A 113,189-nucleotide genomic window follows, 5' to 3' on the forward strand; every position below is an offset into this window, starting at 1 on the left:
CATCTGCTTGTTGGTCCATTCGAAGTCCCAGAGCATCGCCAACGCCTGGCGCACCCGGCGGTCCTGAAATTTTGGCCGATCCAGGTTGAACACGAAGCCCTGAGAACTCTGCACCGCGCCGGGCGCCAGTTGTGCGCGTTGCAGCCGACCCTCGGTCAATGCCGGGCTGTCATAACGCACGGCGTAGCCGGTGGCTGAATATTCGCGGTTGTAGTCATACCCGCCGCCCAGCAACACTTGGCGGGCCACGTCCGTGTCGCCGAAGTACTCGACGCTGAAATGATCGAAGTTATACATCCCGCGGCTGACGGGCAGGTCCCTGGCCCACCACTCGGGGTTGCGCTCGAACGTGATACTGCGGCCCGGGTCGACCTTACCGATGCGGTAGGGGCCACTGCCGACCGGGATGTCGAAACCGCCGCCGTTGGCGAAATCCCGGCCTTTCCAGTCGTGTTCCGGAAACACTGGCAGAGAAGCGAGATCGAGGGGCAGGGTACGGCTTTCGCTGCTTTTGAAGACGAAACGAATCGTGGTGGGCGATTCGACCTCGACCTGCTGTACGTCGCCGAACTCGGTGCGATAGGAGAGGCTGCCCTGGGTCATCAACAGGTTGTACGTGAAGCGCACGTCCTCGGCGGTGATGGCCGTTCCGTCGGAGAAGGTGGCTTTGGGGTTCAGATAGAAACGCAGCGAGAGCCCATCCGGCGCACGTTCCATTTTTTCGGCAATCAGGCCATAGACCGTGTACGGCTCGTCCAGGGACCTGACCGCCAGCGGTGAATAAAGAAGACCGTTGACTTGCGATACACCCGTGCCTTTGTCGATGTACGGCATGATGTGGTCGAACTGACCGATTTCCTGCGCAGAGCGACGCATGCTGCCGCCTTTTGGGGCATCGGGGTTCACGTAATCGAAATGTTTGAAATCCGCGGGGTAGCGAGGGGCTTCGCCATAGACGGTCAAGGCGTGCTGTGGTGCGGCGGACAAGGATTGAAAACCCGAAAGCAGGATCAGTGTGGCAGCCAGCAGCGACGAAAAAACAAAACGCATTACACGAATCCTGACTGACGTTGCGCGCAACATCAGGGTTGAAGGTCTTGAGCCGACGATTGCCGCCCGCTCCATGGGTTTTCCATTTGTTGTTGTGCGTTACCTCCGGTGGCAAGGTACCGGAATCCCGTGATCTTTGTCACCGTATGGCCGCGGTCGTCGGTCAGGTCCCTTGCTGGATCAGGCACTGCAAGGAAGGCCATGCTTGACTGCCGTCGGCGGTTGAAAGCCAAGCAAGTTCTCTGCCGGAATCGATTGGACACCGGCTTATTTCGGACAAAACAAAACGGCCCGCCTAAGCGAGCCGTCTGGGTCAGTCAGCCGGAACCTCAGTCCTGGCGGCTGGTGACCTCGAGCAAGTGGTAGCCGAATTGGGTTTTCACCGGACCTTGAACCACATTGACCGGGGCGCTGAACACCACCGTATCGAATTCCTTGACCATCTGGCCGGGACCGAACGAGCCCAGATCGCCTCCTTGGCGGCTCGAGGGGCAGCTGGAGTTGGCGCGGGCGACCTCGGCGAAGTCAGCTCCGTTTTCGATTTGGGTTTTGAGCTCCTGGCATTTCTCTTCGCTGGAAACAAGGATGTGGCGGGCAGTGGCTTTGGCCATGGAAAGGTACTCCTGATAAAGAGATGAAAGCCTACCGGATTAAGGTCGGGTTTTCCCGCGGAAAGTTCCGACGGATTCCCCTTCAGGGCGATCATCATCGGCGATCCCCTGAAGGAATAAAGAGAGACCAGCGTTTAGCCAGCACCTTGTGACCGTCGATTATCGGTAGCGCAGCCTGTCGACGGCGTCGCGCAACAGTCGCTCTGTGCCGTCCCAGCCCAGGCAGCCGTCCGTCACGGAGACGCCGTAACGCAACGACTCGCTCAACGGCTGGCAACCCTCGAACAAGTGGCTCTCCAGCATCATGCCGATCAGGGTTTGATTCCCTGCCAGGCGTTGCTGCAACACATCGTTGAAGACGTGAGGCTGGCGCAGTGGATCCTTGCCGCTGTTGGCGTGGCTGCAATCGACCATGATGCGCGCCGCGATGCGTTGTTTATCGAGGCTGGCGTTGACTCGCTCGATGCTCTGCGCATCGTAGTTGGGTCCGCCATGGCCGCCCCGCAGCACAATGTGGGTGTCCGGGTTGCCAGAGGTTTCGATGACCGCAGGGTGCCCGTGGGCGTCGACCCCGAAATGACGGTGGGCGTGAGCGGCAGCGCGTATCGCGTCACAGGCCACTGCAACGCCGCCGTCGGTGCCGTTCTTGAACCCGATCGGCAAAGCCAGGCCGCTGGCCATTTCGCGGTGAATCTGTGATTCGGTGGTGCGCGCGCCGATGGCGGCCCAGCTCAGCAAGTCATCGAAATACCCGGCGGCCATCGGCTGCAGCAGTTCGGTCGCGATCGGCAACCCCAGGCCGACCATCTCGCGCATCAGGGTGCGGGACAGTGTCAGCCCCCCGATCATGTCGTCGCTGCCATCCAGGCGGGGATCGTAGGCCAGCCCTTTCCAGCCTACCGTGGTACGCGGTTTTTCAACGTAGGCGCGCATGACCAGCAGCATCTGATCGCTGACGTCGGTGGCCAGGTTGGCCAGCCGTTCGGCGTACTCAAGGGCGGATAGCGGGTCGTGAAGGGAGCAAGGGCCAACGACGACCAGTAGGCGACTGTCTTCGCCATTGAGGATGGCGCGCACCGATTGCCGGTGACGAGCGATCTGCTGGGTCAATTCAGACGTCAACGGCAACTGGTGTTTGAGCGCCATGGTACTGGGCAGACGAAGCGGGGCAGGGTGGGTGTCCATCAACCTGACTGGGCTGTCTGGCAGGTTGGACAAGGCTTTTGCGGCGACGGATGAGTTCATGTGCAAGGCTTCCTGGTCGGCGGGCGTTTTCCCGCGCGGACCTACTGGGGTGTTCGACAAAGGGTCGTGAGCGTCAATGCTGATTCGCCACCGTTGAGTGACCGATCGGAGGCGGCAGGCTGTCCCGAACGGAGGTTGCTAAATCGCCAGTCAAAGCCGAGGTCGCTGCGGTAATAGGTGATGACGTTCATGTGAGGGCTCCTTGAGTCGTAACGGTGTTCGGTGTGTTCAGGCCAGAAAAACAAAACCCCCGATCGGGAGGCCGACCGGGGGTTAGAGTGTTCTCTGGTGGCGTCCCTTTGATCGCGGGCGCCGTTTGGGTATCAGGCGCGCCAGTGGCTAAACCAATACCCATAAAAATAGGAAGCGGGAGAGCGATCCGAACCGCCCTTGCACGCAGTCAGGACCGCCACCTGACGCGAGGCGTCGGCAGGGTTCACAGGCTGTGGAAGGATGGAAAGGAACATGGTCTGTCTCCGTTGAATGACGGGGAGCTTACTTCACGCTGCTGCATCCGGGCAATTGGAAATTTCGATGACCTCGATCGATCGGTGCGAGGGCGCTCCGAAGGGTCGGCAGCGTGAACGGTTTCATCCGCCCGCGACATCATGACGAAAAAATGTTTATCGCAGACTGGCCAGTCTACGCTCAGTCAGCCGATGGCTCGCTCTCTGCCACGGGCGCTGTCGGGATGATTCCGATTTTCATGCCAAGAAGCACCGCGACCTTGTGGGATTCGCCACGTCGGCCCTTCTTCCGGCCGGAAAGGATCTGGTAAGTAGTGGCCGGATCGACGCTGTTTTCCCGAGCAAACTCTTGAACAGATTTGCCCTGTTGTTCCAGCCAGGCCTTGGCTTGTGCTGCGGTGCGTATTCCGGGCATAGTTCAAAACCGTTCAAGTCTGTTTAAATTTATCGGGATTCTACCATTCGTAAGGATGGGGTCAATAAGGTTACGCATTCAAATGAGTGGAATTGGTGCCCGTCTTAGGGAAGAACGCGAACGCTTGGGGCTTTCACAACGAGCGTTTGGAGAAATTGGCGGTGTTGAGCCCAATGCTCAGGGTAAATATGAAAGTGGCGACCGCACGCCCAAAGCCGACTACCTGGCGGCCGTGGCCGCCAAAGGTGTCGACGTCCTGTATGTCCTGACCGGCGCGCGCACACCGATGCCGATCGATAACCTGAGTGAAGTGGAGGAATGGGTATTGGGCAGCTACCGAACGCTGGTCAAAGAGGATCAGGATGCCATTCGGCGCCTGACGACGACGCTGGCCGAGTACAAAGCCAGTTATACAGCCGATAAATGAACCGGGTAGGAGGGCCGCGGGTCTAGGGCGCCGGGCAGCGCCGGTGGAGATTTTTTGCAGGTTCCGAGGTTGGTAGTGGTAGCGTGACGTTATCTCTACACACCCTCTGTCATGGTCAGACGACCGATGTCGCGCTAGGTCATGCACTTTCTTTTTGTTAAGGTGGCGATCTTTCGTCATAAAACGTTCCGCGAGGTGTCTGCTTGATTAGGGTGCTGGTTGTCGATGACCATGATCTGGTTCGGACAGGTATCACGCGGATGCTGGCTGACATCGACGGTCTTCAGGTGGTCGGGGAGGCCGACTCGGGCGAAGAATCCTTGAAAAAGGCTCGCGAGCTCAAGCCTGACGTCATCCTGATGGACGTGAAGATGCCTGGCATAGGAGGGCTGGAGGCCACGCGCAAACTGATGCGCAGCCATCCCGACATGAAGGTGGTCGCCGTCACGGTGTGCGAGGAAGATCCGTTCCCGACCCGCCTGCTGCAAGCGGGGGCGGCTGGCTACATGACCAAAGGTGCGGGGCTGACGGAAATGGTCCAGGCCATCCGCCTGGTGTTTGCCGGTCAGCGCTATATCAGCCCGCAGATCGCCCAGCAATTGGCCTTGAAATCCTTTCAGCCCCAGACCAGCCAATCCCCCTTCGATCTGCTCTCCGAAAGGGAAATCCAGATTGCCTTGATGATCGTCGGGTGTCAGAAGGTGCAGACCATTTCCGACAAGCTGTGTCTGTCGCCCAAGACCGTCAATACCTACCGTTATCGTATCTTCGAGAAATTGTCGATCGGCAGTGACGTCGAGCTTGCCTTGCTCGCCGTGCGTCACGGCATGGTCGATGCCAGCGCCTGAAATGAATCCATCGTTCGATCCCAGTGCCTTTCTGGCCACCTGCAGCGGCCGACCCGGCGTGTATCGCATGTTCGACACGGAGGGGCGGCTGCTCTACGTGGGCAAGGCCAAGAACCTCAAGAAACGCCTGGCCAGTTACTTTCGCAAGACCGGCCATGCGCCGAAAACCAGCGCGCTGGTTGGCCGCATTTCCCACGTTGAGACCACCATCACCGCCAACGAAACGGAAGCCCTGCTGCTTGAGCAGACGTTGATCAAGGAATCACGGCCGCCGTATAACATTCTGTTGCGCGACGACAAGTCTTATCCTTACGTGCACCTGTCGGACGGCGCATTTCCGCGTCTGAGCATTCACCGCGGGGCGAAGAAGGCCAAAGGTCGGTATTTCGGCCCTTACCCCAGTGCCGGGGCCATTCGCGAAAGCCTGAGCATCCTGCAAAAGACCTTTCACGTGCGCCAGTGCGAGGACAGTTTCTACAAAAACCGCACGCGGCCGTGCCTGCAGTACCAGATCAAGCGCTGTAAGGGACCTTGCGTGGGCCTTGTGGAGCCTGAGATTTACGCCGAGGACGTGCGTCACTCGGTGATGTTTCTCGAGGGGCGAAGCAATGCCCTGAGCGATGAACTCAATGCGCTCATGGAGAAGGCCGCGATGGCCCTGGATTTCGAACATGCCGCCGAGTTGCGCGACCAGATCGGCCTGCTGCGGCGCGTTCAGGATCAACAAAGCATGGAAGGCGGGACGGGGGATGTCGATGTGGTCGCGGCGTTCGTCAATCCGGGGGGCGCTTGTGTTCACCTGATCAGCGTGCGTGGAGGCCGGGTGCTGGGGAGCAAGAATTTCTTCCCTCAGGTCGGTATCGAAGAGGAGGTCGGCGAAGTGATGTCGGCTTTCCTCGCGCAGTACTTTTTAGGCGGGGGTGAGCGCGAGTTGCCGGGGGAAGTGATCGTCAACGTCGTCAATGAGGACTTTCCTGCGTTGATCGAAGCGATCGAGAACTCCCGTGGTCGTGAAATCACCATCAGTCACCGAGTGCGCGGCACCCGGGCGCGCTGGCAGCAACTGGCCGTCACTAACGCCGAGCAAGCGCTCGCTGCGCGCCTCGCCAACCGTCAACACGTCGCCGCGCGGTTCGATGCGCTGGCCGAGGTCCTCAAACTCGACGAGCCGCCTCAGCGATTGGAGTGCTACGACATCAGCCATTCCAGCGGCGAAGCGACCGTTGCGTCATGCGTGGTCTTCGGCCCCGAGGGCCCGATCAAGTCGGATTACCGTCGGTACAATATTGAAGGTGTCACGGCCGGCGACGACTATGCAGCGATGCATCAGGCGCTGACCCGGCGCTTCGGTAAGATCAAGGACGGCGAAGGCAAACTTCCGGATATCCTGTTGGTGGACGGTGGCAAAGGCCAATTGAACATGGCGCGGGAAGTCATGAATGAACTGGCCATACCTGATCTGATCCTGCTGGGTGTGGCGAAGGGGACCACACGCAAGGCGGGTTTCGAAACGTTGTACCTCAATGAGGCGGCCAATGAGTTCACTTTGCGTGGCGATTCTCCAGCGTTGCACCTGATCCAGCAGATTCGCGATGAGGCGCACCGTTTTGCGATCACGGGGCACCGCGCGCGCCGCGGTAAAACCCGCCGCACGTCGACGCTGGAAGGGGTAGCCGGGGTCGGTCCGACGCGGCGTCGCGATCTGTTGAAGCATTTCGGCGGCCTGCAGGAGCTGTCCCGCGCCAGCATCGAGGAAATCGCCAAGGCACCTGGAATCAGCAAAAAGCTTGCAGAGTCGATTTATGCAAGCTTGCACAGCGAGTAGAATGCCCGTTCACCTTGTAGCCAGTTGTGCCGATGAACATCCCTAATCTGATCACCGTTTTACGTGTCCTGCTGATTCCGATCTTCATTCTGCTGTTTTATCTGCCGTACCACTGGAGCTACCTTGCGGCCAGTTCGGTATTCGCACTCGCGGCCGCGACCGACTGGCTTGATGGCTACCTGGCGCGTCGCCTGCAGCAGAGCACGCCCTTCGGTGCCTTTCTCGACCCTGTTGCCGACAAGCTGATGGTAGCCGTGGCGCTGGTGCTGTTGGTGCAGGTCCACGCCAATTTCTGGCTGACGCTGCCCGCAGCGGTGATCATCGGCCGCGAAATCGTGATCTCTGCCTTGCGCGAATGGATGGCCGAGCTGGGCGCGCGTGCTCAAGTCGCCGTTTCGAACCTCGGCAAATGGAAGACAGCAGCGCAGATGCTTGCATTGGTGATCCTGCTCGCCAACCCGCCTGCCTTTACGTTCTGGGTGGTGTTGGGTTATGTGCTACTGATGGTCGCGGCAGGGCTCACGTTGTGGTCGATGATCCAATATTTGCGGGCGGCCTGGCCGCATTTGAAGACAACGGCGTAGTCGTCGTGGATCAATTGCCCCCTCAAGCGTTCAATTAAGGGGCATTTTCCCCTGCGCCGTGCGTAAAGGCTCCTACCATGAACCATGGGCGTCGTTGCCTCGAGGTCGCCGCCGCAGCGGGGCTGGATAATGGCGCAAAGGGCAGTGTGCTTTCAGGCGGCGCGCAGTAGGGGCCCATAATAAGTATTTTTAAATCAAGGGGTTGACGGGGTCATTTGAATCTATAGAATGGCGCCCACACCAAGCGGGAATAGCTCAGTTGGTAGAGCACGACCTTGCCAAGGTCGGGGTCGCGAGTTCGAGTCTCGTTTCCCGCTCCAGTTTGTATGCATTGAGCGCTAGCGGTTAGAGCGTTGAATGTTTGAGGCCGAGTAGCAAAATGGTTATGCCGCGGATTGCAAATCCGTTTACGCCGGTTCGATTCCGACCTCGGCCTCCACTATAAACAAGCTCTGTAGATCCATGATTTACAGAGCTTTTTTATTTTTGAGTCTGTAGATTTTTTTAGACGTATCCAGCAATGTTTCACGCTTGCGTCGCAGGGAGGGGATGTATATATTCCCAGCTCTTGCGGGTTCAGCAGTCGACAAATGTCGAACCGGCTGAATCCATTTGCAACATGCCCTGATGGTGAAATTGGTAGACACACCGGACTTAAAATCCGTCGTCCGAAAGGATGTGCCGGTTCGACTCCGGCTCGGGGCACCATCTTTCAAACAGGGATTGCAGCGTGCAGTCCTTGTTTCTCCTCTCTCTACTTCGGCCTGTTGAAAGCGCTCGACCTCTTTAGCGGGTTTCCGAGTTTTACCTTATTGCTCAACCTCAAAATCAACTGTCGTGGCGGCTCCCATGGCTTTGCCCACCCACGGGGCGGACTGACGATAGGTTGCATCGAAAGCATCCAGGGGACTGCTCCACAGCCGACCCATCAGTCACGATCAGTACCGATGATTTCTCGCCAGAAAACGCTGTGAACTCCTGATAATCCGCAGAATCAATCAATCCATCTCGACCCCATGGAGTGCTGTGAAATGGATGAAGAACTGGATTTTGCCACTGACCTGCAATTTTTCGGCTGTGCAGTGCTGATTGTGTTCTGTGCCGGTTTGCTCTGGGCAATCATTTAAGCGCCGCGAGCGGGGATGATGCAGGATTTGCCCGCTCGTCGATCCCATCGCACTCTCGGCGATATCGTCATTCCGATGTGTATGCGCGATAGACCGCGTGTCACGTGGGAGAATGATATGAGCATCGATAACAATGGACCTAAAGCTGCCTATCCCGGCCCGGGTGAGCCGAACGCCGATACCGGCGAAGGGCACGGCTCGGGCCTGGAGCAAGCGGCGTCCGAGCCGAAACAGGGGGGCGAGCGCCCCGTCGACTGGAATCCACCCCCTGGCAACCCGGGGTCGGATCAGGACTCGCAGGTCGAACGGGAAAACGGCACGGCGAATACTGGCAGTGGCGTGGATGATGAGCTGGGTTTCGATCCTGACTCTCCCGATGTGTCGGATCCTCAAGTGGATCCGCTGCATCCTGCCCGCACCAGCAATGACCCCGTTTCTCGCGAAGCGGTGCCCGGAAAAGTCCCTGAATAGGAACTGGTTTCGGCAGTCCCAAGCCCGGCTTTCGCAGCCGGGCTTTTCTTTGCGCGCCGCGATCAGCGCCGTCCCGTATCCAGCAGGGGGGGGGTATCAGGGCTTGCGAACAAGTTTCCTGATGAAAGGCGCCGTGCGGCTGGTTTGGGAGCTGGCCACGTGTTCGGGCGTTCCACTGGCCACGACGTTGCCCCCCTCATCGCCGGCGCCCGGTCCGATATCGATCACCCAATCACTCTGCGCAACCACTCGCATTTCATGCTCGACCACGATGACGGTGTGTCCGTTGTCGACCAGGTGATTGAGCTGCTTGAGCAGTCGGTCCACATCGCTGGGGTGCAGGCCCGTCGTGGGCTCATCCAGCACGTAGAGCGTGGCGCCGCGGGCATTACGCTGGAGTTCGGTCGCCAACTTGATACGTTGCGCTTCGCCACCCGACAGTTCAGTGGCCGGTTGGCCCAGGCGCAGATAGCCCAAACCGATGTCATGCAGAACGGTCAGTGCGCGTAACACGCCGGGTTGGGCCGCGAACACCTCGACGGCCTGGTCAACCGTCAGTTGAAGCACCTGGGCAATGGTCAGCCCTTGCCACTGGATGGCCAGTGTCTGCGGGCTGTAACGCGCGCCATGGCAGGTCGGGCAGGGGGCATACACGCTGGGCATGAACAGCAATTCGACACTGACGAAACCTTCACCTTCGCAGCGCTCGCAACGACCTTTGGCGACGTTGAAGGAGAACTGACCGGCGTCATAGCCAGCGGCTTTTGCGTCGTCGGTGGCCGCGAACAGTTTGCGGACATTGTCGAACAGACCGGTGTAAGTCGCGAGATTGGAGCGTGGGGTACGGCCGATCGGTTTCTGATCCACTTGCACCAACCGCTTGATACCCGTGAGGCCGCTCGTGATGCGGCCATCGGTAGGCTGAGGTGAGTCGTCTTCGAGGCTGAGCTCTTCCTGGTCGGGCCCCGTGGCGGGCCGCCCCAATTCATCACCCACCAATTCCAGCAACGCCTGACTGATCAGGCTGGATTTGCCTGATCCGGAGACGCCCGTCACTGAGGTGAAACAGCCCACCGGGAATTCGGCGCTCAGGTCCTTGAGGTTGTTGCGCGTTACCCCCGCCAGACGCAACCAGTCCTTCGGTTGACGCCGATCGGTGCGCAGGTCTTGTCGATCGTCGAACAGGTGCTCTCGGGTTTTTGATGCCTCGACCTGCGCCAGGCCTGCGGGCGGGCCGCTGTACAGTACCCGTCCACCTTGTTCGCCGGCAGCCGGGCCGACGTCCACCAGCCAATCGGCCCGGCGCATGGTTTCGACATCATGCTCGACCACGAACAGCGAGTTGCCCGCGGCCTTGAGCTGCTGAAGAGCAGCGAACAGCGCTTCGCTGTCGGCCGGGTGAAGTCCGGCGGAGGGCTCATCCAGCACGTAGATCACGCCAAACAATTGCGACCCGAGCTGTGTAGCCAGCCGCAGGCGTTGCAGTTCCCCCGAAGAAAGGGTGGGTGTGCTCCGATCGAGCGAGAGGTAGCCCAGGCCCAGATCGGTCAGGGTGCGGACCCGAGCCAGCAGGTCCTGAGCGATGCGCTCGGCGGCAAGCTTCTTCTCCACGGAAGCGCCCGTCGCGTCGTCTCCCGCTGCGACGGGGGCCAGGATATCGGCCAGGCGTAGCAGAGGCATCTGCGACAGCTCGCCGATGTCCAGCCCAGCGAACTTCACTGAAAGCGCTTCACGCTTCAACCGTTTGCCATCGCACAGCGGGCAGGGACTGCCGCGCATGAACTGAGAAACACGCTTTTTCATGAGCGCGCTTTGTGAATGGGTAAACGTATGCAGAACATACCGCCGGGCGCCGATGAAAGTCCCCTGATAGCTGGGTTCAAGCTTGCGCTTGAGCGCTTGACGGGTCTGTTCGGGCGTCATGCCTGCATACACGGGGGCGGTGGGCTGATCCTCTGTGTACAGAATCCAATCGCGTTGTTTTTTCGGCAGGTCGCGCCAAGGGATGTCCACGTCATACCCCAGCGTCACCAGGATGTCCCGCTGGTTTTGCCCTTGCCAGGCCGGAGGCCAGGAAGCAATCGCGCGTTGGCGGATGGTCAGGGAATCATCCGGCACCATCAGCTCTTCAGGCACTTCATAGACCCGGCCAAGCCCATGGCATTCGGGACAGGCGCCCTGCGGCAGGTTGGGTGAAAAGTCTTCTGCATAGAGCATCGGTTGCCCGGCGGGGTAGTCGCCGGCGCGAGAGTACAGCATGCGAATAAGACTCGACAGCGTGGTCACGCTGCCGACCGAGGAGCGAGTGCTGGGCGTGCCACGTTGCTGCTGCAGCGCCACGGCAGGCGGCAGACCGTCGATGGCGTCCACGTCCGGGACGCCGACCTGATCGATCAGACGCCTGGCATAAGGTGCGACCGATTCGAAATAGCGGCGCTGCGCCTCGGCGTACAGCGTCGAGAAGGCGAGTGAAGATTTGCCCGAGCCGGAAACGCCCGTGAACACCACAAGCGCATCGCGAGGAATGTCGACGTCGACGTTCTTGAGATTGTGCTCGCGCGCGCCCCGCACCCTCACGAAACCGGTACGGTCGGGCGGCGCATTGGACGAGGCGTCGGAGGGCGGATTGGCTTTTTCAGGCGGTTGTGGCGCAGTCGTCATGGTGGGCCTTGTTCAGCGGTGGCAACGCGCAGCTCATCTGCGCGGGCGGTACACGGTGACTCAGGGGGTCTCCTCTCGCAACCGCTCGGCGACTTGCAGGCCGTTGAGGAAACCGGCGAGCGCTGCTTCCTCGAGGCGCAAGCCTTTGCGTTGCCGTGAGCGAGGCAGTTTAGCCAATTCGCCAATCACGAACGCTTCCAGTACCGCCGGGTGGATATAGCATTTGCGGCACACAGCAGGCGTGTTGCCCAGCAGTCGGGCCACTTCCTTGACCATGGCGACAATGTGCTTCTTCGCATCGGATTCCGGTTCCCAGTCCAGTTTACGCAACGTCGCCAGGGCCATGGCGCTGCCAGCCCAAGTGCGGTAGTCCTTCGCGGTGAAGTCGGCGCCGGTCAGTTGATGCAGGTACTGATTGATGTCGTGGGAACTTACGGTGTGCCGCTGACCCTCATCGTCGAGGTACTGGAACAGGTTTTGACCAGGCAGCTCCATGCAACGCTTGATGATGTTCGCCAGGCGTCGGTCGGTCACGCTGACCTGATGCTCGACGCCGCTCTTGCCGCGAAACTGGAACAAAATCTTGCTGCCACGCACGTCCACATGTTTGTTGCGCAAGGTGGTCAGGCCATAGGAACGGTTGTCCCGTGCGTACTGGCTGTTGCCGATTCGGATCAGCGTCTGGTCCAGCAACGACACCACCGCCGCCATGACTTTCTCTCGGCCCATGCCCGGGGCTGCCAGTTGGGCTTCCAGTTGTTTGCGCACCTTGGGCAGCGCCGCGCCGAAGGCGATCATGCGCGAGTACTTGTTCTCATCTCGGATCTCTCGCCAGCGCGGGTGATAACGGTATTGTTTGCGTCCTCGCGCATCGCGCCCGGTGGCCTGAAGGTGGCCCTGCGGGTCGGCACAGATCCACACATCCTTATAGGCAGGCGGGATGACCAGGGCATTGATGCGTTTGATCTGCGCCTCATCGCGTATGCGTTCGCCGTGGGTATCGAAATAGGCGAATTTGCCCCGCAGGATCTTGCGGGTGAAGCCCGGCTGACTGTCATCGACGTAATGCAGGTCTTTGGGCAGGTCTTCGATGTGGGTGACGTCCGGCATGAGCAGCGGTCCTGATAACGAGTCTCTTGGTTGACCGTTCCCATGCGCAGTCGTGCCGGAATTCTGATCGGATTGTCAGTGACGCTTCACGCCAGCACCGCCACTGACTTGATCTGCGCCCAGAGCTGCTGGCCCGCTCTGAGGTGCAATTGGTCCCGGGAGTAGCGGGTGATCCGCGCCAGCAACGGAGTGCCCGCGGCGTCGAGCCTGACCAGCACGTGGGCCGCGTTGTCCGCAGCCGCTTCGCTGACCACGGTCACCGGCAAGCGATTGAGGATGCTGCTGTGGTCCTCGGCTTGCAGGCTCAGGCTGACGTCCCGGGCTTGCACCTTGAAGCGTAGCCCTCTGCCGGTCGCCACAGCGCTGTGGGCAACGCGCAAGGTGAGGTCGCTGTGGGGAATCCGCACGGTGACCAATTGGTAAGCCTTGTCGTAGGCGTCGACGACGCCTTCGATGACGACGCCCGCATCGTCTCCCATGGCCAGTGGCAGGTCGAGGCGGGCGAGGGTTTCGCCGATGGGGCCGCTGGCCAGCGCGCGGCCACCGTCGAGCAGCACCAGGTGATCGGCCAGGCGCGCGACCTCGTCCTGGGAATGGCTGACGTACACCATGGGAATCTCGAGTTCGGCGTGCAGGCGTTCCAGATAGGGCAGGATCTCTGCCTTTCGCGGGGCGTCCAGTGCGGCCAAGGGCTCATCGAGCAGCAACAGGCGAGGGCTGGTCAGCAGCGCGCGTGCGATGCCGACGCGCTGGCGTTCGCCGCCCGAAAGCTTGTCGGGACGTCGCGCCAGCAGATGATCGATGCCCAGCAACGTGGTCGCCTGTTCGAGGTCCACTCGACGCTCGGCGGGGGCGACGCGTTTCAGCCCGAAGTCCAGGTTACCCCGCACGGTCAGGTGCTCGAACAGGCTGGCTTCTTGAAACACGTAGCCCAGTGCACGCTTGTACGGCGGGACGAATAGGCGAGTGCTGGTGTCCTGCCAGACCTGGCCGTTGATCGAGATGTAACCGCGGGCCGCCGCTTCAAGCCCGGCAATGCAGCGCAGGCAGGTGGTCTTGCCCGAGCCGGATTGGCCATACAAGGCCGTCACGCCCTGTCCCGGCAGCGACAAATCAAGGTCAACGTCGAAGTCGGGAAACGTCAGGTTCAATCGAATATCGAGGGATGAAGTCATGGGATCAGCGCCAGGCTGCTTGGGTCTTGCCGCGGGAATAGAGCACCAACAGGACCAGGAAGGAGAACGCCAGCATGGCACCGGCCAGCCAGTGTGCTTGTGTGTATTCCATGGATTCGACGTGGTTGTAGATTTGCGTCGACACCACGCGGGTTCGCTCCGGAATGTTGCCGCCGATCATGAGTACCACGCCGAATTCTCCGACGGTGTGGGCAAACCCCAGGATCGCACCCGTGACGAAACCCGGGCGCGCCAGCGGCAACACCACTGAGAAGAACGTGTCCAGCGGACTGGCGCGCAGGGTGGCGGCCACTTCTAGCGGGCGCGGGCCGATGGCCATGAAGGCGTTTTGCAAAGGTTGAACCACAAACGGCATGGAATACAGCACCGACCCGACCACCAGGCCGCTGAAGCTGAAGGTCAGGCTGCCGAGCCCCAGGCTCTCCAGAAACCGGCCCACCGCGCCGTTCGGCCCGAGGAACAGCAGCAGGTAGAAGCCGATGACCGTCGGCGGCAGCACCAACGGCAAGGCCACCACTGCGCCAACGGGCCCCTTGAGCCAGGAGCGCGTGTGCGCCAGCCACAGCGCCACAGGAGTGCCGAGGATCAGCAGGATCAGGGTCGTCAGGGAGGCCAGTTTCAGGGTCAGCCAAATGGCGGCAAAGTCCGCGCTGCTGAGCGGCATTTACAGCTGGTACCCGAACGACTTGATCACAGCAGCGGCTTTCGGGCCCTTGAGGTAATCCATCAACGCCTTGGCGGCGGGGTTGTCCTTGCCTTTGTTGAGGATCACCGCGTCTTGTCGGATCGGCTCATGCAGGTCGGCGGGCACGATCCAGGCCGAGCCACTGCTCAGCTTGCCATCTTTGTACACTTGCGAAAGGGCGACGAAACCCAACTCGGCATTGCCTGTCTGCACGAACTGATAGGCCTGGGCAATGCTCTGGCCTTCAACGATCCGCGCTTTGGTGGCCTCGGTCAGGCCCAGTTTTTCCAGCACCTGCGTCGCAGCGAGGCCGTAGGGGGCTGTTTTAGGATTGGCGATCGAGAGGTGCTGGTAATCGGGACTCTTCAGCACCTCGCCTTTGTCATCGACATAGCCTGCCTTGGCCGACCACAGGGCCAAGGTGCCGACCGCATACGTGAACCGCGAGCCCTTTACGCTTTCGTTCTCGCTTTCCAGCTTGGCTGGGGTCGTGTCATCCGCCGACAGGAACACCTCGAAAGGCGCGCCGTTCTTGATCTGGGTATAGAACTGCCCAGTCGCTCCGTACGAGGCGACCAGCGTATGACCGGTGTCCTTCTCGAAGTCCTTGGCGATCGCCTGGATCGGCGCGGTGAAGTTGGCCGCGACGGCGACCTGTACTTCATCGGCATAACAGGTCGCGGCCGACAAGGCGAACAGGGCGATCGTCAAGGAAGTGAACGGGATCCGAAAGGGGGTGGCGCGCATTGAAGCAGCTCCATGATGGCTGGGACAGGGTGATCACGGAACCGCCGGAGGTCGGTCAACCGCTATGCAGTGAAATATATAGCGACTGATCACCTCAAGGAAGCCCGACGTACACCGTGTAGGTCAGCTGCGGATGCCGCTGAGCCGAGCCAGGGCCCCAATTGCAAGCTCTCGGGTCAGTGTTTCGGCTGGTAAAGCATGCTTGATGCCTACGGCCTGGCCTGCCCACAGGTTCATGAAGCCCTCGTCGCCTTTGGCTTCAGCCTGGCTGCGCAAGGGCATCAGCGCACCCCCGGCCGTTGGAAAGGCAGGGGCGCGGGGGTTCATCGGGCCGATCTCCCGCATGATGCGGTTGACGATCCCGCGCGCCGGGCGACCGGTGAAAAGGTTGGTCAGCGCTGTCTGGCTGTCGGTTGCCGACGCGAGCGCCGTGCGGTGCAGGGTCGAGATCCGGGCTTGTGAGGTGAACAAGTAGGCGGTCCCCATTTGGACCGCAGCGGCGCCGAGCATGAACGCGGCGGAAATCCCGCGGCTGTCGGCGATGCCGCCGGCGGCGATGACCGGGACGCTGACGGCGTCGACGACTTGTGGCACCAGTGCCAGTGTGCCGATCTGGGTGTGCAACTGGTCGCTGAGGAACATGCCGCGATGCCCTCCGGCCTCGTACCCCATGGCAATGATCGCGTCGCATCCATGCTGCTCCAGCCAGATGGCTTCCTCGACATTCGTTGCGGAGGAAACGATGACAGCGCCGGTGGCCTTGACGCGTTCGACGAGGGGCGCGGCGGGCAGGCCAAAATGGAAACTGACCACTTGCGGCTTGAGGTTTTCGACCAAGGCACAACTGGCCTCGTCGAATGGGGCCCGGTTCGAGCGCGGCGTAGGCGCCTCGAAGTCGGCCTTCAGTTCTTGATAGTAAGGCTTGAGGAGTTGCTTCCAGGCCTCATCGGCTGCTGCATTGGGCGCCGGGTTTTGGTGGCTGAAAAAATTGAGGTTCAACGGCGCGCGAGTCCCGGCGCGGATCAATGCCACCTCCTCGATGATCTGTTCATGGCTGAGCATCGCGCAGGGCAGCGACGGCAGCCCACCGGCTCGCCCGACGGCGATGGCCAGTTCCGAGCCTGCAGCCCCTGCCATGGGTGCAAGCAGAATGGGGACTTCGATGCCGAGTAACTTGAGCAACCGGGTGTCAGGCCAGGCAATCATGGGCAGCTTCTCCTGAAAGGCTCTTTTCCGCTGGCGACGCGGTGAGGGCGTCGATTATTTTTTTCAGTGCGCGGTTGATTTAATAGACGGTCAGTCTAATATGCAACCCCATGAATGACTCGACTGTTAAACCCAGACGCCCAGGTCGGCCGCCGAAAATCGCCCGTCCGGATGACTTCGACACCCGTGAAGCGCTGATTCGGTGTGGCGTGGAAGTCTTGACCGAACAGGGCTTCATGGCCACCGGTATCGACGGCCTTCTCAAGCGCGTTGGCGTGCCGAAAGGGTCGTTCTATCACTATTTCGCGAGCAAAGAGGCGTTCGGTCTCGACGTCCTGGCCAGCTATGCCGGGTATTTTGCCCGGCGGCTGGACCGCTGGCTGCTGGACGAGTCGCTTTCACCTTTGGAGCGACTGGCCGGGTTCGTGCAACACTCAAAGGCCAGCATGGCGCGTTATGACTACCGCCGGGGTTGTCTGGTCGGCAACATGGGTCAGGAAGTCAGCGTCTTGCCCGAAGGGTTCCGAGGCGCGCTGGAAGCCATCTTCCTCGACTGGCAGCGACGACTGTGCCGGTGTTTCGAAGCCGCTAAAGAGGCGGGCGAACTGCCCCGACACACCGATTGCGCTGAGTTGGCGGCTTATTTCTGGATCGGCTGGGAGGGCGCGGTGCTTCGTGCTCGGCTGGTCCAAGGCGACGCTCCCCTTAACACCTTCATCAGCGGATTTCTCCGTGGCCTGCCACGGTGATTTTCCGGTTCTATTTATAGACGATTGGTCTATACCGGAGGCAAACCATGTTTAACGGCGTTTTGATCGACAAGGATGACGGCGGCTACCAGGTAAAGCTCACCGCCATTGACGAGGCACAATTGCCTCAAGGCGATGTGACGGTACGCGTGGCCCACAGCACGCTCAACTATAAGGATGCCTTGGCCATCACCAACAAGGGGCCCATCGTGCGCAGTTTCCCGATGGTGCCCGGCGTCGATCTGGCGGGCACGGTCGAACACAGCAGTGATCCGGACTTCTCGCCGGGTGACCGCGTGTTGCTCAATGGTTGGGGCGTGGGCGAGGGGCATTGGGGTGGGCTGGCACAGAAGGCACGGGTGCAGGGGAAGTGGTTGATTCCGTTGCCCACGGCCTTCTCGACAGAGCAAGCCATGGCCATTGGCACGGCGGGTTACACCGCGATGCTTGCGGTCATGGCGTTAGAAAGGAACGGCGTGACGCCTGACAAGGGCGAGGTGCTGGTCACTGGCGCGAACGGGGGCGTGGGCAGTTTTTCCATCGCGATCCTGGCCCGGCTGGGCTATCGCGTCGTCGCCTCGACCGGGCGCCTGAGCGAAGCCGACTACCTCAAGCGACTGGGTGCCGCCGAGATCATCGATCGGGCAACCCTCGCCGAGCCGGGGCGGCCGCTGGCCAAAGAGCGCTGGGCAGGTGCCATCGATTCAGTGGGCAGCCACACATTGGCGAATATCTGTGCCAGCACCCGCTATTGGGGCACCGTCGCCGCCTGCGGCCTGGCGCAAGGCATGGATTTTCCTGCCTCGGTCGCACCGTTCATCCTGCGCGGGGTGACCCTGGCAGGAATTGACAGCGTGATGCGGCCGCGTGAAGACCGCATTCGGGCTTGGGACCGCCTGGCGAAAGACCTCGACCCTGCGGCACTCGCCTTGATCACCCACCCCATTGGTTTGTCAGACGTGATCGAGACGGCCCATCGTTTGATGGCTGGCGAGGTGCGCGGGCGGGTCGTGGTCGATACTCAGCGCTAGAGCGCCCTCGAACGCTGCGGGCGGCCGCAGACGAAGTCGGTGACCTGCAGCACCTGGATTCGGTCGCAGGCGGGGTGCCTGGGATTGATCATCAGCCAGCGGACCTGCTGCAGGGTGGCCGATGGTACGATCAATCCCAAGTGTTCGCCCTTGGCCAGCCATTCACTGCCAAGCGTCATGCTCGGCTTGTCTGCTGGCAAAGCGTCCCAGTCTTTGGGCAACTGCGCTGCCGTCAACTCCAGGTACAACTCAGGGGTGGCCGGCAGTCGCAGGTGCATCAGTTTCAATGGCAGACGCGGCAGATGGCCGGCCATCCACGTCGTGTCCCACACGCAGGTCGCTGGAGTCAGTCCCAGGTAAAGCGCAGGGTGCTCGGGGTAATTCCAGCGCCCTCCGTATTGCGCCGCCCCTTCACCGGAAAAGTCGAATATGGCGTCGGCCATGGCGAGTCTCCAGGCGTGCATCAGGCCGCCCCTCCGTGTGCCAGTGCCGCCAGGACCCGCCGCGCCTGCATGGCGCCGATTTCGGTTTCACACAGCGTGAGCGGCGTTTGGTCGTTCAGCGCAGGATTCTCGGTCATGATCCAGCGTTGCGCCGTCAACTGATCATTGAACACCTCGGCAGCACGCATGGCCAACGAGGCGATGCGATCGACACGTTCGGAGCTGACGACGTCCAGCGGCCGTCGCTGTTTCAGGCGACGTTCCAGCGTCGACATCGAGGCGTTGAGCAGCGTCTCCAGTTGCCTGTTGCTCAGTTGAAATGCGGCCCGTATCGCCTTGACCCAGCCCGGGGGAAAGCCGCTTCGGATATACGCCAGACGTTCGGTTTCGTTGCGCGTATCGAGCTGATCGGCGATCAGCCAGAAAGCAGGTGCAGCGGTGATCGACGGTTGAAATAGGCTAGGCACGTCCATACTCCCGTGTCGGAAATTTCGACCCGAAACTACGCCCCTGTCACGTTTTCTCAAGGCCTAAGCTGTTACCTGAGGTTGCCTGTGTTTCACGCTCAAGCAGGCGGCGCTTGCGTTCCACACCCCAGCGATAGCCTGACAACGCCCCGTCGCTGCGGACCACGCGATGGCAGGGGATGGCGACGGCCAGGTGATTGGCTCCGCAGGCTTGCGCCACTGCGCGAAACGAGGTGGGCGCCCCGATGCGTTTCGCGATGTCCGCGTAACTGGCGGTGGCGCCAGGGGGAATGTCCTTCAGCGCCTGCCACACCCGCTGCTGAAAGGCGGTTCCCCGTAGATCCAGCGGCAGGTCGAGGCCCAGCCCCGGCGCCTCGACGAACCCCACGACCTGTGCGACCACGCGGGCAAAGTCCGGGTCGTCACCGATCAATGTCGCAGCATGAAACTGGTCTTGCAGATCGATCAGCAGTCGTTCGGGATCGTCCCCCAGCAGAATGGCGCAGATCCCGCGCACACTTTGCGCGACAAGAATCGACCCGAGCGAGCATTCGCCAATGGCGAAGTGAATCGCGTCCTTGCCACCGCCATTTCGATAGTCTGACGGCGTCATGCCCAGCAGTTGATCAGTGGCGGCGTAGAACCGACTGTTGGAATTGAACCCAGCGTCGTACATGGCCTCGGTGATGCTGCACCGGTCGGCCAACCGAGTGCGGACCTTGTCGGCCCGGTGCCCATTGGCCCAAGTTTTCGGCGTGACGCCGGTGACGGCCTTGAACACCCGGTGAAAATGCCAGGGGCTCATGCCTGCATGGGCGGCCAGTTCATTGAGGCTCAATGGCTGCTCTGCTTCGGCGATGCGTCGGCAGGCCTGCTGGACCAGGACAGTGTAATGCTCCATCAACTGCGTCTGATCGCCGCTCGCGCGCTTACTGGGGCGGTAGCCCGCCGCCTCGGCTTGTTCGGCATTGTCGAAAAAGACCACGTTTTCCGGGCGCGGCAAGCGTGACACGCTGCTCGGGCGGCAGTAGATGCCCGTCGTGCGTACGGCGTAGACGAAGCGCCCGTCCGCGGCCGGGTCCCGTGCCAGCACGGAAGCCCAGCGAGGGTCGTCTTCTGTGCGGGGGGCGAGGGGCTGAAGGGTGCGCGGGGCCATGGTCGATTCCTTTGGAAAGCCTGCTGAGCTCACACAATAGTCTGGGGGCGCTCCCGTGAAACTCCGACTCTTGCGCTCGAATTCAGCCCGACATGGGGGGAAGGGTGCCCAAAAGCGAGACCGCGATCAATGCGGCAGCGCCAAACAGGCCCTCCAACACGATGCTCCGGCTTAGCAACGAAATGTTCATCCTCGGCGCCCGTGCCAGGCGGCGATTGAGGCCTGCCAACGTGAGCATGCAGAGCACCATGGCGACTTTGACCGTCAGTACCTGGCCGAATCCTGCGAACGGTGGGTCTGGCCAGAAACCGCCACTCAACGCCCAAACGTTGATCATGCCCGTGGTGACGATCAGCGCCACCAGTGCGTACCCGATGCCACTGAAGCGGATCAGTACACGTCGAACATCGATCTCGGAGCGGCTCGTGAGCAGGACAGCCAGCATCAGCAGGCCACCCAGCCAGCTCGCGGTGCTGGCCAAGTGCACGGCCTGATTGAGGATCAGCAAGGCACCCTGCGTGCCATCGAACATCGCGCCGTGGCCAACGGGTGCCAACGTGAACAAGAGTAGGGCGCTGATCGACAGCCTGGGCAGCGGCGCGAGTTTCTGCCCGAGGAGCAGTAACAGCCCGCAGAGCAGCAGATGAAGGCACCAGATACGACCAAAAAACGTGTGGCTCAGCACCAAGCGATGGGTATTCAGCGAAAAAGCATCCTGCCAGTCACCCGTCATACTGGCGGCGGTCAGCATCAGCCAGCCGACGGCGCTGAGCAAAGCGAGCACCACCAGGCGGTTGAGCGCGCGGTCGAGACGTACGCGCGCCGGGCTGACTTCAAACCCGGGTAAGCGGGACCGGAACAGCACGTGCCGAAACACGCTGCAACCGAACAGCAGCGATACGGCGCCGAAATGCAGGAATCGGCACAGAATCAGTCCTTCGTGCATGGGTCAGGGCGTGACGGTGAAGCGGTAGAGACCTTCGCTTTTATGGGTGTCGACGGACACCGCGTGCCATTCGACCTTGTACTTGCCCGGTGCCAGCGGCACGGAAGGGACGACGATGAGCACTTTCTTGTCAGCCGGATCGGTGGCGATGCTTTGCGTCTGGATGATTTCGGTAGTGTCGCCCGGGCGATCTCGGCTGATGGCGACTTTGGTGAACGTGTCCTCAACCCCTTCCGAGAAATTCAACCGCAGCTCCTTTGGCGACGTGACCTCGCTATCTGCAGCAGGCTGCTGGCTCTCCAGATGGGCATGGGCAAATGCAGAGGACGAAGCGAAACTGGCCAGCAATGGCAGGCAGGTCAGGGCAATTTTCAAGCGATGATCAGGCATCCAGGCACCTTTGCAATGACGGCTGCAACGTCCGTGACAGAACGACGCGCGCCGATTTAGACAAAATGGAGCGCTACTAGACCAGAAACCGTGCGCCGACTCCAGCCAATATCCGTTTCGTCGGCCGCTCGACGCCGATCGGTTCGAGGGGGAGGAAAGTGTGTTTGGTCTACGGTGGAGTGCCGATAGGGGGATTTCCAAGGCCGGCGCAATCACACGACGGATGGATAACATGAAGAAAAGTTAACTCAACTGAACTTGCCTGATTCTGCACAATAACCGGATTAAAGCGTGGAGTATTAGCGGCAGGGGAGTATTGAAAAACACCCTATAAATCAATCTGGGCTTTATTGAAGATGAATAATTATTTAAATAAAAAAAGCCACCGCACAGGCGTGAGGTGGCTGAAAAAGTCTTACCAAAGGAATGATGAAGTGGAGCAAGATTCAATGACCTGATGCTGCGGATTCATCAGGTAATGGAGTCGTGTGCTTCATCGACGACAACGGTAACACCAATAGGAAGTTTCAAACTATTACGAAAATCGATAGTGACTATCACCTCCCGTTGAGGATTCACTCGTCGGAAAAGTGTTAAAAAACTTTGGCCGGTGGAGCACACCGGGTAAACAGGGGGCGCATGGCGTCTCACTGAATCATAAAGAAACAGGCCCGAAGCCTGTGGTATTGCCGTGAGAATTGATTACGGTATCGATATTTTCAGCCCATCTGCCGTAGCGCGATTTCCACCGTTTCATATTTCGCCTGAACTCAGGGGGAAGCCCTTTATCTCAGGATTGTGAAACGTGGTTCTTAATTGAGACAGGGGATAACAATGACGTTTGTGAAGTGGAACCTCGTAACGCTGGCGGTTTCGCTGGGCGTGAGCCAATGGGCATCGGCGGGGGTCGTCAGCGATCAGGCCGACGCCAAAGGCTTCGTCGAAGACAGCAGCCTGACCGTGCACTTGAAGAACTACTATTTCAACCGAGACGTCAGAGATCACGCGCCTGACCGCAAGGACTGGACGCAGGGGGTACTGGGTAATTTCAGCTCAGGGTTCACCCAGGGCACCGTCGGTTTTGGCGTCGACGCCTACGGCTACTGGGGCATCAAGCTCGATGGCGGTGGCGGCACCACGGGTACCGGGAATCTGCCGGTCGACAGCCATGGCAACCCCGAAGACGAATACGGCACCGCCGGCGGCGCCATCAAGATGCGCATTTCCAAGACCGAACTGCGCTACGGCGACCTGATGCCCACCGCGCCCGTTTTCGCCGCGGGCGGTTCGCGGCTGTTCCCGCAGACCGCGACGGGCTTCAACCTGCTGAGCAGCGACATCGCCGGGCTTGAACTCGATGGTGGGCATTTCACCGGTGGCAACGGACCGGTCACCACCAATCATGATCACGATATCTACGCCTCTTATGCGGGCGTCACGGCGTCAAGCATCGATTACGCCGGCGGTAAATATGCTTTCAGCGACAACCTGACAGCCAGCTTGTACGCCTCCAATCTGAAGGATGTATGGGACCAGTACTACGCCAATATCAACTACACCCAGGCTATTACCGACGCGCAGTCCGTCAACCTGGATTTCAATATCTATCGCACCAATGATGAAGGCTCCGCCAAGGCCGGCGACATCAGTAACACCACGTGGTCGATGGCAGCGGCGTACTCCTTCCTGACCGCTCACACCTTGACCCTGGCCTACCAGAAAGTGCATGGCGACACGCCGTTTGACTACGTGGCCTTCGGAATTAACGGCCCAGGTGACACTGCGGACTCCATCTTCCTCGCCAACTCTGTGCAATATTCCGACTTCAACGGTCCTGGCGAAAAATCCTGGCAAGCTCGATATGACTTGAACATGGCCAGCTATGGCGTGCCGGGGCTGAGTTTCATGGCGCGTTACATCACCGGCGACAACATCGACGGTTCTCACATGCCGGCCAACAGTACCTATGTCAACTATGGGTACGGCGACGACGGCAAGCACCACGAGACCGACATTGAAGCCAAGTATGTCGTGCAGTCCGGCCCGGCCAAGGATCTGTCGCTGCGCATGCGCCAGTCCTTCCACCGTGCCAACGCCGATCAGGCAGAGGGCGACAACAACGAACTGCGCCTGATTGCGGATTACCCGATCAACGTCTTCTGATTCCCACGCTCACGACGCCAGGCGCTCGCACGAGACGCCTGGCGCTGTCACCCTCAATCCGCGGTTTGGCCGGCGCGGATCGAGAAGTTCGACATATGCTCCAGCCCCTTGATCAATCCAGAGTGGTCCCAACCACTGCCGCCCAGGGCAGCACAGGTGCTGAACACCTGTTGAGCATTGGCCGTGTTGGGTAGGTTCAGGCTCAACTCTTTCGCGCCTTCCAACGCCAGGTTCAGATCCTTCTGATGCAGGGCGATCCGGAAGCCGGGGTCGAAGGTGCCTTTGATCATGCGTTCGCCGTGAACTTCCAGAATCTTCGACGACGCGAAACCGCCCATCAGTGCTTCCCTGACCTTGGCCGGATCGGCACCGTTCCTGGCCGCAAACAGCAGCGCTTCGGCCACCGCCTGAATGTTCAACGCAACGATGATCTGGTTCGCCACCTTGGCCGTCTGGCCATCGCCGTTGCCGCCGACCAGGGTGATGTTCTTGCCCATGGCCTGAAACAGTGGCAAGGCGCGCTCGAAAGTACCGGGCTCGCCGCCGACCATGATGCTGAGCGTCGCCGCCTTGGCGCCCACTTCGCCGCCGGAAACCGGCGCGTCGAGGTACTGCGCGCCCGTGGCCGTGATGCGTTCGGCAAAGCGCTTGGTGGCGGAGGGGGAGATCGAGCTCATGTCAATCACGACCTTGCCGGGGCCGGTCCCTTCGCTCAGGCCATTTTCGCCGAACAGTACGTCGTCGACCTGAGGGGTGTCGGGCAGCATGACAATGACGAATTCGGCTTCCTGGGCGACTTCACGGGGGTTGTTCAACACCGTGGCGCCGCCGTCTACCAGGGCCTCGGGCGGTGCGATGAAGTGGCTGGACAGGATCAGTCGATGCCCTGCTTTCTGTAGGTTGTCCGCCATGGGCTGGCCCATGATGCCGGTGCCGATAAAACCGATGTTAGCCATGTGAGGTTCCTCTCTTTTCAATTCAGGCGTTTCAGATCAGGTTATGGGTCTTGAGCCAGCCCAGCCCGGCTTCGGTGCTGGTCAGCGGTTTGTATTCGCAGCCGATCCAGCCGCGGTAGCCCAGGCGGTCCAGGTGGGCGAACAGAAACCCGAAGTTGATCTCGCCGGTGCCTGGCTCGTGACGACCGGGGTTGTCCGCCAGTTGCACATGGCGAATCACCGGCAGGTTCTTCTCCAGGGTCCGGGCCAGGTCACCCTCCATGATCTGCATGTGGTAGATGTCGTACTGCAGGGACAGATTGCGGCTGCCGACCCGGTCGCGTATGGCCAGCGCCTGGGCGGTACTGGTCAGGTAAAACCCCGGAATGTCGAGGGTGTTGATCATTTCCATGACCAAGTCGATGCCGTTGGCCTGCAGCCGGTCGGCCGCGTACCTGAGGTTGTCGACGAAGGTCTTTTCGATCAGTGCGTCGTCGAAGCCTTGAGGTTTTATGCCGGCCAGGCAGTTGATCTGGGTGTTGCCCAGCACTTTGGCGTAGGCAATCGCCAGATCGACGCCGGCATAGAACTCTTCGACGCGGTCCGGGTGGCAGGCGATGCCGCGTTCACCCTTGGCCCAATCCCCGGCGGGCAGGTTGAACAGCACCTGCTTCAGGCCGTGGGCGTCCAGCTCGGCTTTGATGTGCGCCGAACTGAAGTCATAAGGAAACAGATACTCCACTGCGCTGAAGCCAGCGTTGGCGGCGGCTTGGAAGCGTTGCAGAAAGTCCAGCTCGGTAAACAGCATGGACAGGTTGGCGCAGAAACGTGGCATGGCGTGCTCCTTTTCTTGCGGGTTGGGTGCCGGTTCAGCGGTCAGTCCAGCAGGCTGACGGCGGTCGGGGCGTCGGCGCCGGTTTCGGCCAGCGATTCGAATTCGTTGATGGCGTTGATTTCGGTGCCCATGGCGATGTTCGTGACGCGTTCGAGGATCACCTCGACCACCACCGGCACGCGGTGCTGCTGCATCAAGGTCGAGGCTTCGGCGAACGCGGCCTGGATGTGCGCCGGGTCGGTGACACGCAGTGCCTTGCAGCCCAGGCCCTCGGCGACGGCGACGTGGTCCACGCCGTAACCTTCCAGTTCCGGCGCATTGACGTTGTCGAACGAGAGCTGCACGCAATAATCAATGTCGAAGTTGCGCTGCGCCTGGCGGATCAGGCCCAGGTAAGAATTGTTCACCACGACATGGATGTATGGCAGCTTGAACTGCGCGCCCACGGCCAGTTCCTCGATCATGAACTGAAAGTCGTAGTCACCCGAGAGCGCCACCACACGCCGGCGCGGGTCGGCCTTGACCACGCCCAGTGCCGCGGGAATGGTCCAGCCCAGCGGGCCCGCCTGACCGCAGTTGATCCAATGACGCGGCTTGTAGACATGAAGAAACTGCGCCCCTGCGATCTGCGATAAACCGATGGTGCTGACGTAACAGGTGTCCTTGCCGAAGTACCGGTTCATCTCTTCGTACACCCGCTGCGGCTTGACTGGCACGTCGTCGAAGTGCGTCTTGCGCTGCATCGTGCGCTTGCGCGCCTGACAACTGGCAAGCCACTCGGCACGGTTCTTCAGTTTCCCTGCGGTGTGCCATTCACGCGCGACCTCCAAAAACATCGCCAGCGCAGCTCCCGCGTCGGACACGATGCCCAGGTCGGGCATCAACACGCGACCGATCTGCGTCGGCTCGATATCGACGTGGATAAAGGTGCGGCCCTCGCTGTACACCGACACGGTACCGGTGTGTCGGTTAGCCCAGCGGTTGCCGATACCCAGCACCAAGTCCGATGCCAGCAAGGTGGCGTTGCCATAGCGGTGTGACGTCTGCAGGCCAACCATCCCGGCCATCTGCGGATGGTCGTCAGGGATCGCGCCCCAGCCCATCAGCGTCGGGATCACCGGAATGCCGGTCAGCTCGGCGAACTCCACCAAAGCGTCCGACGCGTCGGCGTTGATGATGCCGCCGCCGGCGACGATCAGCGGTCGCTGCGCGGTGTTGAGCAGGGTCAGCGCTTTCTCGATTTGCGTGCGACTGGCCTGAGGTTTGGCGATCGGCAGCGGCTCGTAGGCGTCGATGTCGAATTCGATCTCCGCCATCTGCACGTCGAACGGCAGGTCGATCAGCACTGGCCCGGGTCGCCCGCTGCGCATCAGTTGGAAGGCTTTCTGGAAGACGTAGGGGACCTGACCCGGCTCCATGACCGTGGTGGCCCATTTAGCCACCGGCGAGGCGATGGCGGCGATGTCCACAGCCTGGAAGTCTTCCTTGTGCAGGCGCGAGCGGGGCGCCTGCCCGGTGATGCACAGGATCGGGATCGAGTCGGCGGACGCCGAGTAAAGGCCGGTGATCATGTCGGTGCCGGCTGGACCCGATGTGCCGACGCAGACGCCGATGTGGCCCGCAATGGCGCGGGTGTAGCCCTCGGCCATGTGTGACGCGCCCTCGACGTGACGGGCCAGCACGTGGTCGATGCCGCCGATTTTCTTGAACGCCGCGTACAGCGGGTTGATGGCGGCGCCGGGAATACCGAATGCGGTATCGACCCCTTCGCGACGCATCACCAGAACCGCGGCTTCGATGGCTCTCATGAGGGGCATTTGTTAGTCTCCTGAACGCGTTGATTGTTGTTATGGGCTCGGTATCTTTTGTACGTAGCTAGCCTGATTTGATTTGAAGTGTTTGGGAATTGCCGCTTATGGCAGTTCTGTCGATATCAGGAGTATCGGATGGACCGTTACACAGAGGTTCGCAGCTACGTCCTTGTCGCCACCCAGGGCAGTTTTGCCGCCGCAGCACTGGTCGAGGGTGTGACCCCCGTCATCATGGGCAGGCGGCTGAGTGCGCTGGAGGCGCGGCTGGGGGTGAAGCTGATTCACCGCTCCACCCGCGGCCTGACGCTCACCGATGCGGGGGAGTCGTACCTGGAGACCGCCAAGACGGTGTTGCAGGCCTTCGAAGAGCTGGACGCCAGCATCAGCGAAAATGAAAGCAGCGTACGCGGGCACCTGGTCGTCTCCGCTCCCGCGGGGTTCGGGCGCCAGCATGTGGCGCCCCATGCGCCGGAATTCCAGGCACGGTTCCCCGACCTGCAACTGTCGTTCAACCTCACGGACAACGTGGTCGACTTGGTCCGCGAGGGCTACGACATGAGCATTCGCATCGGCGAAGTGCTCGACCCCAACTACGTGGCAATCAAGTTGTTCGCCAATAAACGGGTGGTTTGCGGATCACCGGCGTATTTCGCAGCCCATGGCCTGCCGCTGACCCTGGAAGACCTGGCGGGGCACAATTGCCTGTCGTTCAACCTCCAGGGCGGCCAGCATCGCGGCTGGACGTTTCAGCGCGACGGCAAACAGGTCGCGATCAAAGTAGCCGGCAACCTCTATTGCAATGACGGTGAGTTGTTATACGACTGGGCCAAACAAGGGTTGGGGCTCTGCTGGCGATCCACCTGGGAGATTCAGAACGAGTTGGAAAGCGGGGCGCTGGTGACGGTACTCGATGAGTATGCGTTGCCTAGCTACGACATTCAGGGGGTGTACCCTCAGCAGCATTATTTGCCTGCCAAGGTGCGATTCTTCATCGCTTTCCTCAAAGAGGTGTATAACCGAGAAGGGTATTGGCAACAGGCATGAATCGCGGCGCTGGCGGAGGCGGTCTGGTCGCTGTCGCGAGGTCCGCGACGTCGCGATCGCCCGTCGCGTGATGCACGATGAATGATTGTTCTTGGAAAGACACGCCAAACACGGAAGAATGCGCTTTTCGTCGTGCGCAATCGTACGCACCGCTGACGAACAATGGCGGAGGAAGCACATTTGAATCAGCTACAACGCCTTCAGAGCGGAATTCCAGGTTTGGACGAGCTGCTGAAGGGCGGCTTCGTCGCCGGGTCTTCATACATCATTCAAGGGCGGCCGGGGTCGGGCAAGACGATCCTGGCCAACCAGATCGGCTTCAACCATGCCCGTTCGGGGGGGCGCGTGCTGTTCGCCACCTTGTTGGCGGAACCCCATGAACGGTTGTTTCAGTTCCTTTCGACGCTGAGCTTTTTCGACCGCGATCGGATTGGCGACCAGATCCAGTTCGTCAGTGCGTTCGACACCATGGAAAACGACGGGCTGGAGGAAGTGGTCAAGCTGCTGCGCCGGGAGATCTTCCGTCAGAAGTCCACCGTGATGATTCTCGACGGCCTGCTCAATGCTCGATCCAAGGCCGACTCGTCGTTGAACACCAAGCGTTTCATTTCCGAATTGCAGGGCCATGCGGCGTTTGCCGGATGCACCGTGTTCTTCCTCACCAGCTCGCAACTGGACGACGGCAGCCCCGAGCACACCATGGTCGATGGCGTATTGGAGTTGGGCGAAGAACTGGTGGGTTCCCGGTCGATTCGTCGCATCAAGATGCGCAAGACCCGTGGCAGCGGCGCCATTCCCGGCGCGCATGAGTGTGAAATCACTGACGACGGACTGGTGGTCTATCCGCGTCTGGAGAGCACCATCACCTATTCCGCAATGCGCGATAGCGACCGGTTCACGCTGATCCCCAGCGGCCTGCCCAGTCTGGACCCGCTGATCGGCGGCGGCCTGACGACATCGTCCGTCACTCTGCTGGTCGGCCCCTCTGGCTCGGGCAAGACCTGTTTCGGCCTGTCGTTTCTCGGGCAGTCCACCCCCCAGGAACCCGGCCTGCATTTCGGTTTTTACGAATCACCCCAACGCGTGCGCCTCAAAGCCGCCGCCCTGGGGCTGGACTTCCCGGCGATGGAACAGTCCGGCGCATTGACCCTCATGTGGAAATCCATCACCACCGAACTGATCGACAAGGTGGCGTTGGAGTTGCTGCGCACCGTCGAAGAAAAGTCCATCAAACGGGTCTTCCTCGACAGCCTGGGTGGCATGGGCCGCGCGGCGGCCGACAAAAGCCGGGTACTGGATTTGTACACCGCGCTGATGAGCGAGCTGCGTGCCCGTAATGTCACGGTTCTGGCGTCCTGGGAAGTCCGGAGCTTGCTGGGCGGTGAAATCGATGCTCCGGCGCCGGACCTGTCAGGTATCGTCGACAATCTTCTGCTGCTGCGTTTCGTTCAGGAGCCGGCTGAGCTGAAGCGGCAACTGTCGATTCTCAAAATCAGAGACAACCCCTACGACCCCGCGTTGCTGGAAGTAGTGATCGGCAATCAGGGTCTGGACGTGAAAAAGGTTCATTTCGATGCCCTTGGTGATACCAATTACGTGTGATGGGCGAGGTTGCGACCCGGTGTGCACCGGGTCGATCGGACCGAGACCGCTATGAGCACGATTCTGATTGTCGACGACGAGTACCTGATCGCCGACATCCTGAGCTTCGCGCTTGAAGACGAGGGCTATCTGACCGTTACCGCGGGCAGTGGCCAGCGAGCGTTGAGCATTCTGGAGCGGGAGCGCCCGCACTTGATCATCACCGACTACATGATGCCGGGCATGAACGGCATTGAACTGGCTGAAGCGGTGCGCGGGCACAAGACCCTGTCGACGTTGCCGATCATGCTGATGAGCGGCGCGCAGGCGCATCTGGGCCTGGCGCGGCCTGATCTGTTCGTGGAAGTGTTCGACAAACCTTTTGATCTGCAGGTCGTCCTGACTCGGGTGAAGGCGCTGTTGGGACCCGGCCCGGGGCCGCATTGAACGGCAATGGCACGCTGAGGGCCGAAGTCCGGCTGATGGCGGGGCCGAGTGAGCCAGGGCACCTGCGTCAACGCAGCACAATGATCTTCGACACCAGTTCAGCACTGTTCCGAGCCTGAAGCTTCTTCATCAAGCGGGCGCGGTGCACCTCGACCGTGCGGTGCGAGATCGACAGTTTGCGCGCCACTTCCTTGCAGGTCAGCCCGTTGACGATGTGGGCCGAAATTTCCCGCTCCCGCGGTGTCAGGTTGACCGTGGGGCGAAACGTTCGATCCATTCGCTCGAAATGCCAGACCATCAAAGCGAACGGCTCCTCCGGCGTCAGGGTGTAGCCATTGGCCCGCGCCCAGAACACCTCGCCGCTGCGATGCTGCATGAAGCGTTCGTCCGAGTACGCCCCGTTGCGAGCGTTGCGCAGCCAGCTCAGGCTGCGCTCGCCGATGGCCTGGTAGTCCGCCTGCGACGGGTACAGTTTGAGAATCAATTGATCGGCGAGGTCGTCACGCTGGTAGCCGAACAGCTTCAGAAAGGCATCGTTGAAGTCCAGCATCCGTCGATTGCCGGTGATCACCTGAGGCGCAGGCGATACCTGAAACGCCAGACGCTCCAGGTCTTGAAGTTGATCGGCCGGGGCTCTCATGTCGCTCACTCGCTCTGTTTTTCTCGTTCGCCCGAACCAGTATCCGTCAGGCCGACTACGGATCCCTATACGTAGTTGCACGAACTGGTGAGCGGGCTTTGTCGTGGGTCATTGTAAGACTTCGCTGATTGCGCAGGAGCATAACAATGACTCAAGACTCCGTTTCCATCGTTGCCGCCGGTCACAGCCGGTTCGGACGCCTGGACGGCCTGACGCTGGAAGACCTGATCGTCCAGGTAAGCCGCGAAGCGTTGGAGGACGCGGCGATCGATGCCAGCGAGATCGACGCGATATTCCTCGGCCATTTCAATTCCGGCATGGTGCCCGATGGTTTCCCCGCTTCGCTGGTGATGCAAGCCGACCCGGCGTTGCGCTTCAAGCCTGCCACCCGTTGCGAGAACGCTTGCGCCTCGGGTTCGGCCGCCTTGCACGCGGGCATCCAGGCGATTCTGTCCGGGGCGGCGGAGCTGGTACTGGTGGTCGGCGCCGAGAAAATGACCGACAACTCGACCGCTCAGGTCACCCGCGCGCTGGCCGGTGCTGGCTACCAGAACGATGTGGAAGAGGCCGCGCTGAGCTTTCCACAGGTGTTCGGCGTGGCCGCAGCCCGCTATCAGAGCCGCTATCAGGATCCCCTTGCCGCCATGGCGGTGATCGCCGCGAAAAACCACGACAACGCACTGCACAACCCTTTGGCCCACATGCATCGGGCAATGACGTTCGAGCATTGCAACACGGTGTCCGAGCGCAATCCGGTGATTGCTGCGCCGCTGCGTTTGAGCGATTGCTCGCTGATCAGCGACGGCGCCGCCGCGGTGATCCTGGCGTCGCCAGCCCGTGCACGGCAATTCCGCCGAGAGGTGCAAGTGCGTGGCACCAGGCAGGTCAACGACCTGCTGCCGATTGCCCAGCGGGACATACTGGCTTTCGAAGGGCCGCAGCGCGCCATTCAGGGCGCGTTGAATGCCGCCGGCGTCACGCTGACGGACCTGCACTTCGCCGAAGTGCACGACTGCTTCACCATCGCTGAATTGCTGATCTACGAAGCCATGGGCCTGGCGCCAAGAGGGGAAGGGCATCGGGCGTTGGATGAGGGCATTGTCCTGCCGGGCGGCCGGCTCCCGGTCAACCTTTCCGGCGGCCTGAAGGCCAAGGGGCATCCCGTCGGCGCCACGGGTGTGTCGATGCATGCGCTCGCGTTCCGTCAGTTGACTGGCGAGCCGATCGGGCTGGGCGTGCCCTACGCGGAGTTCGGGCTGGTCTTCAACATGGGCGGGATGGCCGTAGCCAATTACGCCACGGTGTTGCAAGCGCGGAGGGCCTGAGGATGAACATTGCCAATTGGCTGGATCAGTCCGCCTCCCGGTGGCCGGACCGCCCCGCGCTGTTCCAGGGCGCCCGTCAGGTGGCGGATTATGCCGAATTCGCTGCCCGGTCAAAGGTTCGCGCGCTGAGCCTGATGGAGTGGGACGGCGTGCGTCCGGGTGATCGCGTTGCGTTGTTCATGAAGAACAGCTGTGACTATCTCGAATTGCTCTACGCGATCTGGTGGGCCGGGGCCGTGGCGGTGCCAATCAACTGCAAACTGCATGTCGCCGAGGCCGCGTGGATTCTGGGCAACGCCGAAGCGCGCGTGGTGTTCACTGACGAGGGCCAGACCTTTCCGCCGGCCGTGTTGCCTGAACGCTGCCGCGAGCGTGACGGCCTGCTGCCAAACGAGGCTGAGTGGGTGCGACCGCTCGAACGCCAAGTAATCGATGGCCTCCAGCATCCGGTACCGCGCGACGTCGACGACCTGGCGTGGCTGTTTTACACCTCCGGCACCACCGGCCGATCCAAGGGGGTGATGTTGTCCCACGGCAACTTGACGGCGATGTCGCTGTGTTACCCGGTTGACGTTGACCGGGTCGACGCCGGCGACGCTGTGGTGTACGCCGCGCCCATGTCACACGGTGCGGGGTTGTACAACTTCATCCATGTTCGCCATGGCGCACGCCACGTCGTGCCGGTGTCCCGGGGGTTCAAGGCGACTGAGGTGTTCGACCTGGCGATGGCGCTGGGTCAGGTCACCCTGTTCGCCGCGCCGACGATGGTCAAGCGCATGGTTGAAGGCGCTCGTGAGCACGGTTATTCCGGAGAGGGCCTCAAGACCGTCGTCTACGGCGGCGCACCGATGTACCTGGCCGATCTGCAGCAGGCGCTGGACGTTTTCGGCCCCCGACTGGTGCAGATCTACGGTCAGGGCGAGAGCCCGATGACGGTCAGCGCGTTGAGCCGCGAGGCCATCGCCGACCGGGCCCATCCGCAGTGGGAAAGGCGGGCGGCCTCGGTCGGGACGGTGCAGTCGTGCGTCGAGATCCGCGTGGTCGATGGGCAGCGTCAGCCATTACCCCATGGCCAGCCCGGTGAAATTGCCGTGCGTGGCGCGACGGTCATGCAAGGTTACTGGCGCAACGAAGCCGCGACCGCCGAAACGCGAGTGGACGGTTGGCTGTATACCGGCGACATCGGCTACCTGGATGCCGACGGCTACCTGACCCTGACCGACCGCTCCAAGGACGTGATCATTTCCGGGGGCAGCAATGTGTACCCCCGTGAAGTCGAGGAAGTGCTCGCGCTGCATCCGGGTGTCTTCGAGGTCTGCGTGGTCGGCGAACAGGATGCCGAATGGGGCGAATCGGTGGTGGCGTTCGTCGTACCCCGCGAACACGGCACGTTGAGCCATGAGGCGCTCAACGCTTGGTTCGTTTCCCGCATGGCCTCGTTCAAGAAGCCCAAGAAGTACCTGTTCTGCAGCGAATTGCCGAAAAACAGCTATGGCAAGGTGCTCAAGACAGACCTGCGCGCAAGGCTGCGCAACCGCAGCGATCCGCTGGCCATGAGCTGATCCGCCGCCCTCTGATGGTTCCTTCAATAACAACAAAAGACAGGAATACAACAATGGCTACTCAACAACGCAACCCCGCTCGCCAGCGTCGTCGCGCGTTCGTCGGCGCGATTTCCGGCCACTTGATCGAATGGTACGACTATGGGGTGTATGGGTTCCTGGCGGTGTACATTGGCCAGGCATTTTTCGTCTCCGACGACCCGATGACCAGCTTGCTCAGCAGCTTCGCGGCCTTTGCCTTGAGCTTCTTCATTCGCCCGCTGGGCGGCCTGTTTTTTGGTCCGCTGGCCGACAGGATCGGGCGCCGCAAAACCTTGATTACCGTGTTGGTCCTGATGGCCGGCTCGACCTGCCTGCTGGGGTTGTTGCCGACGTACGCGGCGATCGGTCTCGCGGCACCGGTGATGTTGATCCTGATCCGCTGCCTCCAGGGATTTTCCGCGGGCGGCGAAATCGGCACCATCACCAGCTTCATTTCCGAATATGCCGGCCCCGGCCGACGTGGATTCGCCACCTGCTGGCTGATGGTGACAGCCGTGCTGGGGTTGTTGCTGGGCGGTGCCGTGGCCAACGGCATGACGTGGGGGTTGGGCGCGGAGGCGATGCAATCATGGGGCTGGCGCATCCCGTTTCTGCTGGCAGGGCCCATGGGCCTGATATCGATGTATATCCGCCTGAAGCTGGAAGACAGCCCGGAATTCCTCGCGCTGCAGCGGGCGGGCGAGACGTCGAAGGCGCCATTGCGCGAGGTCTGGCAATGGAAACGGGCGATTGCACTGGTGTTTTTCATCATCACCCTGCACAGCTCGATCTTCTACCTGGTGTTGACGTTCGCCTCCACCTACATGTCCCGTCTGCTGAAGTTCGACAGCGGTACCACCTTGTTCTATGTGTTTATCGCCAGCCTGGCAGCCGCCTTTGTCATGCCGCTGGGCGGGGCGTTCACGGATCGTTACGGACGCAAGCCGTTCCTGATGGTGGTCGGGACATTGGCGACACTGGCGATGTATTGGTTTTTCCACTCGGCGGCGACCGCGACCCCGGAGTCGTTCATCTGGCCGCTGATGGCGGTGGCCATTCTGTTCGGGCTCTACGCATCCTCTACCTACGCCACGATGAGTGAGCTGTTGCCCACCCGTATCCGCTCGACCGGTATTGCCGTGGCGTACAACGTCCCCGTGGCGGCCTTCGGCGGCAGTGCGCCGTTGATCTCGACGTGGCTGATTCAGCGAACCGGCGACATCGCTTCGCCCTGGTATTTCTACGTGGGCACCGGCGTGGCGTCGCTGGTGGCGCTGGCGATCCTGCGCAAGGAAGACTTCGTGGCCTGCACACAGGCCGGCCAGGCGTCAGCGGCCAACGTTCATGCCGCAGTGCCAGTGACTGACCGGCAGAGGGGGCCGGTGGCCGGCCCCGTGCCACGGCAGTCTTGAGGGGCTGAGGGGTTGAGGGGCGGTGCGTCGAGCACTCAGCGGTTGAACCGCTCTGCCAGGCTGTGCAGATAGTGCGCCATCTGTTCCAGTTCCCGGCTGATACTCGAGCCTTGCTGGGCCTGGCCCGCGCTCTGGTCGCACAACTGCGCGATGCGGCTGATCTGCTGGTTGATGCTCTCGGCGACATGGGTTTGCTGCTCCGACGCCGAGGCCATCTGCTGGCTCATGCCGGTGATGCGGGTCACCGCCTCACTGATGCCGCGCAAGGCCTGTTGAACGGCTTCGACGCTGCTGACGCTTTCCTGGGACATGGCCTGGCCCCGCGCGGCGGTGGCCACGGCGCGGTGGGCGCCTTCGCGCAGCTCGCCGATGATGCCCTGGATCTGCTCGGTGGACGTTTGGGTGCGGGAGGCCAATGAGCGCACCTCATCGGCCACCACCGCGAAGCCGCGCCCTTGTTCGCCTGCCCGTGCCGCTTCGATGGCGGCGTTGAGGGCCAGCAGATTGGTTTGCTGGGCGATGGCGTTGATCACGTCCACGACGCTGCCAATCGAGTGCGTTGCCTCTGCCAGCTCGCCCACGGCCGTGCCGATCTCACCGACCGAATGCGCCATGTTGCGAATCGCCGACAGGCTGTCGTCCGCCAGGTCTCTTCCTTGCTGAGCCAGGCTGTCGGCCTCCTGAGCGGCGTGCGCGGTGCTTTGCACGTTGTGGGTGACTTCCTGGATCGTGGCGGCCATCTGGTGGATGGCCGTTGCCGATTGATCGGTCTCGTTGCGTTGTTGGTCCAGTGCTTCGGCCTGGCGCGATGAGAGGTTCGCGGATTGCCCGGCACGCTGCTTGACGTTTTCGCCGGCGTCCACCAGCCGGGTCAACGCGGTCTGCAAACGGGCCTCTTCGCTGAGCAGCGCCAAGTCCAGTTGCGCCTGTGGCCCTCGGTTGTCGCTGTAGGTCAGGGCAATCAACGGGTCGGCGAAGGCTTTGGGGTGGGCGCTGAGGATGGCGTTCAAGGTGTGCGTCTGGCGCCATTGGAGTACGGCGCTCAAGGCGATCAAGGTCAGCAGTGTCACCGCGAGCGTCGCAGGGGCGGGCAGCAGGTAACTGCATGCGCCGACCACCAGGACGGCGATCAACAGGGGAAGCTGACGAAGCAGGTGATAGAGCGCCGTGCCGAGCGATGAAACGGCTGGCTTACCCGCGCGCAGCCTGGCGTAGATCGCCTCGGCCCGACGCACCTGATCGCGGGTCGGCAGGGACCGGACGGATTCGAACCCTGCAACCCTGCCATTTTCGTAAATGGGCGTGACGTAGGCGCTGACCCAGTAAAAATCGCCATTCTTGCTGCGGTTCTTCACCACCCCCATCCAAGGCTTGCCCTGCTTGATCGTGCCCCACATATGGGCGAATACCGACGGCGGCATGTCGGGGTGGCGCACCAGGTTGTGGGGTTGGCCGATCAACTCCTCCCGCGTGAAGCCGCTCAACGCGACGAAAGCGTCGTTGCAATAGGTGATGTGGCTATTCAGATCGGTGGTGGAAATCAAGCGCTCGCTGGCTGCGAAAGTGCGTTCCTGTTGTGTCACGGGCATGTTCATGCGCATGGACGATTTCATCCCTGAAATGGTTGGATCGAGAGGGTGTGAACAGGTGTAGCACAGCATTTTTGTGCGACAGATGTCGAGGGGGCACGTGGGTATTGTGTCGCATTCGGCGGCCTCGTCCGCGCAATGAACGCCGTGCCGGTCACAGATCAGTGTGAGAGGGGATGCTCCACGGGCGGCGTGGGGACTCGACCACTGAGGTGGCTGGTCGCCACTTCAACCCTCGACAGGCCTGCGCAGCGCCGTGGAAAGCGGCTGTGTCACCGGCGCGTGACATGTGTCACGGCGCTTTTCATTCCGCCCCGGCTGTGGCGTAGTGTCGTTCGCACCCTTGTCGACTGAAAGAGGTAACGAGAAATGACCCTGCAAAACCGCCTGGACAACCTGTATCCACGCGCCGATGAAATCCCTGAACAGTTCCGCGCGGGGCCTGTGATCGAGCAGCGCGAGTACCTCGTCGACGGTGAACTGCGGCAATGGGCCGGGCCTTTGGCGCCCGTGCTCAGCCCGGTTTCATTGAAGACCGATGCGGGGCTGGAGTCCGTCGTGTTGGGCAGCACGCCTTTGATGGACGCCGACACCTCGATGACCGCCCTCGAGGCAGCCGTCAAGGCGTACGATCGCGGGCAGGGCGCGTGGCCGACCCTGCGTGTCGCGGACCGCATCCACCACGTGGAAACGTTCCTCAAGAAGATGCGCGAACAGCGCGAGGCCGTGGTCACGCTGCTGATGTGGGAGATCGGCAAGAATCTGAAGGACTCGCAGAAAGAGTTCGACCGCACCTGCGATTACATCGTCGACACCATCAATGCCCTCAAGGAGCTGGATCGCCGCTCCAGCCGTTTCGAACTGGAACAGGACACCCTGGGCCAGATCCGCCGCGTGCCGTTGGGCGTGACCCTCTGCATGGGGCCGTATAACTACCCGCTGAACGAAACCTTCACCACGCTCATTCCCGCGCTGATCATGGGCAACACGGTGGTGTTCAAGCCCGCGAAATTCGGCGTGCTGCTCATTCGTCCACTGCTCGAAGCCTTCCGCGACAGTTTCCCGGCCGGGGTGATCAACGTCATCTACGGCAGCGGACGGGAGACCGTCAGCGCGCTGATGGCCAGCGGCAAGATCGACGTGTTCGCGTTCATCGGCACCAACAAGGCGGCCAGTGCGCTGAAAAAGCTCCACCCCAAACCCCACCGCCTGCGCGCAGCGCTGGGCCTGGACGCGAAGAACCCCGGCATCGTGCTGCCAGATGTGAACCTGGACAACGCCGTTTCCGAGGCCATCACCGGCTCGCTGTCGTTCAACGGCCAACGCTGCACGGCACTGAAAATTCTGTTCGTCCACGAAAACGTGGTCGGCAGTTTCCTTGAAAAATTCGAGGAGAAGCTCGCCCAATTGAAACCAGGCATGCCCTGGGAGCCGGGCGTTTCGCTGACGCCACTGCCTGAACCGGGCAAGACCGATTACCTGCAGGGGCTGGTGGATGATGCCCTGAGCAAAGGTGCCATGGTCGTGAATGAAGGGGGCGCGACGACCCATCGCCAATTCTTCTATCCGGCCGTGCTCTACCCGGTGACCCCAGAGATGCGGGTGTATCACGAGGAGCAGTTCGGCCCGGTGGTGCCGGTGGTGGCCTACCGCGACTTGGAAGACGTGATCGAATACGTGCTCGATTCGGATTTCGGTCAGCAATTGAGCATCTTCGGCAACGACCCCAAGCAAGTCGGGCGTCTGGTGGATGCGTTCGCCAACCAGGTCGGCCGCATCAACATCAATGCTCAGTGCCAGCGCGGCCCGGACAGTTTCCCGTTCAATGGCCGCAAAAATTCGGCCGAGGGAACACTCTCGGTGCACGATGCGTTGCGGGTGTTTTCGATCCGTACACTGGTGGCCACCAAGTTCCAGGAAAGCAACAAGGCACTGATCAGCGACATCATCCACAACCGCGACTCGACCTTCCTGACCACCGACTACATCTTCTGATCCAGGCGCTGGCCTTGCCACCTGGCCGCCGCTCGAACGGCGACCAGGCGGCGGAACGGTCTTCGGTCAGATGGAATGCTTTTTCAGCGCGTGTCGCGCGGCCTGGGCAGCCGGGTCGTCGGCCGGGCCGACCATGGCGTAGTTGTAGCCCGCCGCGGACCAGTAATCTGCCTGCAGCTCGCCGTCCCGACGGGATCCAGGCGAGAGCAGGCGATAACGTTCGCCAGGCGGGCGGATGTAAAAGCTCAACGTGCGGCCTTGTGCGTCTTTGTACACCACCATCGCGGCGGCGCCCTGTTCGGTGCTGGTCAGGCGTCCGCTGACCGGTTTGAAACCTGCTGATTGAAGATCCGGCAGGCGGCTGGCCTGAGCGAAATGGTCGTCCAGCCAGACTTGCACGTCACTCGCCTTGGCCGGGTTCCAGTCGGAGGCGACGGCACCGCCCACCGCGAACATGCGATACGCCTGGACGGCATCGGCCATGGGCAGCGCAGCGCTATTGAAGGTCATCTCCCGTGCTTGCCAGCCGCTGATACCGCCGATGCTCACAGCCATCAGCAGCACCGCTGCGGTTGCGAGATGCCGGGTGCGGTTACGGCGCATGCGCTGGCGAATCAAGGTCGGGTCCAGTGCGGGGTTGTGCGGGCGATGCAAGTCGCCGCTCAGGGCCGCACGCAGGCTTTGTGCATCCCGTTGCCAGGCCATCACCTGCTCGGCCAATTCAGGATGAGCAGCCAGGTAGGTGTCCAGTGTCTGTCGATCGGCCTCGTTGAGCAGGCCGTCGACGTAAGCGTGCAGGTCGCGTTCGGAGGGGGGCAGGGTGATCATTTCAGTATCCGCAGGGCAGGGGTGGTGATTTCGCCTTCGCTAAGCAGGCGCAAAGCCTGGCGCGCGCGGGACAGGCGCGACATGACGGTGCCCACCGGGACACCGAGAATTTCGGCCACTTGGTTGTAACTCAAGCCTTCGACCGACACCCAGAGTAACAGCGCCCGCTGCTCGGTGTTGAGACGCTCGAAGGCCTGCAGCGTGGTCTGTGCCACGACCGTGCGCTCCACGGACGGCTCGAATGGCTCCTCTTTGCCCCCGGTGAATAACTCGAGCATACGGCTGTAGCGACGCGAGCGCCGATGGGCGTCGAGAAATTGCCTATAAAGAATGGAGAACAGCCAGGCGCGCAGATCGCCTTCAGGCCGTTTGCTGTCCCAGGCAGACAGCGCTTTTTCAAGGCTCGACTGCACCAAGTCGTCGGCGCTGCTGGCGTCGCGGGTCAGTGACACCGCGAAGCGGCGCAGCCGAGGCAAGAGCAGGCGCAGTTGATCGTCCACATCGTTCATCAGGAGATTCCCGGATCGCTCGGTTCGTATAGCTGACAGACGACGGCCGAAAAGAGATATTCCATCGCGAAAAAAATAAAGTGCGTTTGAAGGAATAACGCGGTGCGCCCAGCGTCTCACCGCGACATCCATTGATAGAGGCCGAAGGCCCGGAGTGTAACCGATGATTGACCGACAGCCGCCGCACCCCCGCAAGCCCCCGTTGAGCACCTCACAGAAATTCGTTCGTCTGGCCGGTATCGGGCTGGTGGTACTGGTGGTCGCCAGTGCGTTCGCCTATGTCAATGGCAGTCTCGATCCTCAACGCCTGACCCCGGCGCGCGTGGTGGACGTATTCGAGCATAACAACGGCATTCACCCCGGGTATCGCCGCAATCACCCCAAAGGGGTCTGCGTTGCAGGTTATTTTGAGAGCAACGGGGCGGCGTCCGCGCTGTCCCGCGCCGAAGTGTTCGCATCCGGCCGCACACCCGTGATCGGTCGCCTGGCATTGCCTACGGGTAATCCTTATTCACCCGACAGCGCGGCACCCATTCGCAGTTTCGCGGTGCAGTTCACTCAACCCAACGGCCAGCAGTGGCGCAGCGGGATGAACAGCATGCCCGTCTTTCCGGTGGGCACGCCGCAGGCGTTCATCGATCTGCAGAAGGCGACCGCGCCGGATCCGAAGACGGGCAAGCCCGATCCAGCCAAACCCGCCGCGTTCTTTGCCGCCCACCCCGAGGCCCAGCCTTTTCTGGCCTGGGTCAAGACGGCCAAGCCGTCCGCCAGTTTCGTGACCGAGACCTATAACAGCGTCAATGCGTTCGAACTGCTGGACAAGGCCGGCAAGCGTCAGGCCGTGCGCTGGAGCCTGGTCCCGCACGCGAAAGGGGATGCCCCCGCCCCGGACGCCAAGGATTACCTGGAGCAAGACTTGACTGAAAGGCTCGCCAGCGGCCCTCAGCGCTGGGATCTGGTCCTGACGCTGGCCAACCCGCAGGACCCGACCGGCGATGCGTCGAAAAGCTGGCCAGGCGAGCACAAGACCGTGAATGCCGGCACGTTGGTGGTCGAACGCGACAGCGCGCAACTCACTGGCGACTGCCGCGACATCAACTATGACCCGCTGATCCTGCCCGATGGCATCGAAGGGTCGGATGACCCATTGCTTGCCGCGCGGTCTGCGGCCTACGCGGCCTCCTACATGCGGCGCACCGGAGAAGTCGACCAGTTATCAGCCACCCCTACCCAGGAGAAACAGCCATGAGCACGCCCACTTCGCACTTCGCGCCGCTGGCCCGCCTGCTGCATTGGCTGATGGCGTTGATGATCATTGCCATGTTGTTCATCGGCGCCGGCATGGTGGCGTCGGTGTCAGAACGGCACGAGTGGTTGTTGAACATTCACAAGCCGCTGGGCATCGCGATATTGCTTCTGGCGGTCGTGCGCCTGGTGGTGCGCTTCAGCACCCGGCAGCCGCCGTTGCCCGAGGACCTTCCCGCGGTGCAAGTGTTGGCGGCCAAGCTCTCGCATTACCTGCTTTACGCATTGATGCTGGGAATGCCGTTGATTGGTTGGGCGATGATTTCCGCGGCGGGCGATCCCGTCATGCTGGGGCACTCGCTCCGGTTGCCGTCGATCGTCCCGACGCATGCGGAAACCTTCGCCTGGCTGCGCGCCGCCCACCGCTACCTCGCATACCTGCTGTTCCTCACGGTGCTGGCGCACCTCGCCGCCGCTTTGTTTCATGGTTGGGTGCGCCGCGACGACGTGCTGGAGAGCATGCTCAAAGGCCAGCCACGGGACAGAGGGCTGTAGCGGACCATCGCGTCGCGCTTCGCGGGGTGGCTAAAACCGTCACCCCCGCTGCGCGCTTTGACTATTGCCCATCCTGCCGACTGGGCGGAGTATTTCCTCACTCCAATAAGAAATGGGTAAGGAACACACCGTCATGCAGATCCAAGGCAAGGTCTTTCTGGTCAGTGGTGGGGCGTCCGGGCTGGGCGCAGCGACGGCGGACATGTTGGTCGCTGCGGGGGCCAATGTTCTATTGGTCGATGTCAATGCCGAGGCGCTTGAGACGCAACGGGCCAAGCTCGGCCCGGCTGCCCGAGCCAGTGTCGCCGACATCACTGATCCTGAAGCCACTCAGGCGGCGGTCGAGGATGCGCTGACTGCGTTCGGTCAGTTGCATGGGCTGGTCAATTGCGCAGGTATCGTCGGCGCCGAGAAGATTGTGGGTAAGGAGGGGCCTCACCGACTGGACAGTTTCAGTCGTGTGATCAACGTCAACCTGATCGGCAGTTTCAATCTGTTGCGCCTGGCTGCCGTGGCCATGGCCGAAAGCACGCCCGAAGAAGGCGGCGAGCGCGGTGTCATCATCAACACGGCTTCGGTGGCCGCTTTCGACGGGCAGATCGGCCAGGCCGCCTACGCCGCCTCGAAGGGGGCGATCGCCAGCCTGACCTTGCCGGCGGCCCGCGAACTGGCCCGCTGGGGGATACGGGTGATGACCATCGCTCCTGGCATTTTCGAAACCCCCATGATGGCCGGGATGACCCCACAAGTGCGTGAAGCCCTGTCAGCAGGCGTTCCGTTCCCGCAACGGTTGGGCAGACCGGACGAATACGCTGCGCTGGTTCGCCATATCATCGAAAACAGCATGCTCAATGGCGAAGTGATTCGACTTGACGGCGCGTTGCGCATGGCTGCCCGCTAACCGAGGAGGTCGCACCATGTCATTCCAGCCACGTGATGCTTTCCATGGCGATCCGGTCGTGATCGTCAGCGCCGTCCGCACCCCCATGGGCGGCTTTCAGGGTGAGTTGAAAAGCCTGACCGCCCCGCAATTGGGGGCAGCCGCCATTCGTGCCGCCGTGGAGCGGGCAAGACTGACCTCTACGGATGTTGATCAGGTCCTGTTCGGCTGCGTCTTGTCCGCCGGGCTCGGTCAGGCCCCGGCGCGCCAGGCGGCGTTGGGCGCAGGCCTCAGCGACGCCACGCAATGCATCACCCTGAACAAAATGTGCGGCTCGGGTATGCAGGCGGCGATCCTGGCCCACGACCTGTTGCTGGCCGGGAGCGCCGACGTCGTCATCGCCGGCGGAATGGAAAGCATGTCCAACGCACCCTATTTGCTCGAAAAAGCCCGCAGCGGCTACCGCATGGGACATGGCCAGCTCATCGACCACATGTTCTTCGACGGGCTCGAGGATGCCTACGAGGGCGGGCGGTTGATGGGCACCTTCGCCGAAGCGTGCGCCGCGCTCGAAGGCCTCAGCCGGGAAGCGCAGGATGCATTTGCCATCGCCTCGTTGACCCGTGCGCAAGCGGCGATCAACGAAGGTCGTTTCGCCGACGAAATCGTGCCGCTGCACATTACGACAGGACGAGAGCTGAAAATCGTCAGCCAGGACGAGCAGCCGCCAAAGGCGCGGTTGGAGAAGATCCCTGTGCTGAAACCGGCCTTTCGTGAGGGCGGTACGGTGACCGCCGCCAACGCCAGTTCGATCTCCGACGGCGCCGCAGCCCTGACACTCATGCGCCGTTCCGAGGCCGAGCGGCGCGGGCTCGAACCGCTGGCGGTGGTAAGGGGGCATGCGGGCTATGCCAGCCAGCCTGGATTGTTTCCAACGGCCCCCATCGGGGCGATTGAAAAGCTCATGACCCGCACGGGCTGGTCGCTGGAAGACGTGGATCTGTTCGAAATCAATGAGGCGTTCGCGGTGGTCGCGTTGGTTGCGATGAGCACGCTTGGATTGCCCCATGAAAAGGTCAACGTCAATGGCGGCGCTTGTGCGCTGGGCCACCCCATTGGGGCTTCGGGGGCGAGGATTCTGGTGACCTTGTTATCGGCGCTCAGGCAGAAGGGCCTGAAGCGTGGGGTGGCCGCGATTTGCATTGGCGGCGGAGAAGCCACCGCGATGGCGATCGAGACCCTTTAGCTAGCTGAATCAATGGTTTAGGAGGCGTTATTCAAGGCATTTCACCTGAGTGCCCAGAATTCAAATAGATAGAATAAAGGAATACTTTCAATGAGTTACACGACAATCCTCAACGAAGTTAAAGGTCGCGTTGCGCTGATCACCCTCAACCGTCCGGATGCGTTGAACGCGCTGAACTCGGTACTGATTCGCGAGCTCAATCACGCGCTCGACGCCTTGGAGCAGGACCCGCAGATTGGTTGCATCGTGCTGACAGGCTCTTCCAAAGCGTTCGCAGCAGGTGCCGATATCAAAGAAATGGCCGAGCTGAATTACCCGCAGATCTACCTCGATGACCTGTTCAGCGACAGTGACCGAGTCGCCAGCCGACGTAAACCGATGATCGCCGCCGTTTCAGGCTTCGCCCTGGGCGGCGGCTGCGAACTGGCGCTGATGTGCGATTTCATTCTTGCGGCCGATTCTGCGCGCTTCGGGCAGCCGGAAATCAAGCTTGGCGTTCTGCCGGGCATGGGCGGCACCCAGCGCTTGACCCGCGCGGTGGGCAAGGCCAAGGCCATGGAAATGTGCCTGACGGGACGCATGATCGACGCGCAGGAGGCAGAGCGCTCGGGGCTTGTCGCACGTATCGTCCCGCAGGCGCAGTTACTTGAAGAGGCGCTGAAGGTGGCCGAAAGCATAGCGGCCAAATCGCTACCGGTCGCCATGATGGTCAAGGAGAGCGTCAATCGCGCTTTCGAGGTCGGTCTGGCGGAAGGGATTCGCTTCGAGCGCCGTGTCTTTCATGCCGCCTTCGCCAGCGAAGATCAAAAGGAGGGTATGGCCGCGTTCATCGAAAAACGTGAACCCCGGTTCAAACATCGCTGAAATCGAGCGGCGCGTCCTGGGTGGGCAGCGCGTGGGGGAGGTAGCGGATTTCCTCGTCGTGCACTTCGAGCGTGGCGCGCGCACCCGTCAGCCTCAAGGGGTTCAGGCTCTCGAATTGCAGAGGTGTCGGGAGGTCGGGGCGCGGGTCGTGGCGACCCTGCTGCGTTGGTAGATTCTCATAAACACCGCAAATGACCGGTTGGTCAGGGTCGCCGTCGAAAAAACCGACCTTCAGGCAGGCGCTTTCATGGTGAGTTCCGAGTTCGCTGGTGACGCGTGCCCCTCCGCCTGGCGGGGCTTCTTCGTCCTCCCAGTCGAAGCGGATGGGAATGCGGCCCGTACGGTCGGCCGGGCCGGCCAGGCGCCTGGCTTTTTCCCAACCGGTGCTCCGAGGTTTGGGGTGCCGCAGTGGAGGACGAAACGGCATCGACCAGGGAATGACCTGAAAATGGTTTTCATAGTGCTCGGTCGGCGGCCTGCCGTCATCGGGCGCAGGGGCAAGCAGGCGCGCCACGCCACCCGGGTTCGCGTCGTGACATGCTATCGCCTGTAGTATCTGAATGACGTCGCCTGCCCTGCAGTTACGCAACGGGTTCAACTGCCAGGCGGTGTGCCTGACTTCCGTCGGCAACCAATGGTCGTTGAAGCGCGGCTCCGGTTGGTCTTCGATCCGCATGATCTGCCCGCAGCGTAACCATGGCTGAGTGCTGCGCCCAACGATGTCTTGCCGCTCGCAACGCAGCCGCTCCAATGCTCGGCGCTGTGTCTGCGCACATCGCGCAGCGCCAGCCTCTTCGCCGTAGGCGATCCACAGCGCCTGGTTGTCGGCAAAGGCGTCGTGAACCAAGGCTGAGGTAGGAGGCACGTAATGCTCCCCCGAATGACTGCTGTAGCAATGCCGTGCCGACAGTCGTTCGCTGAGGTGGTCGACCGAAGCTGCACGGGGCCACTCCGAAAAGCTCATGGGGTCGTCGGAGAACACCAGTGCATGGCTGTGCGGGGCGTGCTCGAAGCGGAAGGTGATGCCTTCCTCCTCGCACAGTCGACTGATGAAATGCAGATCGTTCTCTTCGTATTGCGTGCATTGCGCACGCGGCGGATAGGTGCCGACCATCCGGTCGAAGCATACGTTGCAGTCGAGCAAAGCGTAGCGCTGCAGGACCTGATGGAGGATATCGAGCACGCTCATCCCGTGATAGGTGCGTTTGTGGCGTGCACCGTCGAGCTGTTGCAGGGCGGGCACCAAGGTCAACCGATAAAGGTTGGCGTCCTGACCGAAATAAAGAGGCGTGAGGGCGTGTACCCGGCCATGAATGCCGTGGAGCGTGTCTCCCGTGTTGCCCATGCTCAGGTAAGCACTGCGATGCAGCATCGAGGCCTGTGCCAGAGGACGCTCCGGGCTGATGAGGTCGATCTCGAATCGGAAGGGCGCATTCAAACGCTCGTGGCCGTTGACCCCGATGACGTGGAAATTCTGCTGGCTGTCGGCGATGACCAAGGTCAACGTCAGGTGCGAGTTTTCGCGCATTTACGGAATCACCCTGAAAATTCAAGGTGCAGAGGGTACGGAAACCGGCAGGATAAAAGTTTAACTTCTTAATTTTCGGAAACTGCCTACAGATCCGATCTATCTATTCCGGGTGTTGAGTTGGCACTTTCCTAGAAACTTAACGTAGACAGTTTGATCGGCAGTCGCCTGTCAGGGGTTTCATCTGCCGCCATCGCGTATAAAATGCGGCGGGCGCCATGACTCAGCCATGGCGCATCGTTATCGATCACCTTTTTTCAGCATGACCTTCTCCCGCCCGGCACCCCACACCGAGGCGTGGGTTGAAGGTCAATCGCCATCGGAACAAGAGAGCAATCATGGGCGCACAGTGGAAGGTCAAACACAAAGAAGCAGCAGCCAACGCCAAAGGCAAGATTTTCGGCAAGCTGTCCAAGGAAATCATGATCGCCGCTCGCGCCGGTGCCGACCCGGACATGAACGCTCGCCTGCGCCTGGTGGTCGAGCAGGCCAAAAAGGCCTCCATGCCCCGTGACACGCTGGAGCGTGCGATCAAGAAGGGCGCAGGTCTGCTCGGCGATCAGGTTCAGTTCGAGAAACTGACCTACGAAGGTTTTGCGCCCCATCAGGTTCCGGTCATCGTCGAATGCCTGACCGACAACGTCAACCGCACCGTCGCCGAAATCCGCGTGTTGTTCCGCAAAGGTCAACTGGGAGCCGCAGGCTCGGTGTCCTGGGATTTCGATCACCTGGGCATGATCGAGGCCGTCGCGGCGAACCCCGACGTCGACCCCGACGAAGCGGCGATCGAAGCGGGTGCTCAGGACGTCGAAGCCGGCGATGAAGGCGTGACCCTGTTCTACACCGAAACCACCGACCTGGATGCAGTGTGCAAGGCACTGCCAGAGCAGGGGTTCACCGTCGAAGCGGCGAAGATCGGTTACCGCCCGAAGAACCCGGTCTCCGGGCTGAGCGATGAGCAGATGGCCGAGGTCGAAGCATTTCTGGAAGCCATCGACGGTCACGACGACGTGCAAAACGTGTATGTCGGGCTGGCAGGCTGAGGGTTTGGCTCAGGGCCTGATGGGGCCATGCCCCTGAGGGCCGGGTGGCGACGGATCGATACACGTCGCAGTTCCGTTATCGGTGGCGGGCATGCCGCGAGGTTTCGCCTCGCGGGCCATGGGATCAAGCCCGGCCTCCCGTACCGGGGCTTCTTCCTGCTTGGAGCGGCTGATGCAGCGTCAAATCGCCAGTCGCCGCTCCACCTCATCGAACCCTGGGCGGCCGCCGACGTCCGCTTGCGTGCAGTGCGCCTGCAGCGCACGAAGGCTGGCGGTGTCGGGCCGATGACCGTCGCAGAGCGCCAACAACTCCCCCAAAAGAATCCCGAACGCCTGCACCTCAATGCGCTGCAGCAAAAAACCGGTGTCTGCGTCCGGGTAGAATGCGGCCGCTCCGAAATCGCCCAGTAGGCTGTCGCCTGGCTCGGCCCATAGGACGTTGTGCGCGTAGAGGTCGCCGTGGTTGATGCCGCGGCCGTGCAGGTGGGCGCACGCCGATGCGATGCCGTGGGCAATGCGTTGCACGGTGGAGGGGCTCAACCGAATGTCTTCGTACACATCCCGAGTGCACGTCGCCAGGCTCGGCGGCCGGGCGAGGGTGGCGAATCGGGTGGCAATCAATCGCATCACCAGCGCTTGAGTGTGCTCCGGATGATCCAGCACTTGCCCTTCAACGGGGATCAGGTTCGGGTGCTGACCGGCTGCGATGCAGGCCGCCATTTCGTTCAGGGGCGTGCCATCGCTCGTGAGCTGACCTTTGTAGAGCTTGACTGCAACGTTCTGCAGGCTGTTGTCGCGGCGCCACTCAGCCTGCTGGATCACCCCGGACGCACCTTCGCCCAGCACCTGCTGCAGGCTCAACTCTGCCCACGGAATCTGCCGAATGGGCGTGTCCTGATGGATGTCCGTCAGCGGATTACCAGAGAACGCCAGCCAGGCCAGCGAAGGCATTCGCAGAAGCCAGGCCGGCAATTGCCGAAAGCGATTGGAGGCGATGCGGACCAGTTCCAAGTGCTGACATGCCACCAGCGATTCGGGAAGCTCCTGCAAACGATTGCCCGCGAGCATCAGCTTCTGCAGCGCCGGGAATTGCCCCAATTCGTCGGGCAGTGAAGCAAGGCAATTGTCGGTGAGCACCAGCGAGCGCAGCCGTGGCGGCAGTGCCCGCGGGGAGACCGTGGCAATCCGGCAGGATTTGAACCCGACGAAGAACAGTTCCGGGCACTGGCCCAGCGCCTCGGGCAGTTCGGTGAAGGGATTATTGGAACAGAACAGCACTTTCAAGTGCTGAAGACGATGCAGGTCGGCCGGCAGTTCAGTGAGGCGGTTGCCCGTCAGGTTCAACACTTCCAGCGAGTCGCTGAGGCTGAAGATCTCGTCGGGGAAAGTGGTGAGGTCGCAACTGAGGTCCAGCCGTTTACTGCCTGCCAGCTTGCCAGCGCGCAGGTCTGCAAGAGTGTGCATAGAAAAACCCGGTGTTCGTTGGCCCGCCATCATAGCGGCTTGGCGAGCGTCGCGCTCAACCGAGACAACGATCCAGCAACTGGTGCACCCGCTCCAGGGAAGGCGCTGACTCGGCGTACAGAATGCGATAGACCATGGGGGCGACCACCGCGTCGATCAGCTCATCGGCAGACGGGCTGCGTTCACCCCGCGCCTGCGCTCGATCGATGATGATCTGCAACTGGTCCCGCACGATATTGAGGCATTTGCCGGAGCACAGGGTCGCGCTGCTGGCGACCACGTCGCGCATCATTTCTCGGCCAGGCGCCGAGTTGGTTTCTTCCAGGTAAACCTCCACCCAAGTGCGCAAGTCGTCGCGAAGGTTGCCACAATCGACAGGTTCGTCCGGTCGCAAGCGTTCCACCGCGGCGTCGGCCAGCAGCGAGGTCAGGTCGCCCCAGCGCCGGTAGATGGTGGAAGGCGTGACGCCTGCCCGGGCGGCGATCATCGGCACGCTGAGGGCCGAGCGCTCCTGTTCCTGCAGCAAATCGCGCACGGCAGCATGGATCGATGTTTGCACCCGGGCACTGCGTCCCCCGGTGCGAATGCCTTCTTTGATAGCCATTGGCGCGGACCTTAACACAAAATGTTTGCTTTAAGCGGGTTCTGCTCGCACACTCTTAACGCAAATTAATAGCTTTTGTGGCGTGCTTTTTCGGGAGAGTTTACGCGTGTCTGACTATTTGCAGAACCCATCAGTGGATGGCCGCCGTCGAGGCCACTTGGTTTACTTCGCGTTGGTGATGCTGTGTTTCTTTGCCGCCTCCAGCGCACCGACCCCGCTTTATCACCTGTATCAACAGGCCTGGGGGTTTTCTGCTGCTTCGTTGACGCTGATTTTCGCGGTCTACGCCTTGAGCCTGCTGGCCACATTATTGGTGTTCGGCTCACTCTCGGATTACCTGGGCCGGCGGCCTGTCATCCTTGCCTCGTTGCTGCTGGAGATCCTTTCGCTCCTGTTGTTCATCGGTGCCCGCGACATGAGCTGGTTGATCGCTGCCCGGGTGCTGCAAGGCGTCGCCACGGGGATCGCCACCAGCGCGCTGGGCGCTGCGATGCTCGACACCTCTCAGGCCCAGGGCCCCTTGATCAACAGCATTGCCCCGATGTTCGGTATGGCACTCGGCGCCTTGGGCACCAGTGCCCTGGTCCAGTACGCACCGCTGCCGATGATGCTGGCTTACGCGCTGCTGCTGGCAGCGTTTGCCGGTCAGTTGCTGTACCTGTGGCGCGTAGAGGAAACGGTCACCCCGCAATCCGGCGTGCTGAAAACCCTCAAGCCCGCGCTGTCCGTGCCACCGCGTGCGCGTTCCACGCTGATGCTGGTGCTTCCGGCGGACATCGCCGCCTGGGCGCTGGGAGGGTTTTTCCTGTCACTCGCGCCTTCGCTGATCGCCGCTGCCACTGGATCGACTTCGGTGCTCAACGGCGGTCTGGCGGTGGCAGCGTTGACCATCAGCGGTGCCATTTCGATCATCAACCTGCGCTTGCGTGCGCCCCGCCTGGCGCTGCTGGTTGGCTGCAGCTTTCTCGCGGCCGGCGTTTGCGTGGTGCTGGTGGCGGTCGATCTGGGCTGGTTGTGGTTGTTTTTCTGCGGTGTGGTGGTCGCCGGTGTCGGCTTCGGCGCGAGCTTTCTGGGGGCGTTGCGCTTGTTGCTGCCGCTGGCGCAACCCCACGAGCGTGCTGGCCTGATGTCGGCTTTTCTGGTGCTCAGTTACCTGGCCTTCTGTGTGCCGTCGTTGATTGCCGGCTTGGCGGTGAAGACCGAGGGCTTGATTGCCACTGCCAATGTCTACGGGGGTGTGCTGGTGCTGCTGGCGTTGCTGGCGCTGGGCGGTTTGCTGAGGCGTGGTCATCAGGAAACCGCCCCCACCTGACCCGACGTGGCACCCCCATCGGCTTCTGCTAATTTCATTCCTGTGTTGTCGCCCTTCATAACAACAAGCACAGGGACCCACGGATGAACGACCGAAACAGCGGAGATTACGCCGAGCACTATCAGCGTTCCATCGCCGAGCCAGCAGCCTACTGGGCCGAACAGGCGCGGCAGGTGGCCTGGTTCCGCTTACCGCAGCAGGTTTTACAGGTTCTGCCCGATGGCACCCACCGTTGGTTCGCTGACGGTGAACTCAACACCTGCCATCTCGCGCTGGATCATCAGATCGAACAGGGGCGAGGCGAACAGCTGGCGTTGATCCATGACTCGCCTGTGACCGGCCAGCAGGCCCGTTTCACGTTCCGCGAGTTGCGCGACGAGGTGGCGCGCTTGGCCCGGCTGTTGCGCGCGCTGGGCGTGGAGAAGGGCGATGGCGTCATCATTTACATGCCGATGATCCCCCAGGCCGCCATGGCCATGCTGGCCTGCGCGAGAATCGGCGCCGTGCATTCGGTGGTGTTCGGCGGTTTCGCCCCCCATGAGCTGGCGATACGCATCGACGATTTGAAACCCAGGCTGGTGATGACGGCGTCCTGTGGGCTGGAGTTCGACCGGGTCATCCCGTATCAGCCCTTGGTGGACAAGGCACTGGAATTGGCCCGGTTTGCTCCCGATCAGGTCTTGCTCTGGCAGCGACCCCAGCATCGGGCGCCGTTGAAGGCAGGACGCGATCTGGACTGGCAGGACGCGCTCGCGGGTGTCGAGTCGGTGGCGCCGGTGCCGGTGTCGAGCCTTGACCCGCTGTACATCCTCTACACCTCGGGCACCACGGGCAAACCCAAGGGCATTGTCCGAGAGAATGGCGGCCATGCGGTGGCCATGCGTTACACCATGAATCAGGTGTATGGCATGCAGGCGGGGGATGTCTGGTGGGGCATTTCCGATGTCGGCTGGGTGGTCGGGCACACGCTGATGGTGTACGGGCCATTGATGGCCGGTTGCACGACGGTCCTCTATGAGGGCAAGCCCATTCGAACACCTGACGCCGGCGCCTATTGGCGCGTGGTGGAGCAGTATGCCGTCAATGCGCTGTTCTGCGCGCCCACCGCGATGCGCGCGATCCGCAAGGAGGACCCGGAAGGTCGTCTGCTGCGAGGGCGTGACCTGAGCTCGCTGCGCCAGCTGTTTCTGGCGGGAGAAAAACTTGACTCCAGCACGCATGAATGGCTTGAGCGAATGACCGGCAAGCCGGTGCTCGACCACTGGTGGCAGACCGAAACGGGCTGGCCTGTAACGGCGCCCTGCATTGGCCTGGGAGGGCATGCGCCCGCGCCGGGATCGAGTAACCGCGCGGTGCCGGGCTATGCCGTTGAGGTGCGCAACGAGGACGGACAATCGCTCGGGCCAGGCGAGCAGGGCGCCATCGTGATTGCCTTGCCGTTGCCGCCAGGGTGCAGCCAGACCCTGTGGGGTGATCATGGCCGGTATGTGAGTGCCTACCTGCAGCCATTTCCCGGCTACTACAACACCGGTGACGGAGGCTACATCGATGAGCAGGGTTTCGTGCACATCATGGGCCGCACGGATGACGTCATCAATGTGGCTGGCCATCGCCTGTCCACCGGTGAAATGGAAGACCTGGTCGGGCAACACCCGGCCGTAGCCGAGAGTGCGGTAATCGGAGTGCATGACGACATCAAGGGTCAAGTCCCGTTGGCACTGGTGGTGCTCAAGGACGGCGGGCAGCAGGCTGTCGAAAGCGTTTGCCGCGAACTGGTCGCGTTGGTGCGGGATCGGATCGGTGCGCTCGCCTGTTTTGGGCGGGTGACCGTAGTCAAGCGGCTGCCCAAGACCCGCTCGGGCAAGACGCTGCGTGCGGTGTTGCGCAAGCTGGCAGACGGAGAAGCCTACGCGCCACCGGCCACGATCGATGACCCCGCCATTCTCGAAGAGATCGCACAGGCGTTGAAGGTGGGGGCCGTCTCAGAGGGCTGACCCAGCGTTCAAGTTGTCCCGTCTACTGCCGAAACAGCGGGCAGGACATTCCCATCGATCTCTTCGAGCACGGAGCTGCCATGACCGCGATCTCTTCTGTATCAGCCGCCCCGTCGCTGGCACCGGCCAGCCCGGCGCTGCCGCAGCCTGCCAGCCTGCCGCCTGCGGCGCCGATCCTGGATTCTCCATCGTCTCTCGTCACGCTGGGGCAGACGGTGCGTGTCGTTGCCGCGCAGACTTACGACGCGCGGGGTGCGATCGCCAACCCCGATGTGGCGCCGGCCTGGGAGTACACCCAGCAAGACAAGGTTTCGCTGGTGATGCAGGGCAATTTCAGCACGACCTACGGGGTCAGCCGATTCCAGGGGCTGGCCGCCTCGCTGACCACTCAACTGGCGCAAACGGGTAAAGGCATTTCCCAGTCGGTGATCCGTTCCACGACCGGCTCGGCGCTGGAGCCTGCGGCACTCGCGGCCGCGCAGAAAAAATTGCACAGTGACGCGGCGGACACCAGCATCAGCCTGACGTTGAAGACGGCCAGCGGTAAAACAGTGCAACTCACGTTGACCAGCACTGACCAGGGTCTTGCCGTGCAGGCCGACATCGACGGCGGGGAGTTGAGCGATAAAGAATTGCTCGCGCTGGGCAAAATGGCCGACGGTTTCCAATCCGCGATCGATGGCCTGACTGCCAAGCCACCACAGCTCAAGCTCGACGCGTTGACCCGCTTCGACAGCACAGTATTTGCCTCGGTACAACTCGACACCCGCATCAAACTGGATGACGGCACGCTGCAAACGCTGGCTTTCCGGGCCGACGACACCCAGCGAACGGTGCGCATGAGCGGCGCGACAGGGGACTTGAGCCTGAATGTCGATCTGAAGAATCTGGCAATCATTGGCAGCGCCGCTCAGCAGGCCAAAGCGCTCAACCAGTATTTGGGTCAGATCGACGCCGCACGTAAGCGAGGCGATGGCGATCCGCAGTTGTTATCGATGTTCCAGGATGCCTTCAAAACCTTGCACAGCCATTATCCGGGCAGTCGCGAGTCGACCGTACCGCAAACCGTCAGCAGCGTTGCTTTGACGGATACGGACCATGCGCTGCTCAGTGGGCTGGCGGATTTCAGCGCCTCGGTCACTGAAAGAACCACCGCCAGTAACCCCGCCCGTCCCAATGAGCTGGACAGTTTCGCCTACGACCTTTCGCAACGGACCCAAGCCAAAGGCCGCGATCAACTGAACCGCACCCTCGTCCAGGATCAACAGTCGCATCTGGTCGCCTCGTATCACAAGCCGCTGACCGCTGGTCAGAAACTGGACCTGAGCAAGGATCCCCAATCGCAAAACTACCTGTATTACGAAATCAACGATTCTGCGAGCAGTCGGGCCCGCATCGGCTATGACAAAGGCCAATTGGTAGAGGCGTCCTTGACGCAATCGGCCAGCCAGTCCACACGAGTGTCGAAATACGTCATGGGGCGTCTCGAGAGCGAAACCCTGACGCCTGCGGCCGCAAGCAAGACGCGCAACCTGCTCAGTGCCCTGCAGCAAGCCCTCCAGCAGGACAAGGCAGCGCGGTTGGGCCATGGAGTGTCACTGCTTGAAGACACCCTCGCCGGTATCCAGGCCAGTGCCATGCTGCAAAGCGATCCGGCGTCGCTTCGGTAGCCGCAAGCATGTCTGTAAGGACAGGTTTACATGATGGGCGGCCTCCATTAGTGTGCGCGTTAGCCATTTGCTGTGAACCGGTGCTGAACCTGCGGATGTCTGCGTACTCGAACGTTTACCCCCATAGCCTGGACATCCCGCCCTTGGTCGAAGCCCTCCACCCCCTCTCATCCTCCCTTGTCTGTGCTCCGCCCGTGAGCGTCCTCCAGCAACTGCGTATCGCCACGGCGGTGCAACACAAAGCCCTGGAAGCGCGGTTGCCGCTGACCCATCCCGATCTAGACCGCCAAACCTACGTTCGCATCCTCGAAGCCTATTATGGTTTTCACGCGCCCCTGCAACTTCGCATCGATGCATTTCTCGGCGCCGATGCTCGGGAGCCCGAGCGCGAGAAGGTTGCGACGCTCATTCGGGATTTGCATGCACTGGGCCTGAGCGATGCTGACATTTCCAGGTTGCCTGTCTGTGCCGATCTGCCACCGCTTGACCACGTAGGTCATCTGTTTGGTATCCAGTACGTGATGGAGGGGGCCACATTGGGTGGGCAGGTGTTGCGCCGACTCATCTTCGGGCGTTTGGGTATAGAGGCCGAGAACGGCGCTGCTTTTCTCGATGTTTACGGCCGCGATACCGGCCGGTTGTGGAAGGCGTTTCTCGATCGGCTGGCCGAACTCGATCATCCGGACGTCAACCCAAAGGTCGTGCAAGCCGCGTGCGCTACGTTCGCGTGCTTCGAACAATGGCTGGCGAGGGCAGGAGTGTTGCGATGAGGCCTGTAACCGAACAAGAAATGAGCATGCTGCTCAAGCAGTGCGCCGACGAACCCATCCGCATTCCGGGTGCGATCCAACCCCACGGCGTGCTGCTGACCGTCGACGAGTCGTCCTGGACGGTGCAGCAGGCCAGTGCCAATGCTTCCGAAATACTGGGTGTGACCGCCAAACCGGGCCAGCCTTTGTCCGACTGGTTGGGCGCGGCGCAGACGCAGCTATTGCAGGACGCGTTGTCGAGCCGATCGCTGGACGATCTCAATCCATTTCTGGTCAATCTGCCTGCGGGTGCGCTCGACGCCTTGTTCCATCGGCACGACGGGCTGTTGTTCATCGAACTTGAACCCTCGGCTGATCTACCCGCTGGCGCGTCGGTCGATTTCCATCTGATGCGCACCTTGCGCCGTCTTCAGGGCGCGAAAAGCCTCGCAGACCTGTATGACATCACCGTCAATGAAGTCCGGACGCTGACCGGCTACGATCGCGTGCTGATCTACCGTTTCGAAGATCAGGGCCACGGCCAGGTGGTCGCGGAGACCACCAATGCCGAGCTCGACGCCTATCAGGGACTTTTTTTTCCTGCCAGTGACATTCCCGAGCAAGCCCGTGAGCTCTATCGGCTGAACTGGTTGCGGGTGATTCCTGACGCACGCTATGTGCCTGTGCCGCTGGTGCCTGCGCTGCGGCCGGACACTGGCGAGCCACTCGACATGAGTTATGCCGTGCTGCGCAGCGTTTCGCCAGTGCACTGTCAGTACATGCAAAACATGGGCGTGCGCTCCTCGATGAGCATTTCACTGCTCAAGGACGACCGCTTGTGGGGGTTGATCAGTTGTGGCAACCGTGAGCCGCTGCGAGTTCCACACGCCATACGCGCTGCGTGCCAGACCATTGGCCAGGTGCTGTCCATGCAGATCAGTGCGCTGGAGGACAGCCAGGCCCGGCGGGAACGGCATGCCAAGGACGAACTGCTGGTCTCGTTGGCTCGGTCAATGGCCAATGCCAGCGACGACGTGTATCACGGCCTCGTGGAGCGGGGCGAAGACTTCATCGGGCTGGCCGACGCCACTGGCGGCGCCGTCATCATCGACGATGCCGTTCACTTGTTCGGCCAGTGCCCTTCGATCGAACAGGTCAAATCACTCTTTCGTTGGCAGCAATCGCGCCCGGCAGGGGTGTTCGAAACGTCAAGCCTTGGGACGCTGTTCCCTGAAGCGAAAGCGTACCAGCGCATCGTCAGCGGTTTGCTGGCCTTCAGCTTGCCCAAACCGGTGGACAACGCGGTCATGTGGTTTCGCCCGGAAATCAACGAGACCGTCGCCTGGAGCGGCAACCCGACGCAGGCCAAAGGAGGCGCGGCCAACGGGCTGCAGCCTCGCGAGTCATTTGAAGTCTGGAAGCAGCAGGTCGATGGTAGCTCGCGACTATGGTCGGTCGGCGACGTGTACGCGGCCACGGACTTGCGGCGCTCGGCGCTGGAATCGGACCTGGCCCGTCAAGTGCAGCGCGAGCAAGACGCCGTCCGTGCTCGGGATGAGCTGGTGGCCGTGGTGTCCCACGACCTGCGCAGCCCCTTGACCGTGATTACCATGCAGTGCGGAATGATGCAGCGGGTCATCGCCGCCGATGTCAGCCCCGCGTCCAAACGCCTGAACTCGGCCATCGACACCCTGCAGCGGGCGACCACGCGCATGACCTCTCTTCTGGAAGACCTGCTCGACACCTCGAAGATCGAGGCGGGTCGTTACCTCATTGACGCTCAGCCCTTGGAGTTGAGTCAGTTCTTCGAGGACGCCTGGACGCTGCTGACGCCTTTGGCGCTGAATAAATTCGTCAGCCTGACGTTCGTTGGCGAGCCGGACCTGAGGATCCTGGCGGATCCGGAGCGCATGTACCAGGTGTTGTCGAACCTGGTGGGTAACGCGATCAAGTTCACCCCCAAGGAGGGCACCATCAGCGTCACGGCCAATGTGGAAGGCGAATACGTGGCCATCCGGGTGGCCGACTCGGGGCCGGGCATCGCCCCGGATCAATTGCCCCATGTGTTCGAGCGCTACTGGCGAATCCGCGAAGGCAACCCGAGCGGTACGGGATTGGGGCTGTATATCTCCCAAGGCATTGTCAAAGCCCACGGGGGCGAATTGAGCGCGACCAGTGAAATGGGCGTCGGCAGCGTGTTCCGTTTCACCGTACCGTTGGTCAAACCGCTGGCCATGGCGTGAATTCGCCGTCGCGAAGCGACGGCGCAGAACGGCCCGGTCGCCACCTGGGCGGCGCCCGGCCATCGTCAGCGGGGCAGATGAATGCTTGGTCATCGGACGGCGCCTTCTATATGCTTTCCGTGCCTGCCCTGATGCCCGCGGGGGCGGCGCGGCGATGTAGCATCCACGCAAGGCCTAAGGACAGCTGATGAGTACCCCCAGCACGCCGCTTTCCGGCGTCAATCAACCGCTCAAGGGCATCGCACTGATCGTTCTGGCGACCTTTTTGTTCTCCAGTCACGATACCCTCTCCAAGTACCTTTCCGGCATTTACCCGATCATGATGGTGGTCTGGGTGCGTTACGTCGTTCACACCGGGCTGATGGCCTGTATTTTCATGCCCTCGGCCGGCCTGCGGGTGTTGCGCACGAAGCGCCCTGGGTTGCAGGCGTTGCGGGCGGTCTGCCTGTTGGGCACAAGCCTGTTGTTCACCAGCGGCCTGATGTTCATCCCGATCGCCGAAGCCACGGCGGTCAACTTTCTCGCGCCACTGCTGGTGACGGCGTTGTCGGTGCCGTTGCTCAAGGAAAGGGTTTCGAGAGGTCAGTGGGCGGCGGTTCTGGTCGGGTTCGGCGGCGTGCTGGTGATCGTCCATCCGGGAGGTGAACTGTTCAGGCCGGCAGTCTTGCTGCCGTTGGGTTCGGCGCTGTGTTTCGCCTGTTATCAGTTGCTCACGCGGTTGGTGGCGGCCCACGACAGTCCGACCACCAGCAACTTTTTCGCGGGGTTGTTCAACAGCCTGCTGATGAGCGCCATCGTGCCGTTCTTCTGGCAATCCCCGGCGTGGGTCCACATCCCGTTCATGCTGGCGCTGGGCAGCTGTGGCATGGTGGCGCATTTGATGCTGACCCAGGCCTTTCGATTCGCGGCACCGGCCTTGCTGGCTCCGTTTGGGTACTGCCAGATCGTGTTTGCGGGCTTGTGGGGATACGTGGTGTTCAATCATGCGCCGTCGCTGACAGCGCAGGCGGGGATCGCAATCATCTGCCTGAGTGGATTGGCCGCGGCCTGGCAGCAGCGCAAGAAGGGAGGGTGAGCCGAGCCCATGAAAAAGCCCTGTCCGTAGGACAGGGCTTTCGAGGGGGCCAGCGGCGGGTTTAAAACACCACGCCCTGGCTGCGCAGGTAGTCGTCGTAAGTGCCGCTGAAGTCCGTTACGCCATTGGGGCTCAGTTCGACGATGCGGGTGGCCAGCGATGACACGAATTCACGGTCATGGCTGACGAAGATCAACGTGCCGGGGTAGTTTTCCAGCGCCAGGTTCAACGCTTCGATGGACTCCATGTCCAAGTGGTTGGTCGGTTCGTCCATGACCAGAACGTTGGGCTTTTGCAGGATCAGCTTGCCGAACAGCATGCGCCCTTGCTCGCCACCGGAAATGACCTTGACCGACTTCTGGATCTCGTCGTTGGAAAACAGCATGCGGCCCAGCGTGCCACGAATCATCTGTTCACCCTGGGTCCACTGGCCCATCCAGTCGAACAGGGTCACGTCATCTTCGAAGTCGTGGGCGTGGTCCTGGGCGTAATAGCCCAGCTCGGCGCTTTCTGTCCATTTGACCGATCCCGCGTCTGGCGTCAGCTCACCCATCAGCGTGCGCAGCAGGGTGGTTTTGCCGATTCCGTTGGGGCCGATGATCGCCACGCGTTCGCCTGCTTCGATGGTGAAGCTGAAGTTCTTGAACAGCACCTTTTCGTCGAAGCCCTTGGACATCTTCTCGACGGTGACGGCCTGGCGGTGCAACTTCTTGGTTTGCTCGAAGCGAATGAACGGGCTGACGCGGCTTGACGGCTTTACCTCGGCGAGTTGGATCTTGTCGATCTGCTTGGCGCGCGACGTGGCCTGCTTGGCTTTCGAGGCGTTGGCCGAGAAGCGGCTGACGAACGTCTGCAGCTCGGCGATCTGCGCCTTCTTCTTGGCGTTGTCGGCCAGCAACTGCTCGCGGGACTGGGTGGCCGCGGTCATGTACTCGTCATAATTGCCCGGGAACAGGCGCAGCTCGCCATAGTCCAGGTCCGCCATGTGGGTGCAGACGCTGTTGAGGAAGTGGCGATCGTGGGAAATGATGATCATGGTGCTGTTGCGCGCCGTGAGAATCGATTCCAGCCAGCGAATGGTGTTGATGTCCAGGTGGTTGGTCGGCTCGTCGAGCAGCAGGACTTCCGGATCGGAAAACAGCGCCTGGGCCAGCAGCACCCGCAATTTCCAGCCGGGGGCCACTTCCGACATCGGACCGAAGTGTTGCTCCAGCGGAATGCCCAGCCCCAGCAGCAACTCGCCGGCACGGGACTCGGCGGTGTAGCCGTCCATTTCGGCGAATTCGGTTTCCAGCTCGGCGACCGCCATACCGTCGTCTTCGGTCATTTCCGGCAACGAGTAGATACGATCACGCTCGGCCTTGACCTTCCACAGCTCCTCATGGCCCATGATAACCGTGTCGATGACCGTGAATTGCTCGTAGGCGAACTGGTCCTGACGCAGCTTGCCCAGGCGCACATTGGGCTCCAACATCACTTGGCCGCCCGACGGCTCCAGGTCGCCACCCAGAATCTTCATGAAGGTCGACTTGCCACAGCCGTTGGCACCGATCAGACCATAGCGGTTGCCGTTGTTGAATTTGACCGAAACGTTTTCGAACAGCGGCTTGGGGCCGAACTGCATGGTGATGTTAGCGGTGGAGATCAAAGGGTTTACCTATCAATAACTTACGGAAAGCAGGGGATGGCCTGATACCGGTCCGGTCGTGCCGGAAAGGGCTTCAACGCCCATGGGGCAGCCACCGCCTTTACATGGGGTGGGCGGGCTGCCGGGCGAAGAGAGAAGGGGCCATCTTGGAATTTGCGCGCATTGTCGCACAGTCGCGAGGGCAGGTGTATGGCGAGCAGGGCGCTATTCGTCCTCGGACAGCCCATATCCTGCAGCCACGCTCGCGGTCCTAAGCTCGGCCGTCGTCGCAGTGCTGCCATTTGTACGCCAGTGATTTCCGCTCGTCCAATGACAGAAGCCCATCCTTGTCTGTCCTGATCGCGATAAACTCCTGGCACTTCATCGGCGCAAGGTCATGGCGTGATCAGAGAAATCAAAACCTTCATCAGCGTCGCACGACGCGGTTCGTTCGCGGCGGCCGGACAAGAGGTGGGGCTGAGCCCATCGGCGGTGAGTGCGCAGATTCGCACCCTGGAAGACGGCCTGGGCGTGAAGTTGTTCGAGCGTTCTGGCCGCGCGGTTTCGCTCAATCCGGCAGGCCAGCGGGCCGTTCCGCTCGCTGAGGAGATGCTGCAACTCTATTCCCGGATGGGCACGCCGGATGCCGACAACGACTTTCGCGGCGCATTGCGCATTGGTGCGATTGGCACGGCGCAGACCGGGATCCTGCCGCAGGTGCTGGTGGCGCTGAAGGACCGTGCGCCGTTCATCGAGGCCAGTGTGGTGCCCGGCGTGTCGCTGCATTTGCTGAGCCTGGTGGATTCGGGCGATCTGGACCTGGCGATCATGATCACGCCTCCTTTTGCATTGCCCAAGGACCTGCGCGCTGAAGTCATAGCCCGTGAACCCTTTGTCCTGATCAGGCCCCCGAACGTGGAGGGCGACGACCCCCTTATGTTGCTGCAAGACCATCCATTCATTCGTTACGACCGGAATTCTTTCGGTGGACGCTCAGTGACGCGCTTCCTCCGTGAGCACCGGTTGCAGGTCCGCCAAACGCTGGAGCTGGATGAACTGGATGCCATTGTCAAAATGGTGGGCAGCGGATTGGGTGTCGCTCTGGTGCCGATGGCAGGGGTGTGGCTTGAAAACAGCTCGGCGGTGCGAGTGCTGCCATTGGGCGAACGGGTGTTTTTCCGCGAGATCGTTTTGCTGAGCCGCTATGCACATCGCGAAGCACCGCTTTTTCGTCTTTTCAGGACGTGTGTCATGGATGCGATGGCGAGCCTCAGGCCTGCGCACCCATCCATTGACGTCGGCGAATGAAGCGCCAAGGCTGCCGATGCAACGAAATTATCGTTGCTCAGCCCTCAGGATATCCGCTTTCCATCCACCGCTTTTGCGACAAGAATCACTGCACACAACCATTGGCAGGATCCTACCGTGAGTCTTTCTCCCTTCCATCTCGCTATTCCCGTGTACGACCTTGCCGCGGCCCGGCATTTCTACGGCGAGGTCTTCGGACTGTCCGAGGGCCGGTCGAGCGCTCAGTGGGTAGACTTCGATTTCTATGGCCATCAGTTGGTCATCCACGAGCACCCACAGACCGCGTCCCAGGCGTCGGCGCACTCGAATGCGGTCGACGGGCACGACGTGCCTGTACCGCACTTCGGCGTGGTGTTGAAGTGGGATGAATGGGAGGCGTTGGCGGAGCGGCTGCGCGCCCGACAGACCCCATTCGTGATCGAACCCTATGTGCGTTTCAAGGGGCAGGTCGGGGAGCAGGCGACCATGTTTCTGTTCGACCCTTGCGGCAATGCGCTGGAATTCAAGGCCTTCAAGGACATCGGGCAACTGTTTGCCAAGTAGGGGCGTGACAGCTCGTTGCTAGCGCAGAACCGCCAGTCTCAGCGGACGTTGTCGCTGAGAAATGCTTTGACGATGGATTTGGCGGCTGGGTTGACCTTAAGGTTACCCAGCTCCTTGGCGGTGAACCATCGGCAATCGGCGATTTCGTTACGTGGGGCCGGGGTCGCCATGAAGGTGACCGAGACCTCGAAAACGTGGTGAAGCACCTCGCCACCTTCGAAGCGGGTAACGAAGTCCAACTCCTCCAGGATCAACCCGGTCTCCTCGCGCAACTCTCGCGCTGCGGCTTGGGCAGGCGATTCATTGGCCTCGACTTTGCCGCCCGGCAGTGTCCAGCGAGACTTGGGTTTGCGCACGTACAGAATGTGGTTATCCCGTCGGCAAATGACTGTGGCGCGTTCTTTCATTGGATGTCCCTCCACCGTACAACCTGTGAGATGCGCGTGCCGGAGCGATCGTCACGCGGATGTCACAAAAGCTTCATATAAGGCTTCGAAGCACTAACGGTGCCAATGTTCCCCAGCCCTCGAATTGAGGGCTCATTTTCTTCCGGATGACCCCAAGCTTAGCGAACCGCACGGTAGAGAACGCTGCAATACCGTTACGGTTTCTTGACCGTCGATTTCTCATGGGGGGCGCTGTTCGCGTCCACCGGGACGCGTGGGGCACTTGTCTTTGACTTGGGTGAAATCTTCTCTGCCGAGCCTGGCGGGTCGGGCACAGCGGATCGCTTTTCGTAGCCTTGAGCATCCCCGCCATTGCCTCCGGCCGGAGAAGAAGGGTTCACACCCGGCGGCAACGCTGAGCCTTCCACGTCGCCCGCGGCCATGGCTGTGCTTGATATCAACGCGTAGGTGCTAACCAGGACGGCTGCGGTCAGCAAACGCTTGAGTGTGTGAGTGCGCATGATCGATCTCCGTTAGTAGCGATGGTGACAAAGTCACTGTCGTCAAATCTTGGGCACCGGTCGGGAAAGTAATGTGCCCCTGCAGTGACGAGTGGCTCGGCTCCAATGCTGACGCATGTGCGCTCAGTTGTGGCGCACCGCGCACAACCCTGGGGCTTCGTGACACGCCATGGGGTAAACGGTAGCGCAACCGGGTACGGCTACGCGGTTACAAGAACCGGCCGAGGATTGCTAGCCCCTTGATATTGCTGGCCTTTCGCTGTGTGTTGCGTTCTGGCCATTCTGTGGCACACTTTCTGCTGTCTATTCCGCTGTTACATACACGTTTCCGCTATAGCGGAATATTACATCATCTCGGCGGAGTTCATTCCATGAAGCGCGGACCCTCTTTCTTGAAAGCCTGTGCATTCGTTCTGGTAGCAGCAGGGCTGGCAGCCACTGCCCAGGCGGCGGACAGCAAGCTCGACAGCGTATTGCAGCGTGGTCATTTGGTGGTCGGCACCGGCAGCACCAATGCGCCTTGGCATTTCCAGGGGGCCGATGGCAAATTGCAGGGCTTCGATATCGACATCGCACGCATCGTCGCCAAAGGCTTGTTCAACGACCCCAATAAAGTGGAGTTCGTGGTGCAGTCTTCCGATGCGCGGATTCCCAACCTGCTGACCGACAAGGTCGACATGAGCTGTCAGTTCATCACGGTCACCGCCAGCCGCGCCCAACAGGTGGCGTTTACCCTGCCGTACTACCGCGAAGGTGTGGCACTGCTGCTGCCTGCCAACAGCAAATACCAGGAAATCGACGATCTCAAAGCGGCGGGCGACGGCGTCACTGTCGCGGTGCTGCAAAACGTGTATGCCGAAGAGCTGGTTCATCAGGCCCTGCCCAAAGCCAAGGTCGATCAATATGACAGCGTCGACTTGATGTACCAGGCCATCAATTCCGGGCGTGCCGACGCGGCCGCTACTGATCAGTCTTCGGTCAAATACCTGATGGTGCAGAACCCAGGCCGCTACCGCTCTCCAGCCTTCGCCTGGAGCCCGCAAACCTACGCCTGCGCGGTCAAGCGCGGCGATCAGGACTGGCTGAACTTCGTTAACACTGCCTTGCATGAAGCCATGACCGGTGTTGAGTTCCCGACCTACGCAGAGTCGTTCAAGAAGTGGTTCGGCGTTGAGTTGCCGACGCCACAGATCGGTTTCCCGATGGAATACAAGTGATCCGCGTGGCGGGCTCGACATCCGCTGCTTGCTGATCGCGGCTGCCACTGAATTGACGGGGGCGGTGAAGGCCACGGCGCCTTCCTGCCTCAGGTGCCCTTGACCATGAATTATCAGTTGAACTTTGCAGCAGTCTGGCGGGACTTCCCCAGCCTGCTGGCGGGACTGGGATTAGGGCTTGAATTGGCCCTGGTCTCCATCGCCATCGGCTGCGTGATCGGCCTGATGGCTGCGTTTGCGATGCTGTCGAAATACCGCGCGTTGCGCGTCGTGTCGTCGGTGTACGTCACGGTGGTCCGCAATACGCCCATCCTGGTGTTGATCCTGCTGATCTACTTTGCCATGCCGACACTGGGCCTGCGCCTGGACAAAATCCCTTCGTTCATTGTCACCCTGTCGCTGTACGCAGGGGCGTATCTGACCGAGGTGTTCCGTGCAGGGTTGCTCAGCATCCACAAGGGCCAGCGCGAGGCCGGGCTGGCGATCGGCCTGGGCGAGTGGCAGGTGCGGGCTTACATCATCGTGCCGGTGATGCTGCGCAACGTACTGCCCGCGCTCTCCAACAACTTCATCTCGTTGTTCAAAGACACCTCGCTGGCTGCGGCTATCGCGGTTCCCGAGCTGACTTATTACGCGCGCAAAATCAACGTCGAGAGCTACCGGGTCATCGAAACCTGGCTGGTGACTACGGCGTTGTATGTCGCGGCTTGTTACCTCATCGCCATGCTCTTGCGCTACCTCGAACAGCGCTTGGCGATTCGCCGCTAGGAGGGCTGGGGCATGTACCAACAACCCACATGGCTACAGGAGTTGTGGATTGCGCGGGAGGCGCTGTGGAATGGATTTCTGACCAGCGTGCAGTGCGCCGGGCTGGCGATTGTCTGCGGCACGGTGATTGGCGTGTTCGCCGGGTTGATCCTGACCTATGGCAAATGGTGGGCGCGCCTGCCGTTTCGCGCCTACGTCGACCTGATTCGCGGCACCCCTGTGTTCGTGCTGGTGCTGGCCTGCTTTTACATGGCTCCGGCACTGGGCTGGCAGATCTCGGCCTTCAATGCGGGAGCGTTGGGCCTGACCTTGTTCTGCGGCTCCCACGTGGCGGAAATCGTCCGCGGCGCGTTGCAGGCCATTCCGCGTGGTCAACTGGAAGCGGGCAAGGCCATCGGCCTGACGTTCGGCCAGTCGCTGAGCTACGTCTTGCTGCCTCAGGCGCTGCGCCAGGTGCTTCCGACCTGGGTCAACTCGTCCACCGAGATCGTCAAGGCCTCGACTCTGCTGTCGGTGATTGGCGTGGCTGAATTGCTGCTCAGTACCCAGCAGGTGATCGCGCGCAATTTCATGACCTTGCAGTTTTACCTGTTCGCAGGCTTTCTCTTCTTCGTCATCAACTACGCCATCGAGCTTCTCGGGCGGCGCATCGAAAAACGGGTGGCTTTGCCATGACACAGATTCAAACCGCGACCGTCGCCCCGGCGCTGCTGAGCATCGAAGGGCTGCACAAATCCTATGGCCCTGTAGAAGTGTTGAAAGGCGTTGACCTGAAAATGAACAAGGGCAACGTGGTGACCCTGATCGGCTCAAGTGGCTCGGGCAAGACCACGCTGTTGCGTTGCGTGAACCTGCTGGAAGAGTTTCAGGGCGGCCACATTCGCCTGGAAGGCCAGGACATCGGCTACAGCGACGTCAATGGCAAGCGGGTGCGTCATCCCGAAAAAGTCATCGCCCAGCACCGCGCGATGACCGGCATGGCGTTTCAGCAATTCAACCTGTTTCCGCACCTGACCGCCCTGCAGAACGTGACCCTGGGGCTGCTCAAGGTCAAGAAACTGCCCAAGGACCAGGCCATCGCGCTGGCGGAAAAATGGCTCGAGCGAGTCGGTTTGCTCGAGCGCCGCAATCACTATCCCGGCCAGTTGTCCGGCGGCCAGCAGCAGCGCGTCGCCATCGCCCGTGCCATTGCCATGAACCCGAGCCTGATGCTGTTCGACGAAGTCACTTCGGCACTGGATCCAGAGTTGGTCGGCGAAGTGCTCAGCGTGATCAAGGGGTTGGCCGAGGAGGGTATGACCATGCTGCTGGTCACTCATGAAATGCGATTTGCGTACGAAGTCTCGGACCAGATCGTGTTCATGAACCAAGGCCGCATCGAGGAGCAAGGCCCGCCCAAAACCCTGTTCGAGCAGCCAAAGTCGGCTCGGCTCGCAGAATTTCTGAAGAACATCCGTTTCTGAACGCTCAACCAAGGAGTTATGACATGAGCATTACCCGTTACGGCGCCGGTAGCACCGCAGGTGGCGGCCAGCCACGTCCGTTCGCTCGCGCTGTAGAGGCTGACGGCTGGCTGCATGTGTCCGGCCAGGTGCCCGCTGAGAACGGCGAGATCATCGTCGGGGGCATCGTCGAGCAGACCCACAAGACCATGCAGAACCTGATTGCAATCCTCGATGAAGCCGGTTATGGCCTCGAAGATGTGGTTCGGGTCGGCGTCTGGTTGGAAGATCCCCGGGACTTCTGGAGTTTCAACAAGGTGTTCGGCGAGTATTTCAAACCGGAGCACGCGCCGGCGCGGGCCTGTGTGCAAGCGAGCATGATGGTGGACTGCAAGGTCGAGATCGACTGCATCGCTTACAAGAAAAAGTCGCTTTAAGCCTCGAGCCCGCCGCGTGTTTGGCCACTTGCGGCTCAACGCGTGCGGCTTGAAACTGTCGCCCTCTTTTTCTAGGCGTGAGGTGCTCTTCGCCCCACGCCACTCAGCTCGGAACTGCTGCTATGACAGAAGACACCATCAAACGCCGGGCCCGAGGTTTAGACCGGGCGTTCGATATTCTGGATTTCCTCAAGGTGACGGGCTCGCCGTTGCGCCCCAACGAAATCGCCAGTGGTATCGGCAGCCCGAAATCGACGGTGTATGAGCTGGTCGCTTCATTGCTGGAACGGCGCATTCTGGAAAACGTCGGCAAGGACGGCCACGTCTACCTGGGGCGGCAGTTGTATTTCTTGGGACAAGCGCACCTTCGGCATTTCGATTTCACCCGCGAGGCGGAAATCAGTCTGGGAGAAATCGTCGAGCAGACTCGCGAAACCGCGCAGATGTGTCTGCTCAATGGCCGCAAATACACGGTCGCCCTGATGAAAGAGGGCGCCCGGCACTTCCGCATTTCCTCGGACGTTGGCGAAGACGCGCCCATTCCCTGGACCGCTTCCGGTCGCCTGCTGCTGGGCCACCTGACCGATCAGGCGATCATCGACTTGATCGACCCTGACGACTTCATCCTGCCAGATGGCCAGCGGCTGGCAGTGGACACGTTCATTCAGGAAATCCGCAAGGCCCATGAAGAGGGCTTTTTTTCCTTCAACAGCATTGCCGACACCTTTACCCACTGCTTCGCCGCCCCCGTGCGTGACAAGCAGGGCGTCTGTATCGCCACGCTGTGCATCGTCGCCCCGCGGGCCGATGCCACGGCCCATTACGAGCATTACCGGCGCGTACTGATCGACAGTGCGAACGGCCTGGCTCGCAGGGTCAACGATTAACGGTTCGTTACTTCGAACAGAACACGCATTCAGGAGAACATTCATGCACATCGCCGCCCTCGAAAAAGGCGCCGCCCAACCGGGCGATCAACTGGTCCGTGACGTCAGCCTGCCGGCGCTGGTCATCCACGATGCGGCACTGGAACACAACCTGCGCTGGATGCAGAAGTTCGTCAACGACAGCGGCGCCGAACTCGCGCCCCATGGCAAGACCAGCATGGTGCCGGCCCTGTTTCGCCGTCAGCTCGATCACGGGGCCTGGGGCATGACCCTGGCCAGTGCGACGCAGACCCGGGCGGCCTACGTCAATGGTGTGCGGCGCGTGCTGATGGCCAACCAACTGGTTGGGGCGCCGAACATGGCGATCATCGCTGAGATGCTCGCCGACGCCACCTTTGACTTCCACTGCATGGTCGATCATCCGGACAACGTCGAAGCCTTGGGTCAATTCTTCGCCACTAAAGGCGTGCAGCTCAATGTGATGATCGAGTACGGCGTGGTGGGCGGTCGTTGCGGTTGCCGCAGTGAGGCCGAGGTCATGGCCCTGGCAGACGCCATTGCGGCGCAACCCGCACTCAAACTGACCGGTATCGAGGGTTACGAAGGCGTGATCCATGGCGACAAGGCCATTGCCGGGATCCGTGCATTCGCGGCGTCGTTGGTGAAGCTGGCCATCGACCTTCAAGACAAGGGCGCGTTTGCGCTGGCGCGCCCGATCGTCACCGCTTCCGGGTCGGCCTGGTACGACCTGATCGCTGAGGAATTCGACAGGCAGGACGTGCGCGAGCGCTTTCTTGCCGTGCTGCGGCCCGGCAGTTATGTGGTGCATGACCACGGCATCTACAAGCAAGCGCAATGCTGCGTGCTCGACCGCCGACAGGACTTGAGCGAAGGCTTGCAGCCGGCGCTGGAAGTCTGGGCACATGTGCAATCACTGCCAGAGCCGGGCTTTGCCGTCATCGCCATGGGCAAGCGTGACGTCGCTTTCGATGCAGGCATGCCCAATCCGATCAAACGCTACCGGGCCGGTGTGGTGCCGACGCAGGGCGATGATGTCAGCGCCTGCACAGTGACCGCAGTGATGGACCAGCACGCGTTCATGACCGTCGCCGAGGGCTGCGAGCTGAAGGTGGGGGATATTATTTCCTTCGGCACCTCGCATCCGTGCCTGACCTTCGACAAGTGGCGCACCGGTTGCCTGGTGGGCGACGACCTGGGCGTCATCGAAACCTTCAGCACCTGTTTCTGACGAGAGCCCGCCATGAGCGAATTGATCCGTCACGACCACCCGCGTATCGCCTTGATCGGCGAATGCATGATTGAGTTGCAGCAGTCCGCCGATGGAACCCTCAAGCAGAGTTTCGGCGGTGACACGCTGAACACAGCGATCTACCTGTCGCGGCTGCTGGGGCCGCAGGCGCGTGTGGATTATGTCACCGCGTTGGGCGACGACAGTTTCAGCGACGCGATGTGCGCGGTCTGGGCCGAGGAGGGCATCGGTCTGAGCCAGGTCCAACGCCTGCCCGGGCGCTTGCCCGGACTGTACTGCATTCAGACCGACGCCCAAGGCGAGCGGCGTTTTCTGTACTGGCGCAACGAAGCGGCCGTGCGGGAGTGCTTCACCACGCCGTCCGCCGATGCAGTCCTCACTGCATTGCTCGATTACGACGTGCTGTATTTCAGCGGCATCACGCTGGCGGTGCTGGGGGAGGTGGGGCGCGCACGGCTGTTGTCCGCGCTGGGCGACGCCCGGGATCGCGGCGCCAGGGTCGTGTTTGACAATAACTACCGCCCACGCCTGTGGCGGAGCGCCGATCAGGCCCGGCAGGCCTATCGTGCGATCCTGCACGAGGTCGATGTGGCGCTGCTGACCGAGGAGGATGAGCAGGCGCTGTTCGGCTATGTCGACAGTGAGCAGATCATGCAGGCCTACGCTCGCCAGACGGAAGTGGTCATCAAACGTGGCGCCCGCAGTTGCTGGGTGCGCCTGGGTACGCATCGCCACGAGGTGCCCGCGCACCCGGTGGAACGGGTCATCGACACCACCGCGGCGGGGGATTCGTTCAGCGCGGGCTATCTGGCACAGCGTCTTCGAGGAGGCTCTGCCGAAGAGGCGGCCGAAGCAGGCCATCGCTTGGCCAGCCGCGTCATCCAGCATCCGGGAGCGGTGATTCCCAAGGCGGCCATGCCGGATTGAAATGCCTTATCGTCGGTGGCGAGCTGGGAAAGGTCGACATCGGCGCTAGGTTGATTCGCTTTGTTGCGCTATTTTGGTGCGATTGACAGGTTCTCCCTGGACCCAGTCGGTCGTTCGAAAGCGCTTCGACCCATGTGCACCCGCAGTTGCAAGGATGCCGGGCGAGCCGTCCTGAGCACAGGTGCTCAACGAAGCTCGACCTGCCAATGCAGTTCCACAGTCAAACAACAAAGAGAGTCGACCCATGAAACATGAACCCTTGTCCCGGTCGCTGATTGCGATCGCGTTCACCCTCGGTTGTTCCTCCTCGTATGCGGCCTCCGTCGCCCCGGTCGCTGCCGAAAACGGCATGGTGGTCACTGCACAGCATTTGGCTACCCATGTGGGGGTCGATGTGCTCAAGGCCGGGGGTAATGCCGTGGATGCAGCAGTTGCCGTGGGTTATGCCCTGGCAGTGGTGTACCCCGCCGCGGGCAATTTGGGTGGCGGCGGGTTCATGACCATCCAGTTGGCAGACGGACGCAAGACGTTTCTCGATTTCCGGGAAAAGGCCCCACTGGCTGCGACAGCCAACATGTACCTGGACAAGGACGGCAATGTGGTGCCAGACCTGAGCGCCAAAGGCCATTTGGCGGTGGGCGTACCCGGGACTGTCTCCGGGATGGAGCTGGCGCTGAGTCGATACGGCACCCAAAAGCGGTCGCAGGTGATGGCCCCGGCGATACGCCTCGCCGAGAACGGGTTCGCGCTGAAGCAGGGCGACATCGACTTGTTGCACACGGCGACCGACGAATTCAAGGCTGACAAGGACATGGCCCCGATTTTTCTCAACAAAGGCGAACCGATGCGAGTCGGTGACATGCTCGTGCAGAAGGACCTGGCAAAAACCCTGAAGGAGATTTCCGAAAAGGGCAGTGACGGCTTCTACAAGGGTTGGGTGGCCAAGGCCATCGTCGATTCCAGTAAAGCGGGCAAGGGCATCATCGAGCAGGCCGACCTGGACCGGTACAAGACCCGCGAATTGGCGCCCATCGAATGCGACTACCGCGGGTATCACGTCGTGTCGGCGCCGCCACCCAGTTCGGGCGGTGTGGTCATCTGCGAGATCATGAACATTCTCGAAGGCTACCCGATGAAAGCGTTGGGCTATCACTCTGCCCAAGGTCTGCATTACCAGATCGAAGCGATGCGCCACGCTTACGTCGACCGCAACAGTTACCTGGGCGATCCGGATTTTGTGAACAACCCCATCGCCCACTTGCTGGACCGCGATTACGCCGCCAAGCTGCGCGCCGCCATCGAGCCGCAGAAGGCAGGCGATTCCCAGGCCATCAAGCCCGGCGTTGCACCCCACGAGGGCAATAACACCACGCATTATTCCATCGTCGATAAATGGGGTAACGCAGTGTCGGTGACCTACACCCTCAACGACTGGTTCGGTGCCGGTGTCATGGCCAGCAAGACCGGGGTGATTCTCAACGACGAGATGGATGATTTCACGGCCAAGGTCGGAGTCCCCAACATGTACGGCCTGGTGCAGGGTGAAGCCAATGCCATCGCGCCGGGCAAGACGCCGCTCTCTTCCATGAGCCCGACCATCGTCACCAAGGACGGCAAGGCGGTGATGGTGGTGGGCACGCCGGGTGGCAGTCGGATCATCACCGCCACCTTGCTGACCATGCTCAATGTGATCGACTACGGCATGAACATTCAGGAAGCCGTCGATGCGCCGCGCTTCCACCAGCAATGGATGCCGGAGACCACCAACCTGGAGAAATTCGCGGTCAGCCCCGACACGCAAAAGATTCTGGAAAGCTGGGGCCATAAATTTGCCACCCCCCAGGACGCCAACCACCTCGCTGCCATCCTGGTGGGCGCGCCGTCTCTCGGCGGCAAGCCGGTAGGCAACAACCGCTTCTACGGTGCGAACGATCCACGGCGCAACACGGGACTGGCGCTGGGCTATTGAAACGCTGAGGCGCTCCGGGGCAGGGGGGGGATCCGCTGCTCCGGTTCGACGCCGAGTCTGGCGATCATGGGAGGGCCAAAACGGATGTGAGTACGGATGCGAAGTGTTATGTTATAACTAAGTTAAACATCATGCTTCGAGCTCGTATTTCCTCATGACCACCTCGCTTCCCGACGTCGCTTCCTCCGAACCGTCCTACACCTCGCTGCCCCTCGATTGGGTCGGTATGCAAGGCATCGACATTCCCTTGAACCTGGACGAACCGGGTATTGCTCACCTGGTGCATGCCTTGGCCGATCTGCAGGTGGACCTGCCTGTCCCGCAGATCAAGGGCATCCACATGTCGCGGCTGTACACCTTACTCGACCGCTTTGCCGAGCATCAGGCGGTCAGCCCGGCAAGTCTCGCCGCGCTACTGGAATTGATGGTGGCCAGCCATGCGGACTGCCATTCGACTCGGGCGCGATTGCGCCTGGCATTCCAGTTGCTGTGCAAACGCCCCGCACTGGTGACGGAGGGCCTGAGTGGCTGGAAGTCCTACCCGGTGACGGTCGATGCGCAGTGGCAGCAGGGCGCTCTGACGTTGGAGGTCAGCGTCGATGTGACGTATTCGTCGACCTGCCCCTGTTCGGCGGCGCTGTCTCGTCAACTCCTGGAACAGGCTTTCGTCGCACAATTCGGTGCGGGCCCCGTGGACAGCGGGCAAGTGGCGCAGTGGATTGGCCAGCACGGCTCATACGCGACGCCCCACAGCCAACGCAGCGTGGCGCGGGTTCAGGTGCCGGTGCATCCGCAGGCAGACCGCCTGGGTTTGCTCCCGCTGATCGAGCTGATCGAAGACGCGCTGGGCACCCCTGTACAAACGGCGGTGAAACGCGCCGATGAGCAAGCCTTCGCGCGGCTCAATGGGCAGCACCTCATGTACGTCGAAGATGCGGTACGTAAGGTGCAACAGGCCTTGATCGGCAAGTTCCCCGTTAGCCACGTCTCGGTCGTTCACCGAGAGAGTCTGCACCCTCACGATGCCGTAGCTTCCTCTTCCATGCGCCCGGTGCGCAACGTTCAACCTGACGCAAAGGGGCGCTGGGCATGACGTCCGTTTCATTACCGCCTGTCGACGCCCCGCTGAACCTGGTGCATCAGGCTCGCTTGCAGTCCATCGACGCGCTGCGTGGGTTGATCATCCTCTTCATGTTGCTGGACCACGTGCGGGAGACGTTTTTTCTACATCATCAGGTGACGGATCCGATGGACGTCACCACCACCAGCGTCGCGCTGTTTCTCAGCCGCACGTTGGCGCATTTCTGTGCGCCGCTGTTCGTTTTTCTGACGGGGCTCTCGGCCTTCCTATACGGAGAACGCCATCGGAGCACGGGTGAGGTGGCGCGCTTTCTGTTCGTTCGTGGACTGGTGTTGGTCGTGCTGGAGTTGACGCTGGTCAATTTCGCCTGGACGTTCGAGCTGCCGCCCTCGGTGATCTACTTGCAGGTGATCTGGGCAATCGGTCTGAGCATGTTGGCGCTGTCGGTGCTGGTGATGCTGCCTCGCGGCTCGGTTGCCATCATTGGCATTGCCATTCTTGCCGGTCACAACCTGCTGGACAGCCTCCACTTCGGCCCGGACAGTTGGATGCACATTCCATGGGCAATCCTGCACGATCGTGGTTGGATCGAGATCACCGAGGGACTGCGTCTGCGCACGTCGTATCCCGTGTTGCCGTGGATCGGTGTCATCGCGGTGGGCTACGCGGCTGGGCCCTGGTTCGCCAGAGGCGTCGCGCCGCAAGTCCGCGAAATCAACCTGATCGCCTGGGGTTTCGGGTTGTTGGCGGCGTTTCTGGTACTGCGCAGCTTCAACGGCTACGGGGAAAAGCCATGGGCCCCAGGGGACACCACGACCCAGACGCTGATGAGCATCTTCAACATCACCAAATACCCCCCGTCGCTGCTATTCATTTGCCTGACCCTAGGGGTGGGCCTGTTGATGCTCGCGTGGCTGGAGCGCGGGAGCGAACGCCGCTGGTTGAAACCGCTGGTCATCTTCGGGGCTGCGCCGATGTTCTTTTACCTGCTGCACCTTTACGTCCTGAAGGTGCTGTACCTGATCGCGGTGGCCATCTGGGGGACGACCCAAGGCCGCTATTTTGGCTTCGACTCGGTGGCGGCGTTGTGGCTGTGCGCAGGAGGGCTGACGGTCGCGCTGTTCCCCGCGGTTCGCTGGTTCGCTGCGCTGAAAGCACGACGTCGGGACATCGCCTGGTTGAAATATTTTTGAAAGGGGGCGCCCGGTGAGCCGGGCGCACGGCAACCCGCAGGACTAACGACGCTGAAGGCTGCGCTCCATGCGTGCCAGGGCTTCCTCGAGCATGGAGCGTGGGCAGCCAAAGTTCAGGCGCACGAACTGGCCACACTCGGCGCCGAATTCCAGACCATCACTGAGTGCGACGCGGGCGTGCTCCAGGAAAAACTGCTGGGGATGCTCGATGTCCAGTGCCGAACAGTCCAGCCAGGCAAGGTAGGTGCTCTGCGGGAGGTTCATGCGAATGCCCGGGAAACGGGTCTGGAGGGCTTGCGCCAGGTAATCGCGATTGTCCTGCAGGTAGGCGTTGACCTGCGCCAGCCAATCGGCACCCAGTCGGTAAGCGGCTTCGGTGGCTTCCAGTCCCAGCGCGTTGACGCTGTCTACCAGGCCCAGGCGACCGTTATTGAAACGTTCTCTAAGGGCCGCGTTCTGCACCACGGCGAACGCCGTTTTCAGCCCGGCGATGTTCCAGGCCTTGCTGGCAGACATCAGGGTGATCGTGCGCTCGGCGATCTCGGCGCTCAGCGATGCGATTGGGGTATGTCGACGCCCGTCGAACAGGATATCGGCATGAATTTCATCGGAGACGATCAGCACGTCCTGCTGCACGCAGGCCTCACCGATGGCGCGCAACTCCTCAGGTTCGAAGACTTTGCCCAGCGGGTTGTGCGGGTTGCTCAGCAGCAAGGCTCGGGAACGAGCCAGGCCACGCTGCAAGGCCTCAAGATCGGTAGGGTATTCGCCGTTGGCATCAGCCCGAAATGGCAGGTCGACGCGCGGCAACTTCCAGTGTGCCGGGGCGTGCAGCAGCGGTGAATAGTTGGGCGTCTGCACCAGCACGCCACCGCCAGCGGGCACCAGAGTGTTCAGCGCCATGTTCACACCTGGCTCGACGCCGGGCAGAAAGACCAGATCCTCAGGCTCGATGACCCAGTCGTAGTGGCGAGCGAGATGGTCCACCAAGGTCTGGCGCAAACTGTCCTGCGCGACGCAATAGCCGAGCAGGGGATGCTCCAGGCGGTTTCTCAGCGCCATCACGATCGGTTCGGCCACCGGGAAATCCATGTCGGCCACCCACATGGGCAACACGTCTTCCGGGTATTGGCTCCACTTCTTGCTGCCGGTGTTCAGGCGCTGGTAAACGCTGTTCAGGTCCATGCCGAAAACGGTCTCGAAAAAAAGAGCCGCGATTGTGCCAGAGACCGTCCGGCAACATCACCCATTTGCTGCGTCCGCCTTACCAGAATGGGCTCGAAGTGCTGTTCAGCCGCTCACTGATCACGGCAATGGCCTTATCCACGTCGGCGACCTCCGTGTAACGGCCCAGGCTCAGTCTCAGGCTGCTGCCGGCCAGCTCTGGCGACAGTCCCATCGCCAGGAGCACGTGGGACGCGCCGCTGTGGGCGGAGTTGCACGCCGAAGTGGAAGACACCGCCAGGTCGCTGGCCAGGCTCAGGGCATTGAAGCCGGGCTTGGCGACGCACAGGTTCAGGGTGTGCGGAATGCGTTGGCGGGCGTCGCCGTTGAGGCTGACCCCAGGCAGTTGCAGCAGCCCCGTGCGCAAGCGATCCGACAGCGCGGCAATCCGCTCGACCTCCGCCTGCATTTCGGCACTGGCCAAGGCATACGCGGCACCCATCCCGACGATCTGGTGCGTGGCCAGGGTCCCGGAACGCAAGCCCTGTTCGTGCCCGCCACCGTGAATCTGGGCGTCCAACATGCCCCGCGCCCGATCCCCCACATACAGTGCACCGATGCCTTTGGGACCGTAGATTTTGTGCGCTGAAAACGACATCAGATCGACCGGCAGCGCGTTCAGGTCTATCGCCACCTTGCCTGCGCCCTGTGCCGCGTCGACGTGAAAGAGTGCGCCGCGCTCACGGACCGACTGCCCGATGGCTGCAATGTCGGTCAACGTGCCCAACTCATTGTTCACCAGCATGAGTGACACGAGAAGCGTGTCGTCCCTCAGCGCCTGGCGGACCGCCTCGGGCTGGATCAGCCCCTGCGCATCGGGGTCGAGCCAAGTGACCGGGAAGCCTGCCAATTCCAGTTGACGCACGGTGTCCACCACCGCCTTGTGTTCGATGCGGCTCGTGATCAGGTGCCGCCGGGCGCCTGTTGCGCGCTGCGCGATCCCTTTGATGGCCAGGTTATTGGACTCGGTGGCCCCGGACGTCCAGATGATGTCGTCGGCCCCGCAGCCAACCAGTTCGGCGACCTGCCGACGGGCGAGCTCTACAGACTGACGCGCCAGGGTCCCATAGGCGTGAGAGTTGGACGCCGGGTTGCCGAAGGTGCCGTCTCGCCCCAGGCAACTGACCATGGCGTGAATGACGCGATCATCGACTGGGGTGGTGGCGGCGTAATCGAAGTAACAAGGAAGTGTGCTCATGGGAGAGAAATCCGCGCTGTCCGTGATGGGGAAAATCTTACGGCGGTCTGGCCGAAAAAAAATTGATTAATCCACGCTGATTGCCCGGCTAGTTAGAATAATTTCCTATTTGTAGGCATGATCTGGGAATATCATTCCGTTTGAGGCGCTTGTCTCGCTTCGGCGGCTCGCGTCTCAGCGCTCACTCCTTCGAGGTTTCTAGGGTCATGGACAAATTCGATCAAGCCATCCTCGGCATCCTGCAGGCCGACTGCACACGCGCTATCGCCGACATCGCTGACAGTGTCGGGCTGGGCAGCACGGCCTGCTGGCGCCGCGTACAAAAACTCGAAGAGCAGGGGATGATCCGGGGGCGCGTCGCGTTGCTCGAGCCCGCGTTGCTGAATGTCGCAGTAACGGTCTTCGCCGCGATACGTACCAACCAGCACAATGCCCAATGGCTGGAACGCTTCCACGACCTCATGGAAACCCTGCCCGAAGTGGTGGAATGCTATCGCATGGCGGGAGATACGGATTACATGTTACGTATCGTCGTGCCGGACATCGCCGGCTACGACGCGGTGTACAAGAAACTGATCCGCCTGGCGGGCATTACCGACATCAGCTCCAGCTTCGCCATGGAGCGGATCAAGTCCACCACCCAATTACCGCTGAGCTACGCCCCGTGAGGCGCGCGGTGAGGCGCATAAAAAACGGCAACCCTGGGTTGCCGTTTTTTGATCCGGGCGGAGCGAGCCGTTAAAAGCGCGCCTTGTCGATCCACTCCATCGATGTGCGCCAGATGCAGATCCCCAGAAAATACGCCGACATCGCCAGCCACAGGCTGAGCACCCATGAGCCGTTGTAGGGGTGATTGAGCACCAACAGAAAGCTGCACAGAAACCACACGGTGGTCACCGCGATATTGATCGGCATGAACCGCCGCACCCGGAAAGGGTGGAGAAACTTCATTCGGGTCACGGTAAGCAGCGCCAGGCAGATGACCGTGATGAACGTCAACCACGGCGCCGGTGAGAGGATGTACACACAGAGCGCGACCACGTTCCACGCCGCCGGGAAGCCTTGAAAGTAGTTGTCCTTGCTCTTCATCTCGGTATTGCAGAAACAGAACAGCGAGGACACCAGAATGATGGAAATGGTCAGCAGCAGCGTGTAATCCGGCAGTGGGATATAGCGGTAGATGAACAGTGCCGGGATGAAGACATAGGTCAGGTAGTCGATGACCAGATCCAGCACCGAGCCGTCGAAGTGCGGCAGCACGGACTGCACATTGACCTTGCGCGCCAGGGAGCCATCCAGCCCGTCCACGATCAGTGCGATGCCCAGCCACAGCAGGCAGGCCTTGGGCTGATTGTCGAACAGGGCGATGGTCGCCAGAAAGGCGAGGACGACGCCAGTGGCCGTGAAACCATGGGCGCCCCATGCTTTGAGCCAGGCAATACGTTGAATCGGGATCATGGACGGTCCTTCTGGAAATGAAGCCAGTCAGGTCGACGTCACCGCAGAGTGCCCTCGACCTGACCACAGGTGCAACTATCGACCGGCTGTGGGTCGATAAGGTTCACGTTAGACCCTTACACGGTAGCAGGCATGGGCCGGTTGGTGGACGGATTTTCTGCCGTCAGGAAGCGTCATCACGCGCACACTTCAAGCGGTCATTGGTCGGGTCGTGGCCAAAGCAGGCGATATGCTGGCCCCTCAGCAGATGCCGAATCGGCAGAATTCCAGCTTCGTCAGTAGGTTAGGCAAGGAACTGCATGCGATTTATCACCGGCTTTCTGATGTTTGCGTTATTGGCAGGTGGCTCAGGTAGCGCTTGGGCCAGGGATTTGAGCAAGCAGGAAAGAGACCTGTGCACGTGGGGGGCCGGCATCGCCGCCACGGCGCAGCAATACAAACTGGCCGGGCTGACGTTGTACGGTGCGCGAAACAAGTTGCAGGCCCGACGGTTTCCCCAACAATGGATGCGGATCAGCGCGCTGGGCATTACCGAACAGACCTACGACAGTCCCTCGCGTCTGCGACCCGAGAGCGTTCGGCAGGTGTATTACGAGGGATGCACTCGCCATGAGCTGGCGCGGCGATAGGCGGGACGGCGCCAACGAGGTCGAAGCGAGCGGGTTTGGCGCCATGGGGCCGTGTGTCCGGCCCCCATGACGCCCAGCTTCTCTCAGTGCGGCGCCCGAGGGATGGTTTTCAGCAGGTCGGCAGGGCTGATATGACCCACGACCGGAGCGCTGCCAGGCTGCGGCAGATTGAGGATGTGCGGCTTCATCTTGCCGATGATGTGCATCTCGCACGGCTTGCAGTCGAATTTCAGCGTCAGGACTTCATCGCCGTGAATCAATTGCATCGGTGCGACCTTGGTGCGCACACCCGTGACACCCTTGGCCTGTTTCGGGCATAGGTTGAACGAGAAGCGCAGGCAGTGTTTGGTGATCATCACCGGCACTTCGCCCGCTTCCTCATGGGCCTCGTAGGCGGCGTCGATCAGCTTCACGCCATGACGGTGATAGAAATCTCGGGCTTTCTGGTTATAGACATTGGCCAGAAACGACAGGTGCGCCTCGGGATACACCGGCGGCGGGCTGGTCTCTGCCTTGCGGCCGCCACGAGGGTGAGCGGCGACACGCGCTTCGGTGAGGGCTTCGATGACTTCGCGGCGCAGGGCCTTGAGTTGCGAGTTCGGAATGAAGAAAGCCTGTGGCGCGTCGAGCTTGACGTCAAGGGCGTGGTACTGGGTGGTGCCGAGCTGGCAGAGCAGGTCACGCAGTTGCTCCAGCGCCTGTTCCGGTTTGTTGGCGACGCCGAACGGGCCGTTCAGGAACACGCTGGCGCGGATACCTTCTTCGCTGATGGCGGTAAGGTCCAGTCGTTGCTCACGCAACTGAACCTGCCATGACAGCCCGACGCGGCGCTCCGCCGACGTTTTCAGCAGCGCCTGCTGCCAATTGTGGTCGAGGTTGCGGTTCAGCGGATGATTGGGGCGGGCCTTGTAGAGGTCGGCTGGCATTTCATTCGGCTCGACGCGATAGCGGTAGCGTTTCTCGCCGTCTTCCTCGAACTCGCCTTTGGGTTCGGCGATGTTCGCGCGAAAGCCCACCACTTCCCGCTTGATCAGCACGTTGAGGCCGTCGCCGTTGGTCAGCGGATCATGGGTGACGACCTGCAGATCACGCTTGCCCACCTTTTCCACGACGCCCACCGGCAGCCCGGTGAAGGTCGGGGTATCGAAGGCGCCGATGTCGATCTTGCGGTCGGTGACGAAGTAATCGGTGCTGCCACGGTGAAACGTCTTTTCCGGATCGGGCAGGAAGAAATGCGCCGTGCGCCCACTGGAGGCGCGAGCCAGGTCCGGGCGGTCTTCGAGGACATCGTCCAGGCGCTGACGGTAATAGGCGGTGATGTTTTTCACATAGCCCATGTCTTTGTAGCGGCCCTCGATCTTGAACGACCGCACCCCGGCTTCGACCAGGGCGCGGATGTTGGCGCTCTGGTTGTTGTCTTTCATCGACAGCAGGTGTTTTTCATAGGCGATCACCCGGCCCTGGTCGTCCTTGAGGGTGTACGGCAAGCGGCAGGCCTGGGAGCAATCGCCGCGGTTGGCGCTACGGCCGGTCTGGGCATGGGAAATGTTGCACTGGCCGGAAAACGCCACGCACAGCGCGCCATGAATGAAGAATTCGATGGCGGCGTCAGTGGCGTCGGCGATGGCGCGGATTTCCGACAAGTTGAGCTCGCGAGCAAGAACCAACTGGGAAAAGCCGGCCTGATCGAGAAATTGGGCGCGTTCCAGGGTGCGGATATCGGTTTGCGTGCTGGCGTGCAGTTCGATGGGAGGAATGTCCAGTTCCATCACACCCAGGTCTTGCACAATCAGGGCGTCGACGCCTGCATCGTAGAGCTCGTGAATGAGCTTGCGCGCCGGCTCCAGTTCCTGGTCGTGCAGGATGGTGTTGATCGTGGTGAACACCCGTGCGTGGTAGCGATGGGCGAATTCGACCAGCCCGGCAATGTCACGGACCTCGTTGGCGGCATTGTGGCGGGCGCCGAAGCTCGGGCCGCCGATGTAAATGGCGTCAGCGCCATGCAGAATGGCCTCGCGTGCGATGTCGACATCGCGGGCAGGGCTGAGCAATTCCAGGTGATGCTTGGGTAGGGACATGGCGTTCTAGTAGGTCTTCACGGTCAAGGCGCGCATTGTAGCGGCGAAACGTGTGACCGGCACCCCTGAGCTGCCCGATGGGCGAAGACTCCCGGTGCAAAAGCAGCCGGTGGGAATCGAAGACCTGCCCGCAGGCCTTCGATCGGTACTGCGTTCAGCGGGTGGCTGCCATGGCCGTCACTTCGACCCGCATGCCTTCGACCGCCAGCGCCGCGACGCCGACCGCTGCCCGCACTGGCCAGGGCTTGGCGAAAAAGCGCTTGTAGACGTCGTTGAATGCGGCGCGATCGGCCATGTCGGTCAGGTAGATGGTCAGGTGCATCACCCGGTCCAGCGAACTGCCTGCACGTTCCAGGGCATCCTTCAGTGCGCGCAGCGTGCATTCGCTTTGCACGGTGATGTCTCCCAGCTCCAGGCTACCGTCCGGGCGGGTAGGTACCTGGGTCGAAACCATGATGCCGCCGAAAGTGGCCACGTCGGAGGAAATGGAGTCTGCGTCGGGATCGGGGGTAAAAACAACGTCTTGAGTGGACATAAGCATCTCTTGCAGGGAAGGGAATCTGCGGCGCGCCCTTGTGGAGCGACACGGCGCCACCATCATACCGAGGTTGGACTGTCCTGCCGACCGACGGGGCGTGCACAGGGCCCGCCTGATTTCCCGCAGTCACTGATCGCACACGCGGATAGCCAAAGGCTTACACGCAGTTCAGCAAAGCGTCCGTTTACAGGGCTCAGCCATCGGAATAGATTGGATCCATCGACTGAGGCGCAGGGAACGCTTCAGAGGTCAGGGACGATCTGCCATTCGCCGGGAACGCTGCCGACAGGACGTTGGAATGGTTTTGATAGAAAAGAACCCGCTTCGGCGGGTTTTTTATTTTTGTCAGGCCTGCGGGCTGCGCTTCTGGGCACACGCGTGGCCTGAAGTATCGAAGGCCAGCTCAGGCGCCATGCCGTGATGTGTGTCGGTGAGGCGTGCAAGGATTTCAGCGTTGCCGCGGCGTCGATCGGCCCCTGCCTCGTCACTGGCAGCGTCCTGACAATCAGCGGGTCCAGCCCCCTCCGGTTCGGGAAAGCGCTGCGTCGGAAAACCTCATTGCGGCCCCTGTGACCTTCTGATATACCGGCTCCGTAGCTGTTAAGACATCGAGACAGCGTGATGGGATCGAGGTCCTCAACGTGAACAAACCGTCAAATTCCCAGCTCTCGGTGGAGGAGCTCAATGCTATCGCCGAGATCGAGGCGACCACCAATATCTTGAAGCTGATCGTGCGCCTGACCGGCCTGCGGTTCGCCGCAATCGTGAAGTTCTGCGAAAACGACTGGGTCGCCTGCAGCGTCAACGACGAAATTTGCCTGGGTATCAAGGATAGGGAAAACTTCCCCCTTGAATATTCAATGTGCAGCAACCTGCTGGCGGACCCTTCCAACCTGGTAGTGGGTTGCGTCAGCCAAAGCCCGGCTCACAAAGGCAATGTGGCCTCTCAGCGCTATGGTTTCGAGAGCTCGATCTCGATACCCATCTTTCTTCGCGACAACAGCCTGTTCGGCTCGCTCTGCGTGCTCGATCCAGAAGCCAACCGGCTGGAAGAGCGCGAGGCGATCGATGTGTTGGTGATTTTTGCGAAGCTGGTGGGCAGTATCTTCCAGTGGCACTACGACCATTCCAACGTCCATCGGCATGCCGAAGCGGACATGGTCGTCTAAACCCGCTTGCACAGACCGCCTGAGGGTGGTCTGTGCCTTCCCACGTGCCGCAACGTCAAAGCGCGACGGGCTCAACGCCCATCACTTGGCCGCTCGGCTTACTCTTTAACGTCCATGAACTCCCTGGCCCAGTTCACATAGCTCTCGGGGAGTGTGTACGTGTGCGTCAGCTCGGTGGCGCTGAGGTTCTCCGTGCTGTGGGTCACTTTGCGCTGGGCGCGCAGGCTGTCATACGTGGCTTTGATCGCCGCGAAATAGGCGCCGTGCCCGGCCACCACGACGCGTACGCCCAGCTTCGCCAGCCGCGCGTAATCACGCAGGTCGGGGTTGCCGTAGGTCACCAGCATCAGCGGAACGGTGAGCTTCTCGGAAATCTGCTCCAAGTGCTCGAAATCCTTGATGCCCACCATGCAGATGCCGTCCGCTCCCGCCTTTTCGTAAGCCTGGGTGCGCTCGATGATGTGCTCGACCGACAGCACGCCCGCGTTGGTGCGGGCAATGATCGACAATTCCGGGTCGACGCGCGCCTCAAGCGCGGCCTTGACCTTGCCGATCCCTTCCTCGATGGAAATCAGGTCAGTGGATTTGCGCCCGAATTGTGCGGGCAGCAGCGTGTCTTCGATGGTCAGCGCTGCGACACCGGCCCGTTCCAGCTCTTCGACGGTGCGCATGACATTCAGTGCATTGCCGTAGCCGTGGTCGGCGTCGGCGATGAAGGGCAACTGGGCGACCCGTCCGATACGGGTGGCCTGCTCGACGAATTCGCTGAGGGTGATCAGGGCGAAATCCGGCGCGGCCAGCACCTGCAGTGAGGCCACGGAGCCGCCCAGAATGCCGACTTCAAACCCAAGGTCAGCCGCAATGCGTGCGGACATCGGGTCGAACACGGAGGCGGTTTCGACGCACGCGTCGGCAGTGAGCAATTCGCGGAATTTACGGCGCAGAGCGGTGTGGGACATTCTGGACATGCTGTTTCCTGAGATGGGTCGTCATCGAGACTGACGATCTACGCCTTTCATTAAAGCGGCGAGACTAACATGCGGAATATTCCGAAGTTATGTCGTTTTGGCATGCCCCATGCGCCAAGTACATAAAGCGCGCTGGGTGCTATCCCGTTGAGCAGCGCCCGCCTTGGTCGCACTAAAAATGTGCAAGACGGCCGGCATTTTGATGGAAATTCGACAACCTCAATACCCTCCAGGCATGCCCATGATCGGTGAAGCCAGGCCCGACCGCGAGCCATTCGGCAAGACGCGGGCAGCTCGAGTCCCCCCGAGGTTTCAGGACTGCACGCGTGGCCATCGCCACTGCGGCTCGGACAGGTGCAACGCGAAAAAATCCGACAGCGCTCTGATCTTCGCTGGCCGACTGCGGGCCGAAGGCGTGACGAAATACAGACCTCCGCGGGCCATGCTCCAGTCGGGCAGCAGCACCTCAAGCCGACCGTCCGCGAGGTATTCACTGGCGATGAATTCCGGCATTTCAGCAATTGCCAGCCCCTCCAGCAACACCGGTATCAGCGCGTCGGAATTGGTGACCCGCAGCGGGCCAGTGGGCATGACGTCTTCCTCCGAGCCATCGGTGTGGGTAAAGCGCCAGACCTGGCTACGCGCGCGGTAGGCATAGCTCAGGCAGGTACGGCTGGCAAGCTCCCGGGGATGGGAAGGATGGCCGTGCTCCGCGAGGTAACCGGGCGAAGCCACGGCAAGCTGGCGGACCGCGCACAGGCGGCGAGCGACGAGCGAGGAGTCAGGCATCACGGCAATTCGGAGCGCGGCATCGAACCCGTCGGCGATCAGGTCTACCGAAGCGTCGGACAGGTGCAGATCCACCGTGATTTCAGGGTACTGACGCAAGAGCTTTGGCAACAGGGGCGCGACCCAGCGCAGGCCGAAGGCCATCGGCACGGCAAGGCGCACCTGCCCGCGAGGTTGGACGGACAGATCCTGCGCCTCGCTTTCCAGTTCTTCGGCCTGGCAGTAAATGTCACTGGCCTTCGCCGCCATGCTCGATCCGAATTCGGTCAGCGCCAATTGGCGTGAGGTGCGGTTGAACAATCGTCCGCCCAGCCGCTCCTCAAGCCGGGCCACGGCGCGGGACACCGTGGGCACCGAGACACCCATCACCCGGGCAGCGGCGGCGAACGAGCCTTCTTCCGCTACTTTGGCAAACATCGCCAGGCCTTCGAAATCGGGAAGTCTGCTCATCTCAGTTCTGCAAGGGGGAGTTGCACGAGATTCTATTTTGCAAGGGGTCAGGCGTCGATGCGCGTGGCTGCTTTTTATGATGGCCTGCAGGCGTCGCATGCCACAGCCATGGCACGCGACGCGTCTGCTTGATTCGGCGGGCAGTGGGGCGCCAGGCACCTCAGGTGCGGAATTGCAGCACCAGCCCGTTGAGCCCCACCGCCAGTTGCGCCAACTCGCCGCTGGCCGCCGAGGTCTGGTTCGCTCCGGCGGAGGTCTGCAGCGAAAGATCGCGGATGCGGGTGAGGTTGCGGTCCACCTCGCGGGCAACCTGGGCTTGCTCTTCAGTCGCGGAGGCAATGCTGACATTGCGTTCGTTGATCTGCCCTATGGCCTGGGTGATCTGTTCCAGCGCCCGCCCGGCGGCTTCGGCGACATCCAGGCTGGCGCGTGCCCGGTCGCTGCTCTGGTCCATGGCCGTGACGGCCTTGTCAGCGCCGCCTTGAATGGAACTGATCATTTTCTCGATCTCGGCGGTGGACTGTTGAGTGCGGTGGGCCAATGCGCGCACTTCGTCGGCAACCACAGCAAAACCTCGGCCGGCCTCACCGGCGCGAGCCGCTTCGATGGCAGCGTTGAGCGCCAGCAGGTTGGTCTGGTCGGCGATCCCCCGTATCACGTCCAGCACGCCACTGATGTTTTGCACCTCACTGGCCAGGCCATTGATTTCGCCGGCGGTCGCAGTGACGGCCTGATGCAGTTCATGGATCACGCCGAGGGTTTCGTCGACGCGCTGCCGACCGTGTTCCGCCGATTCGCTGGATTCGCGGGCGGCGGCCGAAGCCAGTGCGGCGTTATGGGCGACTTCTTCGACCGCGGCGGTCATTTGGTTGATGGCCGTGGCGGCCTGGTTGATTTCATCGCTTTGACGTTGAATACCGCGCACCGAGTCCTCGGTCACGGCGTTCATTTCCTCGGATGTCGAGGCGAGCTGGCTCGAAGAGTGGCCAAGATTGGCCACGGTGCCGCGCAAATTGTCCTGCATCACCGACAGCGCCTGGAGCAGCCGACCGGGTTCATCGGCGCCGTCGAGTTTGATCGGCTGGCTGAGGTCGTTGTTGGCAATCTGCTCGGCCACGGCCAGGGCCCGGGCAATCGGCGCCACCAGGCTGCGGGTGAACAGGGCGGCCAGCGCGACGGTGGCCACGAGCGCGACCAGAATGGCCGCGATGGTCACGGCGCGTGCCTGCTCGTAGCTTTCATTGGCCTCGATGTCCGAATTTTCCATCTTGAGAACGGCCAACTGCGAAATGGTGGCGATATCGCTGGTCAGCAAGTCCGCAGCGCGGCTCTGCTCACCCGACGGTTGGGTCATCGCGATCAGGATGTCCTCTCGGTTCTGCGCCGCTGCCTCCAGGTACCGCGAATGCACCGCCAGGTAGGCGACCATGTCCGCTTCCATCTTGCGATAGGCTTCCAGGCCGCGCTCGGTGACCAGCAGCGGTTTGAGCCGCTTCACGTCCTTTTCCAGGTCTTCACGCCCTTGGGCGATCCGCTTACGCGCGCTCTCTGCACTGTCGGCCGTATGGGCGGCGCGCAGACCGGTATTGCCAAGGCGGATCATCAGCAGATCGGCCTTGATATCGGCAACGGTCATGAGGCTTGGCAATACATTGCTTTGCAGCGAATCGCGAGCGTCCTTCAAGCGCGCTGCCTGCATAAGCGAAAACAGGCCCACAGCGGAAATCAACAGGGCAAAAAAGCCGAAGCAGGCTAACGAGCGCGGAGCAATGTTCAGGCGTCTGAAATTCATACGGTTTGCCATCTGACGGAATGATGGCGCCATGATATCGTCATGCGGGGTCCTGCTAAAGGCATTTCGGCATTTTTATTGGCGGAAATGTCCCATATTGCTCGATGTTGGACTATTTCCAAGGCGCCGTTCGCCCTGGTTAGCCGTGGAGGTAACGGCAGGCCGCGAGTGCAACTTAGGCGTGGGGCGGAGCAGGGTAGACAAACCCTACGGGTGTGCTGCTACATTGGCGCGGTATCGATCCTAGGCAGGGCGCCGATTTCATGGGTAAGGATGCAGTCCCCCAACGGTAAGCGGTGGATCAATGCTCGAATCTCTCGCGAACATCAGGTTGGACCTGGAAAAAACGGCCGTCCATTTCGAAGAATTGTCTCAGGCGTTGGCTGGCCATCTCGTGTTCAGCAGCCACCGCGCGCTGAATATTCCGACCGACGACATCCCAAGCAAGATCAAATCCATCGACTCGGTGGCCGAAGTGCTGAGAGCCGCCGCCGCGAGAATGGGGAGCCCTGGCCCCTGACACCGTGCGCTACGGGTTGGCCGTGACTTTCAACAGTACGCGGGACAATTTGTCGATTGAATACGGCTTGTGCAGCAGCTCGAATCCATCGGTTCCGTAGCGGGTCAGAATGTGGCTGTAACCGGAGGTGAGTACCACCGGCAGACTCGGATACCGTGCGCGCAGCGTTTGCGCCAGTTCGACCCCGGTGACGCCCGGCATGACGACGTCGGAAAACACCACGTCGAATCGCTCGGCGTCGCTGTCGATCAGCTCCAGGGCTGCTGCGGCGGTGCGCGCCAGGGTCGGCCGGAACCCCAGTTCGGTAAGGGCCTGGATGGCGAAGTCGCCCACGTCGCCGTTATCTTCCACCACCAACACCTGCTTGCCTTGACCCTCTTCCAGCGACACGCCGGGTGAGTCGGTTTCCGCCGCCCGCGCCTCGCCGGCCACCCGGGGCAGGTAGAGGGTAAAGGTGGTTCCTTTGCCGATTTCGCTGGCGACTGCAATTTCACCACCGGATTGTTTGGCGAAGCCGAAGACCTGGCTCAAGCCCAGTCCGGTGCCTTCCCCCACGCCTTTGGTGGTGTAGAACGGCTCGAAAATCCGCTCCAGCTGGGTGGCCGGAATGCCCGATCCTGTGTCGGTAATCGAGACCGCGACGAAGGGCCCGGCTACCGCACTGTGTTCGCGAATCGCCGGGAGCGACTCGACAGCACGCACCGCGATCGACAGTTGGCCTTCGCCCTGCATGGCATCCCGCGCGTTGGCCGCCATATTGATCAGAGCCGTGTCGAATTGGCTCGGATCGGCGTTGACATGACACGGCGTGGGGTCGAGATCGATGAGGGTCTGGATCCGCGCGCCCGTCAGGCTGCTCATCATGGCGCTGATGGCCCGCACGTTGTCGCAGACGCTGAACACCTCCGGTTGTAACGCTTGTCGACGTGCGAAGGCGAGCAACTGGCCGGTCAGCCGGGCGGCACGATCGACGGTTTCCGAAATGGCGGTGACGTAACGTTGCCGACGCTCCTCGGTCAGGGTAGGGCGCATCAGCAGGTCGGTGGACGAGCGGATGACCGTCAGCAGGTTATTGAAGTCGTGCGCAACGCCGCCGGTGAGTTGGCCGACGGCTTCCATCTTCTGCGATTGGCGCAGGGCTTCCGCTTGTTCTCGCTCGACCGTGACGTGGCGTCCCGCCGCATAGACCCGGCTGTCTTCGAAGGTGCCGGTCCAACTGAACCACTTGTACGTGCCGTTCTTGTGGCGCAACCGGTACTCATACGGCACTTCCAGTGGCGCGTGGAAGATGCCCTCGAAGGCGGCAGTGGCGGCCCCGAGGTCGTCCGGGTGGGTGTATTCGGCAAAGGTCTTGCCGACCAGTTCGTGCTCCAGCCAGCCCAGTTGTTCCGTCCAGCGAGCATTGACCTCCAGCAGTGTGCCGTCGGGTGCCGCGATCACCAGCAGTTCCTGGGACAAGCCCCAGGCGCGATCACGCTCACGGGTGCGGGCAGCCAACGTCGCCGCCTGTTCTTTTTCCAGGGTCATGTCCCGCGCACTGCAGTAGATCCTTGCGCCTTCCAGCACAGCCACCCAGGCGAACCAGCGGTAGCTGCCATCGCGGTGTCGATAGCGATTCTCGAACCGGGACACCGGGCGGCCCCTGGCGGCCTGACTCAGGGCCGCCCGGGTCGCTTGCAGGTCATCGGCATGCACCAGGGTCAGCACGTTGATCTGCAGTTCCTCAGGCGACCAGCCCAGCGCAATGGTCCAGGCCGGGTTGGCGGCCTCGATGGTCCCGTCGGGGCTGATCACCGATAACAGGTCCGGGCTCAACAACCAAGTCCGGCTGCGCTCCGTCGCGCGCTCGTTGACCTTGGCTTCGAGTTCCGAGCTCAAATCGCGCAATGCGTCCTGACTGCGTCGCAGCCGAACGTCCGAGCGATGCCGTTCGATGACCAGCGCGACGGTTTGGGCGATGAGGGCAATGGCCTCGATGTCGCTTGCGGTGGGGGCGCGTGGCTCGGCGTAATAGACTGCGAAGGTGCCCACCACTGTGCCGTCTGCCGCCATGATTGGCGTCGACCAGCAGGAGCGCAAACCATGAGACACCGCCAAGTGCGCATAGCCGTCCCAGAGGGGATCGGTGGCGATGTCGTTGACGTAAACCGGTTGTCGGCGGGCGGCTGCGGTACCGCACGAGCCTATGCCCTCGCCAATGGCGATACCGTGGATCGCCTCGTTATACCGGCTCGGCAGACTCGGGGCGGCGCCATGCAGCATGTATTGCCCATCCTCGCTGAGCAGCAGCACGGACGCCATCATGTTGTCGCTCTGGGCCTCCACCGCGAGGAGCAGATCGCTCAAGACTTCGCTCAGTGAAAGCCCTGCCGCCAATTGGCCCAGCACTTTGCGTTCGCGCTCGATGAGTGCGACGGGAGAATACTGTCCACCCAGCAGACTGAGGTCGATGGAGGGTGAGGTGCCTGGCTGGTCATGCACGACTGATTACGCTCGACAGAAAAGATGATCGGATACTGGTCGCGCTCGGCGGCCTGATGGGCACCATCGAACGCCGGTGACCTGTTTACGGTGCCCCTTCAAGAACGGGCGCCAGGTTTGACCCGTTTCAACCGGCGAAGTGCCAGCGTGTGAAGGTACTGGCTGACCGCATCGTGGTGGGGAGCACTGATGTGATTACAGTCCAGCAGCCCCAGCAGATAACCTTCGGCCATCGCGTGGTAACGCGACACACTTTCCCGGGTGGTGCTGGTGTCGAGCTTGTGGATCAAGCCGTCGAGCCGGGCCCGGTGTTCCAGGGCCAGCCAACCGTCTTGCGGGGGTAGACCGGCGTCATCGGCGGTGTCGCCAACGCCATGGGTGTCATTCGAGGGCAAGGGCATGCAGAGTTCCGTGACAGATCGGCCATTCACCGGGAGGCACACGCAGCGCCCATTCGCGCCCACGCACACCGGAGTCTATTCCAAACCTGACCGGTCCGCCCCCTGTTCGTTCAAAGACGGTGCTCGCGCCGGTACTGCCCGGGCGATTTGCCATGAACTCGCTTGAAGGCAACGCCGAAGGCCGCGTCGGACAGATAGCCCAAGGACGCCGCCACCGCCCCGACGCTGTCGCCTTCGACGGTCAAACGTGTCGCTGCGACCTGCATGCGCCAACGGGTCGCATATTCGACGGGCGATTGGCCGACCTTTGCCTTGAACGACGCAGCGAAGCTGGAGCGAGACTGGCACGCCAGCGCGGCCATCTGTTCCAGCGTCCAGGCACGCTCGGGGGTGCTGTGGACCGCACGCAGCACGGCAGCGATCGCCGGGTCGCGTAAACCCGCCAGCCATGCCAGGTCGGTTGCGTCGGCGGTGCGAATGTGATGACGCAGCGCATGCACGAAGATCAGCCGCAGCAGGTCATTGCACAGCGCCACGGCGCCGGGTTGCGCCGATTGCCACTCTCTGTCCAGTTCGTCCAGCAGCCAGGCGAAGGAGGACGCGCCATGGGACTGCGCTCCGATGCAAACGGCCGCTGGCAGCAGGTTCAACAAGTCGAGCGCGGCCGGGTTGCTCAATGAAACGCTGCCGCCGAGGATTTCCAGGTCATCGCCGACCCCATAGCGGGCCGACAGGCCGGAACCGTCGAACACGTCCGACGCGTTGATCGCTTCGACGTCCGGCGCGCTGGCCAATACGAACGGCGTGCGGACGATGACAAAGCAGTCGCCAGCGCTCATCTGCCGAGGGGGGAGGCCGTCGACACACAACCAGCACTGCCCTCGCCGTACGACGTTGAACTTCAGTTCGATCGGCCTGAACCGCAGTGCCCAGCGACCTCCCGCCCTCAAACGCACGGAACACGCCGCGCGCAGGTGAGACAAGGCGAGCACGTCTGAAAGCGGGTCGGACAGGGGTTGTTGGATGATCACGATAGAAAAACGGACTATTTGAACTGTTTCGTCCGATGAGCGTAGAGAAAAATGCAGGCTTCCGCTACCCACCGAGAACCTGTTCATGAAAACGCCACAGCAACCTGTTTCATCACCCTTCAACGCGGCCAGTACCGCCGTCGATGTCATGGCGGGCGTCGACCTGGCCGGACGCCTGGCCATTGTGACAGGCGGTTATTCGGGGCTGGGACGCGTCACCGCGGTCAGCCTGGCGGCGGCGGGGGCCCGGGTTCTGGTTCCGGCTCGGGACACCCGCAAAGCCCAGGCGGCTCTGGCGGGCATCCCGGGCATCGAAATCTGGCCAATGGACCTCATGGACGCGCAATCCATTCAAGCGTTCTGCAGCCAGATCGTCCGCCGGGGCCAGCCGGTGTCTTTACTGATTCATTGCGCCGGCCTCATGGCGTCGCCACTCAAGCGAGACGCGCAAGGGCATGAGGCGCAGTTCTCGACCAATCACCTCGGCCACTTTCGACTGACCTGTGGCCTCTGGCCGGTGCTGACCGCCGCAGGGAGCGCGCGCGTGATCGCAGTGTCGTCGAGGGGCCATCAGTTAGCGGGGATCGATTTCGATGACATTGATTTCCGGCACCGCCCCTATGACAAATGGTTGGCTTACGGGCAGTCGAAGACAGCCAACGTGCTGTTCGCCGTGGCGTTGGACGAACGGGGGAAAGCGCGCGGCGTGCGTGCATTTTCGCTGCACCCCGGCCAGATCCTCACGGATCTGGGGCGACACCTGAGCCCGGAAGAGATCGCCGCATTCGATGTGTTCGATGAACACGGGCAGCAGAGGATCGAGCCGGAGCGAGGGCTCAAGACCCTGGAGCAGGGTGCTGCGACCGGGCTGTGGTGCGCCACCAGCGCAGCACTGGACGCAAAGGGCGGTGTGTATTGCGAGGATTGCAACATCGCGCCGGTGAACACCCGGGAGCAGGGACGTCGCGGCGTTGCCGAATGGGCCGTGGACGCCGACGCGGCACAGCGGTTGTGGAGGCTGTCCGAAGCGTGGACGGGGTTGAGTTTGTGAAAGGCGTGCAGAGGGCACCTGCCGGCGTGCAAATCCATACGGCAAGGTTGCAAGGAAACGTGTAAAACGTGCGCATCCCGAGAAGACGCGCGCCCATGACTGCCTTTCACCTCAAGCTGTTGATCACCCCCTTGCTGATGCTCTCCATTTCGTTGGCCGCAAAACGTTGGGGCACCCACATCGGCGGCTTGCTGTCAGGGCTGCCAGTGACGTCGGCGTCGATCATGCTGTTTTTGGGGCTGGAACAGGGGCCGAGCTTCGTTGGCGCGGCAGCGCCGGGCGCACTGGCGGGCGTCACGGCCATCCAGGCGGCCTACCTGGTCTATTTTGCAGTGAGCGCCAGAACGTCGGTGGTCGGTGGCTGCGTGCTCGCCTTGGGCGTCTACGCACTCGTGGCGTGGCTGATGAACCGCTGGGCAGGGCCGATGGCTGCCGTGGCGATCACGTTGTTTCTGGTCGCGATGATCGTCAGCATTACTGCGCCCGGCCGCAACCCGGGGACGGGCCGCTACGTCGCGACGCCACGCTGGATCATTCCCATGCGCATGCTCACGGCCACCGCATTGCTGCTCGCGATCACGGCAACGGCCCAGTGGGCGGGGCCAGTGGTCAGTGGCTTTCTCGCTCCGATCCCGGTCATCGCCTGGCCACTCGCGGTGTTCGCCCATGTGCAGGGTGGGCGGCATGAGTTGGCCGCCATTGTGCGGGGCAATGCCATCGGCGCCATTGGCGTGATCGGCTTTTACCTCACGCTGCAGGCGCTGGTCCTGCAATGGGGGGTTGTGCTGACCGTCGGCGCAGGCGTTGTGTTGGCCGTTGCGTTGACCGCGTTCGTGGCGAAAGTCGCGCCCAAGTAACCTCTGCGCCCAAGTAACCTCTGCGCGCGAGGAAGACGGCTGCGTGATCCAACAGGGGGAACCGCCGCCTGGCAGGGGCCGCTCGACGCTGCGCTGCTGTCAGCTCAATTGCTGCTCCACAGTCTTGCTCAGCGGCGAGACAGCCGTGCCGGTGTGCAGGGTGTCCGCCGGTTCGATGAGCACGATCCAGCATTCTTCTTCAGCCACCGGGTTATGCAACACACCGCGGGGCACGACGTGCATCGTTCCGGCGGGCAATTCAACCGTCCGGCCCCCCTCGTACTCGATCTTCAGGTGCCCTTTGACGACGTAGAACAGTTCGTCCTGGGTTTCGTGATCGTGCCAGACCAATTGCCCCAGCACCTTGGCCACTTTTACGTACTGGTCGTTGATCCGGGCGACGACTTTGGGTGACCAGTGCTCGGACAGGGCCTCGAAACTGCGGTGAAGATCGAACGATTCGGGAAACAGAGGGGCAGGCATATTTAGATCCATGTGAGGCGGATGGAGGCATCGCCGGGGTTGCCAACGGCAAGTTCAGACGATGCCGGGGGGATCGGGACGGCAACGGAGCGGACGTTCCGAGCCGATAACCTACCGATACAATGTCGATTACAAAATCGAATATCCTTAATGCCTGACATTACCGATGGTAATCCCGCCATGATCCGCAACCTTGATCTCACGCTGGTCCGCACCTTCGTCGCAGTTGCCGACCACCGCAGCATGACGGTCGCTGCCAACCTTTTGTTCATGACCCAGGGAGCGGTGAGCCAGCAAGTCAAACGTCTCGAGGAGCACCTTGGCTGTGTGTTGCTGCTGCGCAAGCCAAGGCACTTGGAATTGACCCACCAGGGCGAGTTGTTTCTGGCCAAGGCTCGCCGCTTATTGCAATTGAACGACGAGATTTGGGCCGACACGGTGGGAGGCCCACAGCGAGGGCATCTGCGCGTGGGGGCGCCCCCGGACCTGATCACAGCAATGGCGCCAGCATTGAAGGCTTTCACGGCGTCGCATCCGCGGGTGGAACTGTCGTTGAAATGCGCCGCATCGCCTGAGCTGCACGAGGACATTGAAAACGGCCACCTCGACTTCGCATTGATTGAATACGTGGCGAGTCACCCTCAGGGCGAGGTCATCCGCACTGAGCCGCTGTTGTGGGTGGGCAGCGCTGACAGCGATATCTGGAGAACCAGACCGCTGCCATTGTCGCTGGTGGACGAGCGCTGCGTGTTTCGTCCCGTGGTGCTGGGGGCGTTGGCCAAAGAGGGTATCGTCTGGCGCACCGTGTTCGAGAACCGCAGCTTCGAGGCGACGGCCTCCACCGTGCGCGCGGGGCTGGCGATCACCGCGTGGCTGGCCTCGACCGTGCCGGATGATTTGGTGACGTTGGGGGAGGCGGCGGGACTGCCCGCATTGCCGGAGTTCGCCGTGTGCGTGCGGGTATCGGCCACTGCACAACCCGTCGCCGAGGCATTCCGGGCGAGTCTGCTGGACGCGATGGACATACCGATCAGCGCTGCATGAGGGCCTCAAGGTCTGGTAATTTACGCACCGCAGTGGCGCCTCGCCCTCGCACTCTCCAGGGGCGACCCACCCATCACTCCGAGCGAGGGAGCAGAGATGAGCATTGAGCTCTACACCTACGACACACCCAATGGACGCAAGATCAGCGTTGCACTCGAAGAATTCGGGTTGCCGTATCAGGTCCGGATCGTGGATCTGGGACGAGGCCAGCAATTCGAGGCTGATTTCCTGGCGATCAGCCCCAATAACAAAATCCCCGCGATACGCGATCCGGACGGTCCGGGGGCGCAGCCGATCACGGTCTTCGAATCCGGCGCGATCCTGCTGTACCTGGCGGAAAAGACCGGACGCTTCCTCCCGCGGGACCTGGCCGAACGGGTTGCCGTCTACGAATGGCTGATGTGGCAAGTGGGCGGTTTTGGCCCGGCGCCGGGCCAAGTCCACCACTTTCTACAGCTTCCCGAAAGCGAAGCCCGGGACTACGGCGTCAAGCGTTTCAGCACTGAAACCCATCGCCTGTACCGGGTGCTCGATGCGCGCCTGGCAGCCCGCGAATACGTGGCGACCTCAGGTGAGCCCTCCATAGCGGATTTCGCGATTCTGGGCTGGGCTTGGCGTCACGAACGGCACCGCGTCTCGTTTGCCGATCTGCCCCATGTTGCCGCCTGGTATGAGCGGATGATGAGTCGTCCTGCGGTACAGCGAGGATTCGCGGTCAAACTGGCGTAAACGGAGCCGTCGTATCTTCGCGTCTCACGCTCAGGGGCATCAGCCCGTCAGGTAGTCCAACACGCCGTAGAACAGGGCGGCCCAGCCAAGGGCGGTGCCAAAAAAGCAGACAGCGATCGACCCATTGCTCATTGCAGCACTGCTCCGAAAGAGAAACATGATTGATGTCATTTTGATGCAGGAGTTCAGTCGCGTTATCACCCGCGCGGCGAGCTTCGTTCGTTCAGCAGGATCGCGCAGAAGGACGCAGAGAAAGATCGAACTGATCCTCGTCGCCACGCTCTCAGGGATACAACGAAGCGAAGCGCTGGTCGCTCATGAAGGGATGACGCCATGACCGAGTCCGTGACCGATGAACTGCCCTCAGATGAGCGCCTCAAGAGGGAAATGCATGACCGCGAATACCCGGTCGACGAAGATATCGCGCTGCAGCGCAAGATTTGGCGCTTCGAGCGAATAGGTTGGTACGGACTGCTGGCCGTCGTCGTGCTGACATTATTGGGCCTGTTTTCCCACGGGCCATTGAGTTCGACACAGGTCAGTAGCGCCCGCCACGACCTGGAGGTGAGTTACGAACGGTTTCACCGCAATGGCGCGACCAACACGTTGATCATCCGCAGCCATGGCCAGCCCGGAGCCGTGCATGTGCTCGTCATCGCGCCATCGTTGCTCGAAGGCTTCAGTGTCGACAGCCTGCAGCCGCAGCCTGTTCATTCATCCGGCTCCAGTACCGGGCTGCGCTTGACGGTGCAGGCCGATGCCCAAGGCGAGAGCGTCACTTACCTGGGTTTGCGCGCGGACGGCATCGGCCTGTATTCCAGCACCCTTCGCATCGACGGCGGGGGTGAGGTGCTGCTCAAGCAATTCATTTATCCCTAGGCGCTCGAATTCATCCCTTTCACGGGCGGCTACAACTTGCACAGAGGTCATGACATGGACGCAGTGCTGCGCGCGGCGGCGATCTACCTGGCGTTGATGGTGTTGTTCAGAATCTCGGGACGGCGAGCGCTGGGAGAGCTGACATCGTTCGATTTTGTGTTGCTGATGATCATCGGCGAAGCGACACAGCAGGCATTGCTGGGCGACGACTTTTCCGTGACCAATGCCGTGTTGGTGATCGTCACGCTGATTGCCATCGACGTCGGCTTTTCGCTGGCCAAGCGTCGGTCGAAGCGGTTGGGCAAGCTGATCGACGGCGGACCGACCATCGTCGTGGAGAACGGGGAATTCCTGCGCCATCGTATGCATGAAGCCCGCATTGAAGAAGACGATATCCTGCAGGCGGCGAGGCTGGAACAGGGGCTTGAAACCGTCGCGCAGATCAAATACGCGATTATCGAGCGCAACGGCAAGATTTCAATTATCAAGGCATGACGTATGTTCCCCGTGTTCATCCTGCCTACAAGCGCTCGGAAGTGGTCTGAGGTTTAAGTTCATCCCCAACTCAACGCTGAGGCAGCACAGTGCGCTTCCGACGAATAATACGTGCACGCACTCTTTCAGCGCTCATCCCGGGCGCACCTTTAAGTTCGCTGCACCGCTCATGAAAATGTTTTAACGGCGCGCAACATCGTGAACTACCATGGAGTGCCTGAGACAGTTTTTAAGTTGTAGCTAGTTGCCACTACTGATAAAACGGATAATGCCCGATGACGCTGAATCAATCGAAACATGCTGTCAGCAGCACTTCGATTCGCCTTGGGGACGCCGGCAGTACTGTCGAAGACAGTGAGCTCAGGTTTCGAGCCTTGGTCGCAGCGAGCAGTACCACGGTATTTCGCATGAGCCCCGATTGGCAGGTCATGCGCGAATTGACAGGAGGGGAACGGCTGGAAGCGGTCGGCCAGCCAGACCGCTCTTGGCTGGACACTTACCTGTTTCAGGACGACCACGGCTATGTGCTTGCCGCCATTGACCAGGCGATCGCTCGACGTACGGTGTTCGAACTCGAGCATCGGATCCGCCTTCCGAACGATGAGGTGGGTTGGGCCTTGACACGCGCTGTACCGATCTTCAATCAAGGGGGGGAGATCATCGAGTGGTTCGGGGCGTCCAGCGATGTGCGGGCGCGCCATAGTGCCGAGGAACAACTGCGGCGCTTCAATTCCCGGCTTGAAGTGCAAGTCCAGGCCGGCTCCCGCGATCTGATGGCGGCCGAGGCGCAGCTTCGGCAAATGCAGAAGCTGGAGGCGCTCGGTCAATTGACCGGCGGGGTGGCCCACGATTTCAATAACCTGCTGACGATCATCCGCAACTCGGCCGAGCTGTTGGGGCGCGCCGGTCTGTCCGATGACCGGCAAAAACAGTACCTCACCGGCATTCTCGACACAGCGGACCGCGCGGCTCGGTTGACGGGGCAGTTGTTGCGATACGCCAGGAAGCAGGCCCTCAAGCCGGAAGTATTCTCCGTGGCTCAGCGGGTCGAGCATCTCGTCGAAATGCTTCGAACCGTCGTCGGTGAACAGGTGACGATTGAGACGATCCACCCACCCGAGCCTTGTTTTGTGGAAGCTGATCTGAATCAGTTCGAGACCGCATTGCTCAATCTGGTGATCAATGCCCGGGATGCGATGCAGGAAGAGGGGACCATCACCGTCACGGTCGCCTCCCAGGACTGCGGCGGTGCTGGGAGCCCAGCTGCGCGGGTCCTCATTTGCGTCGCTGACGAAGGACGCGGTATTGAGCCGGATGATCTCAAACGTATCTTCGAGCCCTTCTTTACCACTAAAGAAACCGGCAAAGGCACGGGGCTGGGGCTGTCGCAGGTGATCGGTTTCGCACGGCAGTCGGGCGGCGAGGTGAGCGTCGACAGCCGGGTCGGCGAGGGGGCCACGTTCACGGTTTCGCTGCCTTCGGCGAAAGCGCCCCGTTCAATGCCTCTGCAGTTCGCGAGACACGCCACGCCGGCAACCAAGCGACAGATACTGGTCGTAGAGGATAATCCAGAGGTCGGCGAGTTTACCGTCTGCCTGCTCAAGGACCTGGGTTTTGGGGCACACCTTGCTTCTAACGCTGCCGAAGCCCTAGCGCTTCTGGACTCGGCAGCCCAGGACATCGATCTTGTCCTGTCGGATGTAGTGATGCCGGGCATGGGAGGACTTGAGCTGGGGGAGCTGCTCGCACTGCGCTGGCCCGGCAAACCGTTGATTTTGACCAGTGGCTACAGTCAAGCGGTGAGCGAGGACGCGCTCAGCAAATATCCGATGTTGAACAAGCCTTACTCGATCAACGAACTTCTCGGAACGATCAATAAAGTACTTCAGTTGTCGAGTGATAATTAGCATCATTCCGCCGGTATATGGCTCTTTGCCCCTTAATGAACTTCGGGCACCGTCTCGCTTTTTTCTGATCATTCCCTGCGAGTGCACTGGCCTGCAGTGCCGCTGTATCGCTATGAACATTGCTATTCATTTGAATGGCGTCTTATGAGGCAGCCATTTCAACGAGTGGTGTCCGCCGCTTATCAAAGGGCAGATGTTTAAAAACAATCAGGAATACGCCGCCCGTCCGTTAACTGTATGAAACAACGAACAGCCCATTAATCAGCGCAGTCATTAAAACACTTGCTGGCCGTTTCGGTGTTGTTCGCGAGGCGATCGCCCCGCGGGGGAATCGCCGTTCCGTTCTATTGTTCCAGGTATCAGGCGTGTGGAGCGCCAACGGATATCGAAGCCTTGGGAAGTCAATTCAATGCAACCGACGCAGCACTACCGAATCGATTACCTCTTCCATGGAAAGTCGGCATGGTTTTACCTCTGTGCCCCCAGGATGGATAACGCTGAAGCCTGGCACTGGGCTGCCGTGGACGCTGGCATGGCGGACATTCCCAAGTACCGCTACGACAAGGTGCCCAAGGTGTCGAAGCCCAAGGCTGAACGGCTCGGTATCGAGCAGGTGGTGTGGAAACCCGCATAAGGGAGGCGACAAGGCCGCGCGAGGTGCCTCCGCCGAGCTGAATCAGCGAACCTTTTCCTCTGGCTCGTTTCGTAACGTTTAGAAACAACTAACGAGATCGAGGGGCGCGGCACATGGACCTGATTCACCGAACGGCACATTATCGACCTTACAAATCGGCGGCAGGCGGGTGGGGGTCGGCCCGTTCGGTAATGAACATCCTGTGGCGGGAGCAGGCCTTGGTGCCTGCAACGCAGGCACTTCTGAAGCAAAACAAGCCCAAGGGCTTCGCTTGTGTGAGTTGCGCCTGGGCCAAACCGGGTGACCCCCATGCGTTGGAGTTTTGCGAAAACGGCGCCAAGGCGACGGCTTGGGAGCTCACATCGCGACGAACCGACCCCGGGTTCTTTCAGCGATATACCCTGTCCGAATTGCGCACCTGGTCCGACTACGCCCTCGAGCACCACGGCCGGCTGACGCACCCGCTGCGTTACGACCCTGCAACGGACCGTTATGTGGAGACGCCCTGGCAAGACGCGCTGGAAGCGATTGGCGCGCAATTGACCCGTCTGGTTCCGGACGAGGTGGTGTTCTACGCCTCAGGGCGTGCGTCGCTGGAAACCTCGTTCGTCTACCAATTGTTCGCTCGGGCCTATGGCACCAACAACCTGCCCGACAGTTCGAACATGTGCCACGAGAGCACGTCGGTCGGTCTGCAGGAAAGCATTGGCGTGCCGGTGGGCACCGTGACGCTGGCCGATTTCGAGCACACCGATTGCCTGTTTTTCTTCGGGCAGAACGTGGGCAGCAACAGCCCGCGCATGCTGCATCCCTTGCAGGAAGCGCGCAAGCGCAGGGTTCCGATCATCACCTTCAACCCCATTCGCGAGCGCGGGCTGGAACGCTTCGTCAACCCGCAATCCCCGACCGAGATGCTCGGCCCTGCGTCCACCGTCATCAGCACGCAGTACCATCAAGTCGCGATCGGCGGCGATACCGCCGCAGTCATGGGCATCGCCAAAGCACTGCTGGCCATGGACGAACACGCCCGACAAACGGACGCGCCCGCGGTCATCGATCATGGTTTCATCGCCGAGCACACGGACGGCTTCGGTGAGTTCATGAATCGGGTCAACCAGTCTGCCTGGCCTGAACTTGAGCGCCGCTCCGGGCTCAGCCGTAATGCGATGGAAGCCGCGGCCACCGTCTACGCCCGCAGTGAGCGGGTGATGATCGTTTACGGCATGGGCATGACCCAGCATCGGCACGGCGTGGAAAACGTCCAGATGCTGGTCAACCTGCTGTTGTTGCGCGGCAACATCGGCAAGCCCGGGGCGGGCATTTGCCCTGTGCGCGGCCACTCCAACGTGCAGGGTCAGAGGACGGTGGGTATCACTGAAGATCCCGCCAAGGTGCCTGGCGACAAGATCGAGTCGCTGTTTGGCTTCAAGGTGCCTGCGCACAAAGGGCTGGCCACCGTCGACGTCTGCGAGGGCGTGCTCAGCGGTCGCGTGAAGGCGTTCATCGGCCTGGGCGGCAACTTTCTGCGCGCGGTGCCGGATACGTCGCGGATGGAGCCAGCGTGGGAGGCTCTCACGCTCAATGTGGAGATCGCCACCAAGCTCAACCGCACGCATCTGTTCCCAGGCCAACAAGCCTGGCTGTTGCCGTGCCTGGGGCGCATCGAGGTCGATCGGCAATTGGGGGTGGAGCAGGTTTATACCACCGAAGACAGCACCGGATGCATTCGCGCCTGGCGCGGCAGTGCCGAGCCGGCCAGCGAACAGTTGAAATCGGAAACGGCGATCATCACTGAACTGGCCGAAGCCACGCTCGGAGATCGCGTGCGCGTCCCGTGGCTGCATTGGCGCAACGACTATGCGCTGATTCGTCAGGCGATCAGCGATGTCTACCCGGACATCTTCCACGACTTCGAGACGCGCATGTGGGAGCAGGGCGGGTTTCATCGGCCTCTGGGCGCGGCGCAGCGGCAATGGGCAACGCCGTCGGGCAAGGCCCTGTTCATTACCCCCAAAGGGCTGGACGAAGACGACGATGTCAGCGCTAGCGAGGCGGACCGCGATGTCATCCAATTGATGACGTTGCGCAGCAACGACCAGTTCAACACCACGGTCTATGGCTATGAGGACCGTTTTCGAGGCGTCAAGGGCACTCGCAGCGTGGTGTTCCTCAACCGTAACGACATCGTGCGCCTGGGTTTCGCACCCGGAGAGTGGGTGCGGCTGGTCACCGCGATCGACACCGACGTGCGCCGCGAAGCCGGTCCGTTTCAGATCATCGCCTATGACATCCCGACAGGGTGCGCGGGGGCCTATTACCCAGAGTGCAATGCGCTTATCCCGCTGGCCCATCACGCCGAGCGCAGCAAAGTGCCCGCCGCCAAGTCGGTGCCGATCCGGCTGTTACGGGCTGAACCGGATGCGCAGGCGCGCGAACGTGCCGTGCCCGAAACGGATCAGGTCGTCTGAGGGTGGGTCGTGGAACTCGCTGACTCGGCCCTCCTGGCCGCCCGTGGGCAGTTTGCACTGACGATCGGCTTCCACATCGTGTTGGCGGCTTTCAGCATCGGGCTGGCCAACTTTCTGATGGCGCTGGAGTTAGGTTGGCGGTGGGGCGGGCAGCGCCTGTACCTGGATTTGTATCGCTATTGGTCCAAGGTGTTCGCCCTGAATGTCGCCATCGGAACGGCGTCAGGGCTCATCATCGAATATCAGTTCGGATTGAATTGGTCACGGTTGGCGACTCAGGCGGGTGAAATCCTCGGGCCGATGATGTTCTACGAGGTCATGGCTGCATTTTTCCTGGAGGCCGGCTTTCTCGGCATCATGCTGTTCGGCATGAAAAAGGTCGGGCCGGGGCTGCACCTGTTTTCCACCTGTGCGGTGGCACTGGGCTCGGTGATCAGTGCGTTCTGGATTCTCGCCGCCAATTCCTGGATGCACACGCCCGCTGGCTACGCCATTGCCCCCGACGGCCGCTTTGTCGCTGCGGACTGGTGGGCCATCGTTTTCAACCCCTCCTTTCCGTACCGCTTCACTCACATGATGCTGGCGACGTTTCTGGCTACGGCCCTGTTGGTGGCGGGCGTGGCCGCATGGCACCTGTTGCGCAATGCTGAGGATATGCGCGCGCGGTTGCCTTTCTCCATGGCGCTGTGGGCGGTGGCGATACTGGCGCCGTTGCAGGTGATCGTCGGTGACCTACACGGCGAGCACACCCTGACCGTGCAACCGCAGAAAGTGGCGGCGATGGAGGGCTCGTGGACGCGCCCGGCACCGGGGGAGGGCGAGCCGCTGCGCCTGTTCGCGATCCCGGACATGGGCGAGCGGCGAAATCACTATGAGGTGGCGATCCCTCGTATCGGCTCGTTGTATCTGCGTCATGATTTCAGCGGCACGATCCGTGCCCTCGATGAATTTCCTCCTTCGGACATTCCGCCCGTACCGGTGGTCTTCTGGGCGTTTCGTCTAATGGTGGGCTTGGGCGTGCTGATGGTAGGCCTGGGCGTCGCCAGCCTGGTGCTGCGCTGGCGAGGACGTTTGTATCGCGCCCGTTGGTTGCATCGTTGTTGCGTGTTGATGGCCCCGACCGGTTTCGTGGCATTGCTCAGTGGCTGGGTGGTGACCGAGGTCGGTCGCCAACCTTTCACGATTTATGGCGTGTTGCGCACGGCGGACAGCGTGTCGGCGGTCGCTGGCAGCCATGTGGTGGGATCGACCCTGTGGATAGTGGCGTTTTACCTTGTCGTCTTCGGCATCGGACTGGGCGTCTTGCTGCGCACACTGAGCCGCCCCGTACGGGCAGACGAGCAAGGCCCCCAGCCGACCTTACCCCAGGAGATCGGTGCTTCATGAGGTGTGCGAATGGAAGCGCCTGACTGGCTGATCTGGCTGTCGGCAGCGGCGCTGGGGTTCTCGGTGCTCAGCTATGTGCTGCTCGACGGCACCGACCTGGGCACCGGTATCTGGCTGGGCCTGACTCGGGATGGCACCGAACGGCGTGCCATGGCGCTGTCCATCCTGCCAATCTGGGACGCCAATGAAACCTGGCTGGTCTTGGGCGGCGGGGGGCTGCTGGCGCTGTTCCCCAAGGCGTACGCGATTCTGGTGCCGGCGCTGTACTTGCCCTTTATCGTGATGTTCACGGCGTTGATCGTGCGGGCCATGGCCCTGGAGTTTCGCGATGAGGTGAGTCACCCACAGGCCAAGCGAAGCGTCGATGCGTTGCATATGGTTGCTTCGGTGCTGGCCGCAGCCTGTCAGGGCGTGGTCCTGGGTACGCTGGTGGTTGGGGTGCCGACCCAAGGGGGGCAGTTCAGCGGGACCGGCTGGGAGTGGTTCAATGCGTTCAGCCTGTACAGCGGTGCCGTGCTGGTCCTCGGTTATGGATGGTTAGGTGCGTGTTGGCTGAACTGGCGTTGTGTGGGGTCATTGCAGCAGCGCGCGAGAACGGTGATGGCTTGGCTGGCGCTGGTCACCTTGCTTCTCTTGGCAGCGCTGCTGCTCTGGACGGCCAGCCTGAACCCCTTGTATGAGGAGCGATTGAGCCACCACGGACTGCTGGCGGGGGCGGTGGGGGCGACAGGCATCCTCTACACAGGATTCTTCCTTGCCCTGCACCGCCGCCGCGCTTTCGCACCGCTGTGCTTTGCCTTGGCCGTTTTCGCAGGGGCCTTCTTGTTGATGGTGTTGACGCTTTACCCGTTCATCGTACCGCCAGTGCTGACGCTGACCGATGCCGCTTCGAGCCCCGCCAGCCAGCGGTTCATGCTCGTGGGTTTCGCGGTGCTGATGCCATTGACGCTGCTTTACAACACTTTCGGCTTTCGGGTGTTCAGCGGCAAGGTCCGACCGCTGGCCGACCGCTGAACGAGGCCGTGCCCGGCAGGCGCTCATTTAAGGCCCACGCGCCGACGCATCTCAGCAGTGATGGTCTGGCGGGTCTGCGCCATGTCCGCCCAGGGATCTTTATCCTGCTGGGCAAGGCGTTCATGCACGTTGCGGATATTCCAGAGATTGGCGCCTTTGATTTCGCTGACCTCTTCGCGATGGATCGGCACGGAGACCGACAAGCCTTCGCGCGTGCGCACCGAGTAAGCGCTGATGGTCGTGGCACCAAGCCCATTGCGCAGGTAGTCGATGAAGATCCGACCGACCCTGTTCTTGGGCCCGGATACCGCTGAAAAGCGGTCGGGGAGCAACGCCGCCATGTGCTTGACGATGGCGTGGCTGAACGATTTCACCGCATCCCATTCCGCTTTCGGGGTCAGTGGAACGACGATGTGAATGCCTTTGCCGCCACTGGTTTTGAGGAAGCTCTGCAAACCCAGTTCGTCGAGTACCGCCAGGGTCAGTTGCGTGGCTTCGACCATCGCTTTCCACGGCAAGGCTGGATCCGGGTCGAGGTCCAGGACGAAACGGTCGGGCCGCTGCAGGTCCGCCCTCACGGCGTTCCAGGTGTGCAATTCGACCGCGCTCATCTGCACCGCACCGATCAGCGCTTCGAGGTGGTTGATCAGCATCACCGGATGCCCGGTGTGTTCCTTGCCCATCGTCTCGATACCGGGTATTCCCAGGCGCTCGGCGTTCTTCTGGAAAAACAGCTCCCCGGTAATGCCTTCGGGTGCGCGCACCAGCGCAACGGGCCGCGCCTGCAATTGCGGGAGAATCCAGTCAGCCACCCGGATGTAGTAGTCGGCGAGTTCGCGCTTGGTCGCACCGCTCGCGGGGTCGATCACTCGATCCGGATGGGTGAGGCGAATCTTGCCGGAGGTGCGTGGGCCCGCCTTGTCTTCGAAATCCGACATCGAGGGTTCGGTGTGGGTCCTGCGCCTCGCTGTCGGCTTGCGCTTCGTGGCGTCGGGGACCGGGCGTTCCTCGGTGATACCGCGTGCGGGTTTGTCGTTACGTAAGCCTTGGAACACCGCGTGGCGAACTGAACCCTCCTGGGTGATCTGGGCAAAGGCCACTTCGGCCAGCAGGGTCGGTTCGAGCCAGTGAACGCCTTTGGCCTCGAACCCGGTGGGCGGATTTACAACGGCCGCATTGCGCACTTCCAGCGGCCTCAACTGGTCATGAATCGTTTTGAGGGTCGCGTGATTGAAGCCGGTGCCCACCTTTCCGGCGTACCTCAGTTCGCCGCTTTCGCTGTCATGCAGCCCCAGGAGCAGGGCACCGAACGCGTTTCGGGTGCCTTTGGGCTCCGTGTACCCGACGACCACGAATTCCTGGCGCCGTTTGCATTTGAGCTTGATCCAATCGTCGCTACGCCGAGAAACGTAGGGACTGCCGACCCGTTTGCCGATCAGACCTTCCATTTTCATCTGGCACGCGCTGTTGAGCAGAGCATCCGGGGTTTCACCGAAGTCTTCGGAGAACCTGAGAACGTCGTCCTCACGGGCCTCCAGGACTTGCGCCAGGGCCGCGCGACGCTGTTCCAAGGGCGTCTCGCGCAGGTCCATCCCATTTAGAAACGGGAGGTCGAAGAGGTAGTAGACAATGTTGCCGCTGCGGCCGGCCTCGAATGCATTTTGCAGCGCCTGAAAGTCCGGCACGCCGTCTTCGTTGGCCACCACCATCTCACCGTCGAGCCAGGCGGACGCCAGGCCGAGCGCGGCAATCGCTTCGGCCTGGCGTGGCATTTTGTCGGTCCAGTCGTGGCCGTTGCGAGTGAACAACTGCACAGCGCCGTCTTCCACCCGGGCCATGATCCGGTAACCGTCGAACTTGATTTCGTAACGCCAGTCACCGGCGGGAGCGGACTCTACCAAGGTCGCCAGTTCCGGCTTTAGGGTGTCAGGCAACGCGGCGGGTCGGACATGGCTGAGGGCCGTGCTCTTTAGTGGCTTGCGGGGTGCCGGCACCTTGTCGACGGGTTTCGGCCGCGCCGCCTTGCCACCGCGCTTTCGGGGCACCAGCGTTCGGTCACTGAGCACGCTGTCAGGTAACGCCTTAACCACGTCGTATTGGGCTTCGGGACGGGCGAATTCATCTTGGTGCTTGATCAGGAACCACTGTTCCTGTTTGCCGGGCATGTGGGTCCTCACCAGGTTCCAGATGCCGTTGAGCTTCTCGCCCTGCAGTTCGAATTTGAGTCTGCCTTTCGCATAACCCGCGAGCGGATCGCCGAGTGGCCTCCAGACCCCGCGATCCCAGACGATCACATCACCGGCGCCGTAATGGCCCTCGGGAATGTGCCCCTCGAACGAGGCGTAATCGAGCGGGTGATCTTCGACATGCACCGCTAGCCGCTTGGTCTGCGGATCCAGCGATGGACCCTTGGGCACTGCCCAGCTTTTCAGCGTCCCTTCCAGCTCCAGACGAAAGTCATAGTGCAGTCGGGTGGCGTCGTGTTTCTGGATACAGAACTGAAGCGCATGCGCCTCGGCGTTCTTCTTCGAGCGTGCGTCCGCGGTGTGCACGCCGGAGGGTTCCGGCGTGGCGACGAAGTCACGTTTGCGGTTGTACTCGTCCAATGCCCGGGTCATCGATGGGTCTCCCTTACGGCTGGAATACCGCCCGCAGGCATTCTTCCTTCTTGTGTTTGAACAGCGCGTAGCCTTCCACGGCGTCTTCGAGCTTCATCGGATGGGTCAGCAGGTAGGCCGGATTCAGCTCGCCGTTTTGGATGTGTTCGAACAGGCGTTGCGCATAGCGCTGGCCAGGTTGCTGGCCCGACCGCAGAGTCAATGCCTTATTGACGATGGCGCCCATGGGGAATTTGTCTAGCACGCCGCCATAGACTCCGACCACTGACACCGTCCCGCCTTTGCGGCAGGCGCGGATCGCCTGTCGCAGCACCGTCCCGCGTTCGGTATGAAGCCGCAGCATCTGCTTGGCTTTATCGTAGGCGTAATCGAGCTCGGTGCCGTGGGCCTCCATACCCACGCAGTCGATGCAGCGGTCAGGACCGCGCCCGCCGGTCAGCTCCAGTAAGGCCTCATGGACATTGGTGGTCTCGTAGTTGATGGGTATCGCACCGCCGGGGTTTTCCGCCAAGCGCAGACGGCTCTGGAAACGGTCGATGGCGATGACCCGTTCGGCGCCTAGCAGGTACGCGCTGCGAATCGCCATCTGGCCGACGCCGCCACAGCCCCACACCGCTACCGTGTCGCCAGGCTGGATGTCCGCATTGTCAGCGGCGAAGTAGCCAGTGGGAGCGGCATCGGAGACGAACACGGCTTGATGATCAGTGACGCCGTCCGGCACCACGAACAGGTTGGTGTCGGCGAATGGCACGCGGATATAGGTAGCGTGGCTTCCGGCATAGCCCCCGAACGCGTGGCTGTAGCCGATGATGCCGCAGCACGGCTGCCCGTATGCGATGTCGGTGGCGCTGGGGTTGGGGTTGGAGTTGTCGCAACAGGAAAAGTCGCTGCGGCGGCAATGCTCGCAATGGCCGCAGCCGATGATGGAAATGGTGATCACGCGGTCGCCTTTCTTGAAACCGGTGACACCCGCGCCGACTTCCACCACCTCGCCGAGGAACTCGTGACCAATGATGTCGCCCGGCTTCATCGCCGGCACGTAGCCACCGAGCAAATGCAGGTCCGACCCGCAGACGGAGGACAGGGTGACTTTGATGATCGCATCGCGAGGGTTGAGGATCGTCGGATCCGGTACGTTATCGACTTGCAGATGGTTCGGGCCTTGCCAGGTCAATGCACGCATCACACACCTCCTTGCTGAACGGCGACACCGGTCTTGACCGTATCTTCTTCGCCGGATGGCTCGTTGTGACCGCTTCTAGAAGGCTCACCGGCGGATGAGGGCATGTAGAAGCCATCGCCCCCTGGTTCGGGGCGCATGTCATGGGTACTGACCTCACCGGTCTCCAACTGTTGCTTGATGCCATGCAGCAGATTCAAAAGCGCTTTTTCGGTGAACAACGACAACGCCGCGACGATCGCATGGCCGAGTTTCCCGAGCAGCGGCTTGCCGACGATGATCACCTTCACCTCGGTGCCGCGATCGGCGGGAGCCTCTTTGAAATACACCGATACATCATGTTCCCAACGCGCCCCGGCGCCTGTGCTCCATCGCAGCAGATCGGACTGCTCCTCGACGAGTGTCAGCGTCCAATGGATTTTCCGGCCGCGGGGCGCGTGAGCGGTCCACACCCAACGCTTGTCGCCCAGCGCCTCGACGTGGTCGATCCAGGACACCAGCGGTGCGACATTGTGCGGATCTCGAATAAAGGCCACCACCTCGTTCAAGGGTTTGCCGATGGTGATGCTGCGGGTGACGGCGTTGCTATGGGGCCAGCCATGGTCGCGGTCGAACGCCTCCTCATAGGGCGTGGGTGCGAGGGCTGATTTGACCGGGCAGTGCCCGTAGGCGCCCCTGACGACACCGTACAGGCCAAGCCCGGCCTCCATGGCACCGCTGAATCCGCCACGGCGCAGGCCGTCGAGCAGCACGGCAGCGCCCGCCACCAGGGAGACGGTGCGCTCCGTGGCAGGCAGGCGTGTGGCTTGTTGGTCGGGATGTGATCGGGTTGCAACCAAGCGTGAATCGTTCATTTGTCTGTCCTCTCGTCTCTAATAGACGGGGTGATCACGGAGCGAAAATGCGACGCGATGAGGGGTAGAAACGGGTGGGCAGAGAACGGTTCAGGCTTTTGCAGGGTAGAGAGACCAGTGGACAACCGAAGGCCGACAGGGCCGTTTGGCGAAGCTAGGCACCGTAAACCTGCGGGCCGAAGAGAGGGGCTGCCGACAGCGGCGACAGCCCGTTATGGGTCGAGCGTCGGGTGATCAGCCTTTGCTGTGCTCTTCGGAAGTCGGCGGTTCGGCGATACCACGTGGGCCTGCGATACCCCAGATGACCAGTCCCACGACGGGGAACACCAGGATCAATACCGTCCACCCGATTTTCGTGCCAGATGCCTTGGAGGAGCGCCACACGCTGGCAATTGCCCACAGGTCGACCAGCAGCACGATGATCGAGATACCGATTGAAAATACGCTTTCCATGTCCCATTCCTCGTCTTGACGTTGATTAGCTTGGCCTCAGGGCCCTTGTGGGGTGGAGCGAATCCGGGGCAGATGAGTTCACTCCGATGCCGCGGTCAGGGATCAACGGTGCGAGATGGCAGGCCGTCGTCTTGCGTGGCTTCGGCCAGGGTGGTCAGCGTCTGTTCCATGTCGCCGATGGCAGTCTCCAACTGTTCGAAGCTGAGCATGAGGCTTTGTCGGGTATCCACCGTCTGGTGGCCGCTGAGCTGCTTCGTTTCGGCCAGTTGCTGACGTTCCAGGATCTGGATCGAGCCTCTCAGTGCCCGCAACAGTTCAGCGATGTCGTGCAAGGTGTCACGGCTTGACTGGCTCATGAGCGGCTCCGTATCAGCGCTTCTGTTCCGACGACGGCTGATCGGGCTGTTGCATCTGCAAGGATGGCTTGGATTGATCCTTCGCCTTGTCGCGGTTGTGATCGTTGTCGAAACAGCCAGAAAAGCTCAACACACAGCAAAGCCCTGTCACGGTGAAAATGATTTTTCCCAGCCGGGCGGTGGCTGATGCCCGATTTGAACGGCTCATGTTCATGATTGCTCTCCACTCTAAGAAAGACGCGCGGTCGCGCATGCTTCATGGGATTGGCTGAAAACGGCGCATGTTTCCAGCAACCCCTTGGAAAGTGATGGGCGGTTGAGTTGTCGAGCGATTTGCACACAGTGCAGCCCACCCGGCGCATCAAGCCGTGGGCTGCGTGTCGAGACGGTCGGGAGGGACGATATTCGCCCCGAACGCCCACGTAGCAGGTCAGGCCTCGCGATGCGGGGAGGGCGCGCTATCTGCCATTTGGGTGGCAATCTGGCGATGGCGCTGCACCACTTCGCTGATGACGAACGCCATCAGTTTTTCCACGAACCCAGGATCCAGGCCCGCTTCTTCGGCCAGCGCGGTCAGCCGCTCGTACTGGCGCCGTTCCCGATCATCGTCAACGGGCGGAAGACGATGCGTAGCCTTGAGCACGCCCACTTGATCCGTGCAGTGAAAGCGCTCGGCAAGCATATGAATGAGTGCTGCATCAATGTTATCGATCGTCTGCCGGAACATCGTCAGTTGGTGGGTAACGTCAGGTGTGTTCATGAATCCCTCATCGAAACGGTTGGCAGCGCCTCGCGGTCCAGGGGCCGCACGGGTGTGCGGTTCCCTTGAATGCCGCATGCCAGGACTGCTGTACAGCGGAGAGACAGCGGGCATCCACACGCCCGAATGTCCGAATCTTTTACAACCTACTAGAAGGTAGGCATCACCGCAACCACGATCGAAATCACAGTTGAGGCTTCTGGACCTGGCTTTTTACAAGGGATTCAGCGGTTAGCAGAAGTGATGACGTCAAAGCAACCGGCTTGACTGTGACCCTACTAGAAGGTAGGTTGCGCCGTGTTGTGCGGTGTTAACGAGACGTTGAAGTCATCGGACTGTCAGGCAGGTAAACCCGCCCCCCGATGTACGCATCCGATCACCGGAAACGCTTAAACGAATACAAAAATCAGGGCGAAACGGGAGAGCGGTCATGAAGCTGAGATACATGGCAGGGGTTGTAGGGCTGTGCTGCTCTATGGCATGTCTGGCGGACCTGCGGCCGCAGTCAGCGGCGCAACTGTGCACCGCATTGAACGACACGCAACTGCGCGCCAATGAATGGACCGCGCGCAAAGATGGCCAGGAAGGTTGCAGCAGTGGCGCGAGGCCCGTGAAGGCCGATCGGGTCGATGGCAACACGATCTCGTTTTCCGCAGAGGGGGCCGAGGGCATACCCCGTCGCGTCAAGTTGGTGCTGAATGTGGTCCTGCCGTCGGACGAGGACGCCGCGCGACGAGAACTGATCAAGGCCACTAAACGCCTTTCGGTGCGTGCACTGGGCCTGTCCATCCCCCATGCGTTCGACGAGGCGATCCTCAAAGGCACGCCGATCAACCTGGCAGTGGGCGACGGCCATGCAAGCCTGACTCGAACGGTGGTCAATAAACAGAATTATGTCTTGTCGGTGGTGATGGAATGAACGAAGGTCCAAAGCGCTGATCTGGGAACTTGTCAGCAGGCTGTGCAGACAGACAACAACCCACGGTCGCTGATAGGAATAGGCAAGACTTGCAGACAATTCCCCATGGGCAGCGCTGTCGGAGTGATTGACACTGAGGCCTCACCCATCATGAGGATTCTGTCATGAGCGACGTTAAAACCTTGTTCATCACCGGCATCAGCAGCGGCTTTGGCAAAGCGCTGGCCGCCGAGGCCTTGGCGGCCGGGCACCGGGTCATCGGCACTGTCCGCCATAAGGACGCCCTGCAAGCGTTCGAAGCGCTGTCACCGGAACGGGCCCATGGGGTCATTCTGGACGTCACTGATTTCGAGCGGATCGATGGCGTGATCGCTGAAGTCGAGGAGCGTCACGGGCCGGTGGACGTGCTGGTCAACAACGCAGGGTATGGCCACGAGGGGATATTCGAGGAGTCTTCCCTCGAAGAAATGCGTCGCCAGTTCGACGTCAATGTGTTCGGGGCGGTTGCGGTCACCAAGGCGTTCGTGCCGTATTTCCGTCGGCGACGCCAGGGCCACATCATCAACATCACCTCCATGGGCGGCACCATCACGATGCCCGGTATCGCTTACTATTGCGGCAGCAAGTTCGCGCTGGAAGGCATCTCCGACACGCTGAGCAAGGAGTTGGCGCCGTTCAACATCTTCGTCACCGCTGTGGCGCCAGGCTCTTTCCGCACCGACTGGGCAGGTCGGTCGATGCAGCGCACGCCTCGCAGCATTGCCGATTACGACGCCAGCTTCGATCCGGTGCGCAAAGCGCGGGAGGAAAAAAGCGGCAAGCAGTTGGGCGATCCTAGGAAAGCGGCGCAGGTAATGCTGATGCTCATCGCCAGCGCTCAACCACCGGCGCATTTACTGCTGGGCAGTGATGCCTTGGACTTGGTGCGTGGCAAACTGCAGCAGGCCTTGAAAGACATCGAGCAGTGGGAAACGCTGACCCGCTCGACAGACACCGAGCCTGGCCAATAGAGCTTGGCCAATAAGAGGATTGATCATGGACGCCGCCGCGCGGACCCGACGCATGGTCCAGCTTATGGAGCAACTGGCGCCGCTGGAAGGCTACAACCTGAGCGCTCTGGACGACGTTCGTTTCCTGCGTTCCAACCGCCCGTTGAATCGAACGCCGGTGCTGTATGAGCCCGGCATCGTGATTCTGTGCCAGGGTCGCAAGCGCGGTTACCTGGGCGACGATGTCTACCTGTATGACGCGCAGCATTGCCTGGTGGTGTCCGTGCCGGTGCCGTTCACGATGGAAACCGACGCCACCGAACAGGAGCCGATGCTGGCCGTGTACATGCGCCTGGATTTCAAACTGGCTGGTGAGTTGTTGCTGGAAATCGACGAAACCTTTGGCCCCACCTCCGCGCAGCCGAGGGGCATGTACTCCTCGGCGATGGACGAAGGGCTGCGTGAGTCGACGCTGCGGTTCCTCGAGGCCATGAACCATCCGGTCGAGGCGAGGATTCTCGGCCCTTCGCTGGTCCGTGAAATCTATTACCGCATCATTGCCGGCGAGCAGGGCGGTTCCATGCGCGCGGCGCTGAGTCGGCACGGGCATTTCGGCAAGGTGACACGCGCCATCCGCAAGATCCATAGCTGCTATCAAGAACCGTTGAACGTGGAAGTCCTGGCTCAGGAAGCCAGCATGAGCGTGCCCAATTTCCACCTGCATTTCAGGAACGTGACGGACTCTTCCCCCATGCAGTACCTCAAATCGACTCGGCTCCACCAGG

At 61.5% G+C, this 113,189-nt stretch carries 105 protein-coding genes, 3 tRNA genes and 2 pseudogenes (2 of these 110 cut by a window edge); 62 read left to right on the forward strand and 48 right to left on the reverse strand.

Annotated elements, in window-relative coordinates; all coding sequences use genetic code 11:
• The 5 genes and pseudogenes from N5D61_RS15425 to N5D61_RS15445 all read right to left on the reverse strand — a co-directional run.
• Window positions 1-1,050 carry the 5' portion of an extracellular solute-binding protein gene (locus tag N5D61_RS15425; protein ID WP_279893433.1) on the reverse strand. It extends 819 nt beyond the left edge of the window, so the window shows 1,050 of its 1,869 coding nt (coding positions 1-1,050); its start codon is at window positions 1,048-1,050; its stop codon lies off the left edge, out of view.
• A gap of 329 nt (window positions 1,051-1,379) precedes the next feature.
• Window positions 1,380-1,667 (reverse strand): annotated as a pseudogene (locus tag N5D61_RS15430) (peptidylprolyl isomerase); the annotation flags it as partial.
• Window positions 1,668-1,820: 153 nt separating this feature from the next.
• Window positions 1,821-2,906 (reverse strand): 3-deoxy-7-phosphoheptulonate synthase, encoded by a 1,086-nt coding sequence (locus tag N5D61_RS15435; RefSeq protein ID WP_279893434.1) that lies wholly within the window; start codon window positions 2,904-2,906, stop codon window positions 1,821-1,823.
• Window positions 2,907-2,947: 41 nt separating this feature from the next.
• Window positions 2,948-3,097 carry a hypothetical protein gene (locus N5D61_RS15440; protein ID WP_177411133.1) on the reverse strand — a complete coding sequence of 50 codons (150 nt, stop codon included), beginning with the start codon at window positions 3,095-3,097 and terminating at the stop codon, window positions 2,948-2,950.
• 457 nt (window positions 3,098-3,554) lie between these two features.
• Window positions 3,555-3,788, reverse strand: coding sequence for a DNA-binding protein (locus tag N5D61_RS15445; RefSeq protein WP_108240238.1), 234 nt, complete (start codon window positions 3,786-3,788; stop codon window positions 3,555-3,557).
• Between the two features lie 82 nt (window positions 3,789-3,870).
• Between N5D61_RS15445 and N5D61_RS15450 the strand changes: the two genes are divergently transcribed.
• From N5D61_RS15450 to N5D61_RS15485, 8 genes and pseudogenes are all read left to right on the forward strand, one after another.
• Window positions 3,871-4,215 (forward strand): helix-turn-helix transcriptional regulator, encoded by a 345-nt coding sequence (locus N5D61_RS15450; RefSeq protein ID WP_108240237.1) that lies wholly within the window; start codon window positions 3,871-3,873, stop codon window positions 4,213-4,215.
• A 203-nt stretch (window positions 4,216-4,418) separates the two neighbouring features.
• Window positions 4,419-5,063: a UvrY/SirA/GacA family response regulator transcription factor gene (gene uvrY / locus N5D61_RS15455; RefSeq protein WP_108240236.1), complete on the forward strand. Its 645-nt coding sequence runs from the start codon at window positions 4,419-4,421 to the stop codon at window positions 5,061-5,063.
• Between the two features lies 1 nt (window position 5,064).
• Window positions 5,065-6,888 (forward strand): excinuclease ABC subunit UvrC, encoded by a 1,824-nt coding sequence (gene uvrC / locus N5D61_RS15460; protein ID WP_108240267.1) that lies wholly within the window; start codon window positions 5,065-5,067, stop codon window positions 6,886-6,888.
• A gap of 32 nt (window positions 6,889-6,920) precedes the next feature.
• Complete coding sequence (gene pgsA / locus N5D61_RS15465; RefSeq protein WP_279893435.1) at window positions 6,921-7,472, forward strand: CDP-diacylglycerol--glycerol-3-phosphate 3-phosphatidyltransferase; 552 nt, start codon at window positions 6,921-6,923, stop codon at window positions 7,470-7,472.
• A gap of 244 nt (window positions 7,473-7,716) precedes the next feature.
• Window positions 7,717-7,792 (forward strand) — tRNA-Gly (locus N5D61_RS15470).
• Window positions 7,793-7,837: 45 nt separating this feature from the next.
• Window positions 7,838-7,911: transfer RNA gene (locus N5D61_RS15475), tRNA-Cys, on the forward strand.
• Between the two features lie 182 nt (window positions 7,912-8,093).
• A tRNA-Leu gene (locus N5D61_RS15480) sits at window positions 8,094-8,180 on the forward strand.
• Between the two features lie 758 nt (window positions 8,181-8,938).
• Window positions 8,939-9,016, forward strand: a pseudogene (locus N5D61_RS15485) (DUF6021 family protein); the annotation flags it as partial.
• A 150-nt stretch (window positions 9,017-9,166) separates the two neighbouring features.
• On the opposite strand, the gene N5D61_RS15490 reads toward N5D61_RS15485, so the two are convergent.
• The 6 genes from N5D61_RS15490 to N5D61_RS15515 form a co-directional block, all read right to left on the reverse strand.
• Window positions 9,167-11,731: an excinuclease ABC subunit UvrA gene (locus tag N5D61_RS15490; RefSeq protein WP_279893436.1), complete on the reverse strand. Its 2,565-nt coding sequence runs from the start codon at window positions 11,729-11,731 to the stop codon at window positions 9,167-9,169.
• 60 nt (window positions 11,732-11,791) lie between these two features.
• A complete protein-coding gene (locus N5D61_RS15495; RefSeq protein ID WP_108240233.1) occupies window positions 11,792-12,841 on the reverse strand; it encodes a DNA topoisomerase IB in 1,050 nt (349 codons plus the stop codon).
• Between the two features lie 86 nt (window positions 12,842-12,927).
• The gene (gene modC, locus N5D61_RS15500; RefSeq protein WP_279893437.1) at window positions 12,928-14,016 is read right to left on the reverse strand and encodes a molybdenum ABC transporter ATP-binding protein; all 1,089 of its coding nucleotides are present in this window, start codon (window positions 14,014-14,016) and stop codon (window positions 12,928-12,930) included.
• Between the two features lie 4 nt (window positions 14,017-14,020).
• A complete protein-coding gene (gene modB / locus N5D61_RS15505; RefSeq protein WP_108240231.1) occupies window positions 14,021-14,701 on the reverse strand; it encodes a molybdate ABC transporter permease subunit in 681 nt (226 codons plus the stop codon).
• Window positions 14,702-15,469, reverse strand: coding sequence for a molybdate ABC transporter substrate-binding protein (modA, locus tag N5D61_RS15510; protein WP_279893438.1), 768 nt, complete (start codon window positions 15,467-15,469; stop codon window positions 14,702-14,704).
• A 123-nt stretch (window positions 15,470-15,592) separates the two neighbouring features.
• Window positions 15,593-16,675, reverse strand: coding sequence for a nitronate monooxygenase (locus tag N5D61_RS15515; protein WP_279893439.1), 1,083 nt, complete (start codon window positions 16,673-16,675; stop codon window positions 15,593-15,595).
• Between the two features lie 110 nt (window positions 16,676-16,785).
• Here N5D61_RS15515 and N5D61_RS15520 point away from each other — a divergent pair, with 110 nt between their 5' ends.
• Both N5D61_RS15520 and N5D61_RS15525 read left to right on the forward strand, forming a co-directional pair.
• Window positions 16,786-17,424 carry a TetR/AcrR family transcriptional regulator gene (locus tag N5D61_RS15520; protein WP_108240228.1) on the forward strand — a complete coding sequence of 213 codons (639 nt, stop codon included), beginning with the start codon at window positions 16,786-16,788 and terminating at the stop codon, window positions 17,422-17,424.
• A gap of 47 nt (window positions 17,425-17,471) precedes the next feature.
• Window positions 17,472-18,455 carry an oxidoreductase gene (locus tag N5D61_RS15525; protein ID WP_279893440.1) on the forward strand — a complete coding sequence of 328 codons (984 nt, stop codon included), beginning with the start codon at window positions 17,472-17,474 and terminating at the stop codon, window positions 18,453-18,455.
• Here the strand turns inward: N5D61_RS15525 and N5D61_RS15530 are convergent.
• From N5D61_RS15530 to copC, 5 genes are all read right to left on the reverse strand, one after another.
• Entirely contained in the window at window positions 18,452-18,898 is a 447-nt protein-coding gene (locus tag N5D61_RS15530; protein ID WP_279893441.1) for an RES family NAD+ phosphorylase, read from the reverse strand. The two genes, N5D61_RS15525 and N5D61_RS15530, sit on opposite strands and share 4 nt — an antisense overlap.
• 20 nt (window positions 18,899-18,918) lie before the next feature.
• Window positions 18,919-19,365: an antitoxin Xre/MbcA/ParS toxin-binding domain-containing protein gene (locus N5D61_RS15535; protein WP_279893442.1), complete on the reverse strand. Its 447-nt coding sequence runs from the start codon at window positions 19,363-19,365 to the stop codon at window positions 18,919-18,921.
• Between the two features lie 46 nt (window positions 19,366-19,411).
• On the reverse strand, window positions 19,412-20,521 hold the full coding sequence (gene ada / locus N5D61_RS15540) for a bifunctional DNA-binding transcriptional regulator/O6-methylguanine-DNA methyltransferase Ada (protein WP_108240388.1): 1,110 nt from the start codon (window positions 20,519-20,521) through the stop codon (window positions 19,412-19,414).
• A gap of 82 nt (window positions 20,522-20,603) precedes the next feature.
• Window positions 20,604-21,467, reverse strand: a complete 864-nt coding sequence (gene copD, locus N5D61_RS15545) for a copper homeostasis membrane protein CopD (RefSeq protein ID WP_108240387.1) — start codon at window positions 21,465-21,467, stop codon at window positions 20,604-20,606.
• Between the two features lie 3 nt (window positions 21,468-21,470).
• Window positions 21,471-21,857, reverse strand: a complete 387-nt coding sequence (copC, locus tag N5D61_RS15550; RefSeq protein ID WP_108240386.1) for a copper homeostasis periplasmic binding protein CopC — start codon at window positions 21,855-21,857, stop codon at window positions 21,471-21,473.
• An 834-nt stretch (window positions 21,858-22,691) separates the two neighbouring features.
• Between copC and N5D61_RS15555 the strand changes: the two genes are divergently transcribed.
• Window positions 22,692-24,020, forward strand: a complete 1,329-nt coding sequence (locus N5D61_RS15555) for an OprD family porin (RefSeq protein WP_108240385.1) — start codon at window positions 22,692-22,694, stop codon at window positions 24,018-24,020.
• 53 nt (window positions 24,021-24,073) lie between these two features.
• Here N5D61_RS15555 and N5D61_RS15560 read toward each other — a convergent pair whose 3' ends face one another.
• Genes N5D61_RS15560 through gcl form a run of 3 tightly spaced genes read right to left on the reverse strand, consistent with a single transcriptional unit; the run spans window position 24,074 to window position 27,607 of the window.
• Window positions 24,074-24,976: a 2-hydroxy-3-oxopropionate reductase gene (locus N5D61_RS15560; protein WP_279893443.1), complete on the reverse strand. Its 903-nt coding sequence runs from the start codon at window positions 24,974-24,976 to the stop codon at window positions 24,074-24,076.
• 31 nt (window positions 24,977-25,007) lie between these two features.
• Window positions 25,008-25,790: a hydroxypyruvate isomerase gene (hyi, locus tag N5D61_RS15565; RefSeq protein ID WP_108240383.1), complete on the reverse strand. Its 783-nt coding sequence runs from the start codon at window positions 25,788-25,790 to the stop codon at window positions 25,008-25,010.
• A gap of 41 nt (window positions 25,791-25,831) precedes the next feature.
• The gene (gene gcl / locus N5D61_RS15570) at window positions 25,832-27,607 is read right to left on the reverse strand and encodes a glyoxylate carboligase (RefSeq protein WP_279893444.1); all 1,776 of its coding nucleotides are present in this window, start codon (window positions 27,605-27,607) and stop codon (window positions 25,832-25,834) included.
• Window positions 27,608-27,736: 129 nt separating this feature from the next.
• Between gcl and N5D61_RS15575 the strand changes: the two genes are divergently transcribed.
• From N5D61_RS15575 to N5D61_RS15585, 3 genes are all read left to right on the forward strand, one after another.
• Window positions 27,737-28,645: a LysR family transcriptional regulator gene (locus N5D61_RS15575; protein ID WP_108240381.1), complete on the forward strand. Its 909-nt coding sequence runs from the start codon at window positions 27,737-27,739 to the stop codon at window positions 28,643-28,645.
• A gap of 162 nt (window positions 28,646-28,807) precedes the next feature.
• A complete protein-coding gene (locus N5D61_RS15580; protein ID WP_177411137.1) occupies window positions 28,808-30,247 on the forward strand; it encodes an ATPase domain-containing protein in 1,440 nt (479 codons plus the stop codon).
• 51 nt (window positions 30,248-30,298) lie between these two features.
• The gene (locus N5D61_RS15585; protein ID WP_108240380.1) at window positions 30,299-30,673 is read left to right on the forward strand and encodes a response regulator; all 375 of its coding nucleotides are present in this window, start codon (window positions 30,299-30,301) and stop codon (window positions 30,671-30,673) included.
• Between the two features lie 67 nt (window positions 30,674-30,740).
• On the opposite strand, the gene N5D61_RS15590 is transcribed toward N5D61_RS15585, so the two are convergent.
• The gene (locus N5D61_RS15590; RefSeq protein ID WP_108240379.1) at window positions 30,741-31,313 is read right to left on the reverse strand and encodes a LuxR C-terminal-related transcriptional regulator; all 573 of its coding nucleotides are present in this window, start codon (window positions 31,311-31,313) and stop codon (window positions 30,741-30,743) included.
• 146 nt (window positions 31,314-31,459) lie between these two features.
• Between N5D61_RS15590 and N5D61_RS15595 the strand changes: the two genes are divergently transcribed.
• Genes N5D61_RS15595 through N5D61_RS15605 form a run of 3 tightly spaced genes read left to right on the forward strand, consistent with a single transcriptional unit; the run spans window position 31,460 to window position 35,633 of the window.
• A complete protein-coding gene (locus N5D61_RS15595) occupies window positions 31,460-32,638 on the forward strand; it encodes an acetyl-CoA acetyltransferase (RefSeq protein ID WP_108240378.1) in 1,179 nt (392 codons plus the stop codon).
• A gap of 2 nt (window positions 32,639-32,640) precedes the next feature.
• Window positions 32,641-34,200 (forward strand): AMP-binding protein, encoded by a 1,560-nt coding sequence (locus N5D61_RS15600; RefSeq protein WP_279893445.1) that lies wholly within the window; start codon window positions 32,641-32,643, stop codon window positions 34,198-34,200.
• A 53-nt stretch (window positions 34,201-34,253) separates the two neighbouring features.
• A complete protein-coding gene (locus N5D61_RS15605) occupies window positions 34,254-35,633 on the forward strand; it encodes an MFS transporter (RefSeq protein WP_279893446.1) in 1,380 nt (459 codons plus the stop codon).
• Between the two features lie 35 nt (window positions 35,634-35,668).
• Here the strand turns inward: N5D61_RS15605 and N5D61_RS15610 are convergent, their stop codons facing one another.
• Window positions 35,669-37,234, reverse strand: coding sequence for a PAS domain-containing methyl-accepting chemotaxis protein (locus N5D61_RS15610; protein ID WP_279893447.1), 1,566 nt, complete (start codon window positions 37,232-37,234; stop codon window positions 35,669-35,671).
• A 357-nt stretch (window positions 37,235-37,591) separates the two neighbouring features.
• On the opposite strand from N5D61_RS15610, the gene N5D61_RS15615 reads away from it, so the two are divergent.
• Entirely contained in the window at window positions 37,592-39,217 is a 1,626-nt protein-coding gene (locus N5D61_RS15615; RefSeq protein WP_279893448.1) for an NADP-dependent glyceraldehyde-3-phosphate dehydrogenase, read from the forward strand.
• A gap of 66 nt (window positions 39,218-39,283) precedes the next feature.
• Here N5D61_RS15615 and N5D61_RS15620 read toward each other — a convergent pair whose 3' ends face one another.
• Window positions 39,284-40,045, reverse strand: a complete 762-nt coding sequence (locus N5D61_RS15620) for an anti-sigma factor (RefSeq protein WP_279893449.1) — start codon at window positions 40,043-40,045, stop codon at window positions 39,284-39,286.
• Window positions 40,042-40,554 (reverse strand): sigma-70 family RNA polymerase sigma factor, encoded by a 513-nt coding sequence (locus N5D61_RS15625; protein WP_108240372.1) that lies wholly within the window; start codon window positions 40,552-40,554, stop codon window positions 40,042-40,044. Before N5D61_RS15625 ends, N5D61_RS15620 begins: the two co-directional genes overlap by 4 nt.
• Window positions 40,555-40,717: 163 nt before the next feature.
• Here N5D61_RS15625 and N5D61_RS15630 point away from each other — a divergent pair, with 163 nt between their 5' ends.
• The 5 genes from N5D61_RS15630 (at window position 40,718) to N5D61_RS15650 (ending at window position 45,344) form a co-directional block, all read left to right on the forward strand.
• On the forward strand, window positions 40,718-41,803 hold the full coding sequence (locus N5D61_RS15630; RefSeq protein WP_279893450.1) for a catalase family peroxidase: 1,086 nt from the start codon (window positions 40,718-40,720) through the stop codon (window positions 41,801-41,803).
• Entirely contained in the window at window positions 41,800-42,354 is a 555-nt protein-coding gene (locus N5D61_RS15635) for a cytochrome b (RefSeq protein ID WP_279893451.1), read from the forward strand. Before N5D61_RS15630 ends, N5D61_RS15635 begins: the two co-directional genes overlap by 4 nt.
• Window positions 42,355-42,487: 133 nt before the next feature.
• Entirely contained in the window at window positions 42,488-43,255 is a 768-nt protein-coding gene (locus tag N5D61_RS15640) for a 3-hydroxyacyl-CoA dehydrogenase (RefSeq protein ID WP_279893452.1), read from the forward strand.
• 16 nt (window positions 43,256-43,271) lie between these two features.
• The gene (locus tag N5D61_RS15645) at window positions 43,272-44,480 is read left to right on the forward strand and encodes an acetyl-CoA C-acyltransferase (protein WP_279893453.1); all 1,209 of its coding nucleotides are present in this window, start codon (window positions 43,272-43,274) and stop codon (window positions 44,478-44,480) included.
• 90 nt (window positions 44,481-44,570) lie between these two features.
• The gene (locus N5D61_RS15650) at window positions 44,571-45,344 is read left to right on the forward strand and encodes an enoyl-CoA hydratase (RefSeq protein WP_279893454.1); all 774 of its coding nucleotides are present in this window, start codon (window positions 44,571-44,573) and stop codon (window positions 45,342-45,344) included.
• On the opposite strand, the gene tssI is transcribed toward N5D61_RS15650, so the two are convergent.
• Window positions 45,331-46,872 carry a type VI secretion system tip protein TssI/VgrG gene (gene tssI, locus N5D61_RS15655; protein ID WP_279893455.1) on the reverse strand — a complete coding sequence of 514 codons (1,542 nt, stop codon included), beginning with the start codon at window positions 46,870-46,872 and terminating at the stop codon, window positions 45,331-45,333. The two genes, N5D61_RS15650 and tssI, sit on opposite strands and share 14 nt — an antisense overlap.
• A 338-nt stretch (window positions 46,873-47,210) precedes the next feature.
• Between tssI and N5D61_RS15660 the strand changes: the two genes are divergently transcribed.
• On the forward strand, window positions 47,211-47,915 hold the full coding sequence (locus N5D61_RS15660; protein ID WP_108240365.1) for a YebC/PmpR family DNA-binding transcriptional regulator: 705 nt from the start codon (window positions 47,211-47,213) through the stop codon (window positions 47,913-47,915).
• Between the two features lie 180 nt (window positions 47,916-48,095).
• On the opposite strand, the gene N5D61_RS15665 is transcribed toward N5D61_RS15660, so the two are convergent.
• Both N5D61_RS15665 and N5D61_RS15670 read right to left on the reverse strand, forming a co-directional pair.
• Window positions 48,096-49,379, reverse strand: a complete 1,284-nt coding sequence (locus tag N5D61_RS15665) for a leucine-rich repeat-containing protein kinase family protein (protein WP_279893456.1) — start codon at window positions 49,377-49,379, stop codon at window positions 48,096-48,098.
• A 55-nt stretch (window positions 49,380-49,434) separates the two neighbouring features.
• Complete coding sequence (locus N5D61_RS15670; RefSeq protein WP_108240363.1) at window positions 49,435-49,983, reverse strand: TetR/AcrR family transcriptional regulator; 549 nt, start codon at window positions 49,981-49,983, stop codon at window positions 49,435-49,437.
• A gap of 133 nt (window positions 49,984-50,116) precedes the next feature.
• Between N5D61_RS15670 and N5D61_RS15675 the strand changes: the two genes are divergently transcribed.
• The 6 genes from N5D61_RS15675 (at window position 50,117) to N5D61_RS15700 (ending at window position 59,026) form a co-directional block, all read left to right on the forward strand.
• On the forward strand, window positions 50,117-51,295 hold the full coding sequence (locus N5D61_RS15675) for an MFS transporter (RefSeq protein WP_279893535.1): 1,179 nt from the start codon (window positions 50,117-50,119) through the stop codon (window positions 51,293-51,295).
• 83 nt (window positions 51,296-51,378) lie between these two features.
• Window positions 51,379-53,289, forward strand: coding sequence for a propionyl-CoA synthetase (locus tag N5D61_RS15680; protein ID WP_279893457.1), 1,911 nt, complete (start codon window positions 51,379-51,381; stop codon window positions 53,287-53,289).
• Window positions 53,290-53,369: 80 nt separating this feature from the next.
• The gene (locus tag N5D61_RS15685) at window positions 53,370-54,959 is read left to right on the forward strand and encodes a lactate dehydrogenase (protein ID WP_279893458.1); all 1,590 of its coding nucleotides are present in this window, start codon (window positions 53,370-53,372) and stop codon (window positions 54,957-54,959) included.
• Between the two features lie 95 nt (window positions 54,960-55,054).
• Entirely contained in the window at window positions 55,055-55,729 is a 675-nt protein-coding gene (locus tag N5D61_RS15690; protein ID WP_279893459.1) for a biliverdin-producing heme oxygenase, read from the forward strand.
• The gene (locus tag N5D61_RS15695; RefSeq protein WP_279893460.1) at window positions 55,726-57,951 is read left to right on the forward strand and encodes an ATP-binding protein; all 2,226 of its coding nucleotides are present in this window, start codon (window positions 55,726-55,728) and stop codon (window positions 57,949-57,951) included. Before N5D61_RS15690 ends, N5D61_RS15695 begins: the two co-directional genes overlap by 4 nt.
• A gap of 187 nt (window positions 57,952-58,138) precedes the next feature.
• Window positions 58,139-59,026 carry a DMT family transporter gene (locus N5D61_RS15700; RefSeq protein WP_108240358.1) on the forward strand — a complete coding sequence of 296 codons (888 nt, stop codon included), beginning with the start codon at window positions 58,139-58,141 and terminating at the stop codon, window positions 59,024-59,026.
• Between the two features lie 61 nt (window positions 59,027-59,087).
• Here N5D61_RS15700 and N5D61_RS15705 read toward each other — a convergent pair whose 3' ends face one another.
• Window positions 59,088-60,674 (reverse strand): ABC-F family ATPase, encoded by a 1,587-nt coding sequence (locus N5D61_RS15705; RefSeq protein WP_108240357.1) that lies wholly within the window; start codon window positions 60,672-60,674, stop codon window positions 59,088-59,090.
• Window positions 60,675-61,055: 381 nt separating this feature from the next.
• Between N5D61_RS15705 and N5D61_RS15710 the strand changes: the two genes are divergently transcribed.
• Together N5D61_RS15710 and N5D61_RS15715 are read left to right on the forward strand one after the other, a co-directional pair.
• A complete protein-coding gene (locus N5D61_RS15710; RefSeq protein WP_279893461.1) occupies window positions 61,056-61,961 on the forward strand; it encodes a LysR family transcriptional regulator in 906 nt (301 codons plus the stop codon).
• A 117-nt stretch (window positions 61,962-62,078) separates the two neighbouring features.
• On the forward strand, window positions 62,079-62,504 hold the full coding sequence (locus tag N5D61_RS15715; RefSeq protein WP_108240173.1) for a VOC family protein: 426 nt from the start codon (window positions 62,079-62,081) through the stop codon (window positions 62,502-62,504).
• A 38-nt stretch (window positions 62,505-62,542) separates the two neighbouring features.
• Here N5D61_RS15715 and N5D61_RS15720 read toward each other — a convergent pair whose 3' ends face one another.
• Window positions 62,543-62,911, reverse strand: a complete 369-nt coding sequence (locus N5D61_RS15720; protein ID WP_108240174.1) for an NUDIX hydrolase — start codon at window positions 62,909-62,911, stop codon at window positions 62,543-62,545.
• 194 nt (window positions 62,912-63,105) lie between these two features.
• Window positions 63,106-63,411 (reverse strand): hypothetical protein, encoded by a 306-nt coding sequence (locus tag N5D61_RS15725; protein ID WP_108240175.1) that lies wholly within the window; start codon window positions 63,409-63,411, stop codon window positions 63,106-63,108.
• A 371-nt stretch (window positions 63,412-63,782) separates the two neighbouring features.
• On the opposite strand from N5D61_RS15725, the gene N5D61_RS15730 reads away from it, so the two are divergent.
• The 11 genes from N5D61_RS15730 (at window position 63,783) to N5D61_RS15780 (ending at window position 74,602) form a co-directional block, all read left to right on the forward strand.
• Complete coding sequence (locus N5D61_RS15730; protein ID WP_108240176.1) at window positions 63,783-64,628, forward strand: transporter substrate-binding domain-containing protein; 846 nt, start codon at window positions 63,783-63,785, stop codon at window positions 64,626-64,628.
• Window positions 64,629-64,733: 105 nt separating this feature from the next.
• Entirely contained in the window at window positions 64,734-65,396 is a 663-nt protein-coding gene (locus N5D61_RS15735) for an amino acid ABC transporter permease (RefSeq protein ID WP_108240177.1), read from the forward strand.
• A 12-nt stretch (window positions 65,397-65,408) separates the two neighbouring features.
• The gene (locus N5D61_RS15740; protein ID WP_279893462.1) at window positions 65,409-66,071 is read left to right on the forward strand and encodes an amino acid ABC transporter permease; all 663 of its coding nucleotides are present in this window, start codon (window positions 65,409-65,411) and stop codon (window positions 66,069-66,071) included.
• The gene (locus N5D61_RS15745; RefSeq protein WP_279893463.1) at window positions 66,068-66,859 is read left to right on the forward strand and encodes an amino acid ABC transporter ATP-binding protein; all 792 of its coding nucleotides are present in this window, start codon (window positions 66,068-66,070) and stop codon (window positions 66,857-66,859) included. Before N5D61_RS15740 ends, N5D61_RS15745 begins: the two co-directional genes overlap by 4 nt.
• Before the next feature lie 23 nt (window positions 66,860-66,882).
• Window positions 66,883-67,275, forward strand: a complete 393-nt coding sequence (locus N5D61_RS15750; RefSeq protein WP_108240180.1) for a RidA family protein — start codon at window positions 66,883-66,885, stop codon at window positions 67,273-67,275.
• Between the two features lie 122 nt (window positions 67,276-67,397).
• Window positions 67,398-68,162, forward strand: a complete 765-nt coding sequence (locus N5D61_RS15755; protein WP_279893464.1) for an IclR family transcriptional regulator — start codon at window positions 67,398-67,400, stop codon at window positions 68,160-68,162.
• Window positions 68,163-68,205: 43 nt separating this feature from the next.
• Window positions 68,206-69,411, forward strand: coding sequence for an amino acid deaminase (locus tag N5D61_RS15760; RefSeq protein ID WP_279893465.1), 1,206 nt, complete (start codon window positions 68,206-68,208; stop codon window positions 69,409-69,411).
• A 12-nt stretch (window positions 69,412-69,423) separates the two neighbouring features.
• On the forward strand, window positions 69,424-70,359 hold the full coding sequence (locus tag N5D61_RS15765; RefSeq protein ID WP_279893466.1) for a sugar kinase: 936 nt from the start codon (window positions 69,424-69,426) through the stop codon (window positions 70,357-70,359).
• A 244-nt stretch (window positions 70,360-70,603) separates the two neighbouring features.
• On the forward strand, window positions 70,604-72,328 hold the full coding sequence (ggt, locus tag N5D61_RS15770) for a gamma-glutamyltransferase (protein ID WP_279893467.1): 1,725 nt from the start codon (window positions 70,604-70,606) through the stop codon (window positions 72,326-72,328).
• Window positions 72,329-72,482: 154 nt separating this feature from the next.
• The gene (folE2, locus tag N5D61_RS15775; RefSeq protein ID WP_279893468.1) at window positions 72,483-73,421 is read left to right on the forward strand and encodes a GTP cyclohydrolase FolE2; all 939 of its coding nucleotides are present in this window, start codon (window positions 72,483-72,485) and stop codon (window positions 73,419-73,421) included.
• The gene (locus N5D61_RS15780) at window positions 73,418-74,602 is read left to right on the forward strand and encodes a DUF1624 domain-containing protein (RefSeq protein WP_279893469.1); all 1,185 of its coding nucleotides are present in this window, start codon (window positions 73,418-73,420) and stop codon (window positions 74,600-74,602) included. Before folE2 ends, N5D61_RS15780 begins: the two co-directional genes overlap by 4 nt.
• A gap of 42 nt (window positions 74,603-74,644) precedes the next feature.
• On the opposite strand, the gene N5D61_RS15785 is transcribed toward N5D61_RS15780, so the two are convergent.
• Both N5D61_RS15785 and N5D61_RS15790 read right to left on the reverse strand, forming a co-directional pair.
• The gene (locus N5D61_RS15785; RefSeq protein WP_279893470.1) at window positions 74,645-75,787 is read right to left on the reverse strand and encodes a pyridoxal phosphate-dependent aminotransferase; all 1,143 of its coding nucleotides are present in this window, start codon (window positions 75,785-75,787) and stop codon (window positions 74,645-74,647) included.
• Between the two features lie 79 nt (window positions 75,788-75,866).
• Window positions 75,867-77,024 carry an aminotransferase class V-fold PLP-dependent enzyme gene (locus N5D61_RS15790; protein WP_279893471.1) on the reverse strand — a complete coding sequence of 386 codons (1,158 nt, stop codon included), beginning with the start codon at window positions 77,022-77,024 and terminating at the stop codon, window positions 75,867-75,869.
• Window positions 77,025-77,230: 206 nt separating this feature from the next.
• Here N5D61_RS15790 and N5D61_RS15795 point away from each other — a divergent pair, with 206 nt between their 5' ends.
• Window positions 77,231-77,692: an Lrp/AsnC family transcriptional regulator gene (locus N5D61_RS15795; RefSeq protein WP_108240189.1), complete on the forward strand. Its 462-nt coding sequence runs from the start codon at window positions 77,231-77,233 to the stop codon at window positions 77,690-77,692.
• 70 nt (window positions 77,693-77,762) lie between these two features.
• Here the strand turns inward: N5D61_RS15795 and pcsA are convergent, their stop codons facing one another.
• Complete coding sequence (gene pcsA / locus N5D61_RS15800) at window positions 77,763-78,482, reverse strand: phosphatidylcholine synthase (RefSeq protein WP_279893472.1); 720 nt, start codon at window positions 78,480-78,482, stop codon at window positions 77,763-77,765.
• A 323-nt stretch (window positions 78,483-78,805) separates the two neighbouring features.
• Between pcsA and N5D61_RS15805 the strand changes: the two genes are divergently transcribed.
• Window positions 78,806-79,111 carry a hypothetical protein gene (locus tag N5D61_RS15805; protein ID WP_279893536.1) on the forward strand — a complete coding sequence of 102 codons (306 nt, stop codon included), beginning with the start codon at window positions 78,806-78,808 and terminating at the stop codon, window positions 79,109-79,111.
• An 83-nt stretch (window positions 79,112-79,194) separates the two neighbouring features.
• Here the strand turns inward: N5D61_RS15805 and N5D61_RS15810 are convergent, their stop codons facing one another.
• Window positions 79,195-81,189 (reverse strand): U32 family peptidase, encoded by a 1,995-nt coding sequence (locus N5D61_RS15810; protein WP_108240191.1) that lies wholly within the window; start codon window positions 81,187-81,189, stop codon window positions 79,195-79,197.
• Between the two features lie 154 nt (window positions 81,190-81,343).
• On the reverse strand, window positions 81,344-81,724 hold the full coding sequence (locus tag N5D61_RS15815) for a RidA family protein (RefSeq protein WP_108240192.1): 381 nt from the start codon (window positions 81,722-81,724) through the stop codon (window positions 81,344-81,346).
• A 644-nt stretch (window positions 81,725-82,368) separates the two neighbouring features.
• Here N5D61_RS15815 and N5D61_RS15820 point away from each other — a divergent pair.
• Window positions 82,369-82,896, forward strand: a complete 528-nt coding sequence (locus N5D61_RS15820) for a GAF domain-containing protein (RefSeq protein WP_279893473.1) — start codon at window positions 82,369-82,371, stop codon at window positions 82,894-82,896.
• 98 nt (window positions 82,897-82,994) lie between these two features.
• Here the strand turns inward: N5D61_RS15820 and N5D61_RS15825 are convergent, their stop codons facing one another.
• The 3 genes from N5D61_RS15825 to N5D61_RS15835 all read right to left on the reverse strand — a co-directional run bounded on the left by N5D61_RS15825 (window position 82,995) and on the right by N5D61_RS15835 (window position 86,895).
• Entirely contained in the window at window positions 82,995-83,864 is an 870-nt protein-coding gene (locus N5D61_RS15825) for an oxaloacetate decarboxylase (protein ID WP_108240194.1), read from the reverse strand.
• Window positions 83,865-84,176: 312 nt separating this feature from the next.
• Window positions 84,177-85,103, reverse strand: a complete 927-nt coding sequence (locus tag N5D61_RS15830; protein ID WP_279893474.1) for a LysR family transcriptional regulator — start codon at window positions 85,101-85,103, stop codon at window positions 84,177-84,179.
• Between the two features lie 160 nt (window positions 85,104-85,263).
• Window positions 85,264-86,895, reverse strand: coding sequence for a methyl-accepting chemotaxis protein (locus tag N5D61_RS15835; RefSeq protein ID WP_279893475.1), 1,632 nt, complete (start codon window positions 86,893-86,895; stop codon window positions 85,264-85,266).
• A 304-nt stretch (window positions 86,896-87,199) separates the two neighbouring features.
• Between N5D61_RS15835 and N5D61_RS15840 the strand changes: the two genes are divergently transcribed.
• A complete protein-coding gene (locus N5D61_RS15840) occupies window positions 87,200-87,415 on the forward strand; it encodes a hypothetical protein (protein ID WP_108240196.1) in 216 nt (71 codons plus the stop codon).
• A gap of 9 nt (window positions 87,416-87,424) precedes the next feature.
• On the opposite strand, the gene N5D61_RS15845 is transcribed toward N5D61_RS15840, so the two are convergent.
• From N5D61_RS15845 to N5D61_RS15855, 3 genes are all read right to left on the reverse strand, one after another.
• Window positions 87,425-89,896, reverse strand: coding sequence for a PAS domain-containing protein (locus tag N5D61_RS15845; protein WP_108240197.1), 2,472 nt, complete (start codon window positions 89,894-89,896; stop codon window positions 87,425-87,427).
• A 98-nt stretch (window positions 89,897-89,994) separates the two neighbouring features.
• Window positions 89,995-90,297: a hypothetical protein gene (locus N5D61_RS15850; RefSeq protein ID WP_108240198.1), complete on the reverse strand. Its 303-nt coding sequence runs from the start codon at window positions 90,295-90,297 to the stop codon at window positions 89,995-89,997.
• Between the two features lie 110 nt (window positions 90,298-90,407).
• On the reverse strand, window positions 90,408-91,328 hold the full coding sequence (locus tag N5D61_RS15855) for an AraC family transcriptional regulator (protein ID WP_256600715.1): 921 nt from the start codon (window positions 91,326-91,328) through the stop codon (window positions 90,408-90,410).
• Between the two features lie 85 nt (window positions 91,329-91,413).
• Between N5D61_RS15855 and N5D61_RS15860 the strand changes: the two genes are divergently transcribed.
• The gene (locus tag N5D61_RS15860; RefSeq protein ID WP_279893476.1) at window positions 91,414-92,379 is read left to right on the forward strand and encodes an oxidoreductase; all 966 of its coding nucleotides are present in this window, start codon (window positions 91,414-91,416) and stop codon (window positions 92,377-92,379) included.
• A gap of 95 nt (window positions 92,380-92,474) precedes the next feature.
• Window positions 92,475-93,236: a hypothetical protein gene (locus tag N5D61_RS15865; protein WP_279893477.1), complete on the forward strand. Its 762-nt coding sequence runs from the start codon at window positions 92,475-92,477 to the stop codon at window positions 93,234-93,236.
• Between the two features lie 99 nt (window positions 93,237-93,335).
• On the opposite strand, the gene N5D61_RS15870 is transcribed toward N5D61_RS15865, so the two are convergent.
• The gene (locus N5D61_RS15870; protein ID WP_279893478.1) at window positions 93,336-93,719 is read right to left on the reverse strand and encodes a cupin domain-containing protein; all 384 of its coding nucleotides are present in this window, start codon (window positions 93,717-93,719) and stop codon (window positions 93,336-93,338) included.
• Window positions 93,720-93,869: 150 nt separating this feature from the next.
• Here N5D61_RS15870 and N5D61_RS15875 point away from each other — a divergent pair, with 150 nt between their 5' ends.
• From N5D61_RS15875 to cydB, 10 genes are all read left to right on the forward strand, one after another.
• Complete coding sequence (locus N5D61_RS15875; protein WP_279893479.1) at window positions 93,870-94,763, forward strand: LysR substrate-binding domain-containing protein; 894 nt, start codon at window positions 93,870-93,872, stop codon at window positions 94,761-94,763.
• Between the two features lie 96 nt (window positions 94,764-94,859).
• Entirely contained in the window at window positions 94,860-95,492 is a 633-nt protein-coding gene (locus N5D61_RS15880; RefSeq protein WP_279893480.1) for a glutathione binding-like protein, read from the forward strand.
• 157 nt (window positions 95,493-95,649) lie between these two features.
• Window positions 95,650-95,829, forward strand: coding sequence for a hypothetical protein (locus N5D61_RS15885; protein WP_279893481.1), 180 nt, complete (start codon window positions 95,650-95,652; stop codon window positions 95,827-95,829).
• Window positions 95,826-96,371, forward strand: coding sequence for a hypothetical protein (locus N5D61_RS15890; protein WP_279893482.1), 546 nt, complete (start codon window positions 95,826-95,828; stop codon window positions 96,369-96,371). Before N5D61_RS15885 ends, N5D61_RS15890 begins: the two co-directional genes overlap by 4 nt.
• 54 nt (window positions 96,372-96,425) lie before the next feature.
• Window positions 96,426-96,866 (forward strand): YetF domain-containing protein, encoded by a 441-nt coding sequence (locus N5D61_RS15895; protein WP_108240205.1) that lies wholly within the window; start codon window positions 96,426-96,428, stop codon window positions 96,864-96,866.
• Window positions 96,867-97,141: 275 nt separating this feature from the next.
• Window positions 97,142-98,773, forward strand: coding sequence for an ATP-binding protein (locus N5D61_RS15900; RefSeq protein WP_279893483.1), 1,632 nt, complete (start codon window positions 97,142-97,144; stop codon window positions 98,771-98,773).
• Between the two features lie 409 nt (window positions 98,774-99,182).
• Complete coding sequence (locus tag N5D61_RS15905) at window positions 99,183-99,407, forward strand: DUF6555 family protein (protein WP_108240207.1); 225 nt, start codon at window positions 99,183-99,185, stop codon at window positions 99,405-99,407.
• A 113-nt stretch (window positions 99,408-99,520) separates the two neighbouring features.
• The gene (locus N5D61_RS15910) at window positions 99,521-101,875 is read left to right on the forward strand and encodes an FdhF/YdeP family oxidoreductase (RefSeq protein WP_279893484.1); all 2,355 of its coding nucleotides are present in this window, start codon (window positions 99,521-99,523) and stop codon (window positions 101,873-101,875) included.
• Between the two features lie 9 nt (window positions 101,876-101,884).
• The gene (locus N5D61_RS15915; protein WP_279893485.1) at window positions 101,885-103,261 is read left to right on the forward strand and encodes a cytochrome ubiquinol oxidase subunit I; all 1,377 of its coding nucleotides are present in this window, start codon (window positions 101,885-101,887) and stop codon (window positions 103,259-103,261) included.
• Between the two features lie 9 nt (window positions 103,262-103,270).
• A complete protein-coding gene (cydB, locus tag N5D61_RS15920; protein WP_279893486.1) occupies window positions 103,271-104,275 on the forward strand; it encodes a cytochrome d ubiquinol oxidase subunit II in 1,005 nt (334 codons plus the stop codon).
• A gap of 23 nt (window positions 104,276-104,298) precedes the next feature.
• Here the strand turns inward: cydB and ligD are convergent, their stop codons facing one another.
• From ligD to N5D61_RS15955, 7 genes are all read right to left on the reverse strand, one after another.
• Complete coding sequence (gene ligD / locus N5D61_RS15925; protein ID WP_279893487.1) at window positions 104,299-106,893, reverse strand: DNA ligase D; 2,595 nt, start codon at window positions 106,891-106,893, stop codon at window positions 104,299-104,301.
• 13 nt (window positions 106,894-106,906) lie between these two features.
• Window positions 106,907-108,076 carry a glutathione-dependent formaldehyde dehydrogenase gene (locus tag N5D61_RS15930; protein ID WP_279893488.1) on the reverse strand — a complete coding sequence of 390 codons (1,170 nt, stop codon included), beginning with the start codon at window positions 108,074-108,076 and terminating at the stop codon, window positions 106,907-106,909.
• A complete protein-coding gene (locus N5D61_RS15935) occupies window positions 108,076-108,927 on the reverse strand; it encodes an SRPBCC family protein (protein WP_279893489.1) in 852 nt (283 codons plus the stop codon). Before N5D61_RS15935 ends, N5D61_RS15930 begins: the two co-directional genes overlap by 1 nt.
• 234 nt (window positions 108,928-109,161) lie before the next feature.
• Complete coding sequence (locus N5D61_RS15940; protein WP_279893490.1) at window positions 109,162-109,380, reverse strand: PLD nuclease N-terminal domain-containing protein; 219 nt, start codon at window positions 109,378-109,380, stop codon at window positions 109,162-109,164.
• A gap of 95 nt (window positions 109,381-109,475) precedes the next feature.
• Window positions 109,476-109,736 carry a hypothetical protein gene (locus N5D61_RS15945; RefSeq protein ID WP_279893491.1) on the reverse strand — a complete coding sequence of 87 codons (261 nt, stop codon included), beginning with the start codon at window positions 109,734-109,736 and terminating at the stop codon, window positions 109,476-109,478.
• Window positions 109,737-109,749: 13 nt separating this feature from the next.
• A complete protein-coding gene (locus N5D61_RS15950; protein ID WP_146749644.1) occupies window positions 109,750-109,944 on the reverse strand; it encodes a hypothetical protein in 195 nt (64 codons plus the stop codon).
• A gap of 222 nt (window positions 109,945-110,166) precedes the next feature.
• The gene (locus tag N5D61_RS15955) at window positions 110,167-110,496 is read right to left on the reverse strand and encodes a chorismate mutase (RefSeq protein ID WP_279893492.1); all 330 of its coding nucleotides are present in this window, start codon (window positions 110,494-110,496) and stop codon (window positions 110,167-110,169) included.
• 430 nt (window positions 110,497-110,926) lie between these two features.
• On the opposite strand from N5D61_RS15955, the gene N5D61_RS15960 reads away from it, so the two are divergent.
• The 3 genes from N5D61_RS15960 to N5D61_RS15970 all read left to right on the forward strand — a co-directional run.
• Window positions 110,927-111,415: a DUF6030 family protein gene (locus N5D61_RS15960; protein WP_279893493.1), complete on the forward strand. Its 489-nt coding sequence runs from the start codon at window positions 110,927-110,929 to the stop codon at window positions 111,413-111,415.
• A 164-nt stretch (window positions 111,416-111,579) separates the two neighbouring features.
• Entirely contained in the window at window positions 111,580-112,425 is an 846-nt protein-coding gene (locus N5D61_RS15965; protein WP_279893494.1) for an oxidoreductase, read from the forward strand.
• Between the two features lie 25 nt (window positions 112,426-112,450).
• On the forward strand, window positions 112,451-113,189 hold the 5' portion of the coding sequence (locus N5D61_RS15970) for an AraC family transcriptional regulator (RefSeq protein ID WP_279893495.1). It continues 197 nt past the right edge of the window; the window shows 739 of its 936 coding nt (coding positions 1-739); it begins with the start codon at window positions 112,451-112,453; its stop codon lies off the right edge, out of view.

Origin of the sequence: Pseudomonas sp. GD03842 (genome assembly GCF_029841165.1) — a bacterium.
Taxonomy (GTDB): Bacteria; Pseudomonadota; Gammaproteobacteria; order Pseudomonadales; family Pseudomonadaceae; genus Aquipseudomonas.

Excerpts from the sequence above, each read along its gene's own strand:
- N5D61_RS15435 (WP_279893434.1), bottom strand. The coding sequence starts at position 2,906 with ATGAACTCATCCGTCGCCGCAAAAGCCTTGTCCAACCTGCCAGACAGC.
- N5D61_RS15440 (WP_177411133.1), bottom strand. The coding sequence starts at position 3,097 with ATGAACGTCATCACCTATTACCGCAGCGACCTCGGCTTTGACTGGCGA.
- N5D61_RS15445 (WP_108240238.1), bottom strand. The coding sequence starts at position 3,788 with ATGCCCGGAATACGCACCGCAGCACAAGCCAAGGCCTGGCTGGAACAA.
- N5D61_RS15450 (WP_108240237.1), top strand. The coding sequence starts at position 3,871 with ATGAGTGGAATTGGTGCCCGTCTTAGGGAAGAACGCGAACGCTTGGGG.
- uvrC (WP_108240267.1), top strand. The coding sequence starts at position 5,065 with ATGAATCCATCGTTCGATCCCAGTGCCTTTCTGGCCACCTGCAGCGGC.
- pgsA (WP_279893435.1), top strand. The coding sequence starts at position 6,921 with ATGAACATCCCTAATCTGATCACCGTTTTACGTGTCCTGCTGATTCCG.
- N5D61_RS15490 (WP_279893436.1), bottom strand. The coding sequence starts at position 11,731 with ATGACGACTGCGCCACAACCGCCTGAAAAAGCCAATCCGCCCTCCGAC.
- N5D61_RS15495 (WP_108240233.1), bottom strand. The coding sequence starts at position 12,841 with ATGCCGGACGTCACCCACATCGAAGACCTGCCCAAAGACCTGCATTAC.
- modC (WP_279893437.1), bottom strand. The coding sequence starts at position 14,016 with ATGACTTCATCCCTCGATATTCGATTGAACCTGACGTTTCCCGACTTC.
- modB (WP_108240231.1), bottom strand. The coding sequence starts at position 14,701 with ATGCCGCTCAGCAGCGCGGACTTTGCCGCCATTTGGCTGACCCTGAAA.
- modA (WP_279893438.1), bottom strand. The coding sequence starts at position 15,469 with ATGCGCGCCACCCCCTTTCGGATCCCGTTCACTTCCTTGACGATCGCC.
- N5D61_RS15515 (WP_279893439.1), bottom strand. The coding sequence starts at position 16,675 with ATGATTGCCTGGCCTGACACCCGGTTGCTCAAGTTACTCGGCATCGAA.
- N5D61_RS15520 (WP_108240228.1), top strand. The coding sequence starts at position 16,786 with ATGAATGACTCGACTGTTAAACCCAGACGCCCAGGTCGGCCGCCGAAA.
- N5D61_RS15525 (WP_279893440.1), top strand. The coding sequence starts at position 17,472 with ATGTTTAACGGCGTTTTGATCGACAAGGATGACGGCGGCTACCAGGTA.
- N5D61_RS15530 (WP_279893441.1), bottom strand. The coding sequence starts at position 18,898 with ATGGCCGACGCCATATTCGACTTTTCCGGTGAAGGGGCGGCGCAATAC.
- ada (WP_108240388.1), bottom strand. The coding sequence starts at position 20,521 with ATGGCCCCGCGCACCCTTCAGCCCCTCGCCCCCCGCACAGAAGACGAC.
- copD (WP_108240387.1), bottom strand. The coding sequence starts at position 21,467 with ATGCACGAAGGACTGATTCTGTGCCGATTCCTGCATTTCGGCGCCGTA.
- copC (WP_108240386.1), bottom strand. The coding sequence starts at position 21,857 with ATGCCTGATCATCGCTTGAAAATTGCCCTGACCTGCCTGCCATTGCTG.
- N5D61_RS15555 (WP_108240385.1), top strand. The coding sequence starts at position 22,692 with ATGACGTTTGTGAAGTGGAACCTCGTAACGCTGGCGGTTTCGCTGGGC.
- N5D61_RS15560 (WP_279893443.1), bottom strand. The coding sequence starts at position 24,976 with ATGGCTAACATCGGTTTTATCGGCACCGGCATCATGGGCCAGCCCATG.
- hyi (WP_108240383.1), bottom strand. The coding sequence starts at position 25,790 with ATGCCACGTTTCTGCGCCAACCTGTCCATGCTGTTTACCGAGCTGGAC.
- gcl (WP_279893444.1), bottom strand. The coding sequence starts at position 27,607 with ATGCCCCTCATGAGAGCCATCGAAGCCGCGGTTCTGGTGATGCGTCGC.
- N5D61_RS15575 (WP_108240381.1), top strand. The coding sequence starts at position 27,737 with ATGGACCGTTACACAGAGGTTCGCAGCTACGTCCTTGTCGCCACCCAG.
- N5D61_RS15580 (WP_177411137.1), top strand. The coding sequence starts at position 28,808 with ATGGCGGAGGAAGCACATTTGAATCAGCTACAACGCCTTCAGAGCGGA.
- N5D61_RS15585 (WP_108240380.1), top strand. The coding sequence starts at position 30,299 with ATGAGCACGATTCTGATTGTCGACGACGAGTACCTGATCGCCGACATC.
- N5D61_RS15590 (WP_108240379.1), bottom strand. The coding sequence starts at position 31,313 with ATGAGAGCCCCGGCCGATCAACTTCAAGACCTGGAGCGTCTGGCGTTT.
- N5D61_RS15595 (WP_108240378.1), top strand. The coding sequence starts at position 31,460 with ATGACTCAAGACTCCGTTTCCATCGTTGCCGCCGGTCACAGCCGGTTC.
- N5D61_RS15600 (WP_279893445.1), top strand. The coding sequence starts at position 32,641 with ATGAACATTGCCAATTGGCTGGATCAGTCCGCCTCCCGGTGGCCGGAC.
- N5D61_RS15605 (WP_279893446.1), top strand. The coding sequence starts at position 34,254 with ATGGCTACTCAACAACGCAACCCCGCTCGCCAGCGTCGTCGCGCGTTC.
- N5D61_RS15610 (WP_279893447.1), bottom strand. The coding sequence starts at position 37,234 with ATGCGCATGAACATGCCCGTGACACAACAGGAACGCACTTTCGCAGCC.
- N5D61_RS15615 (WP_279893448.1), top strand. The coding sequence starts at position 37,592 with ATGACCCTGCAAAACCGCCTGGACAACCTGTATCCACGCGCCGATGAA.
- N5D61_RS15620 (WP_279893449.1), bottom strand. The coding sequence starts at position 40,045 with ATGATCACCCTGCCCCCCTCCGAACGCGACCTGCACGCTTACGTCGAC.
- N5D61_RS15625 (WP_108240372.1), bottom strand. The coding sequence starts at position 40,554 with ATGAACGATGTGGACGATCAACTGCGCCTGCTCTTGCCTCGGCTGCGC.
- N5D61_RS15630 (WP_279893450.1), top strand. The coding sequence starts at position 40,718 with ATGATTGACCGACAGCCGCCGCACCCCCGCAAGCCCCCGTTGAGCACC.
- N5D61_RS15635 (WP_279893451.1), top strand. The coding sequence starts at position 41,800 with ATGAGCACGCCCACTTCGCACTTCGCGCCGCTGGCCCGCCTGCTGCAT.
- N5D61_RS15640 (WP_279893452.1), top strand. The coding sequence starts at position 42,488 with ATGCAGATCCAAGGCAAGGTCTTTCTGGTCAGTGGTGGGGCGTCCGGG.
- N5D61_RS15645 (WP_279893453.1), top strand. The coding sequence starts at position 43,272 with ATGTCATTCCAGCCACGTGATGCTTTCCATGGCGATCCGGTCGTGATC.
- N5D61_RS15650 (WP_279893454.1), top strand. The coding sequence starts at position 44,571 with ATGAGTTACACGACAATCCTCAACGAAGTTAAAGGTCGCGTTGCGCTG.
- tssI (WP_279893455.1), bottom strand. The coding sequence starts at position 46,872 with ATGCGCGAAAACTCGCACCTGACGTTGACCTTGGTCATCGCCGACAGC.
- N5D61_RS15660 (WP_108240365.1), top strand. The coding sequence starts at position 47,211 with ATGGGCGCACAGTGGAAGGTCAAACACAAAGAAGCAGCAGCCAACGCC.
- N5D61_RS15665 (WP_279893456.1), bottom strand. The coding sequence starts at position 49,379 with ATGCACACTCTTGCAGACCTGCGCGCTGGCAAGCTGGCAGGCAGTAAA.
- N5D61_RS15670 (WP_108240363.1), bottom strand. The coding sequence starts at position 49,983 with ATGGCTATCAAAGAAGGCATTCGCACCGGGGGACGCAGTGCCCGGGTG.
- N5D61_RS15680 (WP_279893457.1), top strand. The coding sequence starts at position 51,379 with ATGAACGACCGAAACAGCGGAGATTACGCCGAGCACTATCAGCGTTCC.
- N5D61_RS15685 (WP_279893458.1), top strand. The coding sequence starts at position 53,370 with ATGACCGCGATCTCTTCTGTATCAGCCGCCCCGTCGCTGGCACCGGCC.
- N5D61_RS15690 (WP_279893459.1), top strand. The coding sequence starts at position 55,055 with ATGTCTGCGTACTCGAACGTTTACCCCCATAGCCTGGACATCCCGCCC.
- N5D61_RS15695 (WP_279893460.1), top strand. The coding sequence starts at position 55,726 with ATGAGGCCTGTAACCGAACAAGAAATGAGCATGCTGCTCAAGCAGTGC.
- N5D61_RS15700 (WP_108240358.1), top strand. The coding sequence starts at position 58,139 with ATGAGTACCCCCAGCACGCCGCTTTCCGGCGTCAATCAACCGCTCAAG.
- N5D61_RS15720 (WP_108240174.1), bottom strand. The coding sequence starts at position 62,911 with ATGAAAGAACGCGCCACAGTCATTTGCCGACGGGATAACCACATTCTG.
- N5D61_RS15725 (WP_108240175.1), bottom strand. The coding sequence starts at position 63,411 with ATGCGCACTCACACACTCAAGCGTTTGCTGACCGCAGCCGTCCTGGTT.
- N5D61_RS15730 (WP_108240176.1), top strand. The coding sequence starts at position 63,783 with ATGAAGCGCGGACCCTCTTTCTTGAAAGCCTGTGCATTCGTTCTGGTA.
- N5D61_RS15735 (WP_108240177.1), top strand. The coding sequence starts at position 64,734 with ATGAATTATCAGTTGAACTTTGCAGCAGTCTGGCGGGACTTCCCCAGC.
- N5D61_RS15740 (WP_279893462.1), top strand. The coding sequence starts at position 65,409 with ATGTACCAACAACCCACATGGCTACAGGAGTTGTGGATTGCGCGGGAG.
- N5D61_RS15745 (WP_279893463.1), top strand. The coding sequence starts at position 66,068 with ATGACACAGATTCAAACCGCGACCGTCGCCCCGGCGCTGCTGAGCATC.
- N5D61_RS15750 (WP_108240180.1), top strand. The coding sequence starts at position 66,883 with ATGAGCATTACCCGTTACGGCGCCGGTAGCACCGCAGGTGGCGGCCAG.
- N5D61_RS15755 (WP_279893464.1), top strand. The coding sequence starts at position 67,398 with ATGACAGAAGACACCATCAAACGCCGGGCCCGAGGTTTAGACCGGGCG.
- N5D61_RS15760 (WP_279893465.1), top strand. The coding sequence starts at position 68,206 with ATGCACATCGCCGCCCTCGAAAAAGGCGCCGCCCAACCGGGCGATCAA.
- N5D61_RS15765 (WP_279893466.1), top strand. The coding sequence starts at position 69,424 with ATGAGCGAATTGATCCGTCACGACCACCCGCGTATCGCCTTGATCGGC.
- ggt (WP_279893467.1), top strand. The coding sequence starts at position 70,604 with ATGAAACATGAACCCTTGTCCCGGTCGCTGATTGCGATCGCGTTCACC.
- folE2 (WP_279893468.1), top strand. The coding sequence starts at position 72,483 with ATGACCACCTCGCTTCCCGACGTCGCTTCCTCCGAACCGTCCTACACC.
- N5D61_RS15780 (WP_279893469.1), top strand. The coding sequence starts at position 73,418 with ATGACGTCCGTTTCATTACCGCCTGTCGACGCCCCGCTGAACCTGGTG.
- N5D61_RS15785 (WP_279893470.1), bottom strand. The coding sequence starts at position 75,787 with ATGGACCTGAACAGCGTTTACCAGCGCCTGAACACCGGCAGCAAGAAG.
- N5D61_RS15790 (WP_279893471.1), bottom strand. The coding sequence starts at position 77,024 with ATGAGCACACTTCCTTGTTACTTCGATTACGCCGCCACCACCCCAGTC.
- N5D61_RS15795 (WP_108240189.1), top strand. The coding sequence starts at position 77,231 with ATGGACAAATTCGATCAAGCCATCCTCGGCATCCTGCAGGCCGACTGC.
- pcsA (WP_279893472.1), bottom strand. The coding sequence starts at position 78,482 with ATGATCCCGATTCAACGTATTGCCTGGCTCAAAGCATGGGGCGCCCAT.
- N5D61_RS15805 (WP_279893536.1), top strand. The coding sequence starts at position 78,806 with ATGTTTGCGTTATTGGCAGGTGGCTCAGGTAGCGCTTGGGCCAGGGAT.
- N5D61_RS15810 (WP_108240191.1), bottom strand. The coding sequence starts at position 81,189 with ATGTCCCTACCCAAGCATCACCTGGAATTGCTCAGCCCTGCCCGCGAT.
- N5D61_RS15815 (WP_108240192.1), bottom strand. The coding sequence starts at position 81,724 with ATGTCCACTCAAGACGTTGTTTTTACCCCCGATCCCGACGCAGACTCC.
- N5D61_RS15825 (WP_108240194.1), bottom strand. The coding sequence starts at position 83,864 with ATGTCCAGAATGTCCCACACCGCTCTGCGCCGTAAATTCCGCGAATTG.
- N5D61_RS15830 (WP_279893474.1), bottom strand. The coding sequence starts at position 85,103 with ATGAGCAGACTTCCCGATTTCGAAGGCCTGGCGATGTTTGCCAAAGTA.
- N5D61_RS15835 (WP_279893475.1), bottom strand. The coding sequence starts at position 86,895 with ATGAATTTCAGACGCCTGAACATTGCTCCGCGCTCGTTAGCCTGCTTC.
- N5D61_RS15840 (WP_108240196.1), top strand. The coding sequence starts at position 87,200 with ATGCTCGAATCTCTCGCGAACATCAGGTTGGACCTGGAAAAAACGGCC.
- N5D61_RS15850 (WP_108240198.1), bottom strand. The coding sequence starts at position 90,297 with ATGCCCTTGCCCTCGAATGACACCCATGGCGTTGGCGACACCGCCGAT.
- N5D61_RS15860 (WP_279893476.1), top strand. The coding sequence starts at position 91,414 with ATGAAAACGCCACAGCAACCTGTTTCATCACCCTTCAACGCGGCCAGT.
- N5D61_RS15865 (WP_279893477.1), top strand. The coding sequence starts at position 92,475 with ATGACTGCCTTTCACCTCAAGCTGTTGATCACCCCCTTGCTGATGCTC.
- N5D61_RS15870 (WP_279893478.1), bottom strand. The coding sequence starts at position 93,719 with ATGCCTGCCCCTCTGTTTCCCGAATCGTTCGATCTTCACCGCAGTTTC.
- N5D61_RS15875 (WP_279893479.1), top strand. The coding sequence starts at position 93,870 with ATGCCTGACATTACCGATGGTAATCCCGCCATGATCCGCAACCTTGAT.
- N5D61_RS15880 (WP_279893480.1), top strand. The coding sequence starts at position 94,860 with ATGAGCATTGAGCTCTACACCTACGACACACCCAATGGACGCAAGATC.
- N5D61_RS15885 (WP_279893481.1), top strand. The coding sequence starts at position 95,650 with ATGATTGATGTCATTTTGATGCAGGAGTTCAGTCGCGTTATCACCCGC.
- N5D61_RS15890 (WP_279893482.1), top strand. The coding sequence starts at position 95,826 with ATGACCGAGTCCGTGACCGATGAACTGCCCTCAGATGAGCGCCTCAAG.
- N5D61_RS15895 (WP_108240205.1), top strand. The coding sequence starts at position 96,426 with ATGGACGCAGTGCTGCGCGCGGCGGCGATCTACCTGGCGTTGATGGTG.
- N5D61_RS15900 (WP_279893483.1), top strand. The coding sequence starts at position 97,142 with ATGACGCTGAATCAATCGAAACATGCTGTCAGCAGCACTTCGATTCGC.
- N5D61_RS15905 (WP_108240207.1), top strand. The coding sequence starts at position 99,183 with ATGCAACCGACGCAGCACTACCGAATCGATTACCTCTTCCATGGAAAG.
- N5D61_RS15910 (WP_279893484.1), top strand. The coding sequence starts at position 99,521 with ATGGACCTGATTCACCGAACGGCACATTATCGACCTTACAAATCGGCG.
- cydB (WP_279893486.1), top strand. The coding sequence starts at position 103,271 with ATGGAAGCGCCTGACTGGCTGATCTGGCTGTCGGCAGCGGCGCTGGGG.
- ligD (WP_279893487.1), bottom strand. The coding sequence starts at position 106,893 with ATGACCCGGGCATTGGACGAGTACAACCGCAAACGTGACTTCGTCGCC.
- N5D61_RS15930 (WP_279893488.1), bottom strand. The coding sequence starts at position 108,076 with ATGCGTGCATTGACCTGGCAAGGCCCGAACCATCTGCAAGTCGATAAC.
- N5D61_RS15935 (WP_279893489.1), bottom strand. The coding sequence starts at position 108,927 with ATGAACGATTCACGCTTGGTTGCAACCCGATCACATCCCGACCAACAA.
- N5D61_RS15940 (WP_279893490.1), bottom strand. The coding sequence starts at position 109,380 with ATGGAAAGCGTATTTTCAATCGGTATCTCGATCATCGTGCTGCTGGTC.
- N5D61_RS15945 (WP_279893491.1), bottom strand. The coding sequence starts at position 109,736 with ATGAGCCAGTCAAGCCGTGACACCTTGCACGACATCGCTGAACTGTTG.
- N5D61_RS15950 (WP_146749644.1), bottom strand. The coding sequence starts at position 109,944 with ATGAGCCGTTCAAATCGGGCATCAGCCACCGCCCGGCTGGGAAAAATC.
- N5D61_RS15955 (WP_279893492.1), bottom strand. The coding sequence starts at position 110,496 with ATGAACACACCTGACGTTACCCACCAACTGACGATGTTCCGGCAGACG.
- N5D61_RS15960 (WP_279893493.1), top strand. The coding sequence starts at position 110,927 with ATGAAGCTGAGATACATGGCAGGGGTTGTAGGGCTGTGCTGCTCTATG.
- N5D61_RS15965 (WP_279893494.1), top strand. The coding sequence starts at position 111,580 with ATGAGCGACGTTAAAACCTTGTTCATCACCGGCATCAGCAGCGGCTTT.